The 115343-nt window shown below is 72.5% G+C and carries 102 protein-coding genes, 3 tRNA genes, 1 rRNA gene and 2 pseudogenes; 66 read left to right on the top strand and 42 right to left on the bottom strand.

Annotated features, from left to right (window positions below; translation table 11 throughout):
- From RM555_RS00005 to RM555_RS00020, 4 genes are all read right to left on the bottom strand, one after another.
- Positions 1-300 (bottom strand): 16S ribosomal RNA (locus RM555_RS00005); the annotation flags it as partial.
- A 1119-nt stretch (positions 301-1419) separates the two neighbouring features.
- The gene (locus RM555_RS00010; RefSeq protein WP_311409810.1) at positions 1420-1683 is read right to left on the bottom strand and encodes an SCO4848 family membrane protein; all 264 of its coding nucleotides are present in this window, start codon (positions 1681-1683) and stop codon (positions 1420-1422) included.
- Between the two features lie 105 nt (positions 1684-1788).
- Positions 1789-1935, bottom strand: coding sequence for a hypothetical protein (locus RM555_RS00015; protein ID WP_311409811.1), 147 nt, complete (start codon positions 1933-1935; stop codon positions 1789-1791).
- A gap of 132 nt (positions 1936-2067) precedes the next feature.
- Positions 2068-2535 (bottom strand): hypothetical protein, encoded by a 468-nt coding sequence (locus RM555_RS00020; protein ID WP_311409812.1) that lies wholly within the window; start codon positions 2533-2535, stop codon positions 2068-2070.
- A gap of 284 nt (positions 2536-2819) precedes the next feature.
- On the opposite strand from RM555_RS00020, the gene RM555_RS00025 reads away from it, so the two are divergent.
- From RM555_RS00025 to fxsT, 13 genes are all read left to right on the top strand, one after another.
- The gene (locus RM555_RS00025; RefSeq protein WP_311409813.1) at positions 2820-3269 is read left to right on the top strand and encodes a PRC-barrel domain-containing protein; all 450 of its coding nucleotides are present in this window, start codon (positions 2820-2822) and stop codon (positions 3267-3269) included.
- A gap of 32 nt (positions 3270-3301) precedes the next feature.
- On the top strand, positions 3302-3478 hold the full coding sequence (locus RM555_RS00030; protein WP_311409814.1) for a hypothetical protein: 177 nt from the start codon (positions 3302-3304) through the stop codon (positions 3476-3478).
- A gap of 87 nt (positions 3479-3565) precedes the next feature.
- Positions 3566-4624 carry a tryptophan--tRNA ligase gene (trpS, locus tag RM555_RS00035; protein WP_311409815.1) on the top strand — a complete coding sequence of 353 codons (1059 nt, stop codon included), beginning with the start codon at positions 3566-3568 and terminating at the stop codon, positions 4622-4624.
- A 169-nt stretch (positions 4625-4793) separates the two neighbouring features.
- Positions 4794-7898 (top strand): FG-GAP repeat domain-containing protein, encoded by a 3105-nt coding sequence (locus tag RM555_RS00040; protein ID WP_311409816.1) that lies wholly within the window; start codon positions 4794-4796, stop codon positions 7896-7898.
- 93 nt (positions 7899-7991) lie between these two features.
- Positions 7992-8519 (top strand): DUF6244 family protein, encoded by a 528-nt coding sequence (locus RM555_RS00045; RefSeq protein WP_311409817.1) that lies wholly within the window; start codon positions 7992-7994, stop codon positions 8517-8519.
- Positions 8520-8947: 428 nt separating this feature from the next.
- Positions 8948-9397 carry a SitI3 family protein gene (locus RM555_RS00050; protein WP_311410088.1) on the top strand — a complete coding sequence of 150 codons (450 nt, stop codon included), beginning with the start codon at positions 8948-8950 and terminating at the stop codon, positions 9395-9397.
- A gap of 65 nt (positions 9398-9462) precedes the next feature.
- Positions 9463-10365, top strand: a complete 903-nt coding sequence (locus RM555_RS00055) for a DUF4231 domain-containing protein (RefSeq protein WP_311409818.1) — start codon at positions 9463-9465, stop codon at positions 10363-10365.
- 98 nt (positions 10366-10463) lie between these two features.
- Positions 10464-10637, top strand: coding sequence for a hypothetical protein (locus tag RM555_RS00060; protein WP_311409819.1), 174 nt, complete (start codon positions 10464-10466; stop codon positions 10635-10637).
- 55 nt (positions 10638-10692) lie between these two features.
- A complete protein-coding gene (locus RM555_RS00065) occupies positions 10693-12954 on the top strand; it encodes an FxsB family cyclophane-forming radical SAM/SPASM peptide maturase (protein ID WP_311409820.1) in 2262 nt (753 codons plus the stop codon).
- Positions 12945-13748: an aminoglycoside N(3)-acetyltransferase gene (locus RM555_RS00070; RefSeq protein WP_311409821.1), complete on the top strand. Its 804-nt coding sequence runs from the start codon at positions 12945-12947 to the stop codon at positions 13746-13748. The genes RM555_RS00065 and RM555_RS00070 overlap by 10 nt, the downstream gene beginning before the upstream one ends.
- A 77-nt stretch (positions 13749-13825) precedes the next feature.
- Positions 13826-14506 carry a TIR-like protein FxsC gene (locus tag RM555_RS00075; protein ID WP_311409822.1) on the top strand — a complete coding sequence of 227 codons (681 nt, stop codon included), beginning with the start codon at positions 13826-13828 and terminating at the stop codon, positions 14504-14506.
- Positions 14493-15704 (top strand): TIR-like protein FxsC, encoded by a 1212-nt coding sequence (locus RM555_RS00080; RefSeq protein ID WP_311409823.1) that lies wholly within the window; start codon positions 14493-14495, stop codon positions 15702-15704. The genes RM555_RS00075 and RM555_RS00080 overlap by 14 nt, the downstream gene beginning before the upstream one ends.
- Positions 15701-19612 carry an FxSxx-COOH system tetratricopeptide repeat protein gene (gene fxsT / locus RM555_RS00085; protein WP_311409824.1) on the top strand — a complete coding sequence of 1304 codons (3912 nt, stop codon included), beginning with the start codon at positions 15701-15703 and terminating at the stop codon, positions 19610-19612. Before RM555_RS00080 ends, fxsT begins: the two co-directional genes overlap by 4 nt.
- Here the strand turns inward: fxsT and RM555_RS00090 are convergent.
- A complete protein-coding gene (locus RM555_RS00090) occupies positions 19606-20556 on the bottom strand; it encodes an alpha/beta fold hydrolase (RefSeq protein WP_311409825.1) in 951 nt (316 codons plus the stop codon). The genes fxsT and RM555_RS00090 overlap by 7 nt on opposite strands.
- 234 nt (positions 20557-20790) lie before the next feature.
- Entirely contained in the window at positions 20791-21558 is a 768-nt protein-coding gene (locus RM555_RS00095; RefSeq protein ID WP_311409826.1) for an RluA family pseudouridine synthase, read from the bottom strand.
- A 432-nt stretch (positions 21559-21990) separates the two neighbouring features.
- Here RM555_RS00095 and RM555_RS00100 point away from each other — a divergent pair, with 432 nt between their 5' ends.
- Positions 21991-22761, top strand: a complete 771-nt coding sequence (locus RM555_RS00100; RefSeq protein ID WP_311409827.1) for a DUF2306 domain-containing protein — start codon at positions 21991-21993, stop codon at positions 22759-22761.
- Here the strand turns inward: RM555_RS00100 and RM555_RS00105 are convergent.
- On the bottom strand, positions 22733-23230 hold the full coding sequence (locus tag RM555_RS00105) for a pyridoxamine 5'-phosphate oxidase family protein (RefSeq protein ID WP_311409828.1): 498 nt from the start codon (positions 23228-23230) through the stop codon (positions 22733-22735). The genes RM555_RS00100 and RM555_RS00105 overlap by 29 nt on opposite strands.
- A 196-nt stretch (positions 23231-23426) precedes the next feature.
- Here RM555_RS00105 and RM555_RS00110 point away from each other — a divergent pair, with 196 nt between their 5' ends.
- Positions 23427-25295: an ABC transporter ATP-binding protein gene (locus tag RM555_RS00110; protein ID WP_311409829.1), complete on the top strand. Its 1869-nt coding sequence runs from the start codon at positions 23427-23429 to the stop codon at positions 25293-25295.
- A gap of 108 nt (positions 25296-25403) precedes the next feature.
- Here the strand turns inward: RM555_RS00110 and RM555_RS00115 are convergent, their stop codons facing one another.
- The 4 genes and pseudogenes from RM555_RS00115 to RM555_RS00130 form a co-directional block, all read right to left on the bottom strand.
- A complete protein-coding gene (locus RM555_RS00115; protein WP_311409830.1) occupies positions 25404-26636 on the bottom strand; it encodes a trypsin-like serine peptidase in 1233 nt (410 codons plus the stop codon).
- A gap of 237 nt (positions 26637-26873) precedes the next feature.
- Positions 26874-28538: a cellulose-binding protein gene (locus tag RM555_RS00120; protein ID WP_311409831.1), complete on the bottom strand. Its 1665-nt coding sequence runs from the start codon at positions 28536-28538 to the stop codon at positions 26874-26876.
- 334 nt (positions 28539-28872) lie between these two features.
- A pseudogene (locus tag RM555_RS00125) lies at positions 28873-29116 on the bottom strand (DeoR family transcriptional regulator); the annotation flags it as partial.
- Between the two features lie 22 nt (positions 29117-29138).
- The gene (locus RM555_RS00130) at positions 29139-29312 is read right to left on the bottom strand and encodes a hypothetical protein (RefSeq protein WP_311409832.1); all 174 of its coding nucleotides are present in this window, start codon (positions 29310-29312) and stop codon (positions 29139-29141) included.
- A 229-nt stretch (positions 29313-29541) separates the two neighbouring features.
- On the opposite strand from RM555_RS00130, the gene RM555_RS00135 reads away from it, so the two are divergent.
- Positions 29542-30801: an MFS transporter gene (locus RM555_RS00135; protein ID WP_311410089.1), complete on the top strand. Its 1260-nt coding sequence runs from the start codon at positions 29542-29544 to the stop codon at positions 30799-30801.
- Positions 30802-30805: 4 nt separating this feature from the next.
- Here the strand turns inward: RM555_RS00135 and RM555_RS00140 are convergent, their stop codons facing one another.
- From RM555_RS00140 to RM555_RS00150, 3 genes are read right to left on the bottom strand one after another with little or no spacing between them, the layout of a single operon-like run.
- Positions 30806-32047, bottom strand: a complete 1242-nt coding sequence (locus RM555_RS00140) for an MFS transporter (RefSeq protein ID WP_311409833.1) — start codon at positions 32045-32047, stop codon at positions 30806-30808.
- Positions 32048-32055: 8 nt separating this feature from the next.
- Positions 32056-32403, bottom strand: coding sequence for a hypothetical protein (locus RM555_RS00145; protein ID WP_311409834.1), 348 nt, complete (start codon positions 32401-32403; stop codon positions 32056-32058).
- An 8-nt stretch (positions 32404-32411) separates the two neighbouring features.
- Positions 32412-33650, bottom strand: coding sequence for a YcaO-like family protein (locus RM555_RS00150; protein ID WP_311409835.1), 1239 nt, complete (start codon positions 33648-33650; stop codon positions 32412-32414).
- 345 nt (positions 33651-33995) lie between these two features.
- Between RM555_RS00150 and RM555_RS00155 the strand changes: the two genes are divergently transcribed.
- Positions 33996-35246: a S8 family peptidase gene (locus RM555_RS00155; protein WP_311409836.1), complete on the top strand. Its 1251-nt coding sequence runs from the start codon at positions 33996-33998 to the stop codon at positions 35244-35246.
- A 239-nt stretch (positions 35247-35485) separates the two neighbouring features.
- Here RM555_RS00155 and RM555_RS00160 read toward each other — a convergent pair.
- A tRNA-Arg gene (locus tag RM555_RS00160) sits at positions 35486-35558 on the bottom strand.
- Between the two features lie 36 nt (positions 35559-35594).
- A tRNA-Ser gene (locus RM555_RS00165) sits at positions 35595-35685 on the bottom strand.
- A 1209-nt stretch (positions 35686-36894) separates the two neighbouring features.
- Between RM555_RS00165 and RM555_RS00170 the strand changes: the two genes are divergently transcribed.
- Entirely contained in the window at positions 36895-37521 is a 627-nt protein-coding gene (locus RM555_RS00170) for an EcsC family protein (RefSeq protein ID WP_311409837.1), read from the top strand.
- A gap of 108 nt (positions 37522-37629) precedes the next feature.
- Here the strand turns inward: RM555_RS00170 and RM555_RS00175 are convergent, their stop codons facing one another.
- Complete coding sequence (locus RM555_RS00175) at positions 37630-38400, bottom strand: CPBP family intramembrane glutamic endopeptidase (protein WP_311409838.1); 771 nt, start codon at positions 38398-38400, stop codon at positions 37630-37632.
- A gap of 172 nt (positions 38401-38572) precedes the next feature.
- Between RM555_RS00175 and RM555_RS00180 the strand changes: the two genes are divergently transcribed.
- Positions 38573-39691 carry a globin domain-containing protein gene (locus RM555_RS00180; protein ID WP_311409839.1) on the top strand — a complete coding sequence of 373 codons (1119 nt, stop codon included), beginning with the start codon at positions 38573-38575 and terminating at the stop codon, positions 39689-39691.
- 167 nt (positions 39692-39858) lie between these two features.
- Here the strand turns inward: RM555_RS00180 and RM555_RS00185 are convergent, their stop codons facing one another.
- A complete protein-coding gene (locus RM555_RS00185; protein WP_311410090.1) occupies positions 39859-41376 on the bottom strand; it encodes a peptide deformylase in 1518 nt (505 codons plus the stop codon).
- Positions 41377-41671: 295 nt separating this feature from the next.
- Between RM555_RS00185 and RM555_RS00190 the strand changes: the two genes are divergently transcribed.
- Positions 41672-42454, top strand: coding sequence for an IucA/IucC family C-terminal-domain containing protein (locus tag RM555_RS00190; RefSeq protein WP_311410091.1), 783 nt, complete (start codon positions 41672-41674; stop codon positions 42452-42454).
- A 25-nt stretch (positions 42455-42479) separates the two neighbouring features.
- Here RM555_RS00190 and RM555_RS00195 read toward each other — a convergent pair whose 3' ends face one another.
- Entirely contained in the window at positions 42480-44300 is a 1821-nt protein-coding gene (locus RM555_RS00195; RefSeq protein ID WP_311409840.1) for a hypothetical protein, read from the bottom strand.
- 212 nt (positions 44301-44512) lie between these two features.
- On the opposite strand from RM555_RS00195, the gene RM555_RS00200 reads away from it, so the two are divergent.
- The gene (locus RM555_RS00200; protein ID WP_311409841.1) at positions 44513-45223 is read left to right on the top strand and encodes a class I SAM-dependent methyltransferase; all 711 of its coding nucleotides are present in this window, start codon (positions 44513-44515) and stop codon (positions 45221-45223) included.
- Between the two features lie 18 nt (positions 45224-45241).
- On the opposite strand, the gene RM555_RS00205 is transcribed toward RM555_RS00200, so the two are convergent.
- From RM555_RS00205 to RM555_RS00215, 3 genes are all read right to left on the bottom strand, one after another.
- Positions 45242-45775, bottom strand: a complete 534-nt coding sequence (locus RM555_RS00205) for a YbhB/YbcL family Raf kinase inhibitor-like protein (protein ID WP_311409842.1) — start codon at positions 45773-45775, stop codon at positions 45242-45244.
- An 86-nt stretch (positions 45776-45861) separates the two neighbouring features.
- Positions 45862-47100: an ATP-grasp domain-containing protein gene (locus RM555_RS00210; RefSeq protein ID WP_311409843.1), complete on the bottom strand. Its 1239-nt coding sequence runs from the start codon at positions 47098-47100 to the stop codon at positions 45862-45864.
- A gap of 42 nt (positions 47101-47142) precedes the next feature.
- Positions 47143-48540 (bottom strand): FAD-binding oxidoreductase, encoded by a 1398-nt coding sequence (locus tag RM555_RS00215; protein ID WP_311409844.1) that lies wholly within the window; start codon positions 48538-48540, stop codon positions 47143-47145.
- A gap of 340 nt (positions 48541-48880) precedes the next feature.
- On the opposite strand from RM555_RS00215, the gene RM555_RS00220 reads away from it, so the two are divergent.
- The 7 genes from RM555_RS00220 to RM555_RS00250 all read left to right on the top strand — a co-directional run bounded on the left by RM555_RS00220 (position 48881) and on the right by RM555_RS00250 (position 57529).
- Positions 48881-50311 (top strand): FAD-dependent oxidoreductase, encoded by a 1431-nt coding sequence (locus tag RM555_RS00220; protein WP_311409845.1) that lies wholly within the window; start codon positions 48881-48883, stop codon positions 50309-50311.
- Positions 50312-50541: 230 nt separating this feature from the next.
- Positions 50542-51342 carry a DUF6202 family protein gene (locus RM555_RS00225; protein WP_311409846.1) on the top strand — a complete coding sequence of 267 codons (801 nt, stop codon included), beginning with the start codon at positions 50542-50544 and terminating at the stop codon, positions 51340-51342.
- 100 nt (positions 51343-51442) lie between these two features.
- Complete coding sequence (locus tag RM555_RS00230) at positions 51443-52570, top strand: DUF6421 family protein (RefSeq protein WP_311409847.1); 1128 nt, start codon at positions 51443-51445, stop codon at positions 52568-52570.
- A 65-nt stretch (positions 52571-52635) separates the two neighbouring features.
- A complete protein-coding gene (locus RM555_RS00235; protein WP_311409848.1) occupies positions 52636-53481 on the top strand; it encodes an aspartyl/asparaginyl beta-hydroxylase domain-containing protein in 846 nt (281 codons plus the stop codon).
- A gap of 8 nt (positions 53482-53489) precedes the next feature.
- Positions 53490-54755, top strand: a complete 1266-nt coding sequence (locus tag RM555_RS00240; protein WP_311409849.1) for a hypothetical protein — start codon at positions 53490-53492, stop codon at positions 54753-54755.
- Between the two features lie 78 nt (positions 54756-54833).
- On the top strand, positions 54834-56195 hold the full coding sequence (locus tag RM555_RS00245) for a hypothetical protein (RefSeq protein ID WP_311409850.1): 1362 nt from the start codon (positions 54834-54836) through the stop codon (positions 56193-56195).
- A gap of 50 nt (positions 56196-56245) precedes the next feature.
- Positions 56246-57529, top strand: coding sequence for an MFS transporter (locus tag RM555_RS00250; RefSeq protein ID WP_311410092.1), 1284 nt, complete (start codon positions 56246-56248; stop codon positions 57527-57529).
- Here the strand turns inward: RM555_RS00250 and RM555_RS00255 are convergent.
- Positions 57519-58346: a PhzF family phenazine biosynthesis protein gene (locus tag RM555_RS00255; RefSeq protein WP_311409851.1), complete on the bottom strand. Its 828-nt coding sequence runs from the start codon at positions 58344-58346 to the stop codon at positions 57519-57521. The genes RM555_RS00250 and RM555_RS00255 overlap by 11 nt on opposite strands.
- 17 nt (positions 58347-58363) lie before the next feature.
- Complete coding sequence (locus tag RM555_RS00260) at positions 58364-59833, bottom strand: hypothetical protein (protein WP_311409852.1); 1470 nt, start codon at positions 59831-59833, stop codon at positions 58364-58366.
- A 240-nt stretch (positions 59834-60073) separates the two neighbouring features.
- On the opposite strand from RM555_RS00260, the gene RM555_RS00265 reads away from it, so the two are divergent.
- On the top strand, positions 60074-60877 hold the full coding sequence (locus RM555_RS00265; protein ID WP_311409853.1) for a cyclase family protein: 804 nt from the start codon (positions 60074-60076) through the stop codon (positions 60875-60877).
- A gap of 59 nt (positions 60878-60936) precedes the next feature.
- Positions 60937-61455 (top strand): hypothetical protein, encoded by a 519-nt coding sequence (locus RM555_RS00270; protein ID WP_311409854.1) that lies wholly within the window; start codon positions 60937-60939, stop codon positions 61453-61455.
- A 48-nt stretch (positions 61456-61503) separates the two neighbouring features.
- Here the strand turns inward: RM555_RS00270 and RM555_RS00275 are convergent.
- Positions 61504-61668 (bottom strand): annotated as a pseudogene (locus RM555_RS00275) (GntR family transcriptional regulator); the annotation flags it as partial.
- A 98-nt stretch (positions 61669-61766) separates the two neighbouring features.
- Between RM555_RS00275 and RM555_RS00280 the strand changes: the two are divergent.
- The 3 genes from RM555_RS00280 to RM555_RS00290 all read left to right on the top strand — a co-directional run bounded on the left by RM555_RS00280 (position 61767) and on the right by RM555_RS00290 (position 62739).
- Complete coding sequence (locus RM555_RS00280; protein ID WP_311409855.1) at positions 61767-62096, top strand: hypothetical protein; 330 nt, start codon at positions 61767-61769, stop codon at positions 62094-62096.
- 107 nt (positions 62097-62203) lie between these two features.
- Complete coding sequence (locus RM555_RS00285; RefSeq protein ID WP_311409856.1) at positions 62204-62488, top strand: type II toxin-antitoxin system Phd/YefM family antitoxin; 285 nt, start codon at positions 62204-62206, stop codon at positions 62486-62488.
- Positions 62485-62739, top strand: coding sequence for a Txe/YoeB family addiction module toxin (locus tag RM555_RS00290; RefSeq protein ID WP_311409857.1), 255 nt, complete (start codon positions 62485-62487; stop codon positions 62737-62739). Before RM555_RS00285 ends, RM555_RS00290 begins: the two co-directional genes overlap by 4 nt.
- 333 nt (positions 62740-63072) lie before the next feature.
- Here RM555_RS00290 and RM555_RS00295 read toward each other — a convergent pair.
- A tRNA-Ser gene (locus RM555_RS00295) sits at positions 63073-63159 on the bottom strand.
- Between the two features lie 83 nt (positions 63160-63242).
- On the opposite strand from RM555_RS00295, the gene RM555_RS00300 reads away from it, so the two are divergent.
- Positions 63243-63794: an AAA family ATPase gene (locus tag RM555_RS00300; RefSeq protein WP_311409858.1), complete on the top strand. Its 552-nt coding sequence runs from the start codon at positions 63243-63245 to the stop codon at positions 63792-63794.
- Between the two features lie 9 nt (positions 63795-63803).
- Positions 63804-64781 carry an NAD(P)H-quinone oxidoreductase gene (locus tag RM555_RS00305; RefSeq protein ID WP_311409859.1) on the top strand — a complete coding sequence of 326 codons (978 nt, stop codon included), beginning with the start codon at positions 63804-63806 and terminating at the stop codon, positions 64779-64781.
- Positions 64782-64802: 21 nt separating this feature from the next.
- Here the strand turns inward: RM555_RS00305 and soxR are convergent, their stop codons facing one another.
- Positions 64803-65267 carry a redox-sensitive transcriptional activator SoxR gene (gene soxR / locus RM555_RS00310; RefSeq protein WP_311409860.1) on the bottom strand — a complete coding sequence of 155 codons (465 nt, stop codon included), beginning with the start codon at positions 65265-65267 and terminating at the stop codon, positions 64803-64805.
- Between the two features lie 46 nt (positions 65268-65313).
- Here soxR and RM555_RS00315 point away from each other — a divergent pair, with 46 nt between their 5' ends.
- Together RM555_RS00315 and RM555_RS00320 are read left to right on the top strand one after the other, a co-directional pair.
- Positions 65314-66081 (top strand): transketolase, encoded by a 768-nt coding sequence (locus tag RM555_RS00315; RefSeq protein WP_311409861.1) that lies wholly within the window; start codon positions 65314-65316, stop codon positions 66079-66081.
- 2 nt (positions 66082-66083) lie between these two features.
- Complete coding sequence (locus RM555_RS00320; RefSeq protein WP_311409862.1) at positions 66084-66986, top strand: transketolase family protein; 903 nt, start codon at positions 66084-66086, stop codon at positions 66984-66986.
- Between the two features lie 100 nt (positions 66987-67086).
- Here RM555_RS00320 and RM555_RS00325 read toward each other — a convergent pair whose 3' ends face one another.
- A complete protein-coding gene (locus tag RM555_RS00325; RefSeq protein ID WP_311410093.1) occupies positions 67087-67794 on the bottom strand; it encodes a glycosyltransferase family 2 protein in 708 nt (235 codons plus the stop codon).
- Between the two features lie 120 nt (positions 67795-67914).
- Between RM555_RS00325 and RM555_RS00330 the strand changes: the two genes are divergently transcribed.
- Both RM555_RS00330 and RM555_RS00335 read left to right on the top strand, forming a co-directional pair.
- Positions 67915-70131: a hypothetical protein gene (locus RM555_RS00330; protein ID WP_311409863.1), complete on the top strand. Its 2217-nt coding sequence runs from the start codon at positions 67915-67917 to the stop codon at positions 70129-70131.
- Positions 70132-70287: 156 nt separating this feature from the next.
- Positions 70288-71886: a ricin-type beta-trefoil lectin domain protein gene (locus RM555_RS00335; RefSeq protein ID WP_311409864.1), complete on the top strand. Its 1599-nt coding sequence runs from the start codon at positions 70288-70290 to the stop codon at positions 71884-71886.
- A 101-nt stretch (positions 71887-71987) separates the two neighbouring features.
- Here the strand turns inward: RM555_RS00335 and RM555_RS00340 are convergent, their stop codons facing one another.
- The 8 genes from RM555_RS00340 to RM555_RS00375 form a co-directional block, all read right to left on the bottom strand.
- The gene (locus tag RM555_RS00340) at positions 71988-72578 is read right to left on the bottom strand and encodes a hypothetical protein (protein WP_151456805.1); all 591 of its coding nucleotides are present in this window, start codon (positions 72576-72578) and stop codon (positions 71988-71990) included.
- 55 nt (positions 72579-72633) lie between these two features.
- The gene (locus RM555_RS00345; RefSeq protein WP_311409865.1) at positions 72634-74049 is read right to left on the bottom strand and encodes a sensor histidine kinase; all 1416 of its coding nucleotides are present in this window, start codon (positions 74047-74049) and stop codon (positions 72634-72636) included.
- Positions 74042-74734, bottom strand: coding sequence for a response regulator transcription factor (locus tag RM555_RS00350; protein ID WP_311409866.1), 693 nt, complete (start codon positions 74732-74734; stop codon positions 74042-74044). Before RM555_RS00350 ends, RM555_RS00345 begins: the two co-directional genes overlap by 8 nt.
- Positions 74735-74802: 68 nt before the next feature.
- Positions 74803-75315, bottom strand: a complete 513-nt coding sequence (locus tag RM555_RS00355; protein ID WP_311409867.1) for a hypothetical protein — start codon at positions 75313-75315, stop codon at positions 74803-74805.
- A gap of 129 nt (positions 75316-75444) precedes the next feature.
- Positions 75445-77043 carry a glycoside hydrolase domain-containing protein gene (locus RM555_RS00360; RefSeq protein ID WP_311409868.1) on the bottom strand — a complete coding sequence of 533 codons (1599 nt, stop codon included), beginning with the start codon at positions 77041-77043 and terminating at the stop codon, positions 75445-75447.
- 166 nt (positions 77044-77209) lie between these two features.
- Positions 77210-78805, bottom strand: coding sequence for a glycoside hydrolase domain-containing protein (locus RM555_RS00365; protein WP_311409869.1), 1596 nt, complete (start codon positions 78803-78805; stop codon positions 77210-77212).
- A 189-nt stretch (positions 78806-78994) separates the two neighbouring features.
- On the bottom strand, positions 78995-80044 hold the full coding sequence (locus tag RM555_RS00370) for a phosphotransferase (RefSeq protein WP_311409870.1): 1050 nt from the start codon (positions 80042-80044) through the stop codon (positions 78995-78997).
- A gap of 54 nt (positions 80045-80098) precedes the next feature.
- Complete coding sequence (locus RM555_RS00375; protein ID WP_311409871.1) at positions 80099-81271, bottom strand: thiolase family protein; 1173 nt, start codon at positions 81269-81271, stop codon at positions 80099-80101.
- Between the two features lie 88 nt (positions 81272-81359).
- On the opposite strand from RM555_RS00375, the gene RM555_RS00380 reads away from it, so the two are divergent.
- Positions 81360-81788, top strand: coding sequence for a PH domain-containing protein (locus RM555_RS00380; RefSeq protein ID WP_311409872.1), 429 nt, complete (start codon positions 81360-81362; stop codon positions 81786-81788).
- Between the two features lie 26 nt (positions 81789-81814).
- Here the strand turns inward: RM555_RS00380 and RM555_RS00385 are convergent, their stop codons facing one another.
- Complete coding sequence (locus RM555_RS00385; protein ID WP_311409873.1) at positions 81815-82729, bottom strand: rhomboid family intramembrane serine protease; 915 nt, start codon at positions 82727-82729, stop codon at positions 81815-81817.
- A 94-nt stretch (positions 82730-82823) separates the two neighbouring features.
- Positions 82824-83354 (bottom strand): peptidylprolyl isomerase, encoded by a 531-nt coding sequence (locus tag RM555_RS00390; protein WP_311409874.1) that lies wholly within the window; start codon positions 83352-83354, stop codon positions 82824-82826.
- 84 nt (positions 83355-83438) lie between these two features.
- On the opposite strand from RM555_RS00390, the gene RM555_RS00395 reads away from it, so the two are divergent.
- Complete coding sequence (locus RM555_RS00395; RefSeq protein WP_311409875.1) at positions 83439-84251, top strand: hypothetical protein; 813 nt, start codon at positions 83439-83441, stop codon at positions 84249-84251.
- Between the two features lie 127 nt (positions 84252-84378).
- Here the strand turns inward: RM555_RS00395 and corA are convergent, their stop codons facing one another.
- The 3 genes from corA to RM555_RS00410 all read right to left on the bottom strand — a co-directional run bounded on the left by corA (position 84379) and on the right by RM555_RS00410 (position 87534).
- Positions 84379-85518 carry a magnesium/cobalt transporter CorA gene (gene corA / locus RM555_RS00400; RefSeq protein ID WP_396888654.1) on the bottom strand — a complete coding sequence of 380 codons (1140 nt, stop codon included), beginning with the start codon at positions 85516-85518 and terminating at the stop codon, positions 84379-84381.
- 356 nt (positions 85519-85874) lie between these two features.
- Positions 85875-86969 (bottom strand): aminotransferase-like domain-containing protein, encoded by a 1095-nt coding sequence (locus RM555_RS00405; protein ID WP_311409876.1) that lies wholly within the window; start codon positions 86967-86969, stop codon positions 85875-85877.
- Positions 86970-87075: 106 nt separating this feature from the next.
- Entirely contained in the window at positions 87076-87534 is a 459-nt protein-coding gene (locus RM555_RS00410) for an ester cyclase (RefSeq protein ID WP_132240536.1), read from the bottom strand.
- Positions 87535-87714: 180 nt separating this feature from the next.
- Between RM555_RS00410 and RM555_RS00415 the strand changes: the two genes are divergently transcribed.
- From RM555_RS00415 to RM555_RS00435, 5 genes are all read left to right on the top strand, one after another.
- The gene (locus RM555_RS00415) at positions 87715-88164 is read left to right on the top strand and encodes an NUDIX domain-containing protein (protein WP_132240535.1); all 450 of its coding nucleotides are present in this window, start codon (positions 87715-87717) and stop codon (positions 88162-88164) included.
- Complete coding sequence (locus RM555_RS00420; protein ID WP_311409877.1) at positions 88161-88931, top strand: hypothetical protein; 771 nt, start codon at positions 88161-88163, stop codon at positions 88929-88931. The genes RM555_RS00415 and RM555_RS00420 overlap by 4 nt, the downstream gene beginning before the upstream one ends.
- Positions 88932-89010: 79 nt before the next feature.
- A complete protein-coding gene (locus RM555_RS00425) occupies positions 89011-89742 on the top strand; it encodes a phosphocholine cytidylyltransferase family protein (protein WP_311409878.1) in 732 nt (243 codons plus the stop codon).
- A complete protein-coding gene (locus RM555_RS00430) occupies positions 89730-90797 on the top strand; it encodes an iron-containing alcohol dehydrogenase family protein (protein ID WP_132240533.1) in 1068 nt (355 codons plus the stop codon). Before RM555_RS00425 ends, RM555_RS00430 begins: the two co-directional genes overlap by 13 nt.
- Positions 90772-91494 carry a CDP-alcohol phosphatidyltransferase family protein gene (locus RM555_RS00435; protein WP_311409879.1) on the top strand — a complete coding sequence of 241 codons (723 nt, stop codon included), beginning with the start codon at positions 90772-90774 and terminating at the stop codon, positions 91492-91494. The genes RM555_RS00430 and RM555_RS00435 overlap by 26 nt, the downstream gene beginning before the upstream one ends.
- Positions 91495-91879: 385 nt before the next feature.
- Here the strand turns inward: RM555_RS00435 and RM555_RS00440 are convergent, their stop codons facing one another.
- Positions 91880-93130, bottom strand: coding sequence for a glycosyltransferase (locus RM555_RS00440; RefSeq protein ID WP_311409880.1), 1251 nt, complete (start codon positions 93128-93130; stop codon positions 91880-91882).
- An 80-nt stretch (positions 93131-93210) separates the two neighbouring features.
- Between RM555_RS00440 and RM555_RS00445 the strand changes: the two genes are divergently transcribed.
- The 20 genes from RM555_RS00445 to RM555_RS00540 all read left to right on the top strand — a co-directional run bounded on the left by RM555_RS00445 (position 93211) and on the right by RM555_RS00540 (position 115288).
- A complete protein-coding gene (locus RM555_RS00445; protein ID WP_311409881.1) occupies positions 93211-94071 on the top strand; it encodes an Fpg/Nei family DNA glycosylase in 861 nt (286 codons plus the stop codon).
- 265 nt (positions 94072-94336) lie between these two features.
- Positions 94337-95908, top strand: coding sequence for a sugar transferase (locus RM555_RS00450; protein ID WP_132240562.1), 1572 nt, complete (start codon positions 94337-94339; stop codon positions 95906-95908).
- A 38-nt stretch (positions 95909-95946) separates the two neighbouring features.
- Positions 95947-97197, top strand: coding sequence for a sensor histidine kinase (locus RM555_RS00455; protein ID WP_311409882.1), 1251 nt, complete (start codon positions 95947-95949; stop codon positions 97195-97197).
- Positions 97198-97214: 17 nt separating this feature from the next.
- Complete coding sequence (locus RM555_RS00460; RefSeq protein WP_132240561.1) at positions 97215-97976, top strand: LytR/AlgR family response regulator transcription factor; 762 nt, start codon at positions 97215-97217, stop codon at positions 97974-97976.
- 522 nt (positions 97977-98498) lie between these two features.
- Positions 98499-99164, top strand: coding sequence for a DUF5701 family protein (locus RM555_RS00465; RefSeq protein ID WP_311409883.1), 666 nt, complete (start codon positions 98499-98501; stop codon positions 99162-99164).
- 264 nt (positions 99165-99428) lie between these two features.
- Positions 99429-99818 (top strand): DUF485 domain-containing protein, encoded by a 390-nt coding sequence (locus RM555_RS00470; protein WP_311410095.1) that lies wholly within the window; start codon positions 99429-99431, stop codon positions 99816-99818.
- Between the two features lies 1 nt (position 99819).
- Complete coding sequence (locus RM555_RS00475; protein ID WP_311409884.1) at positions 99820-101460, top strand: sodium/solute symporter; 1641 nt, start codon at positions 99820-99822, stop codon at positions 101458-101460.
- Positions 101461-101615: 155 nt separating this feature from the next.
- The gene (locus RM555_RS00480; RefSeq protein ID WP_311409885.1) at positions 101616-102380 is read left to right on the top strand and encodes an ABC transporter ATP-binding protein; all 765 of its coding nucleotides are present in this window, start codon (positions 101616-101618) and stop codon (positions 102378-102380) included.
- Positions 102365-104065 carry an ABC transporter permease gene (locus tag RM555_RS00485; protein WP_311409886.1) on the top strand — a complete coding sequence of 567 codons (1701 nt, stop codon included), beginning with the start codon at positions 102365-102367 and terminating at the stop codon, positions 104063-104065. Before RM555_RS00480 ends, RM555_RS00485 begins: the two co-directional genes overlap by 16 nt.
- Before the next feature lie 49 nt (positions 104066-104114).
- Positions 104115-104609, top strand: coding sequence for an SRPBCC family protein (locus RM555_RS00490; protein WP_311409887.1), 495 nt, complete (start codon positions 104115-104117; stop codon positions 104607-104609).
- A 133-nt stretch (positions 104610-104742) separates the two neighbouring features.
- The gene (locus RM555_RS00495) at positions 104743-105348 is read left to right on the top strand and encodes a flavin reductase family protein (protein WP_396888655.1); all 606 of its coding nucleotides are present in this window, start codon (positions 104743-104745) and stop codon (positions 105346-105348) included.
- Between the two features lie 200 nt (positions 105349-105548).
- Positions 105549-105920 (top strand): DUF485 domain-containing protein, encoded by a 372-nt coding sequence (locus RM555_RS00500; protein ID WP_311409888.1) that lies wholly within the window; start codon positions 105549-105551, stop codon positions 105918-105920.
- Positions 105898-107571: a solute symporter family protein gene (locus tag RM555_RS00505; RefSeq protein WP_311409889.1), complete on the top strand. Its 1674-nt coding sequence runs from the start codon at positions 105898-105900 to the stop codon at positions 107569-107571. Before RM555_RS00500 ends, RM555_RS00505 begins: the two co-directional genes overlap by 23 nt.
- Positions 107572-107675: 104 nt before the next feature.
- A complete protein-coding gene (locus tag RM555_RS00510; RefSeq protein WP_311409890.1) occupies positions 107676-108653 on the top strand; it encodes a UDP-glucuronic acid decarboxylase family protein in 978 nt (325 codons plus the stop codon).
- Between the two features lie 75 nt (positions 108654-108728).
- Positions 108729-109958, top strand: coding sequence for an LCP family protein (locus RM555_RS00515; protein ID WP_311409891.1), 1230 nt, complete (start codon positions 108729-108731; stop codon positions 109956-109958).
- A 232-nt stretch (positions 109959-110190) separates the two neighbouring features.
- Complete coding sequence (locus RM555_RS00520) at positions 110191-111405, top strand: LCP family protein (RefSeq protein ID WP_132240516.1); 1215 nt, start codon at positions 110191-110193, stop codon at positions 111403-111405.
- A 213-nt stretch (positions 111406-111618) separates the two neighbouring features.
- Positions 111619-112566 carry an LCP family protein gene (locus RM555_RS00525; RefSeq protein ID WP_449560135.1) on the top strand — a complete coding sequence of 316 codons (948 nt, stop codon included), beginning with the start codon at positions 111619-111621 and terminating at the stop codon, positions 112564-112566.
- Between the two features lie 53 nt (positions 112567-112619).
- Positions 112620-112955 (top strand): rhodanese-like domain-containing protein, encoded by a 336-nt coding sequence (locus RM555_RS00530; protein WP_132240515.1) that lies wholly within the window; start codon positions 112620-112622, stop codon positions 112953-112955.
- 10 nt (positions 112956-112965) lie between these two features.
- Entirely contained in the window at positions 112966-113757 is a 792-nt protein-coding gene (locus RM555_RS00535; RefSeq protein ID WP_311409892.1) for a glycerophosphodiester phosphodiesterase, read from the top strand.
- A gap of 73 nt (positions 113758-113830) precedes the next feature.
- Entirely contained in the window at positions 113831-115288 is a 1458-nt protein-coding gene (locus tag RM555_RS00540; RefSeq protein ID WP_311409893.1) for a sensor histidine kinase, read from the top strand.
- Positions 115289-115343: the final 55 nt, after the last annotated feature.

Consider the following 115343-nt stretch of genomic DNA (forward strand, 5'->3'; position numbering starts at 1 on the left):
CGGTCGCCCTCTCAGGCCGGCTACCCGTCGTCGCCTTGGTAGGCCATCACCCCACCAACAAGCTGATAGGCCGCGAGCCCATCCCAGGCCGAAAAACTTTCCACCACCAACCATGCGACCGGTGGTCCTATTCGGTATTAGCCCCCGTTTCCGAGGGTTATCCCAAAGCCTAGGGCAGGTTGCTCACGTGTTACTCACCCGTTCGCCGCTCGAGTACCCCGAAGGGCCTTTCCGCTCGACTTGCATGTGTTAAGCACGCCGCCAGCGTTCGTCCTGAGCCAGGATCAAACTCTCCAACAAAAACTTGTTGAAAAACTGTCCCGACAACAAAAAGTGTTGCCAAAGGAATCCAAGACCAGCCAAACCGAAGCCTGACCAGTCCGGGGTATAAATCATAATTGGCACTGGCTTATCAAGCACCCTGTTGAGTTCTCAAAGAACAACCACACACCGCCCAGAAACCCCACACCGTGGAGCACCCGACCCGGGGCATTTCGTTCATCATGTCCGCCGCTCTCGCGCCGGGCACTTTTACTACGTTACCTCACCGTCTTCGCCGTGTCAAACCGTTTGTTCCGGTCTGTCGTGCTTCGTACGGGTTGGCTCCGACGAGCGCACGCAGCAGCGAACCGCCACAATGATCATCGGAATTGGCAGACCGGCCGCTCTGCGGTTTCCCGCGAGCTCGCCCGGTGCCCTGCCGGCCGTGAACCTTACCCGGTCGGCTTCGCTGCGCCAAATCCGCCTCGCGGCAGATCCGGTGAGCCCCGCCCGGGGGCCGCGCCGTCAGGATTCGATCCGTCAGACCCGGGCCAGTTCGATTCGGCGCCTCAGGACTTTCGCCCTGTTTGCCCCGTTCCGCGCTGGCAGAGAGAAAGTTACGCGTCTGCGGGTTTGAACGTCAAATCCGGGGGTAGCGTCCCCGGTCACATCATTTCCCGCTCACTATATTGCCTGCTCAGCGCAGGTGCGGCGCTTGACCCCGCAGCCAGGGCACATCGCGGCGCTTCGCCCCCCGCCGCCAGGCACCCCCGCCACGGTCAGCGCTGCCGCCTGTCGAGGGCCCGCACCCGCCGTAGTCACGCCTCATCTGCACACGCCTGCCGGAAGGGTGCCAGCGGAGGTGTCAGTGCGCCAGGAACCGTCGGTATTCCGCGCAACCCTGGAGCGGCCCGGCGGCAGTGAAGTGGCGCGGCGTCTCGCGGAGCGCCCTGGTGTGCGGTGGAACAGCCCGGGTGGCAGTGCACCTCGGCGGCCCGGTGGAGCGCCCGGCGGCAGCGGGCATCGAGGCCGGCGGAGCTGCCCGGTAGTGACTCGAGGCCCGGCGGAGCTACCGATAGTGAATGGACCTCGGGTGCACTGCCGAGCAGCCCCGGTAGCGATGGACGTCGGGGCGCGGTCAAGCGGCGGTGGTGTTCGTCAGGGTGCCTGGCGGTCGGGGCGCCGGCCGGACGCCCGCCAGGCTCGGACGCCGAGCACGCCGACGATGGTGCCGATGAGCAGGGACGCCGCGATCAGCAGGGCGTGGATCCAGAGGAAGCCGGTGGCCGGGAACTCCCCGACCCTGCCGGTGGACCAGGACCGCGGGTCCTTCCAGATGGCGACGGCGAACCTCGGCCAGATCACCCAGGTCCAGATTCCGACCCCGGTGAGGAAGAGCGCCCAGCCGCGCGACAGCACCATGGCTGCCGAGTATGCCAGCGCGAGCTGACGGGCCAGCGGTCGAGGCGCAGGTCAGGGACCGTGCCACGGCCGAGGACCTGCCACCGCCGGCGCCGTGTCGTGCGCTCAGGCCGGGAGCGCCGCGAGCAGGGCGAGCGCGGTGCACCACTTCCGTACGCCGCGCGGCTTGACGGGCAGTGCCTCGGCGGCCGGGAGCTGGTGCGAACCGTAGCCGAACTGGCGGACCGGCCGTCGGCGATTCCCCGTGCACATGGCTCCCGAAAGTCGAAGAGGACGGTGATCAGTGAGCGTTTTCTTGTGCCATTCCGAACCTACGGTGGGCGATTCGGACGGTCCCCGGAAACGGGAGGCCCGCATATGGCGCGAGCCTCCCGAACACACCGGTCAGAAGCAGGTGCCGATGCCGCCGATCGCGGGGTTCGCCCGGTCGTGGTAATGAATCGTGCCGCTCGGGTCGGCCATGAAACCGCCCCAGATGATGCAACTGCCCCTGACGTACGCCCGGGTTGGCCCGGCCGCCCAGAGCTTGTCGCCGTCGTCGGTCTGGGTGGGCAGGTACTGGGCGGCGAGGTAGACCTGGGTGCGGGTCAGCGCCCCCGCGTAGGCGGACTTGACGGTGACCGTGCAGCCGTAGCCGACCATCGGGCTGTGCAGCAGGTACACGGTGCCGAGCCGGACGCCGGTCTCCGCGTGCCGGATCGGGTCCTGATCCAGGACCGTGTATCCGAGCCCGCAGAGCGACTGCGGCGTGACCGGGTTGACGACGGCCGCCTGCGCGGCGGCGCCGGCCCCGGCGACGAGCCCGAGCGCGACGGCGAGCACGACCCCGAGCCGACGAATGGTGCGGTACATCCGTGTCCCCCTTTTCCTCTGCGACAGATGCGTCCCCAGAATGGTCGGCCCGGTCGACGGAACGAATGTGCCGACTGGACACTCCACATACCCGGCGGATGTGCGCGGCCCAATTCCCGTCGCCGCCACCTGCGGCACAGCCGTGCCATCCATCGACGGTCGGCGAATATGACGTACTTCGCACCGAGAAATTTCAGTGGACCGAAAATTGCCGTGTTGTTTCCCGGGAGCGCGGGCGGGGCACTGACTCCGGGACCGGCGCAGACCGTCATCGGAGGTGACCCGTGCAGCCGTCGACGTTCAATCCCTGGACCTGGCGCGACCCGTCCGCCCTCGCCGGCGGGTACTCCGGAGCCAGCCCTGACTCCGCCCCGCCGGACGGGCCGGAGCCCGGCGGCGACGGGCCCGACGCCCCCGGCCCCGGCACCCCGCTCGACCTGGTCGGCTATCGGGTGGAGGCCACCGACGGGCGGATCGGCTCCGTCGACGAGGCCAGCGACGACACCGACGCCCGCTGGCTGGTGGTGGACACCGGACCGTGGATCTTCGGCCGGAAGGTCCTGCTGCCGGCCGGCACGGTGACGCGGGTGGACCACCTGGACCGCACGGTGCACGTGGACCGCACCCGCGAGCAGGTCAAGGAGTCACCGGCCTTCGACCCGGACGCCTACGGCGAGCCCGGCTACCGGGACCGGATCGGCGACTACTACCGGGACAGCTACCGGCAGGGCTGAGCGGGCAGCGCCGGACCCGCTACCGTGGGGGCATGGTCCGGCCGATCAGCTACGCGCCGGAGGTCGTCGACCTGGTCGACGGCCTCCCGCTCGGTGTCGTGACCACCTCTCCGACCCGCTCCGACGACGGCCGCGAGCGGATGATCGACGTACTTCGTGCCGGTGGACTGCGGTTCCGCGACGGCGCGCGATGGCGTTCGGCTCACTGAGCCGACCCTGATCGACCCGGGATGACGTCCCCGGTCGACGCGCGCCCGCGCACACACTCGTCCATCAGGCACGAAAGGCGTACCACCATGTCCGTTGCACGGATGCTCACCGGGGACCGTCCCACCGGGCGGCTGCACCTCGGCCACTACGTCGGCAGCATCGCCAACCGGGTGCGGCTGCACCAGCGCTACGAGAGCTTCTTCATCATCGCCGACCTGCACATGCTCACCACGCGGAACACCCGCGAGGACATCGGGCGGGTCGCGGGCAACGCCCGGGAGATGGTCACCGACATCCTGGCCGCCGGCGTCGACCCGGCGCGGGCCACCTTCTACCTCCAGTCGGCCATCCCGGAGGTCGGCGACCTGAACACCCTCTTCCAGAACCTGGTAACGGTGCCCCGGCTGGAACGCGTGCCCTCGCTCAAGGACATGGCCCGCGACGCCGGCAAGGAGGAGATGCCCTACGGCCTGCTCGGGTACCCGGTGCTCCAGGCCGCCGACATCCTCTGCGTGAAGGGGCAGGTCGTCCCGGTCGGCAAGGACAACGCGGCGCATGTGGAGGTGACGCGGGAGATCGCCCGGCGCTTCAACCACCTCTACGGTGAGGTGTTCCCCGTGCCGGAGACGATCGCGGCGGAGACGCCGACCCTGGTCGGCACGGACGGCCGGGCGAAGATGAGCAAGAGCCTGGGCAACGCCATCGCGCTCTCCGCCGATTCGGCGACGGTGCGCCGGGCGGTGATGGGCATGTACACCGACCCGAACCGGATCCGCGCCGACGTGCCCGGCACCGTCGAGGGGAACCCGGTCTTCGCGTACCACGACATCTTCAACCCCGATCGGGCGCAGGTCGACGACCTCAAGGAGCGCTACCGGGCCGGGCGGGTCGGCGACGTGGAGGTGAAGGAGAAGCTGGCGGTCGCGCTGGACCGGTTCCTGGACCCGATCCGGGAGCGCCGGGCCCGGATCGAGGCCGAGCCCGGGCTCGTCGACCAGTTGATCTTCGAGGGCACGGAACGGACCCGCCACGAGGTGCGGCAGACGCTCGTCGAGGTCCGCCGGGCGATGGGGCTGACGAGCGCGTACACGCAGGTGCGCCGCCGGGCCGAGCGGCACCGCAAGGCCACGGCCACGCCGGCCTGAGCGGTCGTACGACCGGCGACCGGCCCGGAACCGCGGACCTCGTGCGGTTCCGGGCCGACCGGCTGCCCCTCCGTCCGCGCGAGGGTCAGCCGATCGGCGGCACATTCACGGTCCTGCCTGTCGGTACGCTGCGCACATCTTCGCGCAGCCCCCGTCCAGGAGGATTTCTTTGGGCCGCAGTATCCCGGCAGGCGCCCTGGCGACCACCCTCGCCCTCGGCCTGCTGACCGTGCCGGCCGCGCCGGCCACCGCCGACCCCGGCACCGCACCCCGCGAGATCTCCGTCATCCCGCGCAAGGACGCGACGGCGCCCGCCTTCGAGGCGGTGTACTTCGCCGGCCGCACCGGCTTCCTGCACTCGCACAACAAGTCGACCGACTACCTGTGGACCCGTTACGACACCGGCACGACCGTCGTGGTCGGGGACCTGGCGGGCGTCCAGGCGTCGACGCTCAAGCCGGCCGGCGGCGACAGCGTCTCCACCACGGCCCAGGTGCCGGCCAGGCCGGCACCTGGCAAGGTCAGCGTGCTCGACCTCGCCGACCAGAGCTGGCAGCAGTGGGAGATCCCCGCCGACCACGCTCTCTACGGCGTGTACGGCCAACGGATGCTGCTGCGCAAGCCACCGCTCACCGGCATGGACCTGGAGCTGCGCACCTTCGCTGCCGACGGCACCTGGACCACCACGCCGGTGACCGGCATCCCGAGCGATGCCAAGCCCAGCGGGTTGCCGCCGGTCGGCGACGAGAGTTCGGTGGTGGTCGGCTACCTGGCCGACGGTACGCAGCGGACGGGCCTGCTCGACCTCGCCACCTCCACCGTGAAGCGGATCCCGAACGGCGTCCCGTCGGCCTTCTGGCGCCTCTCCGGCGACACCCTTGGCTGGATGTCCAGCAGCGGCCTGTACCACCTCTACTCCCGCAGCGGCCTGACCAGCGGCGCTGACACTTCGGCCCGGCTGGTGACGGTCCCGCAGGACAGTCTCCTCCGGACGGTCGTCGTCGACGGCGGCGTGGTGATCAGCCGGAGTCAGGTCGACGACACGGGCGAGTACTTCCCGGCGACCTACCTGCCGGTGCAGACCACCGCGCCCCGCCCCATGCTGCTGCCGAAGATCTCCTGGGGCCTCCGGGGGCTCGTCCAGGCCCCGGACGGCACGGCCCTGGTCGTCGGCGGTTCGGGCCCCGGTGACTGGGCGGTGCAGCGGATCACGGGGCGACCCGGCCAGACCCCCACGGTCGCGCCGCTGCTCCCGGTGCGGGACCCGGTGGAGAACGCCGGGATCAGCTACCGACGCGGCCTGCTCCGGCACGTCCAGTCCCAGGTGTCGCCGGAGACCGGCGCGACCGAGTACGTCTCCTTCGACCACCCGGTCTTCCCCGACCCCGGAATCACGCCTGGGACCAGGGCGATCCTGCGGGGGACTCCGGTGCCGTGCGCGACGGGTTCGAGCTGCGTACGCCTCGTCGACGGGACCGACCGCGGCGCCGCCTACCTGACGACCGGCACGGTGGACACCGCGGTGACGGTGCACGACGGCAGGGCCGGGTACGACCAGACCACACTGCCCACTCGGAACGGTCGGATCCTCGACGCCGCGGGCCCGTTGCTCCTCGTCGCTGACGGTGTCTCGAACGACCAGCACGTCGTCAACATCATGACGGACCAGGTAATCCGGACCATGCCGAAGACCGGGGCCGCCCTCTGGTTCGACACGTTGTGGACCGCGACGGCCACCGCCGGCCAACTGGCGGCGATCGCCATGTCGGGCGGTAAGACCACGCGCACCGTCTCCACCGGCGCGGACTGCGTGCCGACCGAGGTGCAAACCAGTGCCAACTGGCTCTGGTGGGCCTGCGGCCCCACCGGCCCCGCAGGCGTCCACGACCTGGAGTCGGGCAGGAATCTCCCCGTTCCGTCGGGGCCGGCGCTGCTCGGCGACGGCTTCCTCGTCCGGCACGACGGCGCCACCGCCAGCCTGGTGATGACCGCCTTCCACGACGGCACCCTCCAGACCCCGGTGAAGCTCGCCGACCTGCCCGCCGGCACGCCGGCCGACGGCCGGGACGTCACCTGGACCGTCGACCGGCACGGCTCCGGCGTCGCGTACGTCGACGCCGACCGGGCGGTGCACGTGATCGACGCTGGCGTACCTGGCACCGCACCTCAGATCGGCAGCGTGTGGTCGCAGAGCATGATGAACCCGCGTACTGACACGTACCCGTGGCAGGCGGGTGTGGGGCTGACCCGGCCGCTCTGGACCTGGCAGCTCTCGATCTCCCGCAAATGGACGGGCGAGGTGGTCCACCGCGCCTCCGGTGCGAGGGCCCGGACGCACGTCGACCTGCGGTGGGACGGCCGGCTGCCCTCGGGGCAACCGGCGCTTAACGGGGCGTACACGTGGACGCTGAGCGGCACGCCCACCGATTCCGCCGCGCCCGTCGCGGTCGGCTCCGGCGAGATGATCGTCCGCTGCGGCACCTTCCCCTTCCGCGGCTACGACTGTCTCGGCGGGCCGGGCCTGCTCGGTGTGAAGGCGACCGGTGAGGGGCACTGGTACGGCACGCGCCCCTCGGGGGCCGCTCCCGGCCAGCTCTACAGCAACGGATACAACGAGGACTGGTGCCTCAGCTGCTCCGGCGCCGCCCGCACCTCGGCCCTGGTGCCGTTCGGCGACTTCGACGGCGACGTGTATCCCGACCTGCTCGTACGGGACGGCAACGGCGGAATGAAGGCGTACCGGGGCACCGGCTACCTGGGCTTCGGTGGTGCGCAGACGGTCAGCCTGGGTGCGGGGTGGATGATGTACCGGTCGATCCTGGCCCCGGGCGACGTCGACAACGACGGCCACGACGACATCCTCGGCGTCGACACCGACGGCAAGCTCTGGCTCTACACCACCACCGGCACCGGCGGCATCAACCCCCGCGTCCAGGTCGGCTCCGGCTGGGGAATGTACCCCCGCGTCATCGGCGCCGGTGACCTCAACGGCGACGGCCACGGCGACCTCCTCAGCATCGACACCACCGGCACCATGTACCGGTACTTCAGCAACGGCAACAAGGGCTGGAGCGGCCGGGCGCAGGTTTCCACCGGCTGGAGCGCCTACAACGCGGTCGTCCCGATCGGCGACCTGAACGAGGACACCCGCAACGACGTGGTCTCCCGGGACGCCAACGGCGTCCTGTGGCTGCACGCTGGCCGCGGTGACGGTTCCTTCGCCGCCCCGGTCAGGGCCGGCAGCGGCTGGAACATGTTCAAGATCCTAATCTGATCGACCCCCCACGACCCGCCCCCGGACGCCCCACGGCGTCCGGGGGCGGTAGCGTCGATCGCCTCCACTGTCGTCGATCGGGAAGTCGGTCGCGTGTCGCACATCGAGAAGATCACCGCAGAGCTCCGCGCGCTGACGACCGGCGTCGACAGGGCGCAGGCGCTGGCGTCCGCCGCCGACGACCAGGCGCAGGAGGTTGCCCTGCGCGCCGCCGGCGCCGGCTTCGCCGCCGTGGCGGCGGGCGTGATCCGGGTACGCGACGGCATCTCGGCCGTCCGGGGCAGCCTGGGCAGCCTCGCAGCCACCATCGGCGAGGTCACGAAGGCCACGGCGGCCGTTCCGCAGGAGGCCAGTCCGCACGAGACGATCACCGGCCTGGCACCGGTGCACAACGCGTGCGACGGCATCCGCGACACCGCCGCCGCCACCGCCGCGCAGGTCCGCGAGACACGGCAACTCGTCACCACCGTCCTGCACGGTGGCCAACCCGGCCCGCTCGTGCAGTCCCTGGAGAGCATCACGCAGGTCCTGAGCCTGGTCGCCCAACGCACCGCCAGCGCCCGGCAGGCGGTCGAGACGGCGATCGCCGAGGCCCGACAGCTGGGGTCGGCGGGAAACTGACCGGGGCTGGCGGCAGCACACCGTCCAGCCCCACCGTCACAGCACCCGCCCCAGCGCCTCCCCGGCGGACGACACCGCCACCGCCGACCACGACGCCGGGCACGAGGGCCCCACACCCGGTCTTGCGTGCTGGACCAGGCCCGCCACCGGCTCCCTCGGCGGCGCACCGACCGGGCCACGGACCCGAATCCCGGCGAAGGAGAGACCAACGGAACGCCGCAGCCTGGAACTGGAGAACGAGACCGCCGACAAGATTGCCCGCCAGGGCTACCGGGGTGCTGAACCTCCAGGATTGGCGGGGGGACGTCGCCGCCCTGCAGAAGCAGTTCGACGACTGGCCGGTACCAGCGTTGGAGGAACTGGTGGCGGTCACAAGGGGCGGCACGATCGTCGAAATCGTCCGGCGGAACTGGGGGAAGGCGCCATACATGTCCATCACCTACCGACTGACGCTGGCCGGTGACATCCCGTTGGAGCTCGTGGCCGAACTCGCCGCTCCGGGTGCCACCGAGACACCGACGCCGGCCGGGAACCGCCTGCTCAGTGCCGACCTGGACGAGGAGTGCGGATACGTCGTCAGCGTCACGTCGGGCAGCCACGGGTACTACGGCGCGGAGGATGACGGTGGCGTCCAGTGGGAGTGGGAGCCGGAGACCTACGTCGACATCGGCTTTCACATGCGCAAGGACACGCTGACCGACAAGGGCAGGCCGCACATGCTGCGGACCGTGGGCCGGGTGCTGGCCAGCCGGCCCGAGGACGCGGCGTTGGTGCTCAACGACAACTGGCTGATGCTGACCCGGGTGAACGGCGCGCTCCGCCGGCACAACGAGGCCGACTGGTACGACGAGGCGTACGACAGCTTCCTGCCCCGCTGACCCGCGGATCGCAACGGCCATGTCGGATCCCCCTGGCGCGGGCGCGGCCGTCCTACCATCGGATCGTGGCGAACTTCGATGTCCCGGCAGCGGTCGCGACGATCTGGCAGCGGCAGGCTACCTGGTCACGGGCGTCCGGCGAGGCCAAGCGCGCGATCACCCGTGCGCGGTTGACCATCGCCGCGCTCACCGTGGGGGCCGCGGTGTGCGGCACCCTCGCCAACCAGCTCGGGCACGCCCGTCCCGGTGTGGGGCGGGCGCTCGCGATCGTCGCGGCGGCGGCGCTGCTCGTGGTGCCGGTGGCGGCCCGGTGGTCCTCCCGGGAGGCGGTGCACGCGTGGACCCGGCTCCGCTCGGTCTCGGAGGCGCTGAAGGCGGACACCTACCGCTACCTCGCCGGGGTCGCCCCGTTCGGCGGCGCGGACCGGGACGCCGTCCTGCTCGGCCGGTTCGACGCGCTCATGGACGACGCTGGCGACCTGGTCGGCCGCACCCTGGACGCGCCGCCGGCCGACCGTCCGCTGCCAGCCGTCTCGGACGTGGCCACGTACGTGACGGAACGGTTGCAGCGGCAGGTCGACGGCTACTACCTGCCGGCGGCCCGCCGGATGGCCCGCGCCGCGCGGCGGGTCCGGTACGCGGCGACGGGGCTCACGATCGCCGCCGCCCTGGTCTCCGCGACGGTCGGGGTGCTCGGCGACAACCTCGGCCTCACCGCCTGGATCGGTGTCGCGGCGGCCGTGACCACGGCGCTGGTCGGCTACGGCTCAGCCCAGCAGTACGAGCACCACCAGATCGAGTACGCCCGCACCGCCGACCAGCTGACCCGGCTGCGCACGGTCCGCGAGGCCGGGCTGGGCTGGGCCGACGACGACGCGTTCGTCGCCGAGGCGGAGCGCATCATCTCGCTGTCGAACGAGGGCTGGATGGCGAAGGTGATCGAGCAGGATGGCGCTGCGCAGCCGTGACATCACAGGTTGTGCCATATAGCATCGTCGATAGTCGCCGTTGACCGTCGTCGTGGGCGGTCGTCCGTCCACTCCCGACTCCAAATGGGGGAACCGACGTGGATCGCACCGTACGCCCGCCCGATCCGACCCCGCCGCCACTGGACGACCTCCGGCGCACCCCGCTCGGCCGGATCCCGCTCGACCGGGCCCGCTCCGTCGCCCGCGTGACCAGCCGCAGGGAGGATCGCCCGGCCCGTGTCGACGTCGCGGCCTTCATCTCTGCGATCTGAGCCAGCCGGGCCGGGCGGGCAGCCGACCGGGCAGGTCGCCCCGCTGACGCAGTACGTGCTGAAGCTGGTCAGCCGCTGCGACCTCGCCTGCGACCACTGCTACGTCTACGAACACCCCGACCAGTCCTGGCGGCGCCAGCCCCGGGTCATGGCTCCCGCCACGGTGACGGCCGTCGCGGAGCGGATCGCGGAGCACGCGGCGGCGCACCGGCTCGGCGTCGTACGGGTGGTCCTGCACGGCGGTGAGCCCCTGCTCGCCGGTGCCGCCCGGCTCGGCTCCACCGCCGCCACCCTGCGGCGCGTCATCGGCCCGGTGGCCCGGCTCGACCTGCGGATGCAGACCAACGGTGTGCTGCTCACCCCGGCGACCTGCGACGTGCTGGTCGCTCACGACGTGAAGGTGGGGATCTCGCTCGACGGCGACCGGGCCGCCAACGACCGGCACCGCCGCCACGCCAACGGGTCGAGCAGCCACCGCCAGGTGCTGCGGGCGCTGTCGCTGCTGCGCAGCCCCGCGTACCGCAGCAGCTACGCGGGCATCCTCTGCACCGTCGACCTCGCCAACGATCCGATCCGGGTGTACGAGGCGCTGCTGGCCGAGGAGCCGCCGCACGTCGATTTCCTGCTGCCGCACGCCAACTGGGACAACCCGCCCGCCCGGCCCGACGGCCCCGCCACCCCGTACGCCGACTGGCTGCTGGCCGTCCACCGGCGCTGGCTGGCCGACGGACGCCCGGTGCCGATCCGCCTGCTGGAGTCCCTGCTCTCCACCGCGTCGGGGCACGGCAGCCGCAGCGAGGCGGTCGGGCTCGGCCCGGCCGACCTGGTCGTCGTCGAGACCGACGGCACCTTCGAGCAGGTCGACTCGCTCAAGTCCGCCTTCGACGGCGCCGCGGCCACCGGCCTGGACGTCTTCCGCCACCGGGTGGACGACGCCGCGGCCCACCCGGCGATCGCCGTACGGCAGACCGGTCTCGACGGTCTCTGCGCGACCTGCCGCGCGTGCCCGGTGGTCGGGCACTGCGGCGGCGGGCTCTACGCCCACCGGTACCGCGCCGGAGACGGCTTCGACAACCCGTCCGTCTACTGCCCGGACCTGCTGGAACTCGTCCGGGTGGTGACGGCGGCACCGGTCGCCGACGCACCCGCCCGGCCCACCGACTCGCTCCACCCGCGTGTCCTCGACGACCTGGCGACCGGCGCGGGCACGGCGGGCTCGGCCGCGCAGCTCGCCGCCGTCCACCTGGCGCTGGTGCGCGCCCTGCTGGTCGCGCTCAGCGAGCGGGCCGCGGGCGACCCGGTGGCGGCCGACGGGTGGCGGCTGCTGGTCCACCTGGACGACGCGCACCCCGACGCCGTCCGCGCCGTGCTGGCCCACCCCTTCGTGCGCCGCTGGGCGCGGCGCTGCCGGGACGGGACGGCCGAGCTGTCCTACCTGGCCTGCGTGGCGGCGGCCGCCGCCGTCCGCGCCGGGGTCCGGGCCGACCTGCCCGTTCCGGTGCGCGACGGGGTGGTCGGCCTGCCGACGCTGGGCGCGCTCGCGGTCGGTGCCGAGCGGGGCGTCGTCAGGCTCGTCGTCGACGACGGCGACGTCCGGCTCGCCGGCCGGCGGATCGCCGTCCTCCCAAGCCACGACGGCGCCCCGGCACGGGAGGACGGGCCGGACGGCTGGCTGCCGGTGCGTGCCGTCCGACTCGGCGGTGACCGGCTGCTGTTGGAGGACACCGATCCGCACCGGGACGGCTACGACCTGCCGGTCGAGCCGCGGCTGTCCGGCGCCGCCGCGCTGGGGTGGACGCGACGGCTGGAGGGGGCGGTGCGGCGGATCGACGCCGAGGCCACCAGCTACACGGCGGGGGTCCGCACCCTGCTGCGGGCCGTCGTGCCGCTGCGCGCGGAGCCGACCGGCCGGTTCCGCAGCGCCGCCGCCGGCGCCGCCTTCGGTGCGGTGGCCGTCACGGCCGTACCCGACGACGCCACCCTCGCCGTGCTGCTGGTGCACGAGGTGCAGCACCTCAAGCTCAGCGCGGTGCTGGACGTCTGCGACCTGTTCGACCGCGACGACACCCGGACGCTGCGCGTGCCGTGGCGGGACGACCCGCGCCCGGTGGAGGGCGTGCTGCACGGCGTCTACGCCCATCTGGCGGTCGCCGACGTGTGGCGCCACCGGCCCGGGCCGGCCGCCGGGGGCCACTTCCGCCGCTACCGGGACTGGACCGACGGGGCCCTCGACGCCCTGCTCGACCTCGGCGTCCTGACCGCCGCCGGCGAGCGGTTCGTCGGCGGGATGCGCGCCACGGTGGACACATGGCCGTGACCGCCGGCCCGCTCCGGCGGGCCACGCTGACGGCTGACCTGCGCGCGCTGGGACTGCGGCCGGGGTCCACCGTGCTGGTGCACTGCGCCCTGTCCCGCGTCGGTCGGGTGGCGGGCGGCCCCGCCACGCTGCTGGCCGCCCTGCGGGACGTGCTGGGCGGGTCGGGCACGGTGGTCGTACCGGCACAGACGGCCGGCAACTCCACCACCTCGCGGGCGTTCCGGGCGGCGACCGCCGGCATGGGCGCCGCCGGGGTCGCGGAGGCGGAGGCGGCCATCGTGCCGTTCGACCCGGAGCGCAGCCCCGCCGAGGGCATGGGGGTCTTCGCCGAGCACGTACGCCGGCAGCCGGGGGCGTCCCGGAGCCGCCACCCGCAGACCTCCTTCGCCGCCCTCGGCCCCGACGCGGCCCGGCTGACCGCCGTCCACGACCTCGACTGCCACCTCGGCGAACGCTCGCCCCTCGGCGCGCTCCACGCCGCCGACGCCGTGGTGCTGCTGCTCGGCGTCGACTGGTCGGTCTGCACGGCGTTCCACCTGGCCGAGTACCGGCTGCGCCGCCCGCCGGCCGACCGGGCGTACCGGTGCTACGTGTGCGACGCCGCCGGGCGGCGGGTCCGGCGCGACTTCCGGGCCCCGGACCTGCACGACTCCGACTTCCCGCTGATCGGCCGGGCCCTGACGGACGCCGGGCCGGTGCGCACCGGGCGGGTCGGCGGCGCCGACGCCCGGCTCGTGGGTCTCCGGGTGGCCGTCGACTTCGCCCGAGGGTGGATGGATGAGCACCGCCGGTGACGAACGGGGCAGCGACGGGTTGGCGGCTGTCGATACTGTGGACGGCTGGGAGTCGCTGCACCGGTCGGGAGCGGTAGGTGGCAGAGGAAACGTACGGGGAGGACGAGAGCGCCCCCGTGTTCTTCCTCAGCTACGCCCGCACGAAGAACCGGGTGGCCGCACCCCCGCGCGACACCAACCAGAAGGTCTTCCAGCTCTTCGTCGACCTGTCCGACCACGTCGTCGAGCTGCTCGGCCTCGGCCCGGGACGGACGGCCGGATTCATGGACCGGATGCTCGACGGCGGGCAGGTGTGGACCGAGGATCTGGCCTTCGCCGCCGGCCAGTGCCAGGTCTTCATCCCGTTGATCTCGCCGCAGTACCTGAACAGCGCCTGGTGCGCCAAGGAGTGGGACGCGTTCACCCGGCGGCAGGTCCTGCACCGGCCGGGCGCCGAGCCGTCCGCCGGGGAGACACCGGTCATCCCGGTCAACTGGTCGGTGGTGGACCGTCGACGGCTGCCGGAGGTCGTGTCACGGCGGCAGATGTTCACCCCGACCCGGCTGCCCTCGGACATCGCCCCGCAATACCACGACGAGGGCATCTACGGCCTGTTGAGCCTCGGCAAGAACGGCAAGGACGCCTACGACGCGGTGGTCTGGCGGCTCGCGCAGCGGGTCGCCCGGGCCTACCAGAACCACTGGGTGCGGGCGGAGGTCCCGACGGACGTACGGCAGTTGCGCGAGACGTTCGAGGAGGTCGGACATGACGTGGTCTGACCTCACGGGGGCCCGTGCCGTCGCGCGCCGGGAGACCTACTTCTTCCTCAGCTACGCCCACTCGGTGCCGCTGTCGGCCGCGTCCCGGCCGGACACCGACTACTGGGTGAGCCGGTTCTTCCACGACCTGGCCGCCGCCGTGCGGCGCGGCGCCACGAGGAGCGGCGACCTCGACGCCGGCTTCTTCGACGGTCAGGTCAGCCCCGGGGCCGACCTCAGGCAGACCCTCACCGAGGCGCTCAGCCTCACGCACGTCTTCGTGCCCCTGCACTCGCCGAACTACTTCCGCAACGCGTGGGCGCTGGGCGAGCGCGAGTCGTTCCGCAGCCGGCTCACCCGGCTCGCCCCGGCGCGGGCCGAGCGGCACCTGTTGCCGGTGCTGTGGCTGCCCCTGCCGTCCTGGGGCGACCGGCCCGAGACGACGCAGGCCCTCGACCTGGTCCACGACGCCGACGACCGGGCCGACTACGCCGAGAACGGGCTGCGCGCCCTCTGCAAGCTCAGCGCCTACCGCCGCCAGTACGAGAGCGTCCTCGCGGCGCTGGCGGCACGCATCGTCACGGTGACCGAGACGCAGCCGCTGGCCCGTTCCCGGGCGGCCACGTTGTCCAGCCACCCGGTCACCGACGGCGGCGGCCCGGCGCTGGTGGTCACCACCCTCACCGACCACGCGGGGTGGCGGCCGTACGCCGGGCAGCACGAGCTGGCGGTGGCCGACTACGTCGCCGCGACCGGCGAGCGGCTGGGCCTGCCCACCCGGGTCGTCGACCTGGCGGCGGCCCGCACCCTGGCGCCGGAGAGCCCCACCGTCGTGCTGGTGGACGCCGCGACCGGTGCCGCCGCCGCCCGGGCCGCGCTGGACGGCCTGCCGCGCTGGGTCGTCCCGTTGGTCATCGCAGCCGAACACGAGCGTGGCGAGTCGGCGCCCGAGTCGATCGCCGGTACGTTGCAGGACGCCGGATTCCCCCGGGTGCTGCCGGCACGCGCGATCGACGAGTTCGAGCGTTGCGCGCCGCTGCTGGTGACCGAGGCCCGCAAGCAGTTCCTCCGGCACGGTCCGGTGTACCCGCCCGACGGCCCGGCCGCCCCGAAGCCGACGCTGCGGCCGTCCCGGCCGTCCGACGGCCCGCCGGTCACCGGTCCGGGCCAGCCGCCGACGCGGCCGTTCGACACGACGCGAGGGAAGGACGAGCGATGACGCCATCGCGCGAAGGGCAGGTCGTCACCTTCTACTCCTACAAGGGCGGTACGGGCCGCACCATGGCGCTGGCCAACACCGCGTGGATCCTCGCCGCGAACGGCCAGCGGGTGCTCGTCGCCGACTGGGACCTGGAATCCCCCGGCCTGCACCGGTTCTACGCCCCGTTCCTCGACCCGGAGCAGGTCGCCACCACCGGGGGCGTGATGGACCTGATCCTGGACTACGAGTGGGAGAACGCGCGCCGGCGCGAGGAGGCCGGCGCCGACTCCCGGCCGGGCGACTGGCACCGGGAGTACGCCCGGGTCCACCGCTACGCGTTCTCGGTGGGTTGGGAGTTCCCCGGCGGCGGCAGCCTCGACCTGCTGCTGGCCGGCCGGCACAACCCCGACTACGCCACCAGCGTGACCGGCCTCAACTGGGACAACTTCTACAACCGGCTCGGCGGCGCGCAGTTCTTCGACGCGCTGCGCGAGGACATGAAGCGGCACTACGACTACGCCCTCATCGACAGCCGCACCGGGATCAGCGACGTCGCCGAAATCTGCACCATCCACCTGCCCGACGTCCTGGTCGACTGCTTCACCCTCAGCGACCAGGGCATCGACGGCGCCGCGGCGGTGGCCGCCCGGGTCCGCGACTACGAGGGGCGCCGGGCGCGGCGGGTGCTGCCCGTGCCGATGCGCGTCGACGACGGGGAGAAGAGCAAGCGGGACGCCGGGCGGTCGCTGGCCATGCAGAAGTTCACCGGCCTGCCGGGCGGCATGACCGACAGCGAGCGGCAGGCGTACTGGCTGACCGTCGAGGTGCCCTACCGCGCGTACTACGCCTACGAGGAGACGCTGGCGACGTTCGGCGACGAGCCGGGCGGCCGAACCACGCTGCTGTCCGCGTACGAGACGCTGACCAGCCACATCACCAACGGCAGGATCACCGGTCTGCCCCGGGTGGACGACCAGTTGCGCCGCCGGACGGTGCAGCGCTTCGAGCGCAAGCCGACGGTCGTGGACGAGCTGATCGTGCTGCGGCACGTGCCCGAGGATCAGGTCTGGGCGGAGTGGGCGCAGGCCGTGCTGCACTCGGCCGACCTGCGGGTCGTCACCGCGCCCCTGGACGGGCCGGCGCCCGAGCCGGCGGGCCCGGCCTTCCGGGAGGTCCGGCTGGTCTCCCGGGCCTACCTGGCGGCCCGGCGCGCCCGCCCCGACACCGACGGCGACCGGGGCGCGCCGAGCTGGCTGGCCGTGCACGTCGACGACACCCCGCCGGTGCCGGACGTCCCGGTCGGCAGCTGGGCGGCCGTGCACGACCTCACCGCCGAGGACGCGGCGACCCACCTGCTGAAGCTGGTGGGACGCACGGTGGGCGCGACCGGCCTGCGTCCCGCCCGCTTCCCGGGGGTGCGCGCCACGGTCTTCAACGCGCCGGCCCGCAACGCCCGCTTCACCGGGCGCGAGGACCTGCTGCGCAGGCTCCGGGAGGAGCTGAAGGCGTCGGGCGGGGGCGGCACCCCGGTCGCGCTGCGGGGCGGTCCCGGTCTCGGCAAGACGCAGCTCGCCATCGAGTACGCGCACCGGTTCCGGGGCGCGTACGACATCATCTGGTGGGTGGCCGCCGACCCGCCGCAGTTCGTCGACGTGCTCATGACGGAGCTCAGCGACGAGCTGGGCCTGCCGGCCCAGGCGACCATTCCGGAGACCAACCGCGCCCTGCGGCAGCGGCTGGGCCAGACCGAGCGCCGCCCCGACGGCAGCCCTCCACCGCACTGGCTGCTCATCTTCGACAACGCCGACCAGTACGAGGACGTCCGGCCCTACCTGCCGCAGGGCAACGGCCACGTGCTGGTCACCACCCGCAACCCGGACTGGGGCGACCTGGCGCGTGCGGTGGACGTGGAGGCGTTCGAGCGGGCGGAGAGCGTGGCGCACCTGCGCGCCCGCCTGGGCGAGCACCTGATGAGCGTGGCCGAGGCCGAGCAGGTCGCCGACGCCGTGGAGAACGTGCCGATCTTCGTCGCGACGGTCGGGGCGTGGTTGGCCGACACCCGCACGCCGGTCGACGAGTACCTCGCCGGGCTGCGCCGCACCGGCCTGGAGACGGAGGTCTGGGACCTCCCACTGCAACGGCTGAGGCAGGGCTCCCCGGGGGCGTACCGGCTGCTCCAGCTCGCGTCGGTGCTCGCCCCGGAGATCTCCCTGGAACTGCTCTACGGCGACCAGGTGGCCCAGGTCATCGCCCCGTACGACAAGGTGGTGGCGGCCCGCGTCGCGGACCGGGTGTCCGAACGCGACATCGCGGCGGCGCTGGTGCAGCGGATGAACAAGCTCGCGCTGATCAAGCTCGACCCGCACGCCCACCGGGTGCAGGTGCACCGGCTGTTGCAGAACGCCCTGCGCGCCCGCATGTCCGACGCCGAGCTCATCACGGCCAAGCACGAGGTGCACCAGATCCTCGCCGGGTCGCGACCGCCCGGCGAGGTGTCGGACCCGGCCAACCGGCAGCGCCTGCGGATGCTCTGGCCGCACCTCGACGGGTCCGACGCGATCTCCTGCCGCGACGACGACGTCCGGCAGCTCGTCATCGACCGGATCCGCTACATCTACGTCAACGGCGGCTACGAGCAGGGCGAGCGGTACGCGCGGGAGACCGAGGCCGTCTGGTCGACGCTACTGGCGGAGTTCCCGCCGGACGGGCAGGAGCACCGCAAGCTGCGCGTCCAGCTGCTGCACCTGCGGTTCAACTGGGCCAACCTGCTGCGCAGCCTCGGGCGGTTCGAGGAGGCCCACCGGCTGGACGAGGACACGCTGCGCCAGCAGGAGGAGCTGATCGGCGACAGCCACCCGCACACGCTGATGACCGCCGGCGGCTACGGGGCCGACCTGCGCACCCTGGGCCGCTACCGGGAGGCCCTGGAGCGTGACCTGCGGACGTACGCCGCGTCGGTCGAGGTCTTCGGCGAGGACCACCGGGGAACCCTCATCGCCGCCAACAACCTGGCCGCGTCCTACCGGCTGATGGGCATGTTCGACAAGGCCCTCGACGGCGACCAGGCCACCAACCGTCGGCTGCGGGTCGTCCTCGGCCACGATCACCCGAACACGTTGGCGTCGGCCAACAACCTCGCCCGGGACCTTCGGGAGACGGGCGACTACGAGGGTTCCGTGGCGCTGCTGCGGGAGACGGTGACGGGTTACCGGAACCTCTTCGGCGAGCACTCCCGGGACCTGCTCACCGCGCAGGCCAACCTGGCCGTGTCGCTGCGCAGCACCGGGGAGATCGCCGAGGCGGCCCAACTGCTCGACGAGACCTACCAGCGGCTGCTGGCCACCCAGGGGCCGACCAGCCCGGACACCCTGTTCAGCTGGCTCAGCCGGACGGCGAACCTGATGTTGCAGGGGCAGAGCGCGCAGGCGCTGACGGAGCTGGGCGAGGTGGAGCAGATGTTCGTCCGGCTGTTCGGCGCCGAGCACCCGTACTCGCTGGTCTGCCGGATCAACCTGGGCGTGGCCCTGTGGGACGCCGGCGACACGGGCACCGGCCGGTCGCTCACCGAGACCACGACGCGGGAGGTGTTCGCCGCGCTCGGCGACCGGCACCCGTTCGCCATGGCGGCGGCCAACAACGTCGCGGTCTTCACCATCCTCGCCGGGGAGACGGAGAAGGGACGCGACCGGCTGCGGGCCGTGGTGGAGCAGTTGACCGAGGTGCTCGGGGCCGAGCACCCGGACACGCTGCGCAGCCGGGGCAACCTGGAGACCGCCCAGCAGGCGCTGTCCGGCGGGCGGGTGAGCATCGGACGGATGCGGATCGCCGACCGGCTCGCCAACCGGATCGGGCAGCACCACCCCAGCGTCGTGGTGCTACGCGACGGGCGGTACGTGCGCCGGGTGCTGGACCCGCACCCCTACTGACCGGGTCGGGCGCCGATCAGCAGGTCGGCGCCCAGCGCCGGGTCGGGGTCGACGAGCCAGCGCAGGATGCGCGGCAACTCCTCGACCGCGTCGAAGTGTGCCGCCCCGGGCCGGACCTCCATCTCGGCGCCGGGTATCTGCGCGGCCAGCCAGCGGCCGTGGCTGACCGGGGCGAAGTTGTCGTCGGCGCCGTGCCACAGCCGGACCGGCGTCGCCGCGGTGTCGATCGCCGACAGGTCGAACGCCCAGGGGCGGCGGAACGCCAGCACGTCGTCGATCCACCCGTACGGCCCGGAGCGGAGCGCCTCCGCGTAGGTGTCGGTGATGAGCCGGCGCAGCGCCGGGTCGTTGACGGCCCGGCGGTCCGCCGCGCTCATCTCCGTCCGCAGGTCCGCCAGGAGCAGCCGGGGGTCCGCGGCGGCCCGCTCGGCGCGCTGGCGGATCTCCTCCACCACCGCGGCGGTGTCGGGGCTGCCGACCCCGAACCCGCGCACGTTGCCGGTGTTCATGCCGCCGACCCAGTCCAGCTCGATGGCGTTCCACGGGGCGAGGCTGACCAGCACGGCCACCCGGGTCACCCGGCCGCGCAGCCGGGCGTCGGCCGCGCAGGCGAGGGCGTGCGGGCCGCCGCCGGAGCGGCCGACGACGGCGAACTGCTCCACGCCGAGGTGGTCGGCGATCGCCTCCACGTCGCGGGCGGCGTCGGCGACGTCGCGGTCCTCGCGCCGGTCGGAGTCGCCGTAGCCGGGTCGGTCGTAGGCGATCAGCCGGACGCCCATGCGGTAGAGGACGATGCCGCGTGGCTTCGGGCCACGGCGGCTGCCGGGCGTGCCGTGGAGCAGGAAGACGGGGAAGCCATCGGGCGCGCCGGTCACCTCGTACGCCACGCGTCTGCTGTCCTCGCGTTCGGCGAAGTCGGCCCCTGGCTCGCCGTCTCGGGTCACTCCGTCCTGCCCTTCGGTGCCGCAACCAGCCAATACTCGCAACCCGGCATCGAGTGGAGACGATGTCTTACTGCTCCACTCAGCAACCGAGCCTAATGGTCGGGCCCGCCGCGCCGCTATGGCGAGCGGAAACAAGGGGCCGGATCTGTCGGAAACGACACCTCCGGTCTGCCGCCGCTGGAACTTCCGGCGGCCGCTCCGACCGGGGACGCCGGTGGGGGGGGGGTCGGACGGTCAGGTGGTCAGCGCGTCGAGGGCGTCGTCGAGCCGGGGCTTGCGGCCGTCGGCGAAGACGTCGAGGAACGCCTCGCCGGGCGCGGCCCAGAACCGGGTACGCGGCTCGTCCCGCCAGTCGCAGGTGATCTCGCAGCCCCACGAGTGCAGGTACGTCCGCTGGTCCGCCTGCCCGCGGTGGAACAGCGGGTCGCCGACGATCGGGAAGCCGAGCCACGCCAGGTGGACGCGGATCTGGTGACGCCGGCCGGTGACCGGCTTGAGCACCAGCAGCGTACGGTCGCCGCTGACCAGCGCCGTGGCGAAGTCGGTACGGGACTCGTAGGAGGGCTTGGACCGGTCGACGGCCGACTCCGGCAGCGCGAATCGGCGGCGGTCGGCGTCGTAGCGGATGGCCTCGCGCTCGCCCGCGATCCGGATGGTGCCCTTGCGGCCCGGCCGCAGCGGCAGGTCGATGGTGCCGGTCTCGGGCAGCCGCGCCCCCTCGACCCAGGCCAGATAGCGCTTGTCGGCGCCCCGGTTGGCGAACTGCCGGGTCAGCGAGGCGTGCGCCGACGGCGTCCTGGCCAGCAGCAGCAGTCCCGAGGTGACCTTGTCGATGCGGTGCACCCAGTGCACCGGCTCCCCGGCGGCGGCGGCCAGGTCGGTCAGGGACTCGGCGTGCCGCTCGCCCATCACGGAGATGCCCGGCGGCTTGTCGAGCACGAGCAGGTGGTCGTCCTCGTGGATGGGAGCGCGCCGAAGTTCCGACCAACTGAAGGTGGTCATCATCGCCTCGGCTCTCGACTGTGCTGAGCTGCTCGGTGTCGCCGACGGCCGGCCCGGGACATCGGTGACGCGCGGAGCGGGGTCGAGCCGGGCCAGGTGGGCCGGCACGGCGAAGGATACCAACCCGGCGACCGCCCGCCCCGACGTCGAGCGGCGTCGCGCCCCGGAGGCATCGCGCGCCCCGGGACCGTCGCGCCGGCACCTCGGCCCGTGCGGACGACCGGCCACGACCCGCGTGCCGGCGCACCGTGGGATGACCGAATCCGGGTCGACCACACCATCTCCGTACGTCGCCGCACGGAGCGGACCAACGGCGAGCCAGCACGTTGAAAGAAATATGACGGGTTGTCGGACTCTACCGTGAAAACGGCACATGGGGGTCGAGGCAGACCGGCGTGGAGAGCGCCGTCCGGACCTGGGAGGAATCCAACCGTGACCCAGTACGTGGAGGAGGCCGGCAGCCCGACGCGGCAGGCCGGACAGTCCCGACCGCCGGTGCGCAAGGCCGGTGCCCGGGGATCGTCCGTACGGTGGTGGAGACGACCGTGGATCGTGCCACTGGTCGCGCTGAACGGGGCCTTCCTGCTGTTCGTCCTGCCGCCGTACCTCGGTCTCGACCCGAGCCAGTCACGGGTGGTGCTGAACGACGGCTTCGCGTCGCACTACGCCGTCCTGGTGGTGCACATCCTCTTCGGCACCATCGCGCTGGTGACGTTGTGCCTCCAGGCCTGGCCGTGGCTGCGCCTGCGGTACCCGAGGGTGCACCGGCTCAGCGGGCGGCTGTACGTCTTCGCCGGCGCCATCCCGTCCGCGCTGCTCGCGCTCGTCCTCATGCCGTTCGCCGCGGCGCCGAACGGGCTGCTCGGCAGCGCGCTGGCCTCCGTGGGATGGATCGCCACGACGGTGCTCGGGTTCCGCGCGGCCCGTCAGCGCCGCTACGCCGAGCACCGGAAGTGGATGGTCTACAGCTTCGCCTTCGCCCTGCAGACCATGTGGGGACGGGTGATCTTCCTGTTCAGCGCGCTGACCGGGCTGTCCATGAACCCGATCGTCGCCGCCGAGGCGGGCGGGTGGCTCAGCGTGCTGGTGAACCTCGCCATCGCCTACTGGTGGCTGCACCGCACCCCCCGCCCGGCACGCCTCGGCGCTCAGCTGACGCCCCCGGCCGGTGCGCTCAGTCGAACCGCCACCGGGTCGCGCTGAAACCGGAACCCTTGTCCATGCCGATGACCTTCGCCGGGGTCACCTCGTAGACGAGGTACGGCGACGGGCCGATCCCGTCGCCGTCGATCCCACCGTCGACCGGGGTCACCTCCCAGCCGTACTTCTCCCCGTACGCCTCGGCGACGCGCTTGAGCGTCGCCGAGTCGCTGACCCGGGATGCCGTGCCCTCGATCGAGAGATCCAGCTCCGGGCTGCCGACGGTGAGGACGCAGTGCGGGTTGGCGGCCAGGTTGTCGACCTTGTGGGCGGCCTCGCTGGAGCAGAAGTACATGCTCTGGTCGAGCCACATGGCCAGCAGCGGCACGGCGTGCGGCCGGCCGTCCGGCCGGACCGTGCACAGGAAGAACTCGCCCGCCTCCGTCAGCCGCTCACGCGCCTGCGACCAGGGCATCGGCTTGGAGCCTTCGCTGGCAAAGGACGGTTCCGCGACCGGCTCACGGTTCACCATGGGTTCCCCTTCGAACGACGACATCGTGACTGAAGCAGCACGGAGAGTATCTCAGTGTGGCGGTGTCCGCGAGCGGACGGACACCGCCGCTGCGGAGTGTCGGAGGGACGCGCCCCGCCGGCCGCCCCGCACTCCCCGTTCCACAGGGGACGAATTCGCTTGACCTCAACCGCGCTGCAGGTCCTAGGTTCGCGGCATGAGCATGGAAGTCACCGCGTGGATGTCCCTGCACCACGCGATGCATCAGCGTGACCAGCGGCCCTTCTCCAAGGCGACCCTGAGGCGGATCGGCGGCTTCGCCCGCCCGCACCGCCGCCTGCTCGCGTGGTTCCTGGCGGGCAGCGTCGTGGCCGCGGTGCTGACCGTCGCCGCACCGGTGCTGGCCGGGCGGGTGGTCGACGCGATCGTCTCCGGCACCGACACGGCGACGGTGGTGCGGCTGGCCGTGGCGATCGCCCTGATCGCGCTCGCCGAGGCCGGGCTGGGGCTGCTCACCCGCTACCAGTCGGCGCGGATCGGCGAGGGCCTGATCCTCGACCTGCGGACCGCCGTCTTCGACCACGTGCAGCGGATGCCCGTCGCGTTCTTCACCCGGACCCGCACCGGCGCCCTGGTCTCGCGCCTCAACAACGACGTGATCGGGGCGCAGCAGGCGTTCAGCGACACACTCTCGGGTGTGGTCGGCAACGCCGTGACGCTGCTGCTGACGCTCGCGGTGATGCTGACCTTCTCCTGGCAGATCACCCTGCTGGCGCTGGTGCTGCTGCCGATCTTCGTGCTGCCCGCGCGGCGGATGGGCCGGAAGCTCGCCCGGCTCGAACGGGAGGCGGCCGACCTGAACGCGGCGATGAGCACCCGGATGACCGAGAAGTTCTCGGCGCCCGGCGCCACCCTGGTGAAGCTCTACGGGCGGCCGGCGGAGGAGTCCGCCGAGTTCGCCGCCCGCGCGCGGCGCGTGCGCGACATCGGCGTGCGTACCGCCATGTTGCAGACCGTCTTCATCACGGCCCTCACGGTGGTCGGTTCCCTCGCGCTGGCCCTGGTGTACGGCCTGGGCGGCGTGTACGCCATCGGCGGGCAGCTCGACGCCGGCGCGGTCGTCGCGCTCGCCCTGCTGCTGTCGCGCCTGTACGCGCCGCTGACCTCGCTCGCCAGCGCGCGGGTGGAGATCATGAGCGCGCTGGTCAGCTTCGAACGGGTCTTCGAGATCCTGGACCTGAAGCCGATGATCGAGGACAAGCCGGACGCCCGGCCGCTGCCCGACGGGCCGGTGGCGGTGGAGTTCGACGACGTCCGCTTCGGGTACCCGTCGGCCGAGAAGGTCTCCCTGGCCTCGCTGGAGGACGTGGCGAAGCTCGACACCCGCGGCGGCGAGGAGGTGCTGCACGGGATCTCGTTCCGCGCCGAGCCCGGCCAGATGGTCGCCCTGGTCGGCTCGTCGGGCGCGGGCAAGTCCACCATCGCGCAACTGCTGCCGCGCCTGTACGACGTGGAGGCCGGCGCCGTCCGGCTCGCCGGGCGCGACGTCCGCGACCTGACCGGCGACTCGGTCCGGGACGCCCTCGGGGTGGTCACCCAGGACGGTCACCTGCTGCACGACACGATCCGCGCCAACCTGCTCTACGCCCGACCGGACGCGAACGAGGACGACCTCTGGGACGTGCTGCGTCGCGCGCGGCTGGCCGACCTGATCCGCTCGCTGCCGGACGGCCTGGAGACGGTCGTGGGCGAACGGGGATACCGCCTCTCCGGCGGCGAACGTCAGCGGCTCACCATCGCCCGGCTGCTGCTCTCCCGCCCCCGTGTGGTGATCCTCGACGAGGCCACCGCACACCTCGACTCGACGTCCGAGGCGGCGGTGCAGGCGGCGCTGGGTGAGGCGTTGACCGGGCGGACCAGCGTGGTCATCGCGCACCGGCTCTCCACGATCCGCTCCGCCGACCAGATCCTGGTGCTCGAACAGGGCCGGATCGTGGAACGCGGCCGGCACCCCGACCTGCTGGCCCGGGGCGGCCGGTACGCCGAGCTGTACCGCACCCAGTTCGACCAACCGGTGCCGGCCTGACGTGTCCCCCCGTGGCCGCCCGGGGTGTGCCGGGGGCGACGAACGAGCGAGCGGACGGGCCGCCGGGGTGCGTGTCGCGCCCCGACGGCCCGTCGTCGTCAGTCGTCGTCAGCCGTTGTTGTCGATCATGCTGGCGATCTGGTTGTAGATCAGGTGCGCCTTCGCGCCCTGGTTCGACGGGCAGCCGCCGAGGTGGTGCAGGGCGATCACCCGGTGGCTGGAGTTCAGCACCGGCGAGCCGGAGTTGCCGCCGGAGGTGTCGCAGCTGTAGCTGATGTTCGAGGCGTTGTAGTTCGCGTTCTTCACGGTGCAGTTCGCACCGTTCTGGGTGTCCTCGAAGATCGACAGCCGCTTCGGGCTGCCGTCGCCGTGCCCCGGGATGTACATCCGCGTGCCGGTGGTGGTGGCGGTCGTCGCCAGGTACAGCGTGCCGAAGCTCTGGATGCTGGTGAAGTTGTTCACCGAGTACAGGGCGTAGTCCAGCTCGCTGGAGCCGCCGCTGCTCACCTTGTAGAGGGTCGCCCCGCTCACCTTGGTGCCAGCGCCGGGGTTCGAGCCGCCGCAGGTGGCGCACTGGTAGTTGAACTGCATCTCGCTACCGCTGACGGCGGCCTGCGTCGAGAAGCAGTGCTTGTTGGTCAGCATGCGGTTGGTGTTGCCGACCCGCCAGGTGGTGCACATACCGCCGCCGCTGATCAGCAGCCGCGCCACGGCCCTGCCGCGGGCGTACTCGGTGGGGTGGCTGTTCTGGTAGCAGACCACGTCGCGGCGGGCGTCGGTGCTGCACACGGACTGCGTGGAGAAGTTGTGCTGCGCGATCTCCGCGCGGTCGTAGCCGCGCCAGAACCGGTCGATGGTCGCGACGTTGCCACGGGAGGCGCGGCTGCTGTGCAGCGTCACCACCGCGGTGTCGCCCTCCACCGACATCGCCCAGAAGCCCGGCTGTCCGTCGGTGGTGTAGTCCGCGCCGGTCGCCCGGTTCAGGTAGCGGTCGTACCGGTAGCTCTCCCGGCCGTCGGGGCTCGCCACGGTGACGTAGTCGCCGTGGGCCAGTCGCAGCGCGCTGAAGTGCACCTTGACGTACGACGCGCCGGGGTGCCGGATGACCTGCGTCCGGCCGTCGCCGGCGGAGGACAGCGTGCCGGTGACGGTGCGGAGTTCACCGACCGTGGTGACGCCCTCCGCCGAGAACTGCTCCGATTCGGGTGCCCGTTCGGATTGCGGCGCGAGAGGTTGCACCGAGTACGCCTCGGCGGCGGGTGCCGACATCAGACTCAGCCCGAGTGTGCAGGCGCCCAGCGCGACCGCCGCCGTTCGTAGGCGGCGCATGGCATGTTTCATCGTCGCTCCTCCCGAGGAACCAGCACCCAGACGTGCTTGCAGCCTTCATACACGAGTCGATGGAGGCATGTAAACATATCGATGCCTACCTACCGGCAGGGTGTCGTCGGTTGCCGGCGGGTTCCTGCGGGGACCACCCGCACGACACGCTCCCCCGGTCGAGCCCGGCCACGGCCGGGCCGCACCGGACGGAACGCCGGCGTCACCGCTGCGGTGACGCCGGCGTCGTACCGCTCGTTACGGCGTGACGACCCTGCCGCCGAAGGTCACCACGAGGCGACCGTCGGACGCGAAGGACCAGCCCAGGGCGCCGGAGTACTGGGCGCACCGGGATCCGTTGGTGCCGGACCAGAACTGGTTCGAGCCGTCGGAGTTGCCGATGATCTTGTCGTTCGAGCCGCCGTCACACGAGGTGTTGTTCCGGAACACCGAGGAGCCGCCGTCGAAGGTGAAGTTGCGCTCGGTGTTGCCGATGCTGGCGTTGTTCGACACCTGCATCGTGCCCAGGTTGCGGTTGTAGGTGAACCCGTGCTTGCCGTTGTCGTAGGCGATGTTGCCCCGGACGATGTGGTTCACCCCGATGTCCTCGCCACCGAGCTTGTAGCCGTTGCGGTCGCCGGCCCCGGCCTGGCCGCCGTTGCTGAGGGTGCCGTTGTCGTACGCGAGGGAGGACTCGATGGTCACCGCGCCGATGGCCCCGGTGTCGCTCTTCGTGTAGAGGTCGTAGCCGTCGTCGATGTTGTTGTGGGCCACGGTGTAGCGGAAGACGTTGCCGGGACCGACGGTGAGCTTCGGGGCGAAACCGTCGGCGTCCTCACCGTCGGAGTCGACGTTGTCGTGCGACACGGTGCTCACCACGAGGTTGTTGGACGGCCACTGGTCGCGGGGCGCGTTGGCCACCAGCCGCGAGAGCTGTAGCCCCGAGTCCCGGTTGTGGCGGGTCACCGTACGCTCGATGATGTTGTTGTTTCCGGCGAGCAGGATGCCGTTGTCCCCGGCCCGCTCGACGACGATGCCGCGGATGTGCCAGTACGATCCGCCCACCGCGAGGCCACGGTTCGCGGGGTCCTCACTCTGGGCCGAGAAGTTCAGGACCGGGGTCTCGCCCGGGTAGGCGAAGATGTTCTTGCGCGCGCTCGACGTGCCGTTGTTGCCCTGGCCGATGGTGATGGTCTGCGAGTAGCGGTAGGTGCCGCCGCGCAGGTAGATCGTGCCGCCGGCCGCGATCCGGGTGATCGCGGAGGTGAGCGTCGTCGGGTTCGCCTCCGTGCCGGCCGCGCCGTCGGTGCCGGTCGGCGCCACGTACAGCGTGCCGCTCGACGGCGGCGGGGTGGTCGGCGGGGGCGTGGTCGGCGGCGGCGTGGTCGGCGGCGGAGTCGTCGGCGGCGGGGTGGTCCCGCCCGAGGCGTACGTCTCGAACTCGGCGACCCTCGGCGTACCGGTCGCGCCGGTGATCTCGAAGTTGATTTTGCGCAGCGACGTGGCGGCGAAGTTGACGACCCCGGCCCCGGTGCCGCTGGCCAGCGTGGCGCCGGTGTCGTTGTTGACGACCCGCCAGGAGCCGATGACCCCGACGGCGCCGGCCGCCTCCCGGATGTTGATCGAGGCCACCGTGGTGGCGGTGTCCCACTTGATCGAGATGCGGCCGGTCGAGCCGGTCGGCGACCAGTACGTGCTCATGTTGCCGTCGAGCACGTTGCCGTAGCTGGTGCCGCTGGCCTTGCTGGAGCCGTCGGAGCCGGCTCCGAGGCTGAGGTTCGTCGCGTTGACGCCGACCGATGCGGGACTGGGGCCGCCAGCCGCACCGGACGCCTGGGTCATCGGCAGCGCCGCGGCGAGCGCGGCTGCGGCAGCCACGGCGGTGCCGCCGGCAAGAAGCTTGTGTCGCACTGTGGTTCGCACTGTTGGACTCCTCAGGAGTGAGCACGGTGCGGGGCACTACCTGCACAGCCCGACACCGCATGCGGCTTCGTGTCCGTACCCTCAGCCCGGCCAGGGATCGAAACATCGATGAAACACAGGCTAGGAAAGCGCTTGCCTGCGAGGCAAGTGCGGAGACGTGCAGGTTTGTTGCATAGGCAGCGACAGACGCCGGTCTGGGCGCGGCCGGCGCTCGCCTATGGAACCTGGCCGAGCCCTACCTGCTGAAGGGTCACCTACCCGCCATCGCCGCCACCGCACGAGGCAACGCGCTCAGCCTGCGCCCACAGTTGATTCGAACCGCACACCACAGAAAGGCCGCGGTCAGGCCGCAACGCCGAGGATCGCGGTGTCGAAACGCAGCGCGGCCAGGGACGCCTCGGCGAGCGGACCGGTGAGCGCGAGCTCGTCGCGGCGGGGCTCACCGCCGGGCAGCAGTAGCCGCAGCTGAGGCGCGCCGGTCAGGGCGGTGGCGCCTCGCCACGGAGGGTCAGACTGCGGGCGCCCCCGCGGTAACGCTCAAGCATCCCCTGGTCGGCGAGCTGCTCCAGGTCCCGGCGAGCCTCCGGCCCGCGCGGCCGATCAGGCCGGTTCGCGGACCCCGCCGGCCTGGTCACCGTCGTCCGGCAGCGGTTCGACAGGCGCTTCCGGCAGCTCGTCGGGGGTGTCGGGAAGTAGTTGCGCCGCGTCGTCGGGCACGGACTCCCGAGGATCGAGCGGCGGATACAGCTCCGGGTCGAGATCAGGGTTGGTCATCGACCAAGTATCAGCCGCGACGGCCGTCACCGCCCGTCGGCCGTACGCGGCACAGGGCGGCACCGGCCAACGACGGCCCACGCCGAGGGCCGCCGGGGCGGCCACCCGAGACCTACCCTGCTTCCTGCCGCCACCCGCTGCGCATAATGCCGACGTGCGTTCGGACGTGGGTCGTGGGGATGACGCCGCTGGAGTGGATGTCGCTGGCGGCGCCACAGGTGAGCGGACGGTGACCCGCAGCCCGCTGCTGTCCCGGACAGGTGTGGCCACCGGCGGCGGCTCGGCGTGGCGGGTCGTCGTCGGGTTCGGCGTGGTGAGCCTGGCCGCCGACATGGTGTACGAAGGTGCCCGCTCGGTGTACGGGCCGCTGCTGGCCTCACTGGGCGCGTCCGCTGTCGTCGTCGGACTGGTCACCGGCGCCGGTGAGGCGGCGGCACTGCTGCTGCGGCTGGTGTCCGGGCCGCTTGCGGACCGGACCCGCCGGTACTGGTCGTTGACCCTTCTCGGGTACGGGCTGACCGCGGTCTGCGTGCCGCTGCTCGCCTTCACGCCGCTGTTGGGCGGCGCTGGTCTGGCCGTCGCCGCCGGGTTGATCCTCGCCGAACGGCTGGGCAAGGCGGTCCGCAGTCCGGCCAAGTCGACGCTGTTGGCCGACGCCGCCAGCCGCGTCGGGTTGGGTAGAGGGCTGGGCGTCCACAAGGCACTCGACCAGGTCGGCGCTTTCGCCGGCCCGCTGCTCGTCGCCGCGGTCGTCGCGATGGCCGCGGGGACCCTCTGGCCGGCTCTGGCCGTCCTTGCCCTGCCAGGCGTCGTCGCGATGCTGTTGCTGCTCGCCGTTCGGGCGCGAACCGACATGCCGGCTGGCGGCACCCCCTCGGCGTCGTCCGACCCGCCGGCCACCCGTGCCGCACGGCGGACGACGTTGCCGGCGATGTTCCACTGGTTCGCGGCGGCGATGGCGCTGTGCACAGCGGGCCTGGTGACATTCGGGCTGATCGGCTTCCACCTCGTTCGCGCGGGCGTCGTCGCGACCGCGACGGTGCCGCTGATGTACGCGGCCGCGATGGCCGCCGGCGCGCTCGCCGCCCTCCTCACCGGCGCTCTCTACGACCGGACCGGCCCACGGGTGCTGATCGCGCTTCCGGCGCTGATCGCCGCCGTGCCCGCCCTGCTGTTCGGCGGTGGTCTGCCGCTGGCAGCGGCCGGGGTCCTGCTGTGGGGTGCCGCCGTAGGTGTGCAGGACTCCACCGTCAAGGCACTGGTCGCCGATCTCGTGCCACGGGAACGCAGAGCGACCGCGTACGGGGTGTTCGCCGCGGTGCAGGGCGCAGGTGCGCTGGCCGGCGGTGCCGCAGCCGGATTCCTGTACGAGCTCTCGCCGGCGAGTCTGACGACTGCGGTGGCCGTTACGCAGGTCATCGCCCTGGCCGTGCTCGTGGGCGTCCTGACGAGGCTGACCACGCGGGGACCCGGTGGACGCGCGGGGTGAGGGGCTAGTCGACCGCGATGCGCAGGCCACGCACCGGTGAGGCGACGACCAGGGCGAGGCTGAGCACGACGGGCACAGCCAGCATCAGGTACGCGGCCCGGACCCCGTAGGTGTCCGCGGCCAGCCCGCCGATCAGGGCGCCGAACGGAGTGCCGCCCCAGGCCAGCATGCGCCCGGTGGTGTTGACGCGGCCCTGCAACGCATCGGGGGTGAGCAGTTGGCGCACGGTGATGCCGTTCGCGTTCACGGTCAGGCGCGCCACGGCCCAGATCGCCCATCCGGCCAGCGCCAGGGTGAACGCCGAGGTGCCGGCCAGGCCGATGAGGGCCGCGACGAAGATGACGAGCCCCACGATGGACACCGTTCCCTGGCCGGCCCGACGGCTCGCTCGGGGCAGGAGGACGGCGGCGATCAGCGAGCCGACCGCGGCGGCCGCGTAGAGCAGGCCCAGACGCTGGTCCTCCGGGCGCAGGCCGAGAGCCTGGTCGGCGTGGACGACGAGCAGACCCAGCACGCCGCCGGCGGCGACGTTGAGGCCGAAGCCCGCAGCGGTCAGCGTACGCAGGACCGGCGTTCGCCAGAGGTAGTGCACTCCTTCGAGGATCTCGGCCCGCAGCCGGCGGGCCACTGCCGGCCCCGGATCCGACCCGGTCCGGATCTGGGCGAGCAGCGCGGCGGACACCAGATAGGTGGCGGCGTCGACGGCCAGCACCAGGGTGGGGTCGGCGATCGCGGCCAGGAGTCCGGCGGCGGCGGGTGCGGCGATCTCCAGCACGATCTCGGTGGACCAGATGAGGCTGTTCGCCCGGGTGACCGCTGGCTTGCCGACGATGCGTACGAAGGTGCCCCAGGCCGCGGCGTCGAACCAGCAGAAGCCGCAGCCCACGCCGAACGCCACGACGAGCAGGTACCAGGAGGCCAGCGCATCGAACAGCGCGGCGACCGGCACGGTGGCGAGCAGGAGAGCGCAGCACACGTCGGCGGTGATCATCATGCGCTTGCGCGGCAGGCGGTCCGCGGCGGCGCCGGCGAAGAGCCCGAACAACAGGTACGGCAGGGCTTCGAGGCCGACCACCGCCGCCGTCAGCGTCGGGGAGGCGCTCGTACGGTAGACCAGCAGCGGCAGGGCGACGGCGCTGGCAGCGGTCCCGGCGACCGAGATCGATCGGGCGACGTACCAGAAGGAGAAGTCACGGTGGAACAGCCGGCGTCCTTCGACGCCGGCTGCCTCGGTGCGCTGTGTCACGGCCTGCGTCAGCCCAGCAGGGCGAGTTGCCGATCGTCGATGCCGGTCAGCGCGAGGTGCAGGTCCGCCGCCAGATCGTCGGCGAGGCGAGCCGTCGGCGCACCGTCCCCGTCGCCCGGGTGGAAGCACGCGGCGCCGCCGCCACCGCCGGGCCAGACGTTACGGGCCACCGGCTCGTCGCCGTTGTCAGCGGGGTGGAAGCACAGGGTGCCGCCCGGGGGAGACTGACGAGCCGTCAGCTCACCGTTCTCGTCGGCGGGGTGGAAGCACAGAGTGCCGCCGCCCGGGGAAGAATGACGAGCCATCAGCTCACCGTCCTCGTCACCGGTGCGGAAGCAGGAGCCGCCAGCAGACATGTTGTCCCTCATCTCGTTCGAACTGGATCTGGTCGGGTGCCCGTCGCCCTATCCGGCGACGGCCACAGGTGCCACCCCCGCCCGGTCGGGATGACGGGCACCCCGTGCCGCACCAGGCTGAAGCGCTCCAGCCCTGGGGCGATCGTGGTGGCCACCGCGATCGGTGAGCCGACTGGCGCGACCTCGCACACGTGGTAGCCGATGCCGTGCCAGGCCAGAGCCCGCCCGACGCGCTCCAGCCCCCAACCCGGGCTGCCGTCGCCGGGCATGTCCGCGCGTAGCGGCGCCGCCCGCACCGGGCCGGAGAGCAGCTCGTCGAGTGGCATCAGGGCACACCGTTGCAGTGCCGGCCAGGCCGCCAGACGCTGGACCGCGGGCGAGTCGGCGGTGGATGCGGAGAGCGCACAGACCTGGATCAGCTCGCCGAGGGCACGCGACGCGGCGTCGGAGGCCCAGAGCGACGCGCCGGCCCCGAGCCGGGTCGGCCCGCCGCTGGCCGCCGGGCTGACCGCCACGTACACCGGCACGTCCAGGTCCGTCGTGATGTCGAGCAGGTGTACGGGTGCGCCGGCCGCCCGTACGGCATCCGCGTGCAGCGAACGCAATCCGTCCGGCAGTTCGCCGACGGGTACGAGGTCGACGTCCGGGACTCCGGCGACGTACCAGCGCAGCAGCGCCTGACCGAGCCCGTCGTGTTCGATCAGCTCGCAGAGGCCGTGGTAGACGGCCTCTGCCAGGTCGACGCCGGCGGCGGTGCCCAGGCTGGACGAGTACCGCAGCAGACTGCGGTACGGCCGGACGTCGTCACCCGCCACCGGCCACCGGTAGTAGCGCGGATCGGTGAGGAACGTGGGATAACGGACCCCGCCGTAGGAGGCACACGCCGCGACGGAGTCCGGAAACTCCGCCGCCCACCGCTGCACGGCCAGGTCGGGCTCCAGGGCGGACTGCCCGGCCACGACGCTCGCCGGCACCAGCCTGGTGGCGTCCGCGGTCCATCGGCGGTTGTCCCGGGCCGACATGAGATAGCGCTCCAGGGCCTCGAAGTACGCGCTCGCCTCGCCCTGGGGACCAGCTCCCTTTCCCACACCGACGGCGACCTGTGCTCCGTCCCGGAACAGCGTGACGCGCATGATCGGCGACGCGGCCGGGCCGAGGACCGCCGCCCGCGCCGTGAGGCCGAGCCGGGCGATCTCCGCTGAGGCCGTCGCGAGGGCGCACTCGGCGGGCACGGATCGGAACGACACCGCAGCCTCCCCCGGGACCATCCATCGGCCCGGACTGTGTCAACGAAATGCTTCGATGTCAACGGCTGGCAGCGGAATCAGGGGGCACGCGGACGTACCGTGCTCTGGGGCCGCCGCGGCCCCGCAGGCAGCAGCAGCCGCGGTCGAGGCCCCGGAAGCAGCCCTGATACATCGAGCCAGGACTCTTCTCACTCCCCGCCGAAAAAGACTTCCATCAATTGGATTCATGGATTCTACGATGGAATGCGGCCGTAAATCGACTGTACGATCCAGCAAACCATTCGGACCATTCAATCGGCGCGTCGTACGTCTGCCGGAATGGCCGGAACAAAGGGAGGCTGGGAGATGAGGCTCCACCGCCACACGATCTTCGCCCGCGAGCGCCGAGCCGGAACGGCCGCCATGGCCACGCTCGCCACCACGGTCCTGCTCCTCACCGTGGCTGCCGGACCGGCCACTGCGACACCGGCCACCGAGGCGCGGTCCGGGGCGACCGGCGAGATCCTCGGCGCCGGCAACGCCACCCCCGTGCCCGGCAGCTACGTGGTCACCCTCAAGGACAGCGGCGGTACGGTCGCCGATCGGCAGGCTGGCGTGTCCCGCCTCGCCGACCGGTACGGCTTCCGCCCGGACCAGGTCTGGCGCGACGCGCTGAACGGCTTCTCCGTACGGACCTCCGAGCCGGTGGCCCGCCGGCTGGCCGCCGACCCGGCGGTGGCGGTCGTGGAGCACGACCGTCTGACCAGCTTGGCCACCACCCAGACGAACGCGCCGTGGAACCTCGACCGGATCGACGCACCGCTGGGACTCAGTGGCACCTACAACTTCACCAGTGTCGGGACCGGCGTCCGGGCGTACATCGTGGACAGCGGGATCCAGATCGGCCATGCCGACTTCGGCGGCCAGGCGGTGTACGGCTACGACGCCGTCGACGGCACGCTCCCGGCCAACGACTGCAGCGGGCACGGCACCCACGTCGCCGGCACCGTCGGCGGGACGACCTACGGGGCGGCCAAGAACGTTGTGCCGGTCGCGGTCAAGGTGTTCGACTGCGCCCTGCCGAGCACGCTGTCAATGCTGATCAACGGGATCAACTGGATGATCGCCAACCACCTCGCCGGGCAGCCGGCCGTGGCGAACATCGGCGTGCTGACCAGCCCCACCGTCGCACTCAACACCGCGGTGACGAACGCGGTCGCCGACGGCATCACGGTAACGGTTCCGGCCGGCAATTCGAACGTGAGCGCCTGCACCGTCTCACCCGCGTCGGTGCCGGCCGCGCTGACCGTAGGCGCGACGTTGACGAACGACAACCGGGCAAGCTGGTCGAACTTCGGCCCCTGCCTGGACATCTTCGCTCCCGGCGATCGCATCACGTCGGCCTGGTGGAACTCGATCACCGCGACCCAGACGATCAGCGGCACCTCACACGCCGCGCCGCTCGTCGCCGGTGTCGCCGCTCGCGTACTCAGCAACAACCCGACCTGGACACCGGCCCAGGTGGCCAGCTACCTGTTCAGCGTCGCCAACCCGGTAGTGATCAACCCGGGGGCCGGCTCGCCCAACCGTCTCCTGTACCTGTCCCCGACGCTCTGACCCCACAACGCTGACCAGAGTGGATATCGGGTTTCCCCCCTGAGGTACCGGCGCCCCGACCATGATCCAGGCCAGCCGACACGCAAACGCACTGGCCAGCACCAACCGGCACGGACCCCCGCCGGACAGCACGGCGACAAGAAGCACCAGATCCAACTCCTGGGAAGCTTCGTCCCAAACCGCAGAAGCGACCAAGGCCGTGACCCGCGTTTCCGCTGGTCACGGCCTTGATCGTGAAGTGCGCCCGAAGGGACTCGAACCCCTAACCTTCTGATCCGTAGTCAGATGCTCTATCCGTTGAGCTACGGGCGCTCGGTGCTTGGCCAGTCTACACACCCGGCTTTCGCGCGGAGACTCCGGGATTCGAACCCGGGAGGGGCTTTAAGACCCCAACCGCATTAGCAGTGCGGCGCCATAGACCAGACTAGGCGAAGTCTCCCTGGTGGCCCTGCAGACCACCGCGCCCGAGGATACAGGGCCGCACCCATCAGGAGCAAAGCGACTTCCCCGGTCCGCCCCTCCGCCCGCGCGACGGGCTGTCCCGCACCAGGCCGGGACTCGCCCCGGCCTCGGCTTTCCCTGCTGTGCACGGGCGTGATCAGGACTACGCTCCATCGATATGCAGGAGCAGCCGCCGCGCGAGCCGACCCGCCGAGAGCCTGCTGAGGGAGCGCGCCGCCGCTCCCCGAAGGCGACCTTCAGTCCGCCCCCCGCGCCGGAGCCGGCCGGGCCGGAGGATTCCGGGAAGCGCCCTCGGCGGGCGCAGCCGGCGCCTGCGGTGCTCTTCCAACCGCCCTCGGCCGATCCGCCGCTACCCCGCCAGGCCGACCGCACGACCGAACCGACGCCACAAGAACAGCCCGACCAGGCCGACCGCACGACCGAACAGGCACCACGGAAGCAGCCCGACCAGGCCGACCGCACGACCGAAAAGGCACCACGGAAGCAGCCCGGCCAAGCCGGCCGCGCTGCCGAAAAGGCACCACGGGAGCGGCTCGGCCAGGCGGACGAGACCGGCAGGAGTGACGTCGCACACACCGGCGACGGCGTGCCCACCGCTGCCGGCGATCAGCCGGGGTCCGCCACCGCTGCGGGCCCGCCCGGCTCCGGCACGCAGACCTCTGGCGGTAACGCCACCCCCGCCCGCAAGGCGCCCGGGAAGAGGGCGGTCGCGAAGAAGGCCGCGCCAACGCGACCGCCCACAGCAAAGGAGGCAGCAGACCAGGTCGACGCGACGACGCTGGCGGAGGCCGCGGAGCCGGGAGCGGCGGCGAAGGAGGCCGCAGAGCCGGCCACGACGGCGGCGGTAGCCACAGAGCCGGGAACGGCGGAAGGCGCGGCGCCCCCGGCGGCAACGAAGGGCGCACCCGCTCGGAAGACCACAGCCGCCCGGAAGGCCGCGCCCGCGAAGAGGGCGACACCCGCGAAGAAGGCCACACCGGCCGCGAGGGCCGAGCCTGCCCGGAAGGCGACGCCCGCGAAGAAGGCCGCCCCGGCGACGGTCGCTGCCGAGGCCTCGGTCCAGCCCTCCGTCCAGGCCCCGACCGCCGCGCCCCCGCAGGAGGTCGAGCGGCACGCTGGCGACGGGGCGGCGGGGACACCGCCGGGGCGTACGCCGGAAACGGTCCTTCGGCTGGCCGCCGCGCGGGTGCTGGAGCATCCCGCGTTCGCGCCGGAACTGCTGGCCCTCGCCGCCGTCGAGGCGTTCGGGCCGCGTGCCCGCGACTGGGCGCAGCGGCTGCGCGACGCGTACCCCGATGCGGGAGCGGACGGCTTGGCGCGGCTCGCGACCCGGCGGTTCGTCCGGCAGGCCGGGGTGGGCGGGGCGGGCGCCGCGCTGGCGGGGCTCTTCGCGCCGGTGGCCGAGCTGGCGGCCGTGCTGTGGGCACAGGCCAACCTGGTGCTGCACCTGGCGGCGGCGTACGGCCGGGATCCGGCGCATCCGGACCGGGCGGTGGAGCTGCTGGTGCTGACCCGCGTGCACCCGGACGCGGAGAGCGCGCGGGCCGCGTTGGCGGCGGCCCGGGCGGCGGACGCGCCCGACGAGGCGGGCTGGCCCCGGGCGGCGGAGGCGGCGTGGCGGCTGGCGGCGCCGTTGGCCGCCCAGGCCGGCGGCTGGCTGGCGCTGCGGGTGGCGTCCCGGCTGCTGCCCGGCGCGGCGGTGCTCGTGGCCGCGGCCGGGGACGCGGCGGCGGCCGAGCGGCTCGCCGCCCGTGCGATCAACGCCTACCGGCGACCACGCCCCGCTGATCCCCGACGGCCTGCGCTCGGCTGAGCGGAACACGGCGGAGAAGGACGCGGGCCGCTGGTAGATCTTGGTAGGAAACGGCCCCCGGAGGGGCGCTTTCCGACCAAGATCTACCGGGGCGGCACCCGGCGGGAGTCAGAGCCAGTCGAACCATTCCCTGGGCAGCAGGGCGTAGCCGAGGAAGGCCACGATGTCGAGCAGCGTGTGCGCGACGACCAGCGGCATGACCCGGCGGGTGCGCAGGTAGAAGAGGCTGAACACGACGCCCATCACCACGTTGCCGAGGAAGGCGCCGAAGCCCTGGTAGAGGTGGTAGGAGCCGCGCAGCAGGGCACTCGTCGCCACGATCGCGCCGACCCGCCACTGGAGCTGGCGCAGCCGGGTCGTCAGGTAGCCGACGACGATCACCTCCTCCAGCACCGAGTTCTGCACGGCGGCGAGGATCAGCACCGGCACCGTCCACCAGAGGTCGGGCAGCGCGGCCGGCACCAGCGTGGCGTTGACGCCGAGCTGGGCCGCCGCCCAGAAGAGCGCCAGGCCGGGCAGGCCGATCAGCGCGGCCAGGCCCGCGCCGCGGGTCAGGTCCTGACCGGGCCGCCGGGCGTCCAGGCCGAGCGTCCGTGCCGGATCGCCGGGGTCCCGCGCCAGCAGGTGTACGGCGAGCAGCACCGGCAGCAGCGCGAAGACGATCCCGAGCAGCTGGTACGTCAGGTCCAGCCACGGCCGGGGTGACACCGACGTGTTGAGCGCGGCGGTCTGCTTCGACAGCGGCCCGTCGGCGGTCAGCTTCGCCACGATCGACACCGTCGCGTAGACGGCGGACTGGCCGAGCGAGAGGCCGAGCACGAGCAGCGTCTCGGTGCCGAGCATCCGGCGGGTCGCCGGGCGTTGCAGCTCAACGGTCACCGCACCACTCTGCCCGACGCCGAGGGCCGACGGCACCGGTCGACGGCACCGGCCGGCGGCACCGCCCGAACGAGCCTCACGAGCCGATCGCACATTCTGTGCGACCGGCCGGCACGCTCCGTGGACATTCTATGGGTGCCCGATCCGCCGTCAGGAGAAGGAGCGCGCCCTCGTGGACGACTTCGCAAGGCTGCTGAAGGAGAGCTGGACCCTGGTCGAGGAGCACCGGGAGCGGCTGAGCGGTCACTTCTACGCCCGGCTCTTCCTGCTCGACCCCGAGCTGCGCAAGCTCTTCCCGGTGGAGATGACCGGGCAGGGCGACCGGATCCTGGAGGCGATCGTCACCGCCGCCCAGACGGTCGGCGACCCGGAGAGCTTCGACGAGTACCTGCGCTCGCTGGGCCGGGACCACCGCAAGTACCACGTCGCGGCGGCGCACTACGAGACCATGGGCGTCGCGCTGCTGGACGCCCTGCGCAGCGTCGCCGGCGACGGCTGGAACCTGGAGTACGACCAGGCGTGGCGGGACGCGTACGCGGCGATCACGGAGAAGATGCTGGCCGGGGCGGCGGCCGACGACAACCCGCCGTTCTGGCACGCGGAGGTGCTGACCCACGAGCGGTACGGCAGGGACACGGCGGTGCTGACCTGTCGGGCGTTGCAGCACCCGCTGCCGTGGCGGGCCGGCCAGTACGTCAGCGTGGAGGTGCCCCGCCACCTCCCCCGGGTGTGGCGCACCTACTCGGTGGCGAACGCCCCGAACGACGACAACCTGCTGGAGTTCCACGTCCGTACGCCGGAGGGCGCCGGCTGGGTGTCCGGGGCGCTGGTCCGCCGGGTCAAGCCCGGCGACCTGCTCCGGGTGGCGGCGCCGATGGGGTCGATGACCCTGGACCGCTCCTCGGAGCGGGACATCCTCTGCGTGGCGGGCGGCGTCGGCCTGGCTCCGATCAAGGCGCTGGTGGAGGAGCTGGCCGGCTACAACCGGACCCGCTGGGTGCACGTCTTCTACGGCGCCCGTACGGCGGCGGACCTGTACGGCCTGGCCGGGCTCCAGGAGTTGGTGGCCGCGCACCCGTGGCTGTCGGTCACTCCGGCGTGCAGCGAGGACCCCGACTTCGACGGCGAACTGGGTGACATCCCCAACGTGGTCAGCCGGTACGGCCCGTGGACGGCGCACGACTGTTACGTCTCCGGTTCCGCCCGCATGGTCCGGGCCACCCTCCGGGTCCTCGCCGAGGACGGCGTCCCGCCGGAGAACACCCGCTACGACACCTTCGGCAACCTCTAGAAGCGTTCCTCCCCCCATACCGGGGCGCGTGCTCCTGCCCCCTGGGGCACGCGCCCCGGTCCCCCAAGCGGGCGGACCGGCACCGCCCCGCACGACCACGTCCGCCCGGCCGTCCCCCTTCCCACCCGGGCGGACGTGGTCGTGCCGCCGGTACGCGTGCGTGCAGGTCAGTAGCGCCAGGGCCGGCCGGTCTCGCGGTACTCCTCGACCGGCACCAGCGGCACCCCCGGCGCCATCCGGTCGACGTAGAGCCGCCCCTCCAGGTGGTCGATCTCGTGGGCGACGAGCCGGGCCATGCCGAACTCGAACGAGGTGATGATCCGGCTGCCGTCGTACTGGGCGTGCTCCACGTCGAGCCGGAGCGGCCGGGGCACCAGGCCACGGTGGTCAAAGAAGGAGAGGCACCCCTCGTACTGCTCGTCGCTGTCGGGAGAGGCGTCGACGACGCGGGGGTTGAGCAGCACGACGGGTTCGGCCGACCGGTCGGGGGGCCGGACCACCGCCACCGCCCGACCGAGGCCGAGCTGCGGGGCGGCGATGCCCACCCCCTTGCGGAACGGGTGCAGCTCGTCGAGGCGGACCAGGGTCGCCGCGAGGCGGTCGGCGACGTCCCGGGCCTCCCGTTCCTCGCGGGGCAGGTCGAACGGGCGGGCCGGCTGGCGGAGCAGGTCGGCGCCGCGCTGCACGATGCCGATGCCGCGCATCCGGTCGCTGGGCCGGATCCGCCCGGCCTCCTCGGGCTCGGCGTCGGGCCGGCTGCGGAACCGCCACTGCAACCGGTACCGCGCGTTGAGCGGCGGGTCCTCGGTCGCCCAGTCGAAGATCACCCGGTCGGCGTCCTCGCGTCTGGTCACGGGCGTGCGCAGCGGGCCCTCCTCCGCCGAGAGCGAGGTCTCCGCGCCCCACACCTGCGGGTCGACCGCGGCCGGAAGGTCCAGGCGTACGGCCATCTGCCGGGTGGGCAGCCGGACGGCCCGCTGGAACCAGGGGCCCCACTTGTCGTGCCCGACGCAGTACGCGTACTCGATGGTGGCCCGGTCCCCCGGGTAGAGGGGGAAGCGCCGGTCGGCGTTCTCGAAGAGCAGCCACAGCTCCTTGAAGGCGTCGCGGTCGTGCTTGGCCCGCCAGTGCATCGCCTCCCGCTCGTCCCCGTCCTCCCGGTACGCCCGCAGCCGCAGCTCGGCGAAGGTCAGCGGGTGTTCGCGGTGGTGCAGGTTGGAGCGCCCCGGGTCGTTGGGGTAGCGGTCGACGGCGATCCGCACCAGGTAGCGGGTGACCGGCTCGGTGCCGGCGTTGTACAGCTCGCGCCGGATGACGCAGCGGTAGGCGTCGCCGAGGTGGGTGAGGGTGGCGAGTTCCCGCTCGACGATCAGTCCGGTGCCGGGCGGCATCCACTGCCCGGGTACGGGTGGGTCCCGGTGTGCCCGCTCGGCCCGGGCGTGCCGCAGCTCGTCGTACTCCTTGAAGCGCTGCCAGATCGCGCCGCCGGCCTCCAGCACGGCCTCGGCGCGGCGCGCGAAGTCCTCGGTGGGGCGGTGCCGGCGCCCCTCGACGTGGCTGACGTACGACGGGTCGAAGCCCATCAGGGTGGCGAGCTGCTTCTTGGACAGCCCCCGCCCCGTGCGGTGCCGGGCGATCTCGGCGGCGAAGGAGTCGGCAGCCCGATCGAGCGGTGAGGTCATCAGCTTCCTCGTGGCCGGGAGTATCAGTTTCACGTTCTGTGGCGACGCGCACACGGAACTGGCACCTTGCCGACACGAGCCTTGACAGGCAGCGATGCCTGTCGATACTGGGGCGACGTTTTCCGCCCCGATGACCGGGTAGTACGCCGCACGGGTGGAGTGACCGGCGCCCCTTCAGATCCGACGCAGGCGAGCCTTCCCTTATCTCGCCAGATGTGGTTAGGCTAGCCTTAGCTCAGCGACGGGCGGGTGCCCGCCGACAGCGACGACGGGGTGGGTGAGTCCAGTGACAGCGGTGATGCCGGAGCGCCACACCGCCGCCGCGCCGCTGGCCCCGGTCACCGCCGCCATGCGCGCGATGTTCGGCACCGACGACGTGCCCGGTCTCGCGCCCGGCCTGCTGGTGCACGACGAGTTCGGCTGGCGCCCGGCGACCACCCTGGTCGACGGCACCCTCCTGCCGGAGTTCCTGCGCTCGGCCAGCTCGCGCTGGGGCGGCACCCCGCACGCCTGCGCCGCGCTGGCCTGGAAGTCGTACAGCTACTGGACGGCGCTGCCCGTGGCGCTCGGCTGGGCCTCGGCCCGACGGGTGCCGTTGCTCGACCCGGCCGACGTGCTGATCCACTTCGAGGACCACCGACCGCTGCTCACCATGGGCCTGCGCCGCTCGACCACGGTCGCGGTGCTGCCGAGCGACCCGCTGGCGCTCGCCGGGCTGCCCGAGGTGCGGGTCGTCGCGGACGAGGCGGAGCTACTCCGGGTGCTCCGGGCCTCGCTGCTCGACGCCCACCTGGCCCCGATGGTCGCCGCGATCCAGGCCGAGGTGCGCATCGGCGCGCGTACCCTGCTCGGGTCGGTGGCCTCGGGCATCGCCCACGGCGTCCTCCGGGCCGCCGACGGCCTGCCCGGCTCGTCGGTCGAGACGATCGAGACGCTGCTCGGCGCGCTCGACCTCGCCGACCTGGTGGAGCTGGTCCCGGGCGCGAACGGCGAGCCGACCGTGCAGCGGCGCACCTGCTGCCTGGCGTTCACCCTCCCCAAGCCCAAGATCTGCCAGGGCTGCTGCGTCCGCCAGGCCTGACCGCCGGCCGACGGACCGCCGGGCGTCAGTCGGTGAACGGGCGGACGTCCCAGAGCCAGACCCCACCGGTGTACGTGGGGCGGACGCCGGTCAGCTCGGTCATGCCCCGGCGCAGCGCGTCGGCCTGCCGGTGCGGCCCGAGGACGACCGCGCCCGCCCGCCAGTACCGCAGGTCCCCGACCGCGTCGACCCGTGCCTGCGGGGTGATCGGCGGCACCGCGCCGGTCCGCCGGATCTCGGCGAAGAACTCGCTGGTGGGGCGGGGCGGCGCGGAGAACAGGGCGACCCGGTCCCGGCCGGGGCGGGTGTCGGGGCCGAGGAAGTAGCCGCGGGCGATGGGCATGTCCAGGCCGGTCCGCGCCGACCAGCGCAGCGGATCGGCGTAGTGGGTGTCGGGCAGCGGGAGGGTCACGATGCTCCGCCCGCCGTCCGCGTACGGCCGCCAGGCGCCCGAGGTGACGAAGGCGGGCACGGGGTCGAGCCGGGTGGTGGGCAGCGGGGTCGGCAGGATCGGCAGCAGAGCCATGACCAGCACCGTGGCGGTGGCGAAGCGGATCTGCGGGCGTGCCCGCGGGTGCCGGGCGGCCAGGGCGCGCGCGTGGTCCGCCCCGTAGGCGAGCAGCACCCCGACGATCGGGGTGATCGCCAGCGCCCACCGGGTCGGCACCACCGAGTGCAGAAGGGGCAGGTTCTCCAACGCCGCCCACGGGCCGGGTATCCCGGTCCCCCTGCCGTTCAGCTGCACCTCCCGTCCGAGGGAGAGCAGGCCGAAGAGGAGCGCGAGGACGGCGAGTCCGCGTACCACGACGTGCCGGCGCAGCCACCAGACCAGGGCGACGACGAGCACCACCAGCGGCCAGCCGAAGAAGGCGTTCTCCTCGGTGGGGTTCTTCGCCAACCCCTGTGCGCTGCGGGCGTCACCGGCCAGGGACTCCCGCGAGTACGCCACGAACGACGCGAGGTCCGTCGAGTAGCCCCGGATCAGCCAGGACAGCCCGTGGTACGCCCCCGGGCCGAAGAACTGGACGTGAAGCGGATACGCGAGCACCACCAGTGCCGCGACGGCGGCCACCGCCAGGCCCGCGAGGAACGGCCGGACCCGCCGGCGCAGCTCGGGCCGGCCGAGGGCGAGCGCCCCGACCACCACGCCCAGCCCGATGGCGGTCATCAGCAGCACCTCGAGGTTGAGGAAGGCCTGCCACACGATGACCGCCGCGAGCAGCAGCCCGTTGCGCAGCCAGCGCCCCGGCTCGGCGAGCCGCAGGGTGCGCCAGACGATCAGGGGCACCACGTACTGCGAGACGATGTTGGGGTGCGCGTTGGCGTGCGAGACCATCGCCGGGGCGTACGCGCAGAACGCGGCGCCGAGCCAGGCCGGCCCGCGGGCGCCGACGACCACCCGGGACAGCAGGAAGTACCAGGCCGTCGCCGTGGCGATCATGCCCAGGGTGAGAAAGAGCAGAAACGACGCGCGGGTGCCGAGCAGGAGTGTGACGGGCGTCATTGGCAGAGATACGGATAATACGGACGTATTTGCCATCAGATTGACGGTCTCCGGCACGTTCATCCGGTCCGAGGTGAATGGATCAACAAAATCGGTCACCACGCGCGCGCCGTGCGCCATCATCCACTCGAACTGCGACTGGTCGGTGCGGTTGTCCCGGATGCCGTGCGAGGGGCGCAGCCAGAGCCGCGCGGTCACCCAGAAGCCCAGCACGACGAAACTCGCCACCGCGGCGGCGTCCGTCCACCACCCCTTCCAGGGCCGTACGCCCCGGTCGGGCCCGCCCACCGACGCCCCGGGCCCTGACTCGCCAGCGGGGAGGCCCGATTCAGGAGTAGTCATGACGATTCGTAGAGTAGTCAGGCTATGACGCCGAGGTGACATGTTTCGGGGTACTGCCGTACCATGTGCCGGGTTCGCCGACCGCCGATCACGTGCCCACCCCCGACCGCATTTCGGCCACCACGGGTGCCCCGATTTCTCTGTTGCCAGTGCGGATGTTTCACTCTGTCGGTCCAGGCGCGGGTCGAGTTCATATCGTGAGGAATCGACGCATGGCAGAAATCACTGGGGATCAGCGCGTGCAGTCCGAGGTCCTGGAGGGTCTCGCGACGGCGGTCAACCACCGACGCTGGTTCGTCGAGCTGGCCCTGCCGTACCTCGGTGACAACCCGATCGAGATCGGCAGCGGGCTCGGCGACTACGCGCTGGAGTGGGCGGAGCACCTGCCGCGCTTCACCGCCACCGAGGCCGACCCGGACCGGCTCGTCCTGCTGAAGGAGCGGCTGGCCGACCAGCCCCGCATCGAGGTCCGGCAGATGCTGCTGCCGCACTCCGACCGGGGCGACTACAGCGCCGCCGTGTCGTACAACGTGCTGGAGCACATCGAGGACCACGTGGGCGCGCTGCGCAGCATGCGCGACCTGGTCCGGCCGGGCGGCAACGTCATCATCATCGTGCCCGCCTTCCAGTTCGCGATGAGCCCGGCGGACATCGCCACCGGCCACGTACGGCGCTACACGAAGAAGACCCTGGCCGCCGCGATGACCGACGCCGGCCTGACGGTGGAGAAGATCCACTACGCGAACGCGCTCGGCCTGATCGGCTACTTCATGGCGACCAAGGTCTTCCGGCTGATGCCGAAGGAGGGCCCGATGGTCAAGGTCTACGACACCCTCGTGCTGCCCGCCACCAAGGCGGCGGAACAGCGCGTCCTCCCCCCGTTCGGCCAGTCGGTCTTCGCGGTGGCCCGGGTCCCCTCCTGAGGCCGGGCCCGGTCCGGGTTACTCCTTGACCTGGTAGGTGGGACGGATCACGGCGCGGGCCAGGGTGTGGAAGGCCAGGTTGAAGCCGACGACGGCGGGGGTCGCGGCGGGGGTGACGTCGAGGCGCTCCACGTCCAGGGCGTGCACCGCGAACACGTAGCGGTGCGGCCGGTCGCCGGCTGGTGGGGCGGCGCCCCCGTAGCCCCGGTCGCCGTAGTCGTTGCGGACCGTGAAGGCGCCGCCGAGGTCGTCGCCGGCCGCGCCGCGCGGCAGCCGCGTCACGTCGGCCGGCAGGTTCACCAGGACCCAGTGCCAGAAGCCGCTGCCCGTCGGCGCGTCCGGGTCGAGGCAGGTCACCACGAAGCCCTTGGTCTCGGCCGGGAAGCCGGACCAGGCGAGCTGCGGCGAGATGTTGTCGCCCCCGACGCTGCCGTGGGCGTACGCGGCGTCCATCGGCTCGCCGTTCTGCACGTCGTCACTGGTCAGCGTGAACGACGCAACGGTCGGCAGCAGGTCGTACGGGTCCGGGGCGATCGGTCGTTCCAGGGTCATCGGGGGGGTCCTTCCGGTGGGCGGTTGTTCTCCGCACCTTCTTACCCCGTCGGCACCCGCGATCGAACCGGCAGCGCCGGGCGGTGTCAGCTCCCGTACAGGCCGTGCCGTTCCCAGCGGCGCAACATCTCGTAGCTCCGCTCGACCTCGGCCGGGTCCTCCGCGGCGAGATAGAGGTAGCCGGGCGAGCTGAACAGGTCGACGGTCTGCGGCAGTCCGGCCCCGGGGGAGCAGCGCGCGGCGATCGCCACGGCCGCCGGCAGCTCCGACAGCCGGGCGTACCAGTCCCCCGCCTGGGCGGCGACGGGGACCGGGTTAATCAGCGACACGTTCCGGACGGCGGCGGCCCAGCCCGGCGTACGGTCGTCGAACTGGTCGAGCGACGCCGGATCGACGAGGTGCTGGGCCTGTAGGAAGGTCTGCGACACACCGCAGAACTTGGCCACGACGTCGGGCAGGGTCGCTCCCCCGAGGCGGGCCCCGGCCTCGATCAGCACCGGCCCCCGGTCGGTGAGCATGAGCTCGGTGTGTGCCGCCGAGGACCGGACACCGAGCGCGTCGAGCACCCCGGAGACGAACTCACGGAGCTGTCGGGCCAGGGCCGAGCCCCGGTCGACCGGCTCCTCGTAGTCGTAGATGGGGCCGCCGCCCGGACCCGGCCGTTTCGTGTACCGCCAGATCTCGGCGACCCGGTGCGCGCCGGCGTACGAGACCGTGTTGACGTAGAACTCGGTCCCGACGAGCCGCTCCTGGACCAGCACGCGTCGATTGGGTACGCCGTACAGGTTGACCGAGGCCAGGACCGTCGCGCAGGCGAGGCGCACCTCGTCGAGACTCTCGCAGAACCGCACGTTGTCGGTGCCCGCGCCGTCCACGGGCTTGACGACGGCCGGGCCGGACAGGCTGGTCGCGTACCAGGAGACCGCCTGGTCCACGGACTCGAAGCACCGGCCGGCGGGCACGGCGAGACCGGCGGCGGCCACGGTCGCCGCCATCGCCGACTTGTCGCGCCGCGCGGTGACCGTGGCGATGTCGTTGCCGGGCGTGCCGAGCAGGTGGTTGAGCGTGTCGGCGAGGACCACCCCCGGCTCGGTGCCCGCGACGACCCGGTCGACGCCGAGCGCCCGCAGCCGGTCGACGAGGTGGTCCTCGTCGGCGACGAAGCCGAGGTCGACCGCGTAGTCGCCGGGGCGGAACGTCTTCAGGTAGTAGTCGTACAGGGACTCGCCGCTGCGTACGTGGACGCAGGTCACCCCCCGCTCGGCCAGCGCCCGGCTCAGCGCGCTGCCTGTGGAGTATCCGTCGACGATGGCTATGGTCGGCACGCTCTCCTCATCTCCGTACGGCCCGCCGGAGGGTGGCGGGCATCAGAAGACCTTGCCGGGGTTGAGCAGGCCGGCCGGGTCCAGGGCGGCCTTGATCGCCTGGTGCACCCGCAGGCTCACCGGGCCGATCTCGCGGGCGAGCCAGTCGCGCTTGAGCAGGCCCACCCCGTGCTCGCCGGTGCAGGTGCCGCCCAGTTCGAGGCCGAGGCGCATGATCTCGTCGAACGCGCGCCGGCCGCGTTCGAGGCTCGCCGGGTCGGCCCGGTCCACCACGATGTTCGGGTGCATGTTGCCGTCGCCGGCGTGACCGACCACGCCGATGGTCACGTCGCACTCGGCCGCGATCCGGGCCACCCCGTCGAGCAGCGCCGCCAACGCCGCCCGGGGGACCGCCACGTCGTCGATCACCATTCCACCGTTGCCGGTGGGGAACGACTCCCTGGCGAACTTCTCCATCGCCGCGTGCCCCAGCCGGCGGGCCTGCAACAGGGCCGCCGCCTCCACGGCGTCGGTGGCCGTGTGGATCTCGTCGGCGCCGGCCGCCTCGCACAGCTCGGCGAGCCGCGCCAGGTCCCCGGCGGCCTGGGGCCCGGTGTCCGCCGACGCCAGCAGCAGCGCCTCGACGTCGGTACGCAGGCCCATCGGCCGGTACGCCTCGATCGCCCGCAGGTACGTGCGGTCGATCAGTTCCAGCAGGCTGGGGGTGAGTCCGTGTTCAGCGATCCGGGCGACCGCCCTGCCGGCGGCGGCGGTGGTCGGGAAGACCGCCACCATGGTCAGCGACTCCGCCGGGGCGGGCCGCAGCGCCACGGTCACCTCGGTGATCACCCCGAGGGTGCCCTCGGAACCCACGAAGAGCCGGGTGAGGTCGTAACCCGCCACCCCCTTGGCGGTACGCCGACCAGTACGCAACACCTCCCCGGAAGCCAACACGACCTCCAGCCCCAACACGTACTCGGTGGTCACGCCGTACTTGACGCAGCACATGCCACCCGCGTTGGTGGAGACGTTCCCACCGATCGTCGACATCTCCCACGATCCCGGATCCGGCGGATACCACAACCCCTGTTTCGCCACCTCCGCCGACAGCGCCGCGTTGACCACCCCTGGCTGCACCACGGCGATGCGGCTCACCGGGTCGATCTCCAGCACGGCGTCCATCGCGACCATGCTGATCACCACCGCGCCGTCGACCGCGTTCGCCGCGCCCGCCAGCCCCGTACGCGCCCCCTGCGGCACCACCGGCACGCCGTACCGCCCGGCGATCGTCACCGCCTCGACCACATCGGCCGTGCTTCGTGGACGGACGACGACCAGCGGGGTGCCGGCCTCGCACAGATCGGCCTCGTCCTTGCGGTGCATCCGGAGCAGGTCGGGGTCGGTCAGGACGGCGTCGCCGAGCGCCGCACGCAGGTCGTCGACGAGGGGGGAACCAGACATGGCAGAGAGGGTACAGATCCGCGTCATCCGCTCCGGAGCGCGAACGTGGGCGCCCCCGATCCGGTATCGGCGCTGGTGAGAGCGGTGTGAGCGGGCCCGGCCGCTCGAACCCCTGTCCTATCGGAAGATCCTTCCGGGGTTGATCGAAGTTTGTTACCGTCTACCGCCAACGAGGGCACCCCTCCTCCAGCCAACGTCCCCCGGCCTGCCACCTCACGCTCTTCCACCCCAAGATCCGCAGCAGGACGCGCTGTCCGGCCGGGCACGGTGCCGAAACCGGGACCTGGTTCAGCTCGTGTTGCGGCAAAGGATCGTTGCCCATGACAGAGGGATTGACAGAGTGAAGCGAACCGAGCTGCACATCGTGATCGGCGGAGGTATCGCGGGCTGCCTGACCGCGATCATGCGTAGCCGCGCGGGATACCGGGTCCTTCTGCTGGAGCGGGCCGAGGCCCGCTCGTCCGAGGCCTACCCGATCTGCACGGGGGCCAGCAACATCGTCAGCGAGAACCACAGCGGTGCCGAGTATCCGTTCGATCCGCAGAGCGCCCGGGACTGCTTCGACGGGCGCCTGGTCAACGAACGCTTCTTCCCCGACCTCGTCTTCGGTGGCAAGGACCACAGCCGGGTCATCGCCTCCCAGGCCATGCAGGACAGCGGCACCGACATCATCGGCCAGTGCCGGGAGAACATGCGGGTCATCCAGGACCGTTACGCGCAGCTCTGCGCCGAGGACCCGGCCAACGCGTTGTTCGGCGCGCCGGAGCAGGTCTGCCGCGAGATCCCCGCGCCGGACGGGGTCGCCGACGTCGGCGCCGCCTTCGTCACTCCGCAGCGGGGCATCAACCCGGTCGTCGTCACCGCGCTGCTCGACCAGGAGCTGCGCCGCAGCGGCGTCGAGGTACGCGGTGGCGCCGACGTGACCGGGGTGAGCCGCCGGCCCGACGGCACCTACCAGGTGGAGTACGTCGAGGACGGCGCGCGGAAGACGGTCGTCGGCGACCAGGTCGCACTCTGTGCCGCCACCGAGACCCCGGCGATCGCGCGCCGTCTCAACCCGTCGCTCGCGCTGCCCCCCATCTACATGGCGCTGCGCCAGATCCTCTTCGTCGAACTGCCCGAGCGCACCACGAAGAACTACACGTGCCTGAAGCTCGAGGACGAGTACGGCGGCATGTTCAGTCCCTTCAGTCAGGACACCGCGCTCGTCTACTACCCGCCGGCGGCGCACATCGCGGTGCACCGCGTCGACCCGACAACCTACGCGCTGCCCGACGACTTCCGGCACTTCCTGCGCAACGGTCACCCCGAGGCGGCCGAACGCGCCCAGCTGGCGCTCCGTCAGCTCAGCCAGTGGTATCCGGAGGTGCGCGGCGCGGAGGTGGTGTCCGCCCACCTCAAGGTGGCGATCAACACCACCGACTCGTCGCGGCTGCGACGCAACGCCGGGGTGCTCGACGTCGCACCCGGTTGCACCGCGACCGTCCTGCTCAAGTGGACGATGTGCGTCGTCAACGCCCGGCGTGACCTGGAGGCGGCTCTCCGGCACTCGATCGCCACCGGCAACGCGGATCGCGACGAGTACGCCGAGCTGGTCGCCCGCGGCACCGTGCCGATCGCGCCACCATCGGATGTGCCCGCCTGGCAGCACCGGCTCGGGATCTTCGCGCGCAACATGGGGGTGCCGGAGCGACTGGCGGCGCCGTTCGTGGACGCCGGCGAGCCGGACGGCGGTCTGACCCGCGCCGTACCGTCGCTCGCGTCGAGTTGACGCTGGTCACGCTGAACTGGCGGGGACTACTACCCACTTCTGAGGCAACGCACGAGGGGATGCCACCTGCTTAGGGGGCAGCACAGGGGTTCGACCGTCTTCCCGTTGCGCGATACACCATATTCGATGATCATAGGCCCGCGTCGACTCGATGACCTTCGTCGACCTTGGCCTGTCCTGGCGGGCTTCGCGGAGCACTCCGCCCGGTCCCTACAAGCGAGGAGGGCACGATGACCACCGCACTCGATTTGACCGACCTCCGTGTGCAGGCCGACGCCACCATCGATCGACTGATCGACGAGGCAGGCCTCACCCGACGCAACAACCGGTTCTTCGCGGGCGCGAAGGAGGCCACCTCGGTGAGCCCTGCCGGTGCGCTGCGGATCGCGGAGAAGTGGCAGCGGACCACTCAGTCGTTCATGTTCACCACCATCTCCAGCCTCGGTGCGCACGGGCGACGCCTGGCTCGCGACTACACAGTGAGTCGAGAGGTACTCGGAGCGTATCAGATGGCTTACCGAGTCATCGGGGACGATCTGGACAATCGGGCGGCGGCATTCGCGGAGGTCGCACCGGAGGGTGTGGACGGTGTCCACTACCTGTGGTGGGCGGACACCATCTGCGCACCGCTGCGCTCGGCCATGGGCAGCGCGGACGCGCCCGCCGAGTCCGCCGCGCTGACCCGCATCCTCGACGTCATGGACGCCATGGCAGCCGAGGAGCTGGGTGGTGCGGTCCAGCTCCGTGTCGTGGAGACCATCGCCCTCGACATCGCGGTCGCGTTCCGGCGCCTGTACGGCAAGGTCACCGTGGACGGTCGCCAGGTCCTTCCCGAGCAGCGCGACTACGCCTGGATCGACTCGCACATCCGGGCGGAGACGGGCCACGCCGCGTCCGTCAGCGACGACGAGGCCGGCATGAGTCACCTGGTCTCCACCCCGGCCGAGGCGCAGCACTTCGTCGCGCTCGCGGAGTCGTACGTCCCGGCGTGGGCGGACCTGCTGGACGACTTCGCCCGGGACCTGTCGTAGCGCGACCAACCGAGAACGGCACTGACGGCCGCCACCGACGACGCCCCGGGCCCGTGGTGGCGACCGCCGGAGTCATCCGGCTTCGAGGATAGGAGCTGCCATGCGATCGTCCCTCCCCACAGTGGAAACAGACGCCGTCGTCAACGAAGTGAACGAGCTGCGTGCCCGCTACCAGCGCGAGACCGAGCCCGGATCGCCGGAGGCGCTGCGCCGGCTGGCCGGTTGGATCGCCGACTCGGCGTCGCTCGGTGCCCAGCCCGCGGCCAGGGCACTCGTCGAGGACCTGTCCGGCGCACACGACACGCCGCAGCTCACGGCCACGAAGCGGCACATCAACTCGCGGGCCGACAACACGCTCCTGTCCGTGTTCTCGGCCGCGTACTTCCCGTCGCTCGGTCTGGACTACCTGGAGTACGAGCCCATCCCGTCCGACCCCGTGCTCGTGGACCGCTACCCGAGCCCGACGATGCCGGTCAACCTGCTCCGGCACAGCGCCGGTTTCGACAGTCGGGTCGTCGTGGCGCTCTTCCCGGAGAACCACATCGACGGTCGCCAGGAACCGAACGACCTGATCTTCTACTTCATCGACAAGTTCGTCGCCCGGCACCGCCTCACCCGCCGGCTCATCGACGCCGCCATGGTCCCGGGCTCGTTCCCGCTGCTGTCCGGCGTCGACGACTCCGGCGTCGAGCGGGCCGCCGGTTCCTGGGTGCGGCTGCACGAGTTCCACCACCGCACGGGCAGCATGCCGATCCCGCAGTTCCTGTCCGCGAAGAGCTACAAGCCGCTGGCCGGCCTGGAGGAGATGCGGGTCGACGTCAAGTCGATGCTGGTCTGCCTCGACGACGCGGACATCGATCGTGAGCTCGCCGCGCTGACCTTCGAATTCGTCCTCGCCGAGCGGCTGCTGCGGTACTCGGTCGAGGGGATCCCGAAGCCGAACTACGACGCCATCGCGTCGCAACTGCTCTTCAACTACCTGCGCGGGCACGGCGCCCTGACGATCGACGAGGGACGGATCCGGCTCCTGCCGAGCCTGCCCGAGGCGCTGAGCACGCTCGTCACCGAGATCGCCGAGCTGGAGGACGTCGTCCTGACCGAGGGGGTCGAGGCCGCCCGCGCGGGACTGATCGACTTCACCCGCCGGTACACCCGGTACGACGAGGAGAAGCGGGAGTTCCTCCACGTGCCCTTCTTCGCCGAGCTCAAGGAGCGACTCGGCGTGTGAGCCACGCCGGCCGCCCTCCCGACGACGTGCGGCTCCGCCCCTCACCCCGCTGGAAGGTACCGACCATGACCACCGTTATGAACTCGACCGAAACCGGCATCCTCGGCACGTGCGACATCGACGCCGACAGCCTCGCCACGGACCTCGACACCATGGCGTCGTTTCCCTACACGGACAAGTACAGCGACTTCGTCTGCGGCGCCTGGAAGAGTTGCGCGGTGTGGAACGGCACGGGCCTCGGCCTCGACGCGGGACTCGACCCGTTCGAGGGCCCGGCCGTCGTCACCGACCTTGGCCAGCGCCTGCCGTACGTGCGGCACCTGGTGGGTGAGCTGTTCGACATGTCCCGCCTCAAGTACGGCCGGCTCGCCCGGCTGACCCCCGGCAGCGCGCTCGTGCCGCACCGGGACTACCTCGAACTCGACACGAACCTGATCCGGATCCACCTTCCGCTGGAGACCCACGAGTCCTGCGTCAGCTCGCACAACACGACGCTCTACCACATGAACGTCGGTGAGATCTGGTTCCTCGACGCGACCCAGGCCCACAGCGCGGTCTCCGGGTGGACGAAGGACCGCACCCACCTCGTGCTCGACTTCCAGGCCGACTCGCTCGCCGCCTGCTTCACCGGCGAGGTCCAGTCGCCCCGCATCCCGAGCACGCACCAGGTCGCGCGGCAGCCGATCGACCAGGAGGAACTCGCCGCGTTCGAGCGCGCCGGGGTGCTCATGGACACCACCAACTACCGGGACTTCCTGAAGATCGCCATCAAGACGATGTTCACCCGGGACATCACCCCGGACAACGTGTTCGACCTGCTGGAGGGGGCGGCCCGGCACTCACCCGTCGCCGCGCGGCTCGACATGATCCCCCCGATGCGGACGTACTTCCTGCTGGCCCGAGAGTCCTGAGGCGGATCATGCGACACGCCAGCCAAGTCTGTGTCGTCGTGGACGGGTACTCGACGGCCAACGCGCTCGCGCCGGCCCTCGCCGGTTACGGCCTCGGCGCGGTGCACGTGCAGAGCGACCCGGACCTGCCGCAGTTCCTCCTGCGTACCGGCGTCGACCACGCCTACCTCGACACCTACCTCCACGACGGCGACGTCAGCACCATCGTCGACCGGCTCGACCGGGCGGGCCTGCGCCCGCGCAGCGTGGTGGCCGGCGCCGAGACCGGCGTCGAGCTGGGTGACCAGCTGGCCAGGGCGCTCGGCGTGCCCGGCAACGATCCGGCGACGACCCGGTGCCGCCGCGACAAGCACCACATGGCACGCGCCGCGGCGGCCGGGGGCGTCGCCGTCATCCCGCACCTGAGCACCGCCTCCCGCGACGAGGCGGCGGAGTGGCTGCGCGCGGGGGGCTGGCTCGGCGACGCCGTCGTCAAGCCCCGAGCCAGTTCCGGCAGCTTCGGCTTCCTGCGGTGCCGCTCCGAGGCGGACCTCGACACCGCGTTCAAGAGCTGGCTGGGCGCACCCGACGTGTTCGGCGACCCCATCGGGGAACTTCTCGTCCAGCCGTTCATGACCGGCGACGAGTACGCCGTCAACACCGTGTCGGCAGGGGGCGGGTACGTCGTCTCGGACATCTGGCACACCAGGAAGCGCCACGAGGGCGGTACGGCGCTCTACGACCTGGAACGGCTCGTCGATCCCCGCGATGCCGTCTTCGAGCAACTGCACGGCTTCGTCGGGACCGTGCTCGACGCCCTGGACATCCGCGAGGGGACGGCGCACACGGAGGTCATGATGATCGCCGGTGAGCCGGTGCTCGTCGAGACCGGCGCCCGGTTCATGGGCTCGATCGACATCTCGCAACTGACCGAGGCGACGGGCACCAACGCGGTGCAGTTGGTGGCCGAGACGATCGTGGCCCCGGACCGCTTCGCCGCCCGGGTCCGCGAGGGCTGGCGTCCCGTGCTCCGCCGGCACGCCGCCATGGTGCAGTTGCTGTCCCGCCACTCGGGGACCCTCGCCGGCTACGACCTGCCGCTGCTGCGCGGGCTGCCGTCCTTCCACACCGTCGACACCTACCTGGAGACCGGCGACCCGTTGCAGGTCACCGTCAACTCGTACACGACCCCGGGCCTGGTCTTCCTGGTCCACGAGAGCCCGGAGACGATCTCGGATGACTACCGCCAGCTACGCGAACTGGAGGCAGCGGGTGCCCTGTTCCTGTCGGCCTGACCAGCGCACGCCACGGCTGACCGTCGGCGGCACCGCACGCGCCCGCCGGCGGGCCGCCGCCACGCGGGAGGCAGCCGCATGAGCGCACCGCACCGGTCGGCGTCGCAGGACCCGGCGACGGACTACCTGCGGGCGGTACGCGACGGTGAGCTGCCGCCGGACCTGCCGGCGCGCACCGCCGGCCGCGTGCTGGGGCCCGACATCGAGGCACAGAGCTTCCACCGGGTGATGTTCGTCGACGAGCGGGAGCTCGCGTCGTTCTACGCCGACTTCACGGTGCTGCTCGACGTCGTGGGGCGGCTGCCGCACCTGCTCGCGGGCGGCAGCGCGGCCGCGTTCGGCGCGCTGACCGACGTGCCGGAGGTGCTGCGCCCGCTGTTGGCCGGAACCGACCTGCCCGCCCTGGTGCCGTACGGCCGCGCCGACCTGATCCACGACGGGACCGGGTTCAAGGTCCTGGAGCTGGGCCTGAGCCCCGCCGTCGGCGGTGCCGAACGCACCGCCTGGCTCCCCGCCGTCATGGCGGAGCCGGCCTTCCGGCCCTTCGCCGAGCGGCACGGACTGCGACACCTCGACCCCATCACCGCCCTGCTCGACCTGCTGCGCACGGTGGAGACCACGCGCACGGGGCACGACGCCGAGGCACTCGGGCAGACGGAGGTGCTGATGGTCGAGGCGACCGGCGCGCTCGCCGAGTGGGCCGGCGACTGGCGCCCCCTGGGCGAGTGCCTGGAGGCGTACTCCGATCGTCCGCTGCGGACCCGCCTGGCGGAGGTCGCGGACCTGCACGAGCCGGACGGCACCGTCGCCGACCACGTCGCCGGGGCGACCCACCTGCTGCGGTTGTTCAACCTGACGGAACTCGCGGAGGAGCCGGACCCCGTGGCGGCCTGGCAGCGGCTGCATCCGGAGCCGGGCTCCTCCCTGCCGCCGATGGCCACCTCGCCGGTGCACGACATGTACAACAGCAAGGCGTGCCTCGCCCTGGTGTGGCTCCCCGAGGTGCAGGACGCGCTGACCGACGGCGAACGCGCCGCGTTGCGGCGCATCCTTCCCGAGACGACCCACGTCGACGCGGCCAGCGACCTGACCGGCTTCGTCCGCGACCGGGCGGACACCATCCTGAAACCCACCACCCTGGCCCGCGGCGAGGGCACGGTGGCCGGCTGGACGGTCGACGACGAGACGTGGCGGGCGGCGCTCGCCACGGCGGCCGGGAGCGGTCGTCACATCCTGCAACGGAGGGTCGTCCAGCGGGTGGAGCCGGGCTTCGACACCGACGGCGTCACGGAACGGGACTGGTACGCGGTGTGGGGGATGCACTACGGGCCCGGTGGGCACACCGGCTTCTCCTGCCGCCTGACCACCGTGCCGGGGACCGTGGTCCGAGGCATCGCGAACGTCCTGCTGGCACCGGTGCTGCTGCACCCGGGGGCCTGAACACCGCCACCGGTCACGGGTAGGAGATCACCCTGAAGAAGAACTTCCGCCTGCTGTGGAGCGCCGAGACCGTCAGCCAGTTCGGCTTCGAGGTGGCGACGGTCGTCATCCCGCTGTTCGCCGTGAAGACCCTGAACGCCACACCGGCGCAGGTCGGTTTCCTGGTGACCTGCGAGTTCCTGGGCTTCCTGCTCCTCGGACTACCGGCCGGCGCGTGGATCGACCGCCGGCGCGGGGAACGGGTCCTGGTGTTTTCCAGCCTGGGCCGTACGGCCGTGTTCGGGGTCGTCGCGGCACTGGCGCTGGCCGGCAACCTCACCATGCCCGCGCTGTACGCGTTGATGTTCGCGGGGAGCCTGTGCACGGTCTTCCTGGGGATCTCCTACCAGAGCGTCCTGCCGCGGATCGTGGACCGGCAGCTGCTGCCCGGCGCCAACTCGCGGGTGGAGTTCACCCTCTCGCTGGCGGAGATCACCGGCCCGGCCATCGCCGGCTTCCTGTTGGCGCTGGCCACGTCGTCGTACGTCCTCGGCGCGGCGGCCGTCTGCTTCGGCATCGCCACCGTGCTGCTCAGCCGGATCCGGGTGACCGGGGCGGCGGCAGCCCCGCCGGCACGCAACACCACGCTGGTCCGGGACGTGCGCGACGGCATCAGGTACGTGCTGCGGGTGCCGATGTTCCGGGTGATGGCCATCCGCAGCTCGACGTACAACTTCTGCAACATCGCGACCACCACCATGTTCCTGCTGCTGCTGGCGTCGGTGCTGCGGCTGCCGTCGGCGTACATCGGGATCATCTTCTCCGGCGCCGGTGCCGGCGCGACCCTCGGCGCCCTCTCGGCGGTCCGGCTGTCCCGGCGCTTCGGCGTCGGGCCGACGGTCCTCGGCGCGTGCGTGCTGGCGGGGCTCGCCTCGATTCCGCTGCCGTTCGCGCGCAGCGGTGGCTGGCTGATCGTCGCCGGCATCGGCTACGGCATCGCCTCGGGATGCATCGTCGTCTCCAACATCCTGCAACTGTCGGTCCGGCAGGCGCTGTGCGCGCCGGGCATGCAGGCCCGGTTGAGCGCGACGATGCGGTTCCTGGTCTGGGGCGTGATCCCGTTGGGCGCGTCGGTCGCGGGGCTGGTCGCGAACGTCATCGGTGTCCGCCAGACCCTCGCGCTCGCGGTCGCCGGCGAACTCGTCTCCATCGTTCCGCTGTACTTCTCGCCGCTGCGTCGGGTGGTGGAGATGCCCACCGAGCCCGAGTCCGGACCCGAGCCGGCCCCGGAGCCGCCGCCCGAGGGGGCGGCGGCCGACGGGGCGCGGCCGGAGGCACGGCAGCTCAGCGACTGAGCCGAGCGACCTCGTCGTCGTCCAGCGTGATGACGCCGGCCAGGTACTGGCGCGTCGACCCGCCCAGGATGACCCGGTCGCCGCGCAGCTCGCAGTTGGCGTGGATGGTCAGCGTCTTGCCGAGCCGGGGAGAGAACTGCCGGGAGGTCAGGCTGGTCCTGCCCAGCTCCTCCGCCCAGTAGGGGACCAGCATGCAGTGGGCCGACCCGGTGAACTGGTCCTCCGGGATCGACTGCTTGGGGCCGAAGAAGCGGGCGACGAAGTCGGAGGAGATGCCGGGGGCCGTCACGACCACCGCGCGCCGGTCGAGGGTCCCGAGCATCCGCTGGTCGGGTTCGATCGCGCGCAGGTCCTCCTCGTTGTCGTAGACCGCCATGTAGTCCATGCCCCCGTAGACCGCGGTGGGCGCGATCGACAGCCCGGCGAGCAGGGCCTCCGGCGGGTCGACCCGCTCGCGCGGCAACGCGGGGAAGGACATCACGAACTGTCCCTCCGGGGTACGGCTGACGACGAGGGGACCCGTGTTGGAGTGGAAGGTGACCTCGTCCCACTCGGGCCGCAGGTGGTTCAGCACCACGTGGGCCGCGGCGAGCGTGGCGTGCCCGCACAGGTCGACCTCCATCGACGGCGTGAACCAGCGCAGCGCGAAGCTGTCGCCCCGGTCGATGATGAACGCGGTCTCCGCGAGGTTGTTCTCCAGGCCGATCGCCTGCATCACCTCGTCGCTGAGCCACTCGTCCAGGGGGCAGACCGCGGCCGGATTGCCGAAGAACACCCGGTCGGTGAACGCGTCGACCTGGTACAGGGGAATTTCCATCGTGCCTCCAACTGGTGTCAGTGTCGTTCGCGGGCCGCCGGCCCCATCGCCTGCACGCGCTCGATGAGCTGGCGCCGTTCGTCGGCGTCCATGGGGATGGCCCAGCCGCTGGCCGCCGACTGGTGGATGTTGACCACGGCCGAGCCACGGTCGGCGCGGATGTTCAGGCCGGAGCACTCGCCGCCGAGCACGTAGAGCCCGAGCACCACGTGGTGGGGCACCGGCTCGGCACCGGCCTCGGGGGCGAACCGGCACTCGGCGAGCTGCACACGGCGCTGGGCGAGCCAGCCGTCGGGGCCGCGTTCGGCCAGCCGGACGGCGATCGTGTCCGCGTCGTGGTCGGCCCCGAGCATGACGTCGTGCCCGCCGGACGAGTGCCCGAACTTGAACACGTACTCGGCGCGGTCCGCCAGCAGGTGGTCACGGTTCTCCGGGGTCACCGAGACGGTGTGGGGCACGTAGCGGGCGACCATGTCGCGCACGCCTTCGGGCAGCAGGCTGGCGAAGCGCTCCTCCCAGAACATCGCCATCCAGCGCTTGTGCGTACGGATCTCGGCCTCGAAGAGGTTGATCACGGAGGCGCCGCTGCCGACCAGCCGGGTGATGAAGTCGTAGTCGTCGTCCATGTCCTCGTGCATGAAGCCGCGATAGACCAGGGTGCGCTTTCCGGCCGCCGGATCGAGCCACCGCTCCGGATAGTCGGCGTGGAAGACCAGCTCGACCGGCACGTCGGGCAGGCGCCGGCGTAGCGTCTCGGTCAGCAACTCGAAGCCGAAGTAGCCGACCCCGATGCGGCTCGACCAGTCACACACCACCACCCGGTCGAAACTGCCCTGGTGGAAAGCCCTGATGACGACGTCCGCGATCTGTTCCTCAGGCCTCGGCGTGCCGGCGAGCCACGGAATGTCGACCGCCTCACCCATCACCTGATAGCAGTCGTGGAACTCGAATCCGGAAATCGACGAGTCGATGTTGAATTCACAGAACTGGTATCCGGACGGAGTCGGTAGCACGTCGACGCGGGCGAAGACCTGCTCGACGGAATCCAGTTGTTCCCAATTGACGAAGGGCGCGATCTCGGCGGGCAGGCCGAATTCCGTCAACAGTTTCTCGGGAGGCCCCGACCGGAGGAACTCGCGGATCACCACCGTCTGCGCCTCGATCATGGCGCAGGCCGCCTCCGCCATCCGGTCGAACTCGTCCCGGTCGATGACCAGCGGATAGGGGATGAACCGCATCCGGGTGGCACCGAGATCGTCCATGAAGCGCCGTACCGACGGCGCGGCCGCGACGAGCGCGGACCGCGCCGGCTCGGCCTGAAGCGCGGCCACCAGCGGCGCGTTCAATTCCGCGAAATTGCAGTCCGAATTGTCGTGTCGCACCGTGAACCGCACCCCTTCGCCCGACTCGCTATTGAATCGGATGCGAGTGTACGGCACGAGCGGCTTGGCGGGCAGGGGCGAACTCGCGGTATTGATTGCGGACACGGTAAGTGTCGAACATTTCAGGGGTCGACCGGTCCGGGGTCGCCGAGTACAGTGACCGGCCGTCGGCTGGCCCCGCTTCACACGCGACGGTGACGACATCGGCCGTTGCAATCTCGATTTCGTCGCGTGACCCGTGCCGGACACGTGGCGGAGCCATTACGGGGAATCATCACCCGAGACCCGCACCCGGAAATCGGCCCGGTACGCATCCGTCATCCCCGTAGAGACAGGATCACCGCCATGACCGCACTCCTGGACGCCGTCGCCGCAGGCGTCACCATCCACGACCTCAGCCAGCCGTTCGAGGAGGGGATGCCCTGCGCGCCGAACCACCCGGGGTTCCGCCTGGCCCTGCTCCGTCGGCACGGCGACGTGGTGCGTGCCGACGGCGGTTCGTCGGCCGGCGAGCTGATCGTCACCGGCGGGCACGTCGGGACCCACGTCGACGCGCTGTCGCACATCTCGCAGGACGGGCTGCTGCACGGCGGCCACGACGCCGCCGAGGCGCAGTCGGGTGGCCGGTTCCGCGTACACGGCACCGAGACCATTCCGCCGTTCGTCCGGCGGGGGGTGCTGCTGGACGTCGCCTCGGCCCACGAAGTCGACGTCCTTCCCGGCGGGTACGGCGTGACCGCCGACGACCTCGAACGGTGCCTGCGGCGTACGGGTGTGCGGCTGGTCGAGGGTGACGTGGCGCTGGTCCGTACCGGCTGGGCCCGGCACTGGTCGGATCCGGCGGCCTACCTCGGTCTCGACACGGGCGTGCCCGGCGTCGACCCCTCCGGCGCGGCCTGGCTCGCGGAGCACGGGGTCGCCCTGACGGGCGCGGACACCACCGCCTACGAGCAGATCCCTCCCGGCGCCGGGTTCCGCGTGCTGCCGGTCCACCGGCTGCTGCTGGTGGAGGCGGGCATCTACATCGTCGAGCACCTGCGGCTGGACTCGCTGGCGGAGGCCGGCGTGAGCGAGTTCCTGTTCGTCCTCGCCCCGCTGCCGATCGTCGGCGGCACGGGCTCGCCCGTACGCCCGCTGGCCGTCGTGTGACACGTGCCCGGCCGCCTCGCGACCCCGCCCGTCGTCGCTCGGGCACGTAGTCTCGCCCGGTGCTCGAGATGCCTCTCACCGCCCGGCAGTGGCGTCGCCGGGCGACGGTCGCCGCCGCCGTCGCCTTCGCGATTGCCTGCATAGGCGCGCCCGTCAGGCAGTCGGTGACGAGGGCGATCGAGGCAGGCCGGGGCGAGAAGACGCCCGCTGCGGCGGCCGAGGCGTACCTCCTGGCGGTCTTCCAGCCGGACGACAACCCCGACATCAACCGGTGCCTGTGCGGCGACAATCGGGACGAGCTGTTTCGGCAGGCTCGCGACCTGCGCAAACAGGTCGATTCGCAGGCCACGTTCGGCGTACGGGTCGAGACGACCAACTGGCAGACCGACCCGGACGGCATGGTCTCGGCGATGGTGGACCTCCGGTTCACGGAGGTCGACTCCACGGGGAGCGTCACCTTCACCGGCGCCACCCACCGGTGGCGCTTCCACACCATGGAGGAGGGCGGCTTCGGCGGCGGCTGGAAGGTCTGCCGCGTCGACGCGCCGCCGCTGTGCGGCACCTACCTCCGCTGCTGACGACATCTCCGCACGTACACGGCGAGCCGAGCGAGCGGGCTGAAGGCTCTACTCCGAGGCTGCGTCAGGCTGCTCGGCCACGAACGTCCCTCGTGCGTGCACGGTGACGACAAGACCCCGGTCGCGCAGCTCCCGCATGGCCATCCGCACAGTGCCCCGGGCTACGCCGTAGGTCTGCTGGAGGTGCAGTTCGCTCGACAGCGGCTGACCAGGAGTTAGCTTGCCTTAGCAGCACAACGACTGCGAGCGCGCGGGCGGGACTGGATGCCCACCCGGCCGGCGCGGCAGGTCTGGATCGGCACTGCGGCTACGTGCACGTGTACCAGACCGGCGCCCTTGCCGGCGTCAACCCGACCGCCTGCCCGCGCTGGTGCGACCGGGACGGCTGCCAGCGCCGAGGCCACCACCGTTCCCGAACCCGTCACCTGGACACCAACCGGATGGAGGCGTTCATCGTCGACGTGGGCCTGGTGCAAGCGCTGCACCCGGCCGCCGAGGCAATGGTGAGCCTGACGAGCGTCGAGGACAGCGCCGCCGCCCACCTCGTGCTGTCGATGAGGCAGGCCCGGGTGCTGTGGTACCGGCTGAGCCACCTACTGGACATAGCCTTGGCGGTACGCAACGGCGCGCGCTGGGCGTAGCCGCCGCACCCTCTTCTGCACAGACTCAGGCTTGCCTGGCGTCGGAGCATCCGACAAGCAGCCCCGTGACCTTGTACAATTTATTGTACGTAACGTTGGGAGGCAGCATGCGGACCGTCCCCTACTCAGAAGTCCGACAGAACCTGGCCAAGATGCTCGATCATGTCGTGGACGACGCCGAGGAAGTGGTGGTGACCCGCTCCGGCCGGGAGGCCGCAGTCATCATCTCGTTGCGGGAGTACGAGTCGTTGAAGGAGACGGCCTACCTGATGGCCAGCCCCGCCAACGCGCGCCGCCTGAACGAAGCCGTCGAAGAGTTGCGCAACGGGGGTGGGGAGACACACGACCTGATCGACCCCGACGCCACTTCAGGTGGGGCCTCGGCCGCGTGAAGGTCCAGTTCGCCGGCCGAGGCTGGGACGACTACCTGACCTGGCAGCGAGATCGTCAGATGCTCAGGCGAGTGAACACCTTGATCGAGGACATCCGACGCAACGGCCATGAAGGCATCGGCAAACCGGAGCAGCTTCGCGGCAACTGGGCGGGGTTTTGGTCGAGACGCATCGACCAGGAACACCGCCTCGTATACCGGATCATGGACGACACGGTGCAGATCGCGCAGTGCCACTACCACTACGAATGAGCCTTCCCAGCCCTCACCGGCGGTCAGCCCCGGCCTGAAACCGGGGCTGAGCTGCACCGGAAGAGATCATCGGCCGCGGAGGCGTGTGGGATTCGAACCCACGAAGACATCGCTGCCTTACCGGTTTTCAGGACCGCGAAGCTCACGGCGCTGACCTGCTGCTATGCCCGATGACGGCCACACAGCGACACGCAGACAACACACGAACCGCTGAAGTTGACCCCTGACCGGATAGCCCAGCGGTACATGGCTGATGAGTGGGCTACGAACGAGCGCCGCCCTGGAATTGCTCCCTCTGGCCGGCATTCGTGCTGGCCAGGGGCGTTTTTGGGGCGGAGGGTGTGGGATTCGAACCCACGAAGACATCGCTGCCTTACCGGTTTTCAAGACCAGCGCCATCGGCCACTAGGCGAACCCTCCCGGGCCGCGCGCCCGAGGGTGCGCGACGTGCCTAGTCTGCCACGGACCCGCTGCGGGCGAGCGGGCACCGCACCCGCGCTGGCATGATCGACGGCATGTGGGAGAACCCGTCGGTGGTGCTGATCAGCGGAATCATGGCCGCCGGAAAGTCCACTGTGGCCGAGGCGCTGGCCCGGCGGCTGCCCCGCGCGGTGCACCTGCGCGGCGACGTCTTCCGGCGGATGGTGGTGAGCGGCCGGGAGGAGATGACCGCCGAGCCGTCGCCGGAGGCCTGGCGGCAGCTGCGGTTGCGCTACGACCTCGCGGCGGCGGCGGCGGACCGGTACGCCGCCGCCGGCTTCACCGTGGTGCTCCAGGACGTGATCCTCGGGGCGGACCTGCCGGCGATGGTCGACCGGATCCGGCACCGGCCGTTGGCGGTCGTGGTGCTCGCGCCGAGCCCCGAGGCCGTCGCCGCCCGCGAGGAGGCGCGCGACAAGAAGGGGTACGGGGACTGGCCGGTCGCCGACCTGGACGCGGACTTCCGGGCGCAGACGCCCCGGATCGGGCTCTGGCTGGACACTTCGGCGCTGACCCCGGCGCGGACGGTGGACGAGATCCTGGCCCGGGCGTGGACCGACGGGCGGGTGGGGTAGACACGGACCATGCGCGCGATGACTGTCCCGGAGCCCGGCGGACCCGACGCACTGGTCTGGAGCGAGGTGCCCGATCCCGAGCCCGGCCCGGGCGAGGTGGTCGTCGACGTGCGGGCCAGCGCGGTCAACCGGGCCGACCTGCTGCAACGGCAGGGGCACTACCCGCCGCCGCCGGGCGCGCCCGCGTACCCCGGGCTGGAGTGCTCCGGGGTGATCAGCGCGATCGGGCCCGACGTGGCCGGCTGGGAGGTGGGCCGGGAGGTCTGCGCGCTGCTGGCCGGCGGCGGCTACGCGGAGCGGGTCGCGGTGCCGGCCGGGCAGCTCCTGCCGGTGCCGGCCGGCGTCGACCTGGTCGACGCGGCGGCGCTGCCCGAGGTCGCCTGCACGGTCTGGTCGAACGTGGTGCAGGTGGCCCGGCTCGGCAGGGGCGAGACGCTGCTGCTGCACGGCGGCGGCAGCGGCATCGGCACCTTCGCGATCCAGCTCGCGGTGGCGCTGGGCGCGACCGTGGCGGTCACCGCCCGCGCCGCGAAGCACGAGCGGCTGCGTGAGCTGGGGGCGGCGCACACGATCGACTACCGGGAGCAGGACTTCGTCGAGGAGGTCCGGCGGGTCACCGGCGGCCGGGGCGCCGACGTCATCCTCGACATCATGGGCGCCGCCTACCTGCCCCGGAACGTGGCGGCGCTGGCCACGGGCGGCCGGCTGGTGGTGATCGGCATGCAGGGTGGCCGCAAGGGCGAGCTGGATCTCGGGGCGCTGCTGGCCAAGCGGGGCACGATCGCGGCCACCGCACTGCGGTCCCGGCCGCTGGAGGAGAAGGCGGAGATCGTGCGCGGCGTCCGCGAGCAGGTGTGGCCGCTGGTCGAGTCGGGCGCGGTCCGGCCGGTCGTGGACCGGCGGGTGCCGATGACGGAGGCGGCGCGGGCGCACCGGCTGGTCGAGTCGAACGACCACGTCGGCAAGGTGCTGCTCACGACCGGCTGACGCGCGGTCCGCCCCGGCGGGTCAGGGCGTCGGCGTCGGGTCCGCGACCTCGCGGGGGAGCACCAGGCGGGCGCCCGGGCCCTCGCCGGCGAGCGAGTCCTCCGGGTTGTAGAGCGTGCAGCGTTGCAGGGACAGGCAGCCGCAGCCGATGCAGCCGTCGAGGTCGTCGCGGAGCTTCGTCATCAGCCGGATCTTCTCGTTCAGCCGCTCCCGCCAGGTCGCGGAGAGCCGCGCCCAGTCCTCCGCGCTCGGCGTGCGGGACGCGGGCAGGGAGTCCAGCGCCTCCCGGATCTCCTCCAGCGAGATGCCGACCTGCTGGGAGATCCGGACGAACGCCACCCGGCGCAGCTCGGTGCGGGCGTAGCGGCGCTGGTTGCCGCCCGTCCGCTCCGCCCGGATCAGCCCGAGCCGCTCGTAGTAGCGCAGCGCCGAGGGCGCGACGCCGCTGCGGACGGAGAGCTGGCCGATGGTCAGAGACTCGTGCATCACGTCGCCTTGAGTTGAAGTGGACTTCAACTTGCAGGCTAGCGGCATGACCACGACCACCGCCAGCGCGGGCCCGGCCCCGACCGCCGCGCCACCCCGTGCCCCGACCGCCGCGCCACCCCGCCACCCGGGCGCCCCGCCGCTGCCGGGACCCGTCGCGCCGCTGTACGAGCGGGTACGCGCGGGCCGGGAGTTCAGCCCGAACGTCCGCTCCACCGTCGACGTGCTCTGGGTGCTCTACGACCGGGTCCTCCGGGTCACCCCGGAGACCGTCGACGACCCCGGGCGGGACCGGTTCCTGCTCTCCAAGGGCCACGCCGTGGCCGGCTACTACGCCGTACTCGCCGCGAAGGGGTTCGTTCCCGCCGACTGGCTCGACGACCAGGGCGGGCCCGCCAGCCGGCTCGGCGACCACCCCGACCGGGTGCTGGTGCCCGGGGTGGAGATCGGCTCCGGCTCGCTGGGCCACGGGCTCGGGCTCGGCGTGGGCACCGCGCTCGGGCTGCGCGCCCAGGGCCTGCTGACGCCCCGGGTGCACGTGCTGCTCGGCGACGCGGAGTTGGACGAGGGCTCCAACCACGAGGCGATCGCGTACGCGGGGGCGACCGGGCTGGGCGGCCTGACCGCGATCGTGGTCGACAACGGCTCCGCCACGCACGGCTGGGCCGGCGGCGCCGCGGCCCGGTTCACCGTCAACGGCTGGACCGCCACCACCGTCGACGGGCACGACCACGACGCCCTGCACACCGCCCTGACCGGGCACGACAACCACCGGCCGCACGTCGTCGTCGCGGTCGTCGACCAGGGGGAGTGACCGTGCGGGACCGCTTCATCGAGACCACCACCACGCTGCTGGCGGAGGATCCGCGTACGGCCCTGGTGCTGGCCGACATCTCCGCCGACGCGTTCACCCCGGCCGCGTACCGGCACCCGGACCGGGTGCTGAACGTCGGTATCCGGGAACAACTGCTGGTGGGCGTGGCCGGCGGGCTCGCCCTGACCGGGCTCCGGCCGATCGCGCACAGCTACGCCCCGTTCCTGATCGAGCGGGCGTACGAGCAGATCAAGCTCGACCTGGACCACCAGGGCGTGGGCGCGGTGCTGGTCAGCATCGGCGCGTCGTACGACCGGGCGGAGTCGGGGCGTACCCACCTGTCGCCGGCCGACGTCTCGCTGATCGACACCCTGCACGGCTGGACGGTGCACGTCCCCGGTCACCCCGACGAGGTGCCGGCGCTGCTGCGGGACGCGGTGGCCGCCGACGGCTCGGCGTACCTGCGACTGTCGACGCTGCACAACGCCCGCCCGTACGGCGGCGACGGCGCGCTGCGGGTGCTCCGGGACGCCGGGCCGGGCGCGCCGCTGCTGGTCGCGGTCGGGCCGGTGGCGGACGCGGCGCTGGCGGCGGTCGGCGACCTGGGCGTGACGGTGGCCTACACCCACCGGCCGCGGCCGTTCGACACGGCGGGGCTGCGGGCGCTGGCCGGCGACGCGGTGATCCTGGTGGAGCCCTACCTGGCCGGTACGTCGGCCCGGGTGGTGTCGGCGGCCCTGGCCGACCGGCCGCACCGGCTGCTGGCGCTCGGCGTGGGACGGGAGGAGCTGCGCCGCTACGGCTCGGCCGAGGACCACACCCGCTGGCACGGGCTGGACGTCACCGGGCTGCGCCGTTCGGTCGCCGGGTTCCTGGACGCGGCGCCGGTGCCGGCCGGCCGCTGAATCACGCCGGCCGCTGAATCACGCCGGCCGCTGAATCACGCCGACCGCGGCGGCGTGGAGGCCGGCGGTGGCGGGGGGCGACGCGGGAGGGCGGGAGGGGTCAGCGGGTCGGGGCGCCGAGAGGGCGGCGGCGGGTGCGCTCGCGGCCCAGGATCCAGATCGCCTCGACGCCGTCCTTCCAGGTGATCTTCTTGCCCTCTTCGCGGCCCCGCGCCCGGTAGCTGATCGGGACCTCGTAGGGGCGGATGCGCTGGCGCAGCAGCTTGCCGGTGACCTCGGCCTCCATGCCGAAGCCGCGCGAGCGGATGTCGAGCGAGCGGTAGAGCGCGACCGGCATCAGCTTGAAGCAGGTCTCCAGGTCGCCGATGTAGGAGTTGAACAGGACGTTCGCCGCCATCGTGACGCCCTTGTTGCCCATCACGTACCAGAAGCTGTAGGCGCTGTGGCTGCCGAAGGTGCGGTTGCCGTAGACCACCGTGGCCCGCCCGTCGAGCACCGGGTCGAGCAGCTTCGGGATGTCCAGCGGGTCGTACTCCAGGTCGGCGTCGAGAATGACCATGTAGTCGCCCTCGGCGTTGTCGACCGCCGTCTTGATGGCGGCGCCCTTGCCGGCGTTACGCTGGTGGGTGATGACCCGCAGGCGCGCGTCGTCGGCCCGACCGAGGATCTCCCCGGTGCCGTCCCGACTGCCGTCGTCGACCACGACCAGCTCGATCTCACACGGGTAGTCGACCGCCAGTGCCTGCTTGAGGGCATCCGCGATGCGCTCTTCCTCGTTGTAGACCGGCATGAGGATCGAGAGCTTCACGGAAATCTCCACGGTGGCGACGATATGTCTGCCCTAGCCTAGCCTGGCCATTGGCGACCGGTGCTCAGCACTGCGGGCATTGGGCGCGGCGGCCTCAGGTTCATGGTGTTTACTGCCGGCATGTCGGCAGTCGGCTACCTGCTCGCCCTGGCGCCGGTCGCCGCGATCGGACTGCTCGCCGTCGCGCTCCGTCCGGTCGCGGCCGGGACCGTGGCGGGGCGGCGCCTCGCGCTGGTCCGGGCAGCTCTGGTGACCGGGGCGTTCGCGGTGCTCACGGTGGAACTACTGGGCGCGCTGCGGCTGCTCACCCTGCCGGCGTTCGCCGTGGCGTGGCTGACGCTCCTCGCCGGCGCGCTCGCCGCCGTCGGCTGGCGACGCCGCCGGGACGAAGCGCGCGGCACGGCCGTGGTCGCCGCCGCGCACCGCGCCGTCGAGGCCGTCGCCGCGTCCGAGCCCGCGCTGGTCGGCGCGACGGCCGGCCCGGCCGTCGGCGCCCCGCCCCCTCCTCCGCCGCCGGCCGCCGCACGTCCCGTCGCACCCCGCCACGCCGGGCGGTGGACCCGGCTGGCTGACGCCTGGCGTACGGCGGGTCGGGGTGAGCGGCTGCTCGCCGGCACGGTCGGCGGGCTGCTGCTGGTCGAGTTGCTGATCGCCCTGCTGGCCGAGCCGAACAACTTCGACTCGCAGACCTACCACCTGCCCAAGGTGGAGCACTGGGTGGCGCGGGGCGGCCTGGACTTCTGGCCCACCGCCATCCACCGGCAGGTGACCATCCCGCCCGGCGCCGAGTACCTGCTGCTGCACCTGCGCCTGTTCACCGGCGGGGACGCGCTGCACCACCTGGTGCAGTGGGCGGCCGGCGTCGGCGCACTGCTGGCGGCCACCCGGATCACCGCGCAGCTCGGCGGGGGACGGCGGGCCCAACTGCTGACCGCGTTCGTGCTCGCCACCACCCCGATGGTGGCGCTCCAGGCGACCAGCACCCAGACGGACCTGGTCTGCGCCGCCTGGGTGGCCTGCGCGGCCACGGTGGCGCTGGACGGGCTGCGCCGGCGCGCCGGGGCCGGGGCGATGCTGGCGCTGGGAGCGGCCACCGGGCTGACCGCGCTGACCAAGACCAGCGGCCTGGTCGCGGTCGGACCGCTGCTGCTGCTCTGGGGGCTGGCCCAGCTCCGGCTGGCCCGGACCGGCTCCGCGCCGGACCGCGCCGGGCCGCCCGGCCGGGGCACCGGCGCGTCCCGGACCGGTGGTTGGTCGCGGCGGCAGGTGCGTCGGACGGTCGCCGGGTCGGCGCTGATCCTGCTGGTGGCGGTGGTGGTGGTCGGGCCGTTCCTGGCCCGGGTGACCGCCGAGTTCGGGCATCCGCTCGGGCCGCCCCGGCTGCGCGAGTCCATTCCGATGGAACGGCACGACCCGCCGTCGTTGCTGGTCAACGCGCTGCGGATCGCGCACACCGCGTTCGACACGCCGCTCGCGCCGCTGCGCCGGGCGGGTGCCGAGGCGATCGTCGGCGCTGCCGGGATCATCGGGGTGGACCCGCAGGACCGGGCCACCACCTTCGGGCGGGAACGGTTCCCGGTGCCGTCGTGGTACCCGGACGAGGACCGGGTGGCCTTCCCGCTGGCCGGGGCGCTGGCGGTGATCGGCGCGGCGTACGCGCTGGCCCGGCCCGGTCGGGTCGCCCCGACACAGGCGGGTCCGCTGCGCGCGTACGCGGTGGTCGTGGTGGCGGCCGTGCTGCTGCACACCGCCATGATCAAGTGGCAGCCGTGGGGCAACCGCCTGCTGCTCTACGCGCTGGCGCTGGCCGTACCGCTGGCGGGGCTCTGGCTGGACGCGCTGTTCCGGCGCCGGGCCGGCGGCGCGGGTGGCCGGCGGCCGGTGGCGGCCGGGCTCGCGGTGAGCGTGCTGGCCGGCAGCGCGCTGGCCGGGGTGCTGGCGGTGTCGTACGGCTTCCCGCGCCGGCTGGTCGGGGCGGGCTCGGTCTTCACCACCTCCGAATGGGACACCCGGTTCCTGCGCCGCCCCCAGTGGGCGGAGGAGTTCCGCTGGGCCGCCGGGGCGGTACGCGCGACGGACGCCCGCCGGATCGGCCTGGTGCAGCAGAACGACAACTGGGAGTACCCCTGGTGGCTGCTGCTGCGCGGCGCGGACGGCCGCCCGCCGGAGCTGGTGGCGCTCCAGTCGGTGCTGCCCGGGCGCCCGCCGGCCGATCCGGCCTCGGTGGACGCCATCGTCTGCACGGGCAGCCGGCCGGCGTGCACGGCGCTGGTGCCGGCGGGCTGGCACGTGCAGTTCCGGGGCTACGTGGGCTACGCCCTCCCGCCGGAGAGCTGACCCGCCGGGAAGCCGGCCGCCGAGCGATTCGACCGGATCGCCCGGTTCTGCACTCTGCGCGCAACGATTACGAGACGCATTCACATACCTCGAAGCCGACGCTACCTTCTGGTAACTCGATCGACGTCCCGCGATCGAGCCGAAAGGAGTGCGTCGATGCTTGGTTCCTCCGCCAGGCGCGAACGCGCGACCCGACGACGGGCCCTCACCGTCGTCGCCGCCGCCGCTCTCGTCCTGCCGATGCTCGCCGGAACGGCCTCCCCCGCCACCGCGGCCGACCGTCCGGCCGTCCAGCCGCTCCCCGCCAACCTGGAGACAATCCGCGCCGCCGAGGCCACCGCGCTCTACGGCACGCCCGCCGTCCGCCCCATCGAGCAGCGCCGCACCGCGCTGATCACCATGGGCGACAGCGAGATCTCGGGCGAGGGGGTGGGCAACTACGTGCCCGGCACCCACCAGCCCGGCAACTGGTGCGACCGCTCGTACGACCAGGCGGTGTTCCGCACCGGGCTGACCGCCGACGAGAAGTACAACATCGCCTGCTCCGGCGCGACCCCGTGGAACCTGATCCGGGGCGGGCCCACCCAGCACAACGAGCTGAACCAGGGCGACCACCTGGCCATCAAGGCGCGCAACACGCACATCAAGCTGATCTGGGTGGTGGTCGGCGCCAACGGCGACGGCACGATCCAGTTCGGCCCGGTCGCCACCGACTGCGCCGTCCGCCGGGTCCTCCTCCAGGGCGCCTGCTATCCCACCTACACCGACCAGTGGAGCGTCCGCACCGACGGCAGCCGGCGGGCGGTCGAGGACGCGCTCACCGACATCCGGCGGACCATGACCGGCGCCGGCTACCTCCAGTCCGACTACGAGCTGGTGCTCATGTCGTACCCGAGCCCGGGCAGCCCGGACGTGGAGGACAACCCGAACTTCCCCGGCTGGTACGCCGGCGGCTGCCTGCTCTACCTGGCCGACGCCGCGTTCGCCCGGAACAAGGCGGTGCCGATGTTCGAGTCGGCGCTGCGGGCGGCGGCGACCAACACGGGCACCCGCTACCTGGACGCCAGCCGGCTCTTCCACGGCCACGAGGTGTGCACCGACAGCACCTCCGTACGCGGCCTGTTCATCGAGATCGGCGTCTGGGACGAGAACGCGGCCCGGCAGTCGTTCCACCCGAACAAGCGGGGGCACGGCATGTTCGCCCAGTGCGTCACCCAGTTCGTCGACTCCGGGCGGCAGCGGGCGACCTGCGTGGACCCGGCCAGCACCGGCAACGGCGTGCTCTACGACGGGCTCTTCGAGTTCAAGCAGCTGCGCAACGCCGCCACGGGCACCTGCGTCGACGGCAAGGGCTACGACTCGCGCAACGGCACCCCCCAGCAGTCGTACGGCTGTCACGGCGGGCGCAACCAGGGCTTCTGGTACGACCCGACCCGGCAGTCGCTGCACTCGGAGCTCTCCCACGACCGCTGCCTGGACGTCTCGGGCGGATCGCTGAGCGCCGGTACGGCGGTGAACATCCACGACTGCCACGGCGGCGCGAACCAGAAGTTCGTGCTGGCCGGCAACCAGATCCGGACGGCCGGCAACGCCAACCTCTGCCTGGCGTTCGACAACCCGCTGCTGGGCACCCCCCGGCTGCGCCTGGCCGCCTGCTCCACCAGCAGCCGCCAGCAGTGGTCCTTCGAGTCCCGCAACTTCGCCAACCCGGTCGGCTACGGGCACGACGACTTCATCGGCTCCCGCGTCTACTGAGTCCGACCCGCCCGCGTGAGCGGTGCCGCCCTCCCCGGGTGGCACCGCCCGCGCCGGCCGGCGTGGTGTGGCCCGCCGTCGCCGACGGGCCACACCCCCACCTACTTCTGCCGGGCCGGCACGACGACCAGGCGGGCGACCCCGCCGTCGCCCTCCTTGGCACCGGCCACGCCGACCGTCGTGCCGACCTTCACGTCGGCGGACCGGATCGTCGTGCGACGCTCCACGACGCGCAGCTTGTCGCCGAAGGTCCAGGTCATGGTGAAGCCGTCGGCGGACTTCACCGTCATCGAGTCGCCGTCGACGGCGGTCACCTCGCCCCGCTGCACGGCGACGGTCCGCGTACCGCCGTCCTTCGTCCGCACCACGGCCTCGCCGTGCAGGGCGTCCCGCCGCAGCAGCACCCGGGCCTGCCGGCGCTCGCGGCGCTCCTGGGCGCGTTCCCGCCGCTTCTCCCCGGCCGCGCCCGGCGACGCCTCCGGCGAGGCGGGTGCGGCCAGCGGCTCGACGTCCAGGTCGCCGGCGTCGAAGCCCAGCGCGGCCAGCGCCTGGCCCTCCGCGCCCAGCGCCGCGGCGACCTCGACGGCGGTCTCCCGGGCCGGCTGACCGGCCGGTCCGGCGGCACCGCATCCGCCGACGCCGAGCGCGACGGCCGCGAGCAGCGTGGTGGTGGCGATTCCCCAACGTGCCATGGGTCTCCCTCTCGTCCGTGGAACCCCAGCCTCCCGCCCACCGGCGAGCGGAGGGTCAGAGCGATGTTCGGGTCCGGTAAGGATCCGGGGGCAGCCGGACGGTGAACGCGGCGCCGCCCTCCGGCGCGTGCCCGGCCGCGACGTCCCCGCCGAGCCGGCGGACCAGGCCGGCGGCGAGCGCCAGCCCCAACCCGCTGCCGACCTTGCGCACCCCCCGGTAGCGCTGGTGCAGGGCGCCGCGCTCGAAGGCGACCGCCAGGTCGTCGTCGGTGAGGCCCGGTCCGCCGTCGCGGACCTCGACGACGCCGCCCGCCAGCGGGTCCGCGCCGGCCGCCCGGACCGCGAGCACGATCGGCGCCCCCGGCGGTACGACCCGCAGCGCGTTCTCCAGCAGCCCGTCCATCACCTGCCGGATCCGGCCCGGATCGGTGTGGACCGGCACCGGCGCGTCCGGGATCTCCGCGCGGAACGGCACCCCCACCGCCGCGCACCGGTCGGCCCAGGTCCGACCCGCGTCGGCGGCCAGCCGGGCGAGGTCCACCGGCACCGGTTCGAGCGGGAAGTCGGCGGCCTCCAGCCGGGCCAACGCCAGCAGGTCGCTGACCAGCCGGTCCAGGCGCTGCGCCTCCGCGAGGACGGTACGACCGGCGCCGGCCGCGTCCGCCGGCCCGATCACCCCGTCGGCCAGGGCCTCGGCGTAGCCCCGGATCGCGGTCAACGGGGTGCGCAGCTCGTGCGAGACGGAGAGCAGGAACTCCCGTTGCCGGCCCTCGCTCGTGGCCAGCGCGGTGGCCAGCCCGTTCAGCGCGTACGCCAGGTCGGCCACCTCGTCGGGCGGCTCCACCGGCACGCGTACCGCCCGGTCCCCCGCGCGCAGCCGGGCGGCGGCGTCGGCGGCGCGCCGGATCGGTCGGGCCAGCCGGCGGGCGAGCAGCAGCCCGGCGGCCACCCCGGCGGCGAGCCCGGCCAGCAGCGGCAGCCAGAGGCTGGGCACCACCTGCCGCCACGGCGCGGCGGGCCGGGCACGGGTCAGCACCACCCCGTTGCCGCCGGGCAGGGCGCGCCCCTCGATCAGCGTGCGTTGCCCGTCGATCACGCGGCGGGTCGACACGTTGCGTCCCTCGGCGACGCGCCGCACCACCCGTGGCGGCAGACCGGGGCGCTCCGCCACCCCGCCCCGGACGAGGTACGCGTCGACGCCCTGGGCGTTCAGCTGCCGGACGATGCGCTCCTCGTCGGTGGTCCGCCCGGTCTCCAGCCTGGGGCGCAGCACCTCGGCCGCGAGCCGGGCCTGGGCGGCCAACGCCTCGCGGTCGTGCCGTTCCACGCCGCGTACCGCCAGGGGCACCGCGACGATCGCGGTGACCAGCACCGAGACCAGGGCGACCGCGCAGGTGACCAGCACCGCGCGGGAGTTCAGCGTCCGGCCGGGACGGTGCCGTGGCGGCGGTGCGACGGTCGGCTCAGCCATCGGCGGAGTACCCGACGCCCCGGTGGGTACGGATCACGCCGGCCGCGCCGAGCTTCGCCCGGACCTGTGCGACGTGCACGTCGACGGTCCGGGTGCCGGCGTGCGCCGCGTACCCCCAGACCCCGGCGAGCAGCTCCTCCCTGGTGAAGACCCGCCCCGGTCGGGCCATCAGGTGCGCCAACAGGTCGAACTCGGTGGAGGTGAGCTGGACCGGGGCACCCGCGACCGTCACCGTCCGGCGGGTCGGGTCGAGGGCCACCGCGCCGACGATCCGGGGCAGGCCCGTGCCCTCGGGCGTCCCGGCGGTGCGCCGCAGCACCGCCCGCACCCGGGCGACCAGTTCGCGCGGGCTGAACGGCTTGGTGACGTAGTCGTCCGCCCCCAGCTCCAGGCCGACGACGCGGTCCACCTCGTCGTCGCGGGCGGTGAGGAAGATGACCGGCGTCCAGTCGCCGGCCTCGCGCAGGCGGCGGCAGACCTCGGTGCCGGTCAGGGCGGGCAGCGCGATGTCAAGGACGCAGGCCACCGGGCGCAGGCGGCGGGCGGCGGCCAGTCCGGCCGCCCCGTCCCGTTCCAGGTGTACGCCGAAGCCGTCCCGGGTCAGGTAGAGCCGGACCAGGTCGGCGATGGCCGGCTCGTCCTCCACCACGAGGACGAGCCCGCGAGGCGCGGCGTCGACGGTCACCGGCCCATGATTGCCGACCCGGTGCCGCCGCGCGGGTCAACGGATGTTCGGGTTCGGTAAGAAGACGGTCAGCGCACCACGGCGGGCCGGAAGGCGACGGGCCGCGCGACCGGCGGCGCCTCGCCGATGGTGGCGACGAGCCGCTCCCGGGGCGTCCGCAGCCGGGTCCGGAAGGCGTGGTTGAGCAGTGCGTCGAGCTGCCACACCTGCTTCGGGTGGCGGGTGCGGATGAGGAACCGCTCGCGCATCCCGTCGATCGCGGTGGCGGCCAGCTCGACCGAGTGCAGGCGCGGGTCCGGGCTCCAGGTGACGTTGCTGAGCTCGCGCAGTTCCGTGTTGAGGTGCAGGCGCAGCCGGTGCAGCACGCGGGTCTGCTGGGTGACGACCAGCCGTCGGTGGGTCAGCAGGAGCAGGTACTCGCCGGCCATCGGGCGGTCCGGCCGGGCGCACCGGGTGACGAGGATGGTGGCGTCGCCGGAACCGACGCAGCGCCGGAAGACCGGCATGTGCCGGGTGACGGTCTGCACCGCCAGCCCGGCCTCGGAGGCGGCCGGGAGGAACGTTCGGGAGAAGACGTCCATGCCCTGCCCAACGACGGCGGCGCGGGGGTGACGTGGGTCACGCGCAAATTGCAGAACTTCCACGGCAGGCCATCGCACCGCCTGTCCGACTCCGGGCCCACCGCGTCGGTGGACCCGGATCGGGCAACCTCAGAGCAGCGGCTGCATCGGACCGAAACCGCTGCCCAGCCGGGTCGGGCTGAGCCAACCGGCGCCGTTCCACCGGTACCGCAGCACGTAGCCGGTCGACTGCTGGACCGCGACCAGGTCCGGCTGGCCGTCCCGGTCGAAGTCGCCGAGCTGGACGAGGTCGCGCACGCCGCCCCAACCGGCGCCGGCGTCGAGCGGGCTGCCGAGGAGCCCGTCCGGGCCGCCCGGGTGGACGTGCAGGTAACCCGTGCTCTCATCCCGCGCGAGCAGGTCGAGGCGCCCGTCGCCGGTGAAGTCGGCCCCGCCGGTCAACTCGGCCCGCTCGGTCCAGCCCGCGCCGCCGAGGGCGACCCGGCTGCCGAACCCGGTGCCCGTGCCGGGATAGAGCCAGAGGACGCCGGTGGAGGTCTGCACCGCCGCGAGATCCTGGTAGCCGTCGCCGTTCCAGTCGCCGACGGGAGTGATCTCCCGCATGCTGTTCCAGCCGCTGCCGACCCGGACCCGGGTGGTCACGCCCGCACCGTTGCCCGGGTAGAACCAGAGGTAACCGGTCGCCTTCTCGCGGGCCAGCAGGTCCTCGCCGCCGGACCGGTCGAAGTTGCCGGTCCGGACGATCGCGTCCATGCCGTTCCAGCCCGCGCCGAGCGAGACCCGGCCGCTGAGCGTGGCGCCGTTGCCGCCGTAGACGTGCAGCTGGCCGGTGGCCGGATCGCGGTAGCCCAGGTCCGCCCAACCGTTGCCGGTGAAGTCGCCGAACGGGGTGGCCGGCAGCACGGCGAGGTCGAGATGATTGCTGTCGATGTTGATCGTCACCCCGCCCCACGTCTCGTGGTGGTCGCCCTGGTACTGCTTCATCCGCCGCTTCGGCAGCCAGTACGACTCCGGCAGCGCCTCGTCCGTCACCGTCCGCACGCCGTCCCAGCGGGCGAAGTCCAGATAGTCGGGGCGACCGTGGCCGGCGAGCTCGTACGCGGAGACCTGGTCCGCGAGCCCCCCGGAGGCCACGTCGGTGTAGAAACCGGAGAGGTAACCGTGGTCGTGCAGCCGGGTGGTCCAGGCGTGGGTGAAGGTCCGCACCGCCGCCGAGCAGGCCGCGTCACCGCTCGGGTACTTCTCCATGTTGTAGAAGACCGTGCTCTCCCGGGCCAGCCCCAGGTCGCGCGCCCGCGCCGCGGCGTCGTCGGCCGCCGACCGCCCCTGCGCCGCCGCCTGCGCCGGGTCGATACGCGGCTTGCTGGTGCTGCGGCAGGGCGCCTGCGGCCCGACGTAGAGCGGGAAGAACCGCCAGCCCGCCGCCGCCTGCGTGGTCACCCACTCCCGGGTCAGGTTCGGCTGGGCGCAGGCCCGGCCGTTCCCACCGATGTAGATGCCGACCGCCCGGTACGGCGAGGCCAGCCACGCCTTCATCGCCGCGTTCGACGGCGCGGTGCAGGTGTCGAAGCCCAGACCGGTGAAGGTGCCCGGGTGCGGGCCGGCATAGCCGGCGGCCCGCACGGGACCGGCCGTGGCGGTCAGGGCGACACCGGCGGCGAGCACGGCGACCGCCGTCGCCGCGACGGCCCGCCAGCGGCCGACGGGCAGAGTGGAATGAAGCGTCACGAGTCCCCGATCCTCGTTGCGGATGGCCGGCGGGCGGACGTCGACACGTCTCTCGCTCGACGCCGGCGCGCCGATTCTGCCCCGGCCGGCCGTCCTTGTCGAGACCGGCGACCACGACGGGGCCGCCGGCCTGGCCCGCCGCGTCGCCGGGCCCGGCCGGCGGCACTCAGAACAGCGGCGTCATCGGTCCGAAGCCGGTGCCGAGCCGGATCGGCGCCGCCAACCCGGTGCCGGTCCAGCGGTACCGGTAGACGTAGCCACTCGACACCTGCACGGCGACCAGGTCCGGCCGACCGTCCCGGTCGAAGTCACCGAGCTGCACCAGGTCGCGCATCGTGTCCCAGTCGGCGCCGATCTTCGTCCGGGTGTTGGGCGCGCCGGTACGACCCGGGTAGAGGTAGAGGTCGCCCGTGCTCTTCTCCCGGGCCACCACGTCCGGGTAGCCGTCGCCGTTGAAGTCGCCGCCGCCGTTCAGCTCGTCCACCGTGTTCCAGCCGGATCCGAGCAGCACCCGGGTGGTGAACGCGGTGCCCGTGCCCGGGTAGAGGTAGAGGGCGCCGGTGGAGGTCTGCACCGCCACCAGGTCCTGGAAACCGTCGCGGTTGTAGTCGCCGATGGGGGTGATCTCCCGGACGCTGTTCCAGCCGGCACCCAGCATGATCCGGCTGCCGACCCCGGAGCCGGTGCCCGGGTAGAGCCACAGGTAGCCGGTGGCCTTCTCGCGGGCGATGACGTCCTCGCCGCCGGTGCGGTCGAAGTCACCGGCCCGGACGAGCACGTCCATGCCGTTCCAGCCGGCGCCCAACGTCACCCGGCCGCTCAGGGTCGTGCCGTTGCCGCCGTAGACGTGCAGCTGCCCGGTGGCCGGGTCCCGGTAGCCGATATCCGACCAGCCGTTCCCGGTGAAGTCGCCGAACCGGGTGGCCGGCAGCGGGGCGACGTCGAGGTAGTCGCCGTCGATGTTGATGGTGACCCCGCCCCAGGTCTCGTCGTGCGGGCCGACGTGCTGCTTGATCCGCCGCTTCGGCGCCCAGTAGTCGGCGGGGATGCCCGGGTCGGAGACCGTCGCCACGTCGTCCCAGCGGGCAAAGTCGACATAGTCCGGTCGCACGTAGCCCGGGGTGTGGTACGCGGCGACCTGGTCGGCGACCCCGCGGGCCATGCTGCTGTAGAAGCCGGAGAGGTAGCCGTGGTCGTGGAGCCGGACGGTCCACGCGCTCATGAACGTGGTGACCGCCGTGGTGCAGGCCGCGTCGCCGCCGTCGTAGTCCTCCATGTCGTAGAAGAGGACGCTCTCCCGCGGCAGGCCGAGGGCCACCGCCTGTGCCATGGCGTCGTCGGCCTCGGTGCGGCCCTGCGCCGCCGCCTGGGCCGGGTCGATGCGCGGGCGGCCGGTGGCCAGGCACGGGGCCTGGAGGCCGACCCACATCGGCACGAGGTGCCAGCCCGCCGCCGTCTGGGTGGCGACCCACTCGGCCGTCAGGGCGGGCTGGTCGCAGCCCCGGCTGGACCCACCGAAGTAGATCACGATCGCCCGGTACGGCGAGTGCTCGCGCCAGGCCTCCATCTGGGCGCTGGTCGGCGCGGTGCAGGCGTCGAAGCCGAGGCCCGTGTAGGTGCCGGGCTGCGGCCCGACGGCGGCGTGGGCCGGGCCGGTGGTGACCGCCAGGGCGAGGGCGGCGCCGAGGATGCCGGTGGTGGCGACGGCCACGGTCCGGCGGGTGGCACGGCGCAGCCCGCCGAGCGAGAGGGTGGATTTCACGTTCTCCCCGTTCTGTCCTGTCAGTCGGACGGGCCGGCAGGGCGGACGCTCCGCGTCCCGGACGCCGCGCCGGCCCGCTGATTCTGACCACAGTCGACGGTCCGTGTCGAGGCCGCTACCGTGTTCGATGTCGGGCCGCCGGCCGGAGCGACGATCGCTCCCCGGTGCCGGGCGCGCCCGGCACCGCGCTCAGACCGGATCGGGCTCGAACAGCTCCTGCAACCAGCCGGGCACCGCGGACGCGTACTCCGTCCGGGCCGGATCGGGGGTCTGGAGGGCCCGACGCCAGGAGAGCGCCCGGCTCACCCGGGTGACGCGGACGGCCAGCCGGGCCGCCTCGCGCAGCGTCCCCGGGTCGTGCCGGTCGGACCACGGCTCCAGGTAGGCGTCGCGCAGCCGCGCCAGTGCCGGGTCGCCCTCGGGCAGCCCGAAGGTGTGCGCGACCGAGTTCAGCGTCACCAGCAGGGTGCCGAACGGATGGGCCACCGAGGCGTCGCCCCAGTCGAAGAAGCGGTACCCGTCGTCGGCCACGAAGACGTTGCCGTCGTGCAGGTCGTCGTGCTGGACGGTCGGCGCGACGCCCGTCCCGGCCAGCCGCCGGCAGTCGTCGGCGAACCCGGCCCGGTGGGCGCGCAGCCGCTCGTGCGTTGCGACGCTCAGCCCGTCCTCCGCGCCCAGCAGCAGCGCCTCCTCGTCGTCGAGCAGCGCCTCGAACAGGTCCGGCAGCGCTTCCGGCCGGTGGTCGGGCACCCCGAGCGCGAGCAGTTCGCCGGCCCGGGGCGCGACCGTGCGTTGCAGGTCGGCGTACTCCGGCAGGACCCGCTCCCAACGGGACAGCAGGCTCCGATCGCCGCCCAGCGCGTCGCGTAGCGTCCGGCCGCCGTCCGGCAGCAGGGACCAGCCTCGGCCGGCGTCCACGGCGACCGGGTCGAGCACCCGACCGGGGACGAGCCGGGCCAACGCGGCCAGCAGCGCCGCCTCGTGCCGGGTGCCGGGGTTGTTCGCCTTGAACCAGACGTCGCCGGCGTCGGTGGGCACCCGCCAGACCAGCGACCAGGGTCGGACCCGGGGCTCGACCGGCCCGACGATCCGCCGCCCGAGCCGGCCGAGCTGGTCGCCGACCCAGCCGAGCGCGGCATCCCGCCAGTGCGGGTCGGCCCAGTCGGCACGTGGCGCGGTCGCCCGGTCGGCGGGCGGCGTGGTCGCCTGGTCGGCGGGCGGCGTGGTGGCGTCAGTCACGCCGGGCAACGTAGCCGTCGCCCGCACCGCCGGGCCACGGGTTTACCCGTCGCCCTACAGCAACTCGACGATCGTGGCGTTGGCCATGCCGCCGCCCTCGCACATCGTCTGGAGGCCGTAGCGGATGTCGTTGTCCCGCATGTGGGCGAGCATGGTGGTCATGATCCGGGCGCCGGATCCGCCGAGCGGGTGGCCGAGGGCGATCGCGCCGCCGCGCGGGTTGAGCCGCTCCGGGTCCGCCTCGGTCTCCGCCAGCCAGGCCAGCGGCACCGGCGCGAACGCCTCGTTCACCTCGTACACCCCGATCTCCTCGATGCCCAGCCCGGCGCGGCGCAGCGCCTTCGCGGTGGCCGGGATGGGCGCGGTGAGCATGGTGACGGGGTCGTCGGCGGCGACGACGGCGGTGTGCACGCGGGCCAGCGGGCGCAGGCCGTGCCTGCTGGCCCACTCGCTGGTGGTGACGGCGAGCGCCGCCGCGCCATCGGAGATCTGCGACGCGGAGCCGGCGGTGACGACGCCGTCGGGGCGGAACGGAGTGGCCAGCTCGCCGAGCTTCTCCAGCGAGGTGTCCCGCCGGATGCCCTCGTCGGCGGCGAACTTGCCGCCGTCGGCCAGGGCGACCGGGGCGATCTCGGCGTCGAAGGCGCCGGCGTCCTGCGCGGCGGCGGCCTTCTCGTGGCTGGCGAGCGCGAACTCGTCGAGCTGCGCGCGGGAGAAGCGCCAGCGCTCGGCGATCAGCTCCGCCCCGACGCCCTGGTTGAACGGCAGCGGCGCGTCGTCGGCGAAGCCCTCGACGCCGCGGTAGCGGTCGCGAAGCTGGTCGCTGAAGGGCGACCCGCCGGCCACGCTGGAGCCCATCGCGACCCGGGTCATCGACTCGACGCCACCGGCGACGACCAGGTCGGCCTGACCGGAGAGGACGGTGGCGGCGGCGAAGTGCAGGGCCTGCTGGCTGGAGCCGCACTGCCGGTCGAGCGTGGTGCCGGGCACCGACTCGGGCCAGCCGGCGGCGAGGACACCGTTGCGGGCGACGTTCCACGACTGGTCGCCGACCTGGGAGACGCAGCCCCAGACCACGTCGTCGACCTGCGCCGGATCGATGCCGGTGCGCTCGGCGAGGGCACGCAGCACGTGCGCCGAGAGGTCGACCGGGTGCACGGCGGCCAGGCTGCCCTTGCGCCGCCCCACCGGGGTGCGTACCGCGCCGACGATGACTGCGTCACTCATGACTACTCCCCGGTAACTTGGGCCGGCCCCGATCCTACGTCGTCGGCGGGCCGGGCGTCCTCCCCCGGTGCCCTGGCATGCTGAACGGATGCCTGCACACCCGGCCCCGACCCGGCAGTGGCGGGTGCCGCCCACCCTGCCGGCGCTCAAGCTGACCGGCGCGGTCGCGCTGCTCGCGCTGGCCCTGCTCCTCGACGGGAGCGACCCGATCCGGCTGGCGCTGGCCGTGCTCACGGCTGCCGCGCTCGCCGGCTGGGCCGCGCGCGACCTGGTCGCGCCCGTCCGGCTCGCGGTCGACCCGGACGGGATCACGGTCGTCCAGGGCTTCGCGGGACACCGGCGGCTGCCCTGGTCGGCCGTCGAGAAGGTGACCGTGGACCGCCGCGCGCGGCGGGGCCTGACCAGCGAGCTGCTGGAGATCGACGCGGGGGAGTCGCTGCACCTCTTCGGCCGCCACGACCTCGGCGCGGATCCCGCCGAGGTGGCCGAGGCCGTGCGCGAGGCCCGCCCGCACTGAGCGGGCCCGCGCATCCGGGCCGAGGATCAGCCGCCGACGATGGCCGCGGTACGGACCATGGCCAGGCCGATCAACGCCACCACGATCAACGCGCCGCCCGCGAACTGCACCAGCGTCCGACGCGACCGTGGGGCGTACGCGAACACGAGCGCCAGCAGCGCGCCGATCACCAGGCCGCCCAGGTGCCCGGGGATCGAGATGCCCGGCACGGTGAACGTGAAGACCAGGTTGATCACCAGGACGGGGAGCACCTGGGAGATGTCCCGCCCCATCTTCCGTTCGATGACCACCAGCGCGGCGAACAGGCCGAAGATCGACGTGGAGGCGCCGGCGGTGAGCTGGTTCTCGGCGCTGAACAGGTAGGCGGCGACGTTCCCGCCCAGCCCGGCGACCAGGTAGAGCGCCAGGAACCGCAGCGGCCCGAGGCTGGCCTCCAGCGACCGGCCGAGCACCCACAGCGCCCACATGTTCAGCAGCAGGTGGACCACGCCGTAGTGCAGGAACATCGCGGTGACCAGGCGGTACCACTCGCCCTCGGCGATGCCGCCGATCGTGCCGTCCGGGAAGATCGCGCCGCCGAGCACCGAGCCCCAGTCGGTCAGCGGCGTGCTGCCGCCCATCAGACCGCCGAAGCCGGAGCCGCCGACCAGCGCGTCCCCGCCCCGGTCGGAGGCGATGGAGAGCAGCATCATCAGCACGTTGAGCGCGATCAGCGCCTTGGTCACGTAGCCGTGGCGGCCGGCGGCACCGCCACCGAAGGCGGTGCGCGCCGGCCGCACGCTACGACGTCCCTCCGCCACGCACTCCGGGCACTGGAACCCGACCGACGCCTCCCGCATGCAGTCCGGGCAGATCGGCCGGTCGCAGCGGGTGCAGCGGACGTACGTCTCCCGGTCGGGGTGCCGGTAGCAGACCGGGGTGGTGGGTGGTGACTCGCTCACCACGCCAGCCCGCCGTCGCGGATCGCGCGGACCACCAACCGGTTCCGGCCCTCGGAGCGCTCAGTCATGTCGGCAAAGGTACCTCGCGGACCGCTCAGGCAGCGGTCCGCTCGATCTCGACCCGCTCGATGACGACGTCCTGGAGCGGCCGGTCGTTCGGGCCGGTCGGGGTGTTGGCGATCGCGTCGACGACCTTCACGGACTGCTCGTCGGCCACCTTCCCGAAGATGGTGTGCCGGTTGTTCAGGTGCGGCGTCGGCGACACGGTGATGAAGAACTGCGAGCCGTTGGTGCCCGGCCCGGCGTTCGCCATCGCCAGCAGGTACGGCTGGTCGAAGCGCAGCTCCGGGTGAAACTCGTCACCGAACTTGTAGCCCGGGCCACCGCGCCCGGTGCCGGTCGGGTCGCCCATCTGGATCATGAAGCCGCTGATCACCCGGTGCGAGATCGTGCCGTCGTAGTACGGCCCGCTGCCCGGCTGACCCGTACGCGGGTCGATGTATTCGCGGTTGCCCTCCGCCAGGTCGACGAAGTTCTTCACGGTCTTCGGGGCGTGGTTCTGGAAGAGCTCCAGCCGGATCGGGCCAGCGTTGGTGTGCAAGGTGGCGTAGACAGCCTCGGCCACGGGTACTCCTCACTCGTTGGTCAGTTCCATGCGGATCCTCCCATGTGCCCGATCTGGCAGTGCGGAGGCATCCGAAGGTGGAGGATGACGAAGGAACAACTCCCAGGAGGTGGGACCGTGTTTGGAATCGGGCGGCGTAAGACCCAGGGGCAGCTGGCCAAGGTGGAGCTGAACCAGGGCCTCGGTCACCTGAGGCAGGCCGCGACGTATGCCGCGAAGGGTGCCGGTGCCACCGTCGCCCCGCGGGTCCAGGCGGCCCGGGGCGCCGTCGCGCCGACGGCCGTCATCGTGCGCGACCGCGCGTCGAGCGGCCTCGCGTCCACGGTTGCCGCGCTCGCGCCGCTGGCCCTGGCCGTCCGCAAGGCGCAGGCCGAGGCGGCGGGCAAGGCGGTCACCGGCAGGAAGGCCCTGGCAGCCAAGCAGGTCGCGGCCGGCAGGAAGGTCAAGGCGAAGAACATGAAGGCTTCCCGGAAGAAGAACTCCCGGCGGGGCGGGTCCATGATGACCGGTCTGCTCGCGGCCGGCGCGGTGGCCGGGGTCGCCGCGGTGGCGATGCGGCGGCGCCGGGAGCAGCAGGAGTGGGCCGAGTACGACCCGACCCGCACCCTGGAGCCGATGCGCGACGAGGTGGAGACCATGGAGATCCGCACCCCGGTGACCGACGCCTCGACGGTGTCGAGCGGCTCGGGCGTGGCCGGCGGCCCGACCGGCGCCGGCAGCTCGGCGGTGGCCGGCGGCGACAGCGCCTCCACCACCACCCCCGGCAAGCAGCCGACGGTCCACGCGACGGACAAGGTCCCGTCGGTGGCCGAGGGCGCCAAGGACACCACGGGCCGTCCGGCGGACGACCTGACCGAGGCGCTCGGCAAGGGCGGCGCCAAGAACGGCCGCCGCTGACACCCCTGTCGGTTCCGGAAAGCGCCGGCGAAGCGGCTCCCCGCCGCACCGCCGGCGCTTCCGCGCCCGACGGGGCCACGGCGCCCGGTCCGCGCCCGGCGGCGGCTGGTCGTCGAGCCCCGGGCCGTCAGAGCCAGCCGTTGCGGCGGAACCAGCGGTAGAGGGCCAGCGAGATCGCCAGCATCAGGGCGAGCACGACCGGATAGCCGTACGTCATCCGCAGCTCCGGCATGACCTCGAAGTTCATCCCGTAGATGCCGGCGATGGCGGTCCACACGGCGGCGATGGCGGCCCACGCCGCGATCTTGCGCATGTCGTTGTTCTGGTCGACCGTGACCTGGGCCAGCCGCGCCTGGAGGATGGAGTTGAGCAGGTCGTCGTAGGAGTTGACCTGCTCGACGGTGCGGCTCAGGTGGTCCTGCACGTCGCGGAAGTAGCGGCGGATCTCCTTCGGCACGTCGCGGTTCATCTGCGCGGTGAGGGTCAGCAGCGGGCGCTGCAACGGCATCACCGCCCGCTTGAACTCCACCAGTTCCCGCTTCATCTGGTAGATCCGCTGGATCCGGCCGGTGGACTGACGGTCGAACACGTCGGCCTCCAGCGTGTCGAGGTCGTCCTCCAGCCGGTCGGCGACCTCCAGGTAGATGTCCACCACCCGGTCGGTGACCGCGTACGCCACCGCCCAGGGCCCCTGGAGCAGCAGGTCCTGTTTCGTCTCCAGGTCGGCGCGGACGGGGGCCAGCCGGCAGGCGTCCCCGTGCCGCACGCTGATCAGGAAGTTCGGGCCGATGAAGAGCATCACCTGGCCGGTCTCGACGACCTCGGAGTGCTCGGTCAGCTCGGCGTGCTCGCAGTACCGGGCGGTCCGCAGCACCAGGAAGCTGACCTCGCCGAACTGCTCCAGCTTGGGGCGCTGCTGCGCCTTCACCGCGTCCTCGACGGCCAGTTCGTGCAGCCCGTACGTGGCGGCGATGGCGGTCATCTCGGCCAGCTCCGGCTCGTGCAGGCCGAGCCAGACGAAGCCGTGCTCCTCGCGGCGGGCCGCGGCGAGCGCCTCGGCGTACCGCCAGTCGCCGGGCTGCCGGCGGCCGTCCACGTAGAGGGCGCAGTCCACCACCGCGCTGCGCTGCGGGCCGGCCGGCGGGGACGCCTGCTGGGGGGTGTCGGAGTTGAGCCGGCGGGTCATCGCCCGCACCGGCGCCACCCAGTCCCGGGGCCTGAGCACCCGTCCGCCGTTCGACGCGGTCGTCCGCTCCCGGTCCGTCATCACGCCCCCTCCCCACGCGCTGCCGCCGGTGAACAGTACGCCGCCGTCGATGATCACCGCCGGTGACGATCGGCGGGAGGGTGGCGCCGGGTGGGCCGGGTCGCTTCAGGGGGGTGAGGGGACGACACGGCCCACCCGGCGCCCTTTGGGGGCGGGGGTTGTGCTGGTCGCGCCGCCCCACGTGCCGCCGGTCGGGCTGGCCCGGTCCCGTCGCCGGGCGCGGCGGGGGCCGGCACCGGGCGGTGAGTTCCGCTACACGTGGTGAGTGACGCTCGCAGCATTGTGGGCCGCCGGCCGCCCCGGCGGGAGACCCGGGACGGCCACGATCGTCCAACTGTCAGAAATCTGACAGAAATTCAGCTCCGTACGGCCGCCATGGCCTCCGCCAGGCGCCGTACGCCCTCGTCGATGCGGTCGGCGGTCACCGCCGAGTACGCCAGCCGCAGGGCGTGCCGCCCGCCGTCGACGACGAAGTCGCTGCCCTTGACCACGGCGACCCCGCGCTCGGCGGCGGCCGGCGCGAGCCTGTCAACCTCGACGTCCTCGGGCAGCTCGACCCAGAGGAAGTAACCGCCGTCCGGCTCCACGAACCGGGCCTCCGGGATGTGCCGGCGCAGGGACTCGGCCAGCACCCGGGCCCGCTCGCCGAGCGCGGCGCGCACGGTCTCGATGGAGCGCTCGATGTCGCCGGAGACGCAGAACTGGTGCACGATCGCCTCGGAGACCATGCCCGGCGAGATGTAGAGGCTGGTCGCCTTCTTCGCGATGTCGCCGATCAGGTCCGCCGGACCCACCAGGTAGCCGACCCGTACGCCCGGGCAGACCGTCTTGGTGAAGCTGGAGGCGTGCACGACCACGTTGCGGGTGTCCAGCGAGAGCATCGACGGCAGCGCCTCGCCCCGGAACCGGATGTCGGCGTACGGGTCGTCCTCGAAGATCGTGAACTCGTACTCGGCGGCGAGGTCGAGCAGCTCCCGGCGCTTCTCCAGGCTCAGCGTCACGCCGGCCGGGTTCTGGTAGTTCGGGATGACGTGCGCCAGCCGGGGCCGCACCCCGGACTCCAGCAGCTTGCGCAGCTCGGCGGTGTCGAGCCCGTCCGGCTGGATGGAGACGCCGTGCAGCTCGCTGCCCATCCGCTGGAGGTTGAGCAGCGTCCGGTCGTACGTCGGACGCTCCACCACCACCGCGTCACCGGGGCGGACCAGGTGGTCGAAGAGGAACGCGTCCGCCTGCAACGACCCGTTGGTGATCAGCACCTGGTCGGCGGAGACCCCGTGCTTATCGGCGATCCACTTCCGCAGCGGGAGGTAGCCGACGGAGGTGCCGTACGCGGTCACCCCGGCGGGGTCGGCGTCGAACGCGCGGACGGCGGCGGCCTTGAGCCCCTCGACATCGACGATGTCCAGGGAGGGAGCGCCACGGGCGAAGGAGATCAGCTGCTCGGCGGTCATGGCTGTTCAGCGTACGGAAGGCGACGGGGTGCGCGCGGAAGGCACGGCGATGTCCGCATCCTGAGCCACCGGGACGGGTGACCGGCGTCGACCGGTCGGCGACAGGTCAGACCGGAAGGCCGAGCGGGTCGTGCTGCGCTTCCCGGGAGAGCCCGTCCACGTGCAGGCCGAGCGCCGCGATGAGCTGCCCCCAGTCGAAGTAGGACCGCCAGGCCGCGATCCGTCCGCGCCGGACCCGGACGACGTCGACCACGTCCCAGCTCACCAGTCGGCCGGTCGGCGCGACGGTGCCGAACGGGGTGTGCAGCACCCCCGTGTGGGTGCCGGTGAGCCGCTGCTCGACGGCCGCGCCGCCGGCCGTCTGCACCGACCCGAGCGGGTCGACGGACAGGTCCGGGAACGCTCCGGTCCAGGTGCGCAGCAGGGCGGGCAACTCGATCGGACGCACCGTGACGCCGGGCATCGAGTAGAAGGCGTCGGCCGCGTAGAGGTCCGGCAGCCGGGCCACGTCCCGCCGCAGGAGCATCGCGTACTGCTGTTCGACCAGCCGATCCGCGCCACGCATGAGGACCTCCGTCGCGGGTCACGGCCCGTCCGTGCCCGCACGGAATCCTTACCCGTCGATCGGCCCGCCACACCATCGCGCGTGCCGGCGTTCCGGCCGGCCCGGCCGTCGGGGCCGCCCACGGACCGGCGACGAGGCCGGGCGTCGCCGGAGGGCGCCACCGCTCGCTACTGTCGTGGCGTGTCCACCGAGCCTCTACGCTGCGCCGGCGCGCTGATCGTCGACGACGACGGTCGACTCTTCGTCCAGCGACGGTCTCCCCACCGGCGCATCTTTCCCAACTGCTGGGACATCGTCGGCGGCCATCTGGAACCGGGCGAGGACTGGATGGACGCGCTGCGCCGGGAGGTGACCGAGGAGACCGGCTGGACGGTGTCGCACGTGCTCGGCCACGTCGGGGAGTACCGCTACGTCGCCGACGACGGCCTGGCCCGCGTCGAGCGCGACTGGCTGGTCCGGGTCGACGGCGACCTGGCCCGGCCGACGCTGGAGGCGGGCAGGCACACCGAGTTCCGGTGGCTCGCCGCCGACGAGCTGGACCTGCTCGACGAGCACCGCGACGTCAACGACGGCCTCATCCGCCGGATCGCGGCCGAAGGCTTCGCCGCCCTGCGTTCGATCGGTCTGTGAACGACACCGTCGAGCTGGCGCCGCACCGGTTCGCCGGCCTGGTCGCCCCGGCGGTGGACCGCGCGTTCGTCGCCGGCATCCTCGCCGGCCGCGACGGCGGCGGCGCCGAGCTGAGCCAGCGGTACGGCGGGCCGGCGGCCACCGGCTTCCTGCTGGAGTTCCGCACCCGCCTCGCGGCGCCGGGCGGGACGGTCGACGAGGCGGGCTTCGCCGCGGTCACCCGCTACCGAGACCCGGTCGAGTGCCGGCGGGCCCTGGACAAGCAGGTCGCGTACGGGATGATCCACCGCAGCCCCGAGGGCGGGCTCTCCGCCACCGAGCGCGGGCTGGCCTTCCTCGCCGAGATCTGGCAGGTGCACGCGGAGGTCACCGAGGAGCTCTGGGCGGGGCACGAGGACCGGGTGCTGCGGCTGGTCGAGGCGTTCGGCCGGGTACTCACGTGCGCGCTGGTGCTGGCCGACCAGGAGGGCGCCGACGCGGGTGCCGCGTTCGCCGCGACGGCGCCGCCCTACGAGCCGGACGGCACCACGACCGGCGTGCTGCTGCTGAACCGGCTCGGCACGATGCGCTACCACCGGGCCGACGCGCACGCCGCCGCGTGGACGGCCGCCGGGCACAGCGCGGCGAGCGCCGCAGCCCTGCCGCCCGGCCCCGAGCAGCTCGCCATCGAGCTGGAGACCGACCGGCGGGCCGCCGCCCCGTACGCGGTGCTGAGCGCCGAGGAGCGGCTGGCGGTGCTGGCGGACCTGGCGGCGCTGCCCGGCTGACCCGGTTGGCCGCAGCGGTGCCGCCGCGCGGGGCTATCCTCCAGCGGTGACCGGGAGTCGTACGAGGGAGGACGCCTCAATGATCGGGATGGTGCTCGCAGCCGGGGCGGGGCGCCGGCTGCGCCCGTACACCGACACCCTGCCCAAGGCGTTGGTGCCGGTGGACGGCGACACCACCATCCTGGACATCGCGCTGCGTAACCTGGCCGAGGTGGGGCTCACCGACATCGTGATCGTGGTCGGCTACGCCGCCGACGCGGTCGTCTCCCGCCAGGCCGACCTGGAGAAGCGGTACGGCGTCACGATCACCCTCGTGCACAACGACAAGGCCGAGGAGTGGAACAACGCGTACTCCCTCTGGCTGGCCCGGGAGCACTTCGCCCGGGGCGTGCTGCTGGTCAACGGCGACACCGTGCACCCGGTGAGCGTGGAGAAGACCCTGCTGGCCGAGCGCGGCCCGGGCATCCTGCTCGCCGTCGACACCATCAAGCCGCTGGCCGAGGAGGAGATGAAGACCACCTTCGACGCCGCCGGCCAGCTCACCCGGATCACCAAGATCATGGACCCGGGCGAGGCGTACGGGGAGTACATCGGCGCGACGCTGATCGAGCCGCAGGTGGCCGACGCCCTCGCCGACGCGCTGGAGGCGACGTGGCGACGTGACCCGAACCTCTACTACGAGGACGGCTACCAGGAGTTCGCCGACCGTGGCGGCGAGGTGCGGGCGGCGCCGATCGGCGACGTCTCCTGGGTCGAGGTCGACAACCACGCCGACCTGGCCCGGGCGCGGGAGATCGCGTGCCACTACTAGCCCGTACGGTCAACACCCCGCTGGTGATCGAGGTCCGGCGGGGTGCGGTGGCCGACCTCGGGCCGCTGCTGGCCGACCGGCGGATCTCGGCCGGCGGGGACGTGGCCGTGGTGGTCGGCCCCGGGCAGGGTGAACGGATCGTCGAGCTGTGCCGGCCGTCGCTCGGCGCGGCCGACGTCTTCACCGTCGCAGGCGGCACCATCGACGCGGCGAACGACCTCGGTGACCGGCTGCGCCGCCGCCACTACGACGCCGTGGTGGGCATCGGCGGCGGCAAGACCATCGACACCGCCAAGTACGCGGCCACCCGCTACGGGATCCCGATGGTGACGGTGGCGACGAGCCTGGCGAACGACGGCATCGCCTCCCCCACCGCCTCGCTCGACCACGAGGGCGGCAAGGGCTCCTACGGGGTGCACATCCCGATCGCGGTCATCGTCGACCTCGACTTCGTGGAGAACGGCCCGGACCGGCAGACCCAGGCCGGCATCGGCGACGCGGTGAGCAACCTGAACGCCTGCGCCGACTGGGAGCTGGCCCACGAGGTACGCGGCGAGCCCATCGACGGGCTCGCGGTGACGCTGGCCCGGACGGGCGCCGAGGCGCTGCTCAACCACCCCGGCAAGATCACCGACGACAGCTTCCTCACCACGCTGGCCGAGGCGCTGATCATGGGCGGCATCGCCAGCTCGGTGTGCGGGTCGACGCGCCCGGCCAGCGGCGGCGACCACGAGATCTCCCACGCGATCGACCGGCTGCACCCCGGCACCGCCGCCCACGGCGAGCAGGTGGGGCTCGGCGCCCTCTTCTGCACCTTCCTGCGGGGAGACACCGACCGGTTCGGTCGCCTCGCCCACTGCCTGCACCGGCACGGCCTCGCCACCACGCCGGGCGACCTGGGCCTGACCGACGAGCAGTTCGTCGATGCCGTGCAGTTCGCGCCCCGGACCCGGCCGGACCGCTACACGATCCTCGAACACCTGGCGATGTCGCCTACCGAGACGCGTGAGCGACTGGCAGACTACGCCGGTGCAATCCGCGACCACCTTGGCTGAGCCCCGTCCCACCGTCGCCGACTTCCACCGGGTGAACCGGGGCGGCGGCCTGTTCAGCGAATCGATCAGCCAGTGGCTGGGCGCGGTCTTCGCGCTCGTCGCCCAGCGCCTCGGGCTGCGCCCGACCGCGCTGACCATCGCCAACCTGGTGCTCGGCCTGGCCACCTCGGTCACCGTGGTCGCGCTCGCCGGGCGGGTCGCCGCCGGCGACGTGCCGGCCTGGGCGGTCGGGCTGCTCGCGCTGGTCGGCTGGCAGGTGGCGTACGCACTGGACTGCGCCGACGGCCAACTCGCCCGGGTGACGGGCCAGGGCAGCGCGGCGGGCGCCCGGGTCGACGTGCTCTGCGATGTCGCCGCCCAGATCGCCCTGGTGGCCGCCCTGGCCGCCACGGCGGTGGCGCAGGAGCCGTCGACGCCGAGCTGGCTGGTCGCCGTCTTCGCCGGCACCTGGATGGTCAACCTGGTCACGTCGGTGATGCAGGCCGGCCCGAACGCCGCCAGCATGGTCACGTCGACCTCGCTGCCCGTACGCCTGGTTAAGCTGGTCCGCGACTACGGCGCGGTCATCTTCGCCGCCGGCCTGGTGCTGGCCTTCGCCCCCGCCCTCGTCCTCTGGGTGATTGTCGCGTTCACGATCGTCAACGGCGGTTTCCTGCTCGCCAGCATCGCCTTCTCCGCCCGCGCCTCCCTCCGCTGAGGTATGACGCCGGGGCGGCCCGCGCCGGGCCGGCCCACCCTCCCTCGCCCCCTGTCGAGCTGCCCCGTCTGTGCTACCGCTCGGACGGCACGTCCGCCACACGACTGCCCGCCCGTGAGGCGCCGCCGCCATGACCGTGGTGGCGGAGATCTTGGTAAGAGAGCGCCCCTCCAGGGGCACTTTCCTGCCAAGATCTCCGGCCGTCTCAAATAGCAGAACAAGCTTCCCGGAAGGTGGCGAGTTCGGGCAGGACGGCGGCAGTGGTAAGACCCGCCTGATCGTCCATGGGTCTGCCCTCGATGCGAGGCTCGCGGCGGCGGCCTCACCTCCTGGCTGGCTGACAGGCCTCTGAGCCGCCCCGACCAGAGAATCGGCAACCGGGCGGTCAGCTCAAGGAGGCGTACACGTCGAGGAGGCGCTTGGTGACCACGTCGGGGTGGAACGTGCGCTCGTAGCGGGCGCGTGCCGCCGGGGCGATGCGCGCCGCGCCGGCCCGGGCCACCGGCAGGGCGGCGGCCATGGCGGCCGGCTCCGGGGGCACCACCCAGCCCGCCTCGCCCGCCTGCACGCCGGCGGGCAGCGCGACGCGGCCCTCCCCCGGAGCGGCCGTGGCGACGGCGGCCGGGCCGGTGCCGGCCGGTTCCCGGGGCGCGTCGGCGCCGACGAGGTACGGGATGCCGCCGAGCGCGGTGCCGAGCACCGGGCGGCCGGCGGCGAACGCCTCGATGATCACGGTGGGCAGCACGTCGTGCCAGGTGGAGGCCGCGATGATCACCGCGCTGGCCTCGACCGCGGCGCGCACCCCGGCACGGTCCAGCGGCCCGAGGTAGGTCACGTCGGCGCGCTCGGCGGCGGCGGCCTCGGCCAGCGGGCGCAGCTCGCCGTCGCCGGCGATGCGCAGCGGGCCGAGCGCCCCGTCCGGGTGCCGCCGCCAGGCGTCCAGCAGCAGGTCCAGCCCCTTCTCCGGGGAGAGCCGGGCCATGTAGAGGAAGCCGTCGCCGAGCGGCGCGGGCGCCCCCGGGTCGGGGATGCCGTTCGGCTTCACCACGATCCGCTCGGTCGGGATGCCGTAGTCGCGCAGGTGGTCGGCGACCGCCGAGGTGAGCGCGACGAACCGGTCCACCGAGCGCCACGTGCCCCGGTGCACGGCCAGCGTGGTCGCCATCAGGGCGCTCTGCGCCCGCGAGCCCCGGTAGCAGCGGTGCACGATCGCCGGCACGCCCAGGGCCCGGCCCCGGCAGTCCTGGCAGATCATCCCGTCCCGGAAGTAGAGGCCGGAGGAGCAGACCTGGCGGTAGTTGTGCACCGTCTGCACCACCGGCACGCCGTGCCGGTGCGCGGTCCGCACGATCCAGGGCGAGATCAGGGGGTACGGGTTGTGCAGGTGCAGCACGTCCGGCCGGTGCTCGGTGATGAGCCGGCTCAGGTCCTCCTGCGCGCGGGGCGCCCAGATCGGCGAGATCGGCAGCAGGGCCTTGGCCGACTTCGACATCGTCGGGATCTCGTCCGAGCTGCGGATGAACGGCAGCACCTCCACCCCGGCCGCGGTGAGCTGGGCGATCTCCGCGTCGACGATCGTGTTCTCACCGGAAGGCTGAGCCTCCCGGTACCGGTTGTGCGCCACCACGATTCTCACGGAGCTTGCCTTTCGTTCGCGACTGCGGGACTCGCAAGCTCATTCCTCGCGCTCACGGGAAAGAAGGCTACCGTTGGCTGGTGCCCGAACTACCGGAGGTTGAGGCGCTCACGGACTACCTGCGTGAGCGCGCGGTGGGGCGGCGCGTCGACCGGTTGGAGGTCGCCGCGATCAGCGCCCTGAAGACGTACGACCCGGCGCCGACCGCCGCCCCCGGGCGGACCGTGACGGACGCCCGCCGGCACGGCAAGTTCCTCGACGTGGTGCTCGACGGCGACCTGCACCTGGTGGTCCACCTGGCCCGGGCGGGCTGGCTGCACTACCGGGAGGCGTTTCCGTCCGCCGCCCCGCTGCGCCCCGGCAAGGGACCGATCGCACTGCGGGTACGCCTCGACGACGGTTCCGGCTTCGACCTGACCGAGGCCGGCACCCAGAAGAGCCTCGCCGTCTACCTGGTCACCGACCCGCAGGCGGTGCCCGGGGTGGCCCGCCTCGGCCCCGACGCGCTCGCCGCCGACCTGGCCACCTTCACCGAGCGGATGCGCAGCCGCAAGGGCCAGGTCAAGGGGGTGCTCACCGACCAGACGGTGCTGGCCGGCGTCGGCAACGCGTACTCCGACGAGATCCTGCACGCGGCGAAGCTGTCCCCGTTCGCGATCACCAACCGGCTGACCGACGAGCAGCTGGCGACCCTGCACGCGGCGACGCGGGAGGTGCTCGGCGACGCGGTACGCCGCTCGGTCGGGCAGAAGGCGGCCGAGCTGAAGGGCGAGAAGCGCTCGGGGCTGAAGGTGCACGCCCGGAGGGGGCAGCCCTGCCCGCTCTGCGGGGACACCGTCCGCGAGGTCTCGTTCGCCGATTCCAGCCTCCAGTACTGCGCGACCTGCCAGACCGGCGGGAAGCCGCTCGCTGACCGGCGGTTGTCGCGACTCGTACGGTGAGTGACGACACTGCCGACTACGGAACGGAATCGGCCATCCCGCGCCGAAGGTCTGAGTTGCGGCTCTACCGGGCCCGTCATCCATCGGTATAGTGGCTCGGTCCCCGGCTTCTGAAATGGCGCGGAGCCGGCCAGACGCCCAGCGGCACCACACCTGGCGCGTTGTCCCTCGGGTCAGCGCACGGGTCGGCGCCCGCGTGGGAGACTGGGACGGTGGGCGACCGGGCCCTCACGGTGAGTGAGTGGCTCGTGTCATGCGGGAGGACATGGGTGAGGTGACGACAAGCCTCCAGCGCCCGGTAACCAACACAGGCCGGAGCAAACTCGTGCGGCACGTCGACAGCTTCGAGATCCAGCCGCCGGCACCGCCGTCCCATAACGGCGTACCCCGGTCCGCGTGGGCTCGGGCCCGCCGTCGCGTGTCCCGCTGGCACCGCCCCTACATCACGCTCCTGCTGCTGCTCGACTTCGCAGCCGCCGCGGTCGCCAGCCTGATCGCGATCGAGACGTTCGACCAGTCGCGGGCGGGCTTCTACAACGCCGAGCAGGACCCGACGTGGTTCCACACGGTGGCGTTCGGGCTCCTTCCGCTCGGCTGGCTCGTCAGCCTCTGGGCCAACCGGGCCTACGACCGGCGCTACCTGGGCCTGGGCCCGGACGAGTACAAGCGGGTGATCCGGGCCGGCGTCGCCGTCGCCGCGACGGTGTCCTTCCTCGCCTTCGCCACCAAGACCGACCTGTCCCGCTACACGGTCGGCACCGCCCTGCTCGCGGCGCTGCTGCTGATCCTGCTGAACCGGATGCTCTGCCGCTTCGTGCTGCACGTGGTCCGGCGCAACATCAGCCAGGCCGGTCACCGGATGGTGCTGATCGGCACCCTGCCGGAGTGCCTGGAGGTCTACACGGCGGTCACCCGCAACCCGGCCGCCGGGCTGATGCCGGTCGCCATCCACGTCACCGACGGCTACGCGGCGGCCAAGGGCATCGAGACCCCGGTCCCCGTGTACGCGGGCCGCGACGTCCTCGCCCTCGTCCGGGAGGTCGGCGGCGACACGATCGCGGTCTGCGGCTCGGCGAGTTCCGAGCCGGGCGAGCTGCGCCGGCTGGCCTGGCAGTTGGAGGGCTCGGGCGTCGACCTGGTCGTCGCCCCGCAGTTGACCGACATCGCCGGCCCCCGGGTGCACATCCGGCCGATCGAGGGCCTGCCGCTGCTGCACGTCGAGGAGCCGACGCTCTCCGGGCCGGCGCTGCTCGCCAAGAACCTGATGGACCGGGTGGCCGCCGGGTTCGGCCTGCTGCTGCTGGCCCCGGTCTTCCTGTTCATCGCGATCGCGATCCGGATCTCCGACCCGGGCCCGGTCTTCTTCCGTCAGCCCCGGGTGGGCCACGAGGGCCGCACCTTCCGGGTCTGGAAGTTCCGCACCATGTACGTGAACGCGGAGGACCGGCTGGCCAGCCTGGTCGACCGGAACGAGACCGACGGCATGCTGTTCAAGATGAAGGAGGATCCCCGGGTCTTCCCGGTGGGCCGCTTCCTGCGCGCCTCCTCGCTGGACGAGCTGCCGCAGTTGATCAACGTGTTGAAGGGCGAGATGTCGCTGGTCGGGCCGCGCCCGCTGCCCGCCGACGACGGCGACTTCCTCGGCGACGTGCGCCGCCGGCTGCTGGTCCGGCCGGGCATGACGGGGCTGTGGCAGGTCTCCGGTCGCTCCGACCTGTCCTGGGACGAGGCGGTCCGGCTCGACCTCTACTACGTCGACAACTGGTCGCTGGCGTACGACCTGAGCATCCTGTGGCGCACCGTCGGGGTGGTGCTCGCCCGCAAGGGCGCGTACTGACCCTTGGCGTGCGGGCCGGCAGGGGCCAGGATCGCTGCGTGGGTGGCAACCTCTCGGGCGTCTTCGGCGTCGTCTCGCTACTCGCCGCGCTGGGTGCGGCCCTGTTCGCGGTGGTCCGGCTGCGCGCGCGGCGGGGCATCGCCACGGCCACCCAGCGGGCCACGTACGAGGTGCTGCACACCGCCGGGCTGGCCGCTGAGCCGCTGCGCGCGGGCCTGAGCGTCGCGAACGCGGCGAAGGCCGTACGCCATCTGCGGGCGCTGGTGGGTGCGGCCGGGCTGGCGCTGACGGACCGGGAGAGCCTGCTCGCCCTCGACGGGCGGGGCGGGCACCACCACGCGCAACTGGTCGCGGCGGCCCGACGGGCGGTGGCGACGGGCCGCTCGACCGTCCTCGGCGAGCCGGAGCTGCACTGCGACCGCGTCGACTGCCCGGTACGCGGCGCGGTCGTCGCCCCGCTGACCGGCGCGGACGGGCGCAGGGTCGGGGTGCTGGTCGCGGTCGCCGACGGCCAGCCGGAGCCGGGCCTGGTGCAGGCCACCCTGGAGACGGCACACTGGGCCGGCAACCAGCTCGCCCTAGCCGAGCTGGACTCCTCGCGGGAGCGGCTGGCCCGCGCCGAGGTACGCGCCCTGCGCGCGCAGATCAGCCCGCACTTCATCTACAACGCGCTGACCGCGATCGGCTCGTTCGTCCGCACCGACCCGGACCGGGCCCGGGAGCTGATCCTGGAGTTCGCCGAGTTCACGCGGTACTCGTTCCGGGCGCACGGCGAGTTCACCACGCTGGCCGAGGAGCTGCGCTCGATCGACCGCTACCTGACCATCGAGCGGGCCCGGTTCGGCGACCGGCTCCAGGTGCGCCTCCAGATCGCCCCGGAGGTGCTGCCCGTGACGCTGCCGTTCCTCTGCCTGCAACCGCTGGTGGAGAACGCCGTCCGGCACGGGTTGTCCCGCAAGCCGGGCACGGGCATGGTGAGCATCGAGGCCCGGGACGCGGGCACCGAGTGCCACATCACCGTGGAGGACGACGGAGTGGGGATGGATCCGAGCACGCTGACCGCCGGCATCGCCGAGCTGGCCGGCGCCGCCGGGGAGCCGGGCGACGCCGCGCTGGCCGGCGTGGGGGACGACCCGGGCCAGCACGTCGGGCTCTCCAACGTCGACGAGCGGCTCCGGTCGGTCTTCGGGGACGGCTTCGGCCTCGTCGTCGAGACGGGCCTCGGCTCGGGTACGAAGGTGAGCATGCGGGTGCCGAAGTTCCACCCCGGCGTACGGGCCGGCTCGTGATCCAGCGGGCCACGGAGGTGGGCGCGGCCGGGTTCCTGCGGGTGCTGGCGGTCGACGACGAGCCACCGGCGCTGGACGAGTTGGCGTACCACCTGCGGGCCGATCCCCGGGTGGCCCGGCTGCACACGGCGGGGGACGCGACGGAGGCGCTGCGGGTGCTCCGCGACGGCGACGTGGACGTGGTCTTCCTCGACATCCGGATGCCCGGGCTGGACGGCATGGAGCTGGCCCGGGTGCTGCGCCGCTTCGCCCGGCCGCCGGCGATCGTCTTCGTCACCGCGTACGACGACGGGGCGGTGGACGCGTTCGACCTGGGCGCCACCGACTACGTCCGCAAGCCCGTACGCGCCGAGCGGCTCGCCGAGTCCCTGCGCCGGGTGATCGGCGCGCGGGTGGTGCCGTCGCACCCGGCGGCGCTGGCCCGGGCGGAGGAGGACCCGACCATCCCGATCGAGCTGGCCGGCACGACGCGGATGCTGCCCCGCTCGGCGGTGCGCTGGGTGGAGGCGCAGGGCGACTACGCCCGCCTGCACACCGCCGACGGCTCGCACCTGGTCCGGGTGTCGCTGGCGACCCTCGCGGAGCGCTGGGCGGACGCCGGGTTCGTCCGCATCCACCGGTCCTACCTGGTGCAGCTCAAGCTGATCGCGGAGCTGCGGCTGGTCAACTCCGGCTACGTGGTGGTGGTCGACTCGGCGGAGCTGCCGGTCAGCCGCCGGCACACCCGCGAGTTGAAGGACAAGCTGGTCCGCGCGGCGAAGCAGGACTGGAGCCGCTGACCCGCGCGGTAGGGCATTCAGTGGGGCGTCCGAGGCCCGGTGGCAACCCTGCCCGTTCCGGTGGCACCACCGACCGGGTGGTCGGGGGCGCAGGCCCCACCACCGCCCGGCCGCCTCGCTCGCCCGGGCAGGGTTCGGACCGCTCCCGCCCTGGGTGGGAGGTGGCTTCGTGGACGCTGTCGAGCTGCCCCATCTGTGCGACCGGAGGCCACCACGAGGGCTGCCCACAGCGAGGGCCTGCCCACGGCCAAGGCCCGCCCCGCAGCGAGGCCTGCCCATGACGAAGGCCTGCCCACAGCGAGGCTTGCCCACCACCAGGGCCCGTCCACGGCGAGGGCCTGGCCGTCGCGTGGTTCACGGGCCGGTCTTATGAATGGGGCAGCTCGACAGCGCAGCGAGGCCTTACAACCCTCGCCCGGGCTCCCGGCGCTCGCCTCCGCCCTCGGAAATCTCTTCGTCGACGGGAATACGCCCGCGTGGTCGTACGCTGTACGGTACTCCGTACGACAATTGGAGGCCGCCTTGTTCGACGCCGCGACCGAATTCGACCGTCAGCTCGACCGGCTGGTGGAGCTGGGCTATCCGGCCCTCGCCGAGCTGGCCGAGGACGCCTTCCGTGACCTGGTCGCGCCGCTGCGCGCGGCGGCCGTCGCTGGGGCGGCCGACCTGCCCGCCCCGACCGAGGGGCGGGTGCCCTTCCTCCTGGTGGTCACCCGCGACCTGGTGCCGGTGGAGGAGCGCGTCGCGCTGACCACCCTCGCCGGCAAGCGGAAGCCGGGGATCGTCGACCGGCACTACGCCGAGGGCGACCTGCCGAAGTTCGACCCGATCAAGGAGCTGGAGGTGCCGGCCGGGCCCGCGTACCTGCTCTTCGACGTCGACCGGGGCGAGGAGACGCTGAACCTGGCGCCCGCCGCGGCCATGGAGGTGATCACCGGCCAGGACCGGCTGCCGCTCACCATCGACGAGGGGCTCGCCTTCGTCACCCTGTACCCGGAGGCGCTGGCGAAGAACAAGTGCTTCTCGCTGGTCGGCTCCCGCTGTGGCGACAAGCGGGTGCCGGCGCTCTGGATCAGCCAGAACGCGCCGAAGCTCGGCTGGTGCTGGTACGGCAACCCGCACACCTGGCTCGGCTCCGCCTCCGCCCGCCCCGAGCGCGTCGGGCTGGAGCACGTCGACACGAAGTGAGTGCCGCGGCGGGGTGACCGACCACCGGCCACCCCGCCGCGCTCTCCACGAGTTATCCACAGGGGTGACCCGTTCTCCACAGGTTGTCCACAGCCCGGTGTGGACGGCTTCACCCGAGCCGGCCCGGGCGGGCGTGACGCCGACTGCCACCCTTGACAATCGCGGCGATCGGGCGAGACTGCCGGGGTGGCCGCTGCCGACGATCCCGTCCCCGCGCCCCGGCAGGGCGGGTCCGGCGCGCCCGAGCACGCGGGCCGGCCCGGGGTGCCGCAGCAGGCCCCGGCCGCCCAGCCCCGGACCCGGATCGTGCTGGCCGAGGTGTCCCGGCGCGAGGACCGGGCGGAACGCACCCGCGCCGAGCTGGCCCAGCAGACCCGGGTCGGCGACGCGCTCGTACGGGGGCTGGTCCGCGCCCAGTTCGCGCTGGCCCTGCGGCTCTCCCTGGTGGTGGCGATCGGGCTGGGCGGGCTGCCGTGGCTCTTCGCCGTCGCGCCCGCCGTCGGCCGGGTCACCGTGCTCGGCGTCAACCTGCCCTGGCTGCTGCTCGGGGTGGCGTCGTTCCCGTTCCTGATCGCCGTCGGCTGGGCGTACGTGCGGTTGGCGGAACGCAACGAGCAGGACTTCACCGACCTGGTCCAGCGGCCGGAGCGCTGAGGTGGGCAACGGCTTCGTCGTACCGGCGATCGTGGCGGTCACCCTGGTCACCGTCGGCATCGGCTTCTACGGGCTGCGGCTGGCGCGCACCACCTCCGACTTCCTGGTCGCCTCGCGGGCGATCAGCCCCACCTGGAACGCCGCCGCCATCGGCGGTGAGTACCTGTCGGCGGCGAGCTTCCTCGGAGTCGCCGGGCTGATCCTCCAGTACGGCGTCGACGTGCTCTGGTACCCCGTCGGCTTCGCCGCCGGCTACCTCGCGCTGCTGCTCTTCGTGGCCGCGCCGCTGCGCCGCTCCGGCGCGTTCACCCTGCCGGACTTCTGCGAGCTGCGGCTCGGGTCGCGCCGGCTGCGCACCCTCGCCACCGCCTTCGTGATCTTCATCGGCTGGCTCTACCTGGTGCCGCAGCTCCAGGGGGCGGGGCTGACGCTGGCCACGGTGACCGGCTCGCCGTACCCGTTGGGGGCCCTGCTGGTGGCCGTGGTGGTCACCGCGAACGTCGCGCTCGGCGGCATGCGCGCGATCACCTTCGTGCAGGCCTTCCAGTACTGGCTGAAGCTGACCGCGCTGGCCGTACCGGCGATCTTCCTGGCGTTGCAGTGGCAGGCCGACGCCCGCCCGGCGGTGACCCCGCCCGACGGGCCGGCGTTCCGGACCGCGACCACCGTCGTGGTCGAGCACCGCGCGACCCTCACCCTCCCCGACGGCCGGATCCAGGAGGTACGCCCCGGCGACGAGCTCTCCTTCGCCGCCGGCGACCCGGTGCCGGAGGTGTCCGGGGTCGCCACCGACGCCGCCGACTGGCTGCTGCCCAGCGCCGCCGGGGACGACGACCGGGGGCTGTTCGCCACGTACTCGCTGATCCTGGCCACGTTCCTCGGCACCATGGGGTTGCCGCACGTGCTGGTCCGCTTCTACACCAACCCCGACGGCGCCGCCGCCCGCCGCACGACGCTGGTGGTGCTCGCCCTCGTCGGGGCGTTCTACCTGCTGCCCACCATCTACGGGGTGCTCGGCCGGATCTACACCCCGCAGCTGCTGCTCAGCGGGCAGACCGACGCGGTGGTGGTGCTGCTGCCCGGCGCGGCGCTCGGCGACGGCACCGCCGGCCGGCTGCTCGCCGCGCTGGTCGCGGCCGGCGCGTTCGCGGCCTTCCTCTCCACCTCGTCGGGGCTGCTCACCAGCGTCGCGGGGGTGATCTCCACGGACGTGCTGGGGCGCGGCTCGGTACGCGGCTTCCGGCTCGCCACGGTGATCGCCGGGGCCGTGCCGACGGTCCTCGCGCTCAACCTCGCCGGGCTGGACGTGTCGCAGGTCGTCGGGCTGGCCTTCGCGGTCGCCGCATCCAGCTTCTGCCCCCTGCTGGTGCTCGGCATCTGGTGGCGGGGCCTGACCGACCTCGGCGCCGCCGCCGGGATCCTGGTCGGCGGCGGCGCGGCGGTCGGGGCGGTGCTGGTCACGGTGCTCGGCCCGCCGCTGTCCGGCTGGCCGGCCACGCTCACCGCCCAGCCGGCCGCCTGGACGGTGCCGCTCGCCTTCACCGTGATGGTGGCGGTCTCGATGGCGACCCGCCGCCGGGCACCGGCCGACATCGGCGCCACCATGCTCCGCCTGCACGCCCCGGAGGCCCTCCGCTTGTAAGGAAGGGCCCCCTGTTAACGCCTGCGGTAGAGGAAGGGGCCCTTCCTAACAGGCGGGCCGGGCGTTCAGCGGCGCCGGCGGGTACGACTCGGGGATGACCGGGGATCATCCTGCGGCCGGAGCAGCCGCTGGTCGGAGCCGGATACGGTCGACGCATGACTGCTGAGCACCCGGCGCTCTCCCTGCGTGGCCTGGCGAAACACTTCGACGGCAAGGTCGCCGTCGCCGGTGTCGACCTCGACGTGCCGGCCGGTTCCTTCTACGGCCTGCTCGGGCCGAACGGCGCGGGGAAGACCACCACCCTGTCGATGGCGGTCGGGCTGCTCCGGCCGGACGCCGGCGGTGCCCGGGTGCTCGGTCACGACGTCTGGGCCGACCCGGTACGGGCGAAGCAGCTGCTCGGCGTGATGCCCGACGGCGTACGGCTCTTCGACCGGCTCAGCGGCGCGGAGCTGCTCGCGTACCACGGTCTGCTGCGGGGGATGGACCCGGCGGTGGTCGACCAGCGGGCGGCGGAGCTGCTGGACGTGCTCGCGCTCGGCGACGCCGGCCGGACCCTGGTGGTCGACTACTCGGCGGGCATGAAGAAGAAGATCGGCCTGGCCTGCGCGCTGCTGCACGGGCCTCGGCTGCTGGTGCTGGACGAACCGTTCGAGGCGGTCGACCCGGTCTCGGCCGCGCTGATCCGGGACATCCTGCACCGGTACGTGACCGGGGGCGGCACCGTCGTCTTCTCCAGCCACGTGATGGAGGTCGTCGAGCGGCTCTGCTCGCACGTGGCGATCCTGGCGGCCGGCACCATCAAGCGGGTCGGTCCCATCGACGAGGTGCGCGGCGGCCGCTCGCTGGAGCAGGTCTTCGTCGAGGTGGTCGGCGGCCGTACGGCGACCGGCGAGGAGTTGGCGTGGCTGTCGCAGTGACCGGACCGACCGTCTCCGCCCAGCCCGCCCGGCGGGTCTCCGCCCGGCACTTCGTCCGGCTCAAGCTGCGGGTGATGGGCAACAACTTCCGGGGTCAGGGCTGGCGGGTCGCCCTCTTCGTGGGCGGCGCGGTGCTCGGGCTCTGGTTCGCCGGCACCGGCTTCTTCCTCTTCGCCGCGCCCGGCCTCGCCGACGAGAGCCGCTACGCGCTGATGGTGGCCGCCTTCGGCGGCGGCCTGACGGTGCTCGGCTGGCTGCTGCTGCCGCTGGTCTTCTTCGGGGTGGACGAGACGCTGGACCCGGCGAGGTTCGCGCTGCTGCCGCTGCCCCGCCGCACACTCGTCACCGGGCTCTTCGCCGCCGCCTTCGTCAGCGTCCCCACGATCTCGGTGCTGCTCGCCCTGTGCGGGCTGGTGGTCACCGCCGGGGCGCTGGGTGGCTGGTCGGCCGCCGCGGTCGCCTTCGTCGGGGTGGTAGCCGGGCTGCTGCTCTGCGTCGCCGCGGCCCGCGCGGTGACCAGCGCCTTCGCCACCGCGCTGCGGTCCCGCCGGGTCCGCGACCTGGCCGCCGTGCTGCTCGCCGTACTCGCCGCGCTGCTCGGGCCGTTGCAGCTCCTGGGCATCGCCGCCCTCTCCGACGCCGACTGGGACCGCCTCCAGGGGGTGGCCGAGGTGGTCGCCTGGACCCCGTTCGGCGCTCCCTGGACGGCCGGCATCGACGTGGCCGAGGGCCGCGTCTGGGCCGCACCGGTAAAGCTGCTGATCACGGCGGCGACGATCGTCGCGCTGCTGGCCTGGTGGTCCCGCTCGCTCGAGTCCGCGATGGTGGGCGCGGCCAGTGCCGGGCCGGCCCGCCCCCAGCGTGGTACGACCGGCGAGGCGGTCGCCCAGCTCTTCCCGAGGGCCCTCGGCTGGGCCGGGCGGGACCGGTTCGGCGCCCTCGTCGCGCGGGAGGCCCGCTACTGGTGGCGGGACGCCCGACGCCGGGCCAACCTGATCACCGTCGCGGTCGTCGGTCTCTTCGTGCCGGTCATGGTCAACCTGGGCGGCTCGGGCTTCACGATCGACGGCGCGGAGGGGTTCACAGCCAGCTCCGACCCGTCCCCGGTGCTGTCCAGCCTGTCGATGCTCTTCGTCGGGCTGCTCGCCGCCGTCACCCTGGCCAACCAGTTCGGCTTCGACGGCAGCGCGTACGCGGCGAACGTGGTCGCGGGCGTCTCCGGCCAGCAGGAGCTGCGCGCCCGGATGGCCGCGTTCTCGCTCTACGTCCTGCCGATGCTGGCGGTGATCTCCGTGGTCGTCGCGGTGGTCATCGGCGAGCCCGGCTGGATCGGGCTGATGGCGGGCACGCTGTTCGGCACGTACGGCGCGGGGCTGGCGGTGAACTGCTTCGTCTCGGTGCTCGGGGCGTACTCGCTGCCGGAGACGAGCAACCCGTTCGCGCTGAACACCGGTGCCGGGATCGCGAAGAGCTTCCTCACCCTGCTGGCGATGCTCGCCACCGCGGTGGCGGCGGTGCCGATGGTGGTGGCCGCCGGGCTGCTCGGCGACGTGTGGCTCTGGCTGGCCCTGCCGCTCGGGGCCGCGTACGGCCTAGGGGCGGCGCTGCTCGGCGCGTACCTGGCCGGCGACGTGCTGGACCGCCGGATGCCGGAACTGCTCGCCACGGTGACGCCCAGGCGCTGACGGCGTACGCCCGGACGCGGTGGTTGCCGGTCGGCGGCACAATGGCCTGATGCCCGTCGTCGAAGCGGTGATCACCGTGCCGGTCCCGCCCGAGCTGGCCTTCGCGGTCTCCCAGACCACCGCGCCCGTGCGCTACCGGTGGGACCCGTTCGTGCGCGAGCAGCACTTCACCGACGGGGCGACCCGGCCCGGCAAGGGGGTGCGGACCTTCACCCGGTCCCGGCACGGCCTGGCGATGGTGAGCGAGTACGTCTCCTGGGCGCCGCCGAGCCACGTCGGGATGAAGATGGTGCGCGGGCCGTGGTTCTTCGAGATGTTCGCCGGCGGCTGGCGGTTCGCACCGGCTCCGGAGCCCGGCCACGCCATCGCCACCTGGCGGTACAGCTTCCGCTGCCGGCCCGCGTTCCTCCGCCCGGTCGCGGACCGGATCGGCTCCTGGCTGCTCGGCCGCGACATCCGCCGCCGGATCGCCGGGTACGCCGCCGGCTGCACGGACCCGGAGGTGCTGGCCGCCGCCCGCCGGTCACTGGCCGCCGACGACTGATCCCTCCAGCGGTACGCGCACCCGCCGAGATCGATCTTGGCAGAGAACGGCCCCTGGAAGGGCGCAGAACGTCCAATATCTCAACCGACTGCCCGTGGGGCCGGTGTTCACCGGTGCACATAGTGGCGGCGCGATTCGGCAGCGAGGCCTTCGAGGACATGCTGCTGAGCGTCACATCCGGGCCCACCGGGGCGGGGCAGGCCGCACAATGTTTCACGTGAATCATGAGCCGGGCGCCGAGATCCACCACATCGACCCGTTCGCCGTGCCCGCCGACCAACGCTCACCCGTACGCCGGTTGCGGGGTCGGCTGGCGTCGCCGGTGACGCTCTGGACGGCGCCCGAGCCGGCGGGCCTGACGGTCTCCTCCACGCTGGTCGCGGAGGGTGAGCCGGACCGGCTGCTCGGCCTGGTCGACCCGGAGTCCGACCTGTGGGCGGCGGCCGAGTCCGCCGGCCGCTTCGCGGTGGCCCCGCTCGGCCCGGCGCACCGGCAGCTCGCCGACCGGTTCGCGGGCCTCTTCCCGTCCCCCGGCGGCCTGTTCGCCACCGGCGCCTGGACCGACACCCCCTACGGCCCGGTGCCGGCCGACGCGGGCGGCTGGGCGGGGTGCCGGCTCGACTCCGCCCGCGAGTACGGCTGGGGCCTGCTGGTGGAGGCCACCATCGAGGCCGTCGAGCTGACCGGGGAGGCGGACCCGCTGCTGCACTACCGGGGCCGCTACCGCGAGCTGACCTGACGACCGTCACCGGTGGCGTCGACGGCGACCGTCCGGGCCACACCCACTACCGGTGAACGGAGTGAGCTGCGTCACTCGGCGCAGCCACCGTGCCGTTCGGCGCAGCCGCCGACCGGCGTCGATCTCACCCTTCCGTGGCGGGGAGCGCGCTTTCTACCGTGCGCGAAACTCCCCACGCCTGTGAAGGTGGTGATCCACGAATGTCCACGGACACACCCGCGTCCACGCCGTCGACCTCGGCGGCGGACCGGTACCTGGCCGTGCAGCGGTCGGACGAGTTCGCCGGGTTGCGGCGCACGCTGCGCGGCTTCATCTTCCCGATGACCGTCGCGTTCTTCCTGTGGTACGCGCTCTACGTCATCCTGTCCGCGTACGCGCGGGACTTCATGGGCACGAAGCTCTTCGGCAGCAACATCAACATCGCCCTCGTCTTCGGCCTGCTCCAGTTCGTCTCGACCTTCTTCATCGCCTGGCTCTACTCCCGGTTCGCCGACCGGAAGATCGACCCGGTCGCCGACCGGATCCGCGCCGAGATGGGGGAGGTGGGCAATGAACACGGTCCTCGCGGCTGAGGCGGGCAGCACCACCGCCCGCAACCTCACCATCACGCTCTTCCTGGTCTTCGTGGCGGTGACCCTGGCCATCACCATCTGGGCCAGCCGGCAGACCAAGACCGCCACCGACTTCTACGCCGGCGGCCGGTCCTTCTCCGGTTTCCAGAACGGCATGGCCATCGGCGGGGACTACATGTCGGCCGCCTCGTTCCTCGGCATCGCCGGCATGATCGCCCTCTACGGCTACGACGGCTTCCTCTACTCCATCGGCTTCCTGGTCGCCTGGCTGGTGGCGCTGCTGCTGGTCGCGGAGCTGCTGCGCAACTCCGGCCGGTACACGATGGCCGACGTGCTGGCCTTCCGGATGCGCCAGCGCCCGGTGCGGACCGCCGCCGCCGTCTCCACCATCACGGTGTCGATCTTCTACCTGCTGGCGCAGATGGTCGGCGCGGGCGCGCTGGTCGCCCTGCTGCTCGGCATCAAGCCGGGTACGACGTTCCTCGGCATGGACGCCGACACCGCCAAGGTCGCCACCATCATCATGGTCGGCGCGCTCATGATCGTCTACGTCACGGTGGGCGGCATGAAGGGCACCACCTACGTGCAGATCGTCAAGGCGTTCCTGCTGATGGGCGGCGCGACGATCATGACGGTGCTGGTGCTGGCGAAGTACAACTTCAACCTGTCGGAGCTGCTCGGCGCCGCCGCGGCCTCCTCCGGCAAGGGCGACGCGCTCCTCGGACCGGGGTTGCGCTACGGGGTCGAGGTGGCCGGCGACGCGACGCAGACCTTCTACAACAAGATGGACCTGCTGTCGCTCGGCATCGCGCTGGTGCTCGGCACCGCCGGCCTGCCGCACATCCTGATCCGCTTCTACACCGTCCCGACGGCGAAGACGGCCCGCAAGAGCGTGCTCTGGGCGATCGGCATCATCGGCACCTTCTACCTGCTCACCCTGGCCCTCGGCTTCGGCGCGGCGGCGCTGGTCGGCAGCGAGGCGATCACCGCGCAGGACAAGGCCGGCAACACGGCCGCGCCGCAGCTCGCCGAGGCGCTCGGCATCGAATTCCTCGGCGGCGATCTCGGCGGGGCGACCCTGCTCGCGGTCATCGCGGCGGTCGCCTTCGCCACGATCCTGGCCGTGGTGGCCGGCCTGACGCTGGCCTCCTCGTCCAGCCTGGCGCACGACTTCTACGCCAACGTGATCAAGGACGGTAAGGCGTCCGAGCGGCAGGAGGTCAGGGTCGCCCGGGTCTCCGCCCTGGTGATCGGCGCGATCTCGATCGTGCTGTCGATCTACGCGCAGAACCTGAACGTGGCCTTCCTGGTGGCGTTGGCGTTCGCGGTGGCCGCCTCCGGCAACCTGCCGGCGATCCTCTACAGCCTGTTCTGGCGGCGGTTCAACACCTCGGGCGCGGTGTGGGCCATCTACGGCGGCCTGCTCTCCGCCGTACTGCTGGTGTTCTTCTCGCCGGTGGTGTCGGGCGCGTCCACCTCGATGTTCCCGGAGCACGACTGGCAGTGGTTCCCGCTGTCCAACCCGGGCATCCTGTCCATCCCGTTCGGTTTCCTGTGCGGGTGGATCGGCACCGTGATCTCCAAGGAGCACGACGAGGAGAAGTACGCGGAGCTGGAGGTGCGTTCCGTCACCGGCGCCGGCGCCCACTGACGACCCGACAGATGCAAGGAAGGGTCCCTTGTTATCGCCTGGGCGATAACAAGGGACCCTTCCTTGCGGCAGGGCGGTCCGGGGCAGTGGGTAGGCTGACCGGCATGAACGCTGTTGCCCGCTTCGGACCCGGTCACCGCATCCTCGTCACGGGCGGCGCCGGCTTCGTACCGTCGCACCTGGTGGACTCCCTGATCGCTCGCGGCTGCACCGTGGTCGCGCTCGACAACTTCATCACCGGGTCGAAGGAGAACGTCGCCCACCTGCTGGACGAGCCGAACTTCACCCTGGTCGAGGCCGACATCTCCGACGGCCTGCCGACCCACCACCCGGCGATGGCCGAGCGGTTCGACGCCATCCTGCACATGGCCTCGCCGGCGAGCCCGACCGACTTCGAGAAGCTGCCGGTGGAGATCCTCCGCGTCGGCTCGGTGGCCACCCTGCACCTGCTGGAGCGCGCGGTCGCCGACGGCGCCCGCTTCCTGATGGCCTCCACCTCCGAGGCGTACGGGGACCCGAAGGAGCACCCGCAGCCCGAGTCGTACTGGGGCAACGTCAACCCGATCGGCATCCGCAGCGTCTACGACGAGGCGAAGCGCTTCTCCGAGGCGGCCACCATGGCCTACCACCGGAGCCGGGGGCTCGACACGGCCATCGTCCGGATCTTCAACACGTACGGCCCGCGGATGCGCCCGGACGACGGCCGGGCCATCCCGACCTTCATCTCGCAGGCGCTGCGCGGCGAGCCGATCACCGTGCACGGCACCGGCAACCAGACCCGTTCGATCTGCTACGTGTCCGACCTGGTGCACGGCATCCTGCTGCTCCTCGACTCCCGCGAGACGGGGCCGATCAACTGCGGCACCGAGCACGAGATGAGCATGCGGCAGCTGGCCGAGACGATCGTGTCGCTCACCGGGAGCAGCTCCGAGGTGACCTACATCACCCGCAGCGCCGACGACCCGGAGATGCGCCGCCCGGACCTGACCCTCGCCCGCGAGCTGCTCGGATACGAGCCGACCGTGGCGCCCGAGGACGGCCTCCGCCGCACGATCGAGTACTTCCGCGAGCGGATGGTCTAGCGAACGCCCGCCGCCGGCGCACACGTCGGCGGCGCCACAGGGCGACAGTGGCTACGCGTACGTACCCTGAGTTACATGTCAGCGACCATGCCCGCCGGAGTTCCACTCCCGCACCTGCACCGCAGCGCCGGGCGCGCCTCGGTGCCCGGCCCCGACCGGGACGCCGGCCGCGCCCGGCCGGCCGAGGCCCGCTGGTCCCCGGCAGCGGACGAGCCACGGGCCGGCGGCCCGGGCGGTCCCGCGGGGCCGGGCGGACCGGCCGGACCGACCGGACCGGACCGGCCGGGCCGGGGCGGCGTCCGCCCCCGCTGGGGCCGGATCGCCCTGGTGGCCGGCGTGGCCGTGCTGGTGCTCGCGCTGCTCGGCGGGGTGGGCGCCTGGTTCTACGCCCGCGGCCTCGACGACGACCTGGCCCGCACCGACCCGTTCTCGGAGATCACGGGGGGCCGCCCGGCCAAGGCGGTGGACGGTGCCCTGAACATCCTGCTGGTGGGCAGCGACTCCCGGGATCCGGACGCCCCGGTGGACAAGTCCAGCAAGTGGCGGGCCGACACGATCATCGTGATGCACATCCCGTCGGACCACCAGAAGGCCTATCTGGTCTCCATCCCCCGTGACCTCTACGTGCCGATCCCGGAGGGCGCCAACGCCGACTGCGGCAGCGGGCAGCGGGGGAAGATCAACGCCGCCTTCGCCTTCGGCGGGCTGCCGCTGGCCGTCCGGACGGTGGAGTGCTTCACCGACGTGCGGCTCGACCACGTGATGGCGATCGACTTCGCCGGCTTCAAGCAGGTCACCGACGCCCTCGGCGGCGTCGACCTGAAGGTCGAGCGGACCGTCACCTCGATCCACAAGCCGTACCGGACGTTCACCAAGGGCACCAACCACATGGACGGCGCCGAGGCGCTGGACTGGATCCGGCAGCGCAAGCAGTTCCCGGACGGCGACTTCGCCCGGATGCGGCACCAGCAGGAGTTCCTCCGCGCCCTGATGGACAAGGCGGCGAGCACGGGCACGCTGACCAATCCGAAGAAGCTGAACGACTTCCTCAAGTCGGTCACCGCCGCGGTCACCGTCGACCAGAGCTTCTCGCTGGTCGACATGGGAGTCCAGTTCCGCAACCTGCGCGGCGAGAACCTCACCTTCGTGACCAGCCCGCACGTCGGCAGCCAGACCATCGGCGGGGAGTCGGTGGTGGTGTCGGACAAGGAGAAGGCGCTGACCATGTACAAGGCGATGTCGGCCGACACCATGACGGCCTGGGTCGAGGCCAACCAGAAGAAGAAGGACGGCACCGGAAACTGATCAGCTCCGCCGGCCGGCCCTCCCGTGATCGACCAACGTCATCACGATTCGGAGGGCCGGCCGGCCGCTTCCTGTGAGCCAACCGCCGACCAGCCGTATCGATCTGTCCGTTCGGTCAGTTCTCCTGGATGACGGCCGTACGAACGGCATTTGACGGTCGGACGACCTCGCCAGGACGGGAAAGCGTCCGTAAAGTGATCCCGCCCCCTGACAAACGCGAGCTGGAGCACGCATGCCGGTTCAGACCAGCCGTCGCCCTCCGGCGCTGGAGTCCCCCCGTGGCCCGGTCCGGGCCTCCACGAGCATCCCGAAGCAGCCCGTCAAGGGCGGCAAGCCCGGTGGCGGGTCCGCGAAGAAGCGGTCGCGCCGCAAGGACCCGCTCTGGGCCCGACTCACCCTGATCTTCGGCGCCGTGCTGATGGTCGCCAGCGGTGCGGCCATCGTCGGCAGCAAGGCGCTGATCAGCAGCGCCACCGGCAACATCGCCCAGCGCAACCTCCTCGGTGACGCCGGCAAGACCGACGCCGAGGGTGGCGCCAGCCTGGACGGCCCGATCGACATGCTGCTGCTCGGTGTGGACGCCCGGGAGCGGTGGGCCGCCGACGACGTGCGGGCGGACAGCATCATCGTGCTGCACATCCCGGCGACGCACGACCAGGCGTACCTGATCTCGATCCCCCGGGACACCGAGGCCCAGATCCCGGCGTTCAAGAAGAGCGGCTACTCGGGCGGCACCGACAAGATCAACGCGGCGTTCCAGGCCGGCGCCCGCAACGGCGGCGGCTGGGAGGGCGGTGCCCAGCTGATGGCGCAGACGATCAAGAAGATGACCGGGATCAGCTTCGACGGCGCGGCCATCATCAACTTCGGCGGATTCAAGAACGTCATCGAGGCTCTCGGCACGGTGCGCATCTGCGTCAAGCAGGAGGTCGAGTCGATCCACATGTCGTACGTGGACGGCAAGCCGATGTGGAACGCGGACGCGAAGAAGACCGGCAAGCAGCGGACGCCCGTGGTGCACAAGAAGGGCTGCCGCGAGATGGAGGGCTGGGCGGCGCTGGACTACTCCCGGCAGCGCAAGAGTCTCAAGAACGGCGACTACGACCGGCAGCAGAACCAGCAGCAGCTGATCAAGGCGATGGCGAAGAAGGCCACCCAGGACGGGACGCTGACCAACCCGATCAAGCTGAACAAGCTGATCGACGCCGCCGGCAAGGCATTCATCCTCGACACCGCCGGCGTGCCGGTCCCCGACTTCGTCTTCACCATGCGCGGGGTGACCGGCAACGACCTCGTGATGCTGAAGACGAACGGCGGCACCTTCCACAGCGACGGCACCCGCGAGACGCTCAGCGCCCAGACGATGGACATGTTCCGCGCGGTGAAACAGGACAAGCTGGCCGAATTCGTCTTCGCCAACCCCGAGGTGGTCTCCAGCCGCGAGTAGCGCCGGCCCGGAACGGTTCGCCGGGCGATGTCGGCGAAGCGGCCCGGACCGCCGTGGTCGACCCGTAGCCTGACGTGAGAGGGATTCACGTACGGGTCGCGGGGAGGCGTCACGTCCAGATCGACGGGCGACGGTCGGGGCCGGTCCGGGACCGACACCCGGCCCGCCCGGCCGCCCCGCGTCCGCTGGCCCCGGCTGCTGCTCGGCCTGGGCGTGGCCCTGGTGCTGCTGGCCGGGCTCGCCGTGGCGGGACTGGAGGCGCTGAGCGACCGGTACGACCGCAGCGTCGTCCGGGAACAACTGCTCGACCCCACCGCCCGCCGGGAGCGCACCGACCCCGACGGGCCGCTGAACTACCTGCTGGTGGGGACCGACCGCTGGCAGAGCGGCAGCGCGGCGGACCGACGCTCGGACACCATCCTCATCGTGCACGTCCCCGCCGGCGGGCGCGAGGCGTACCTGGTCTCCGTCCCCCGGGACCTGCTCGTGGCCATCCCCGCCGGCAACGGCTACGGCGGCGGCCAGGACAAGATCAATGCGGCGTACGAGCACGGCGGCGGCGGCCAGCCGGGCACCCGCCTGCTCTCGGCCACCCTGTCCCGGTTGACCGGCATCCGCTTCGACGGCGCTGCCCTGATCGACTTCTCCGGCTTCCGCAAGGTCATCGACCTGCTCGGCGGCGTACGCATGTGCGTGGACACCGAGGTCCGCTCGATCCACACCGACCGCGTCTTCGCGCCCGGCTGCCAGCAGATGGACGGCGGCCAGGCGCTGGACTACGTCCGCCAGCGCTACGACCTGCCGGGCGGCGACTACGACCGGCAGACCCACCAGCAGCAACTGCTCCGGGCGGTGCTGGAGCGCACGAGCGAGACGTCGCTGCGGACCAACCCGGTCAAGCTGGACCAGGTGATCCGCGCCGTGGGCGGCTCGTTGACCGTGGACACCAACGGCGTACGGCTGGAGGACCTGGTCCTCGCGCTGCGCGACCTGCCGGCGGACGCGCTGCGCGGCGTGCAGGTCCCCTCCCACCCCCAGACCATCGACCAGGTGTCGTACGTGGTGCTCGACAACGGCGGGAACGGCCTCTTCGAGGCGGTACGCGGCACCCGCGTGCCGGACTGGGCGCGGGCCAACCCGCGGTGGGTCACCCGGCTGTGACGCCCGGGGGCGGCCCGCCACCGGCCGTCCGGGCGAGGATCTAGGCTTGGCCCGTGTTCGGATCCCAGGTTCCCACCGTGACCGTGACCGAGATCGCCGATGACGCGTACCTGCTCGACGTCCGGGAGGACGACGAGTGGAACGCCGGCCACGCCCCCGGCGCGCACCACCTGCCGATGATGGAGCTGCCGGCCCGGATCGCGGAGGTGCCGACCGACCGCGACGTCGCCGTCATCTGCCGCTCCGGCGGGCGCTCCGCGCAGGTCGTCGCCTACCTGATGCGCAACGGCTGGGACCAGGTGCGCAACGTCGAGGGCGGGATGGGCGAGTGGGCCGCCGCCGGGCGAGGAGTGGTCCGCGAGGACGGGCAGCCGGGCCGGGTCCTCTAGGACGATCGGGATGGACGCCCCTCTCGTCTTCGCGCACCGCGGTGCCTCCCACGACCTGCCCGAGCACACCCTCGCGGCCTACCTGCGGGCCCTCGACGAGGGCGCTGACGGGCTGGAGTGCGACGTCCGGCTGACCCGGGACGGCCACCTGGTCTGCGTGCACGACCGCCGGCTCGACCGCACCAGCAACGGCCAGGGACTGGTCAGCGCCCGTACCCTCGCGGAGCTGGAGGCGCTGGACTTCGGCTCCTGGCACCCCGGCTGCGCGCCCGCCGACGGCGACGAGGTGCTGGACGAGTCGCGCACGCGGCTGCTGACCCTGGAGCGGCTGCTGGACGCGGTGCTGGCCGCAGGCAGGCCGGTGCGGCTGCTGGTGGAGACCAAGCACCCCTCCCGCCACGGCGGGAACGTCGAGCGCCGGCTCGTCGCGATGCTGCGCCGGTACGGCCTGACCGAGCCGAAACCGGACGATCCGGTACGGGTCACCGTCATGTCGTTCTCGCCGCTGGCCGTACGCCGGGTCCGGGGTCTGGCCCCCGCGCTACCCACGGTGCTGCTGCTGGATGTGCTGCCGCGCTGGGTGCGGCCGGGGCGGCTGCCGTTCGGCACCCGGATCGCCGGCCCCGGCGTCGCCCTGGTGCGCGCCCGCCCGCAGTTGGTGCCCGCCCTGCGGGCGGGGGGCAACCAGGTCTTCGTGTGGACCGTGAACGAGCCGGCGGACCTGGACCTCGTCCTGGCCGCCGGGGTGGACGGCATCATCACCGACCGGCCGGCGCACACGCTGGCCAGCCTGGGCCGCTGACCGGGGTGGCAGCGCGCGGAGGCCCGGTCGGGCAGGGGTGTCCCCGGACTGACCGGCGGGGCACACTCGGAGGATGCCGGAGCGCACCGACCTCTCCGCTCTCATCGCCGGCCACACCACGGTGATCGAAATGATCAACTCGGGCGGCACCGGTCTTCCGGTGCTCACCCACCTGCTCCGCGTGGCCCGGTCGGCGCTCGGCGCGGCGGGCACGGCGTTCGTCGAGTTCGCGCCGACCGGCGGCCGGGTGATCGCCGCGACCGGCGCCGCCGAGTGGGCCGTCGGCCACCCCGTGCCGGCCGACGACCCCACCACCGTCTGCCTGCTCTCCGGCGCGCGGGTGCGCCAGGTCCGCACGGACGAGCTGACCGGCAGGCTCTCCGCCGAGCTCGCCGAACGGGGCCTGCTCCGGATGGTGGTCTCCCGCGCGGAGATCGGCGGGCTGACGGTCGGCAGCCTGCACGTGCTCTACCCCGACGGCGACGACCCGCCCGACGCCGAGCAGCACGCGGTCGCGGGCTACCTGGCCTCCTGCATCGCCCACATGTACGGCGACCAGACCGGGCTGCCCGTGCACGGCGACGGGCCGGTGGTGGCGGCGCTGGCGGACGGCCTGGCCGTGGTCGACCTGGACGGTCACGTCCGGCTCTGGAACCCGGCCGCCGCCCGGGTCACCGGCCGCTCCACGGACCAGGCGCTCAACCGGCCGCTGCCCTTCCCACTGCCCCCCTCCGGGCGGGTGCTCGACCACCGGCTGCCGGACGGCCGCTGGCTCACGATCACTTCCGGTGAGCTGCCCGGCCCCGGCACCCTGCGGGTGGTCACCTTCCGGGACATCACCGACCAGCAGCGCCGCGACCACGACCGGGACCTCTTCGTCGCGGTGACCAGCCACGAGCTGCGTACGCCGGTGACGGTCATCAAGGGCTACGCGGACACGCTCACCGACCACTGGGAGTCGCTGACCGAGACCGACCGGCGGCAGGCCGCCCGCGTGATCGGGCAACGCGCCAACGAGCTGGCCCGGCTGGTGGACCGGCTGCTCTCCTCCGCCGCCGAGGCGGGGCCGGGCGACCAGCCCCCCGCCCCGTACGACCTCGGTGACGCGCTGCGCGCGGCGGCGGTCGACCTCCCGGCGGAGCTGCGGCAGCGGCTCGTCCTCCGCCTCCCCGAGGACCTGCCCAAGGCGCTCGGCCACCGCCTGAGCCTCGCCACCGTGCTCACGGAGCTGTGCACGAACGCCGGCAAGTACTCCGAGCCCGGCTCGCTCATCGAGATCACCGCCGACGCGGACGGGTCCACGGTCTCCTTCCAGGTACGCGACCGGGGCATCGGCATCCGGCCGGAGCACGTGGAGCGGGCCTTCGACCGGTTCTGGCAGGGCGAGTCGGGCGACCGCCGCCGCTTCGCCGGGGCCGGACTCGGCCTCTATCTCGTCCGTCGGATCGTTGAACAGCAGAATGGATGGGTATCCCTACGACCGAGGGCCGGTGGCGGTACGGTCGCAGAGGTGCGGCTGCCCCGTGGGTGACCGGCGACGGGCAACAGGGGCGTGAGAGGGACGAAGGTGTCGACGGGAGCTGCCG

The sequence above is a fragment of the Micromonospora reichwaldensis genome (assembly GCF_031845925.1).
Taxonomy (GTDB): domain Bacteria; phylum Actinomycetota; class Actinomycetes; order Mycobacteriales; family Micromonosporaceae; genus Micromonospora; species Micromonospora reichwaldensis.

What these genes read in the sequence shown, in the direction of transcription:
- RM555_RS00010 (WP_311409810.1), bottom strand. Translation starts at nt 1,683, where the DNA reads ATGGTGCTGTCGCGCGGCTGGGCGCTCTTCCTCACCGGGGTCGGAATC.
- RM555_RS00015 (WP_311409811.1), bottom strand. Translation starts at nt 1,935, where the DNA reads ATGTGCACGGGGAATCGCCGACGGCCGGTCCGCCAGTTCGGCTACGGT.
- RM555_RS00020 (WP_311409812.1), bottom strand. Translation starts at nt 2,535, where the DNA reads ATGTACCGCACCATTCGTCGGCTCGGGGTCGTGCTCGCCGTCGCGCTC.
- RM555_RS00030 (WP_311409814.1), top strand. Translation starts at nt 3,302, where the DNA reads ATGGTCCGGCCGATCAGCTACGCGCCGGAGGTCGTCGACCTGGTCGAC.
- trpS (WP_311409815.1), top strand. Translation starts at nt 3,566, where the DNA reads ATGTCCGTTGCACGGATGCTCACCGGGGACCGTCCCACCGGGCGGCTG.
- RM555_RS00050 (WP_311410088.1), top strand. Translation starts at nt 8,948, where the DNA reads ATGTCCATCACCTACCGACTGACGCTGGCCGGTGACATCCCGTTGGAG.
- RM555_RS00070 (WP_311409821.1), top strand. Translation starts at nt 12,945, where the DNA reads ATGGCCGTGACCGCCGGCCCGCTCCGGCGGGCCACGCTGACGGCTGAC.
- RM555_RS00080 (WP_311409823.1), top strand. Translation starts at nt 14,493, where the DNA reads ATGACGTGGTCTGACCTCACGGGGGCCCGTGCCGTCGCGCGCCGGGAG.
- fxsT (WP_311409824.1), top strand. Translation starts at nt 15,701, where the DNA reads ATGACGCCATCGCGCGAAGGGCAGGTCGTCACCTTCTACTCCTACAAG.
- RM555_RS00095 (WP_311409826.1), bottom strand. Translation starts at nt 21,558, where the DNA reads ATGACCACCTTCAGTTGGTCGGAACTTCGGCGCGCTCCCATCCACGAG.
- RM555_RS00105 (WP_311409828.1), bottom strand. Translation starts at nt 23,230, where the DNA reads ATGGTGAACCGTGAGCCGGTCGCGGAACCGTCCTTTGCCAGCGAAGGC.
- RM555_RS00110 (WP_311409829.1), top strand. Translation starts at nt 23,427, where the DNA reads ATGAGCATGGAAGTCACCGCGTGGATGTCCCTGCACCACGCGATGCAT.
- RM555_RS00115 (WP_311409830.1), bottom strand. Translation starts at nt 26,636, where the DNA reads ATGAAACATGCCATGCGCCGCCTACGAACGGCGGCGGTCGCGCTGGGC.
- RM555_RS00130 (WP_311409832.1), bottom strand. Translation starts at nt 29,312, where the DNA reads ATGACCAACCCTGATCTCGACCCGGAGCTGTATCCGCCGCTCGATCCT.
- RM555_RS00145 (WP_311409834.1), bottom strand. Translation starts at nt 32,403, where the DNA reads ATGTCTGCTGGCGGCTCCTGCTTCCGCACCGGTGACGAGGACGGTGAG.
- RM555_RS00155 (WP_311409836.1), top strand. Translation starts at nt 33,996, where the DNA reads ATGAGGCTCCACCGCCACACGATCTTCGCCCGCGAGCGCCGAGCCGGA.
- RM555_RS00190 (WP_311410091.1), top strand. Translation starts at nt 41,672, where the DNA reads ATGCCGGAGCGCCACACCGCCGCCGCGCCGCTGGCCCCGGTCACCGCC.
- RM555_RS00195 (WP_311409840.1), bottom strand. Translation starts at nt 44,300, where the DNA reads ATGACTACTCCTGAATCGGGCCTCCCCGCTGGCGAGTCAGGGCCCGGG.
- RM555_RS00200 (WP_311409841.1), top strand. Translation starts at nt 44,513, where the DNA reads ATGGCAGAAATCACTGGGGATCAGCGCGTGCAGTCCGAGGTCCTGGAG.
- RM555_RS00205 (WP_311409842.1), bottom strand. Translation starts at nt 45,775, where the DNA reads ATGACCCTGGAACGACCGATCGCCCCGGACCCGTACGACCTGCTGCCG.
- RM555_RS00215 (WP_311409844.1), bottom strand. Translation starts at nt 48,540, where the DNA reads ATGTCTGGTTCCCCCCTCGTCGACGACCTGCGTGCGGCGCTCGGCGAC.
- RM555_RS00225 (WP_311409846.1), top strand. Translation starts at nt 50,542, where the DNA reads ATGACCACCGCACTCGATTTGACCGACCTCCGTGTGCAGGCCGACGCC.
- RM555_RS00230 (WP_311409847.1), top strand. Translation starts at nt 51,443, where the DNA reads ATGCGATCGTCCCTCCCCACAGTGGAAACAGACGCCGTCGTCAACGAA.
- RM555_RS00235 (WP_311409848.1), top strand. Translation starts at nt 52,636, where the DNA reads ATGACCACCGTTATGAACTCGACCGAAACCGGCATCCTCGGCACGTGC.
- RM555_RS00240 (WP_311409849.1), top strand. Translation starts at nt 53,490, where the DNA reads ATGCGACACGCCAGCCAAGTCTGTGTCGTCGTGGACGGGTACTCGACG.
- RM555_RS00245 (WP_311409850.1), top strand. Translation starts at nt 54,834, where the DNA reads ATGAGCGCACCGCACCGGTCGGCGTCGCAGGACCCGGCGACGGACTAC.
- RM555_RS00255 (WP_311409851.1), bottom strand. Translation starts at nt 58,346, where the DNA reads ATGGAAATTCCCCTGTACCAGGTCGACGCGTTCACCGACCGGGTGTTC.
- RM555_RS00265 (WP_311409853.1), top strand. Translation starts at nt 60,074, where the DNA reads ATGACCGCACTCCTGGACGCCGTCGCCGCAGGCGTCACCATCCACGAC.
- RM555_RS00285 (WP_311409856.1), top strand. Translation starts at nt 62,204, where the DNA reads ATGCGGACCGTCCCCTACTCAGAAGTCCGACAGAACCTGGCCAAGATG.
- RM555_RS00300 (WP_311409858.1), top strand. Translation starts at nt 63,243, where the DNA reads ATGATCGACGGCATGTGGGAGAACCCGTCGGTGGTGCTGATCAGCGGA.
- RM555_RS00305 (WP_311409859.1), top strand. Translation starts at nt 63,804, where the DNA reads ATGCGCGCGATGACTGTCCCGGAGCCCGGCGGACCCGACGCACTGGTC.
- soxR (WP_311409860.1), bottom strand. Translation starts at nt 65,267, where the DNA reads ATGCACGAGTCTCTGACCATCGGCCAGCTCTCCGTCCGCAGCGGCGTC.
- RM555_RS00315 (WP_311409861.1), top strand. Translation starts at nt 65,314, where the DNA reads ATGACCACGACCACCGCCAGCGCGGGCCCGGCCCCGACCGCCGCGCCA.
- RM555_RS00330 (WP_311409863.1), top strand. Translation starts at nt 67,915, where the DNA reads ATGTCGGCAGTCGGCTACCTGCTCGCCCTGGCGCCGGTCGCCGCGATC.
- RM555_RS00335 (WP_311409864.1), top strand. Translation starts at nt 70,288, where the DNA reads ATGCTTGGTTCCTCCGCCAGGCGCGAACGCGCGACCCGACGACGGGCC.
- RM555_RS00340 (WP_151456805.1), bottom strand. Translation starts at nt 72,578, where the DNA reads ATGGCACGTTGGGGAATCGCCACCACCACGCTGCTCGCGGCCGTCGCG.
- RM555_RS00345 (WP_311409865.1), bottom strand. Translation starts at nt 74,049, where the DNA reads ATGGCTGAGCCGACCGTCGCACCGCCGCCACGGCACCGTCCCGGCCGG.
- RM555_RS00355 (WP_311409867.1), bottom strand. Translation starts at nt 75,315, where the DNA reads ATGGACGTCTTCTCCCGAACGTTCCTCCCGGCCGCCTCCGAGGCCGGG.
- RM555_RS00375 (WP_311409871.1), bottom strand. Translation starts at nt 81,271, where the DNA reads ATGAGTGACGCAGTCATCGTCGGCGCGGTACGCACCCCGGTGGGGCGG.
- RM555_RS00380 (WP_311409872.1), top strand. Translation starts at nt 81,360, where the DNA reads ATGCCTGCACACCCGGCCCCGACCCGGCAGTGGCGGGTGCCGCCCACC.
- RM555_RS00395 (WP_311409875.1), top strand. Translation starts at nt 83,439, where the DNA reads ATGACGAAGGAACAACTCCCAGGAGGTGGGACCGTGTTTGGAATCGGG.
- corA (WP_396888654.1), bottom strand. Translation starts at nt 85,518, where the DNA reads ATGACGGACCGGGAGCGGACGACCGCGTCGAACGGCGGACGGGTGCTC.
- RM555_RS00405 (WP_311409876.1), bottom strand. Translation starts at nt 86,969, where the DNA reads ATGACCGCCGAGCAGCTGATCTCCTTCGCCCGTGGCGCTCCCTCCCTG.
- RM555_RS00410 (WP_132240536.1), bottom strand. Translation starts at nt 87,534, where the DNA reads ATGCGTGGCGCGGATCGGCTGGTCGAACAGCAGTACGCGATGCTCCTG.
- RM555_RS00425 (WP_311409878.1), top strand. Translation starts at nt 89,011, where the DNA reads ATGATCGGGATGGTGCTCGCAGCCGGGGCGGGGCGCCGGCTGCGCCCG.
- RM555_RS00450 (WP_132240562.1), top strand. Translation starts at nt 94,337, where the DNA reads ATGGGTGAGGTGACGACAAGCCTCCAGCGCCCGGTAACCAACACAGGC.
- RM555_RS00480 (WP_311409885.1), top strand. Translation starts at nt 101,616, where the DNA reads ATGACTGCTGAGCACCCGGCGCTCTCCCTGCGTGGCCTGGCGAAACAC.
- RM555_RS00490 (WP_311409887.1), top strand. Translation starts at nt 104,115, where the DNA reads ATGCCCGTCGTCGAAGCGGTGATCACCGTGCCGGTCCCGCCCGAGCTG.
- RM555_RS00500 (WP_311409888.1), top strand. Translation starts at nt 105,549, where the DNA reads ATGTCCACGGACACACCCGCGTCCACGCCGTCGACCTCGGCGGCGGAC.
- RM555_RS00505 (WP_311409889.1), top strand. Translation starts at nt 105,898, where the DNA reads ATGAACACGGTCCTCGCGGCTGAGGCGGGCAGCACCACCGCCCGCAAC.
- RM555_RS00510 (WP_311409890.1), top strand. Translation starts at nt 107,676, where the DNA reads ATGAACGCTGTTGCCCGCTTCGGACCCGGTCACCGCATCCTCGTCACG.
- RM555_RS00515 (WP_311409891.1), top strand. Translation starts at nt 108,729, where the DNA reads ATGTCAGCGACCATGCCCGCCGGAGTTCCACTCCCGCACCTGCACCGC.
- RM555_RS00520 (WP_132240516.1), top strand. Translation starts at nt 110,191, where the DNA reads ATGCCGGTTCAGACCAGCCGTCGCCCTCCGGCGCTGGAGTCCCCCCGT.
- RM555_RS00535 (WP_311409892.1), top strand. Translation starts at nt 112,966, where the DNA reads ATGGACGCCCCTCTCGTCTTCGCGCACCGCGGTGCCTCCCACGACCTG.
- RM555_RS00540 (WP_311409893.1), top strand. Translation starts at nt 113,831, where the DNA reads ATGCCGGAGCGCACCGACCTCTCCGCTCTCATCGCCGGCCACACCACG.